The organism is Paracoccus versutus, from assembly GCF_000763885.1.
Lineage (GTDB): Bacteria > Pseudomonadota > Alphaproteobacteria > Rhodobacterales > Rhodobacteraceae > Paracoccus > Paracoccus versutus.
Genome location: NZ_JRKO01000013.1, coordinates 1 through 103,170, shown reverse-complemented (window position 1 = coordinate 103,170; position 103,170 = coordinate 1). Strand labels below are relative to the sequence as shown.

Here is a 103,170-nt window from a genome sequence, read left to right as displayed (position 1 = left end):
CGGTGGAACTGACGCCGAGGACGGGCCAGGTCGTGCCGGCGGGCAGCTGGCATCGGCTGCGGCTCAGGGAACCGTCGGTCCTGCTGGCGATCACCCATCGCAGCGGCACGCAGCGCCGCAAGGATCGTGAGGCATAGCCGGTGCAGCCTGCGCACCTGTGGTCTGGGGGCCGCAGCATCATGGCGCAGGAACTGCAGGCCAGGCCGATCAGGACGGATCGGCCGGATGCCGAGGGGATGGCGCGCCTGCTCCACCTTTCGAGGCATTGCAGGTCGGTCTCGGCGCGCGCCCTGCTAGCAGGCTGCTGAAAAAGTCCTTGCGACAGGACAGCGCGGGCGGGGAACCGGGAAATCCGCCTCAAATTTGCCGAAAACACCCCATTTCGGGCCGATATCAGCTGGATCCAGAACGATTTCCGCTGCGTCGCCCTCTCAAAATCCTTTTTCAGCAGCCTGCCAGGCGCGCGCAAGGCGGTGCAACTGGGCTTCATCGCCCTGGAAATGCTATTGCAGACCTTCGCACTCACGGTCGCGCCATATCCAGTGGCGGGCTCGGACATCGCATCCGCGCGCGGGTGGCAGGAAATCCGATGCTCGAAACCGCTTCGGGACCGCGGCTGCGGGCGCGGGTCTTCCTGCGACAGGAGATGGGCGGATTGAAGCATCGTGTCCGCTTTGTCGTCGGTTGCTGTCGATAGGTGCATCCGCAGCGCTGACCTGTCGGTCCGCACGCCGATCTGGGACTGGATCATCGCGGTCGGGACCACAAGCCGCGCATCGGCGGGCGGCGGTCCTGGATCAGGACGGATTTCCCTAACCCGCCTCGGCCCCAGCCCGTGATGCGTGCGCCCGATGACGTCGAGGCGGTCGCGGGTCAGCCGCGGGGTAGGGGCTTTGCGGCCGTGACCCGGAAGGGTGTTCCGGCGCGCAGATCGTCCTTGCGGGACTTGGCGCCCTGCGCGGGCATGGCATCTGCCGAAAGATGGAAAGGCCCACCCCTTGCGGGGCGGGCCGGGGGTCAGGCCAGGTCGCGGACCTTGGGCTCGCGGTCCCAATAGCGGCGGGCAGCCGCCTGGGGCAGGGCGGCAAGATCGGTGACGCCCTCGTCCGGCTCGATCCCCGCGCGGTCCAGCAGCGGTTGCGCGCCCGGCGTATGGCCGATGGCCTTGAGATGGGCAAAGGCGTCCATGACGAAGCCGACCGCCGCGCCGTCCCGCGCCAGCTTTTGCGCCGCCTCATCGGTCAGGACCAGCGCCACCGCGTCGAACAGCACCGAGGGCGAGCCGGCAAGCTGGCCGTCGGCCTTGGCCTCGCCGCCCGCCAGCGCGATGCCGCCGACCTTGGGGGCGATGGTGAAGGGCGTGCCGCCGGCCTTTCCGACCGCCGCCACCAGCGCGTCGAGCTCCGCCTTGTCCGAGCCTTCGGCGAACAGGATGCCGACCTTGCGCCCCTTGAGCGTCGGCTGCCAGTTCTTCTGGATCGACAGCGCGTCCGAAGGCGCGATATCGATCGGGTCGCGGAACGGCTTTGCCGCCTTGGGCAGCTCGATCGCGAGGCCCGCCGCCACGCGCTTGGCCAGATCCTCGTCGATATTGCGCAGATGACTGACGACGCGGCTGCGCACATGGCCGAGCCCCACCTTGGAGAGTTCAAAGACGAAGGCCGAGGCGATATGCGCCTGCTCGTTCGCGGTCTGCGAGCGCCAGAACAGGCGCGGCTGGCTGTAGTGATCGCCGAAGCTTTCGGCCCGGATGCGCAGCTTGGGGCCGAAAACCTCTTGCGGCGCGGTGGCGAAACCTTCGGCGCTGGCGCGGGGGCCGGGGTCTTCGCCCGCCTGGTCCAGGCTGTTCGGCTCGTAATTGGCGCGGCCCTTCGGCACCTGGGTCTGCATCATCCCGTCGCGCATCATGTTGGCAAAGGGGCATTTCGGCGCATTCACCGGGATCTGGTGGAAATTGGTCGTACCCAGCCGTGATTTCTGCGTGTCGAGATAGGAAAACAGCCGCCCCTGCAGCAGCGGGTCGTCGGAAAACTCGATCCCCGGCACGATGTTGGAGGGCAGGAAGGCGACCTGCTCGGTCTCGGCGAAGAAATTGTCGGGATTGCGGTCCAGCACCAGGCGGCCGACCACCCGCAGCGGCACGATCTCCTCGGGGATGATCTTGGTCGCGTCCAGCACGTCCCAGGGCAGGCTGTCGGCCAGTTCCTGGTCGAAGATCTGCAGGCCCAGGTCCCATTCGGGATAGTCGCCCGCCGCAATCGCCTCGTAGAGGTCGCGGCGGTGATAGTCGTTGTCCGCGCCCTGCATCTTGGCGCTTTCGTCCCAGACCAGCGATTGCATGCCCAGCCGCGGGCGCCAGTGGAACTTGACGAAACGGGTCTCGCCCTGGTCGTTCACCAGCTTGAAGCTATGGACGCCGAAACCCTGCATCATGCGATAGCTGCGCGGGATGGCGCGGTCGGACATGGCCCAGATCACCGTATGCAGGCTTTCGGGCATCAGCGAGACGAAATCCCAGAACGTGTCATGGGCCGAGGCGGCCTGGGGATAGCCCCGGTCGGCCTCCATCTTGACCGAATGCACGAGGTCGGGAAACTTGATCGCGTCCTGGATGAAGAAGACCGGGATGTTGTTGCCGACCAGATCCCAGTTCCCGTCGTCGGTATAGAACTTGACCGCGAAACCGCGCACGTCGCGGGGCGTATCGACCGAGCCCGCCCCGCCCGCGACGGTGGAAAAGCGCACGAAGACCGGGGTCTTCTTGCCCTTCTTGGCAAAGAGGCTGGCGCGCGTCAGCTCGGGGATCGGGTCGGTGCATTCGAAATGGCCATGCGCGGCCGAGCCGCGGGCATGGACGATGCGCTCGGGGATGCGCTCATGGTCGAAATGGAAGATCTTCTCGCGCAGAAGGAAATCTTCCAGCAGCGTCGGGCCGCGATGGCCCGCGCGCAGGCTGTTCTGGTTGTCGGAAAACGGGATGCCGTGGTTGGTGGTCAGGGTCTCGCCGCCGCGCTGCTGCGTTTCGCCGGCATTGCCTTGTTCAGTCCTGTCGGGATTCGGTGCCATCGTTCCTCGCCTGCCATGAAGGTGGGTGGGCACTGGCACGCCGACCAGCGCCGCCGGAGATGGTCCAACGTCAGGCAAGAGCAACGGTTCCCCGCAGGGTGCCGTCATGCGTCGAGGTGCGGCCGCTCGGCCCCGGCGACGCGGATCGGTTTCGGACAGGCGCAGCGATCCATACCAGCGTAGGGCTTTCCCCGCGAGACCGCAGCAACCGGCGGCCGGCGGTCGCAAGCTGGCTCTGGCGGGCTTCCTGCCGCAGCTTTGTCCTGGTCCTTCCCCATGGCCAGAGCCGTATTTCAAGAAAGGTGGATCGCCGGCGGGCCCCGCCTCTCGTTCGGCGAATAGCGCATTTCTCCGGCCGGTGCTGGACAGGCGTGCGTGGGTCACGCCCGCGATGGAGCTTTGTCCATGCCCGGCTTGCGGAGGCAGGCGGGTGCCATTAGCTAGACCCATCATGCCCCATGCCCCAGGAGGATCCGCCCGGTGGAGGCCCTTATCGAACAGTATCTGGGCAATCCGCTGATATTGGCCGTGCTGCTGTTTCTTGCGAATTTCGTCATGGAGGAAGGGGCGATCGTCGCCGGTGCGGCGCTGGCCGCCGCGGGAGAGATCGGCACCACGCTGGCTCTGGTGGCGCTGGTGACAGGGAATATCGTCAGCGACTGGGCGCTTTACGGGATCGGCGCGCTGGCCGGAAGCAGCCCGCTTGTCCGCCGCTGGATCGACGGGAAGATGCTGGAGCGGGGGCGGCACCTGCTGGATCGCGGGGTCTGGCCGGCGGCGCTGCTGGCACGGCTGCTGCCGCCGATCTTCATGGCCAGCGGCTTCCTGCGCGTGGATTTTCGCCGGTTCGCCATCGTGAACGGCGTGGTTGCGGCGGTCTACACGGTGGCGCTGTTTTTCGGGGCGTTCGGTCTCAACCTCGTCCTGTTCGACCTGCTGGGCAACTGGGCCTGGCTGGTCGTGGCGGCGCTGGTCATCGCTGCGGTCTGGCTGAGCCATCGGTTCACGGTCTATTATTTCGCCTCGAGCAAGGACGAGGGGGACGGCTCGGGCGGCTGAGGCGGCGCCTCTTCGTCGCCGATCACGCAATCCAGCGCAGCGCGCAGCAGCTCGGGATGGGTCCAGGGCAGGAAATGGTCGGCCTCTTCGACCAGGATCACCCGCGGACCGGGGCTCTCGGGCAGATGCGCTTGCAGGAAGGGCACGTTCTCCGGCGGCACCAGGGTATCGGCCAGGCCCTGAACGATGGTGACGGGTGCGGTGATGCGCCCCAGATCGGCGGCCAGATCCTGAAGCCCCGGCTGCAGGTTCATAAGCTCTGCATTGGCATTGGCCAGCTCGGCGGGCAAAAGCCGGGCGAAGAAATCCAGCGCGGCCAGCTGTTGCAGCGGGTGGGTTTCCTCCAGTTGCGGATCGGCGGCGGCACCGATCAACAAGACGCCCGCCACCCGGTCGGGATAATCTGCAGCAAGCCGCAAGGCGACCGGACCGCCATAGGAATAGCCGACAAGAACCGCAGGCCGCGTGCCGGCGGTCAGCAGCGGGGCTACGGCGGCGGCCTGACCGGCCAGCGCGGTCTCGGGCTCTTCGCCGCTTGCGCCGAAACCGGGGCGGTCGACGGCCATGTGATACTGCCCGGCGGGGACATCCAGCAGGAACCTGTCCCATTCCTCGGCGGTGCCGGGACTGCCATGCAGGAAGATCACCCGCCGCCCACCGGGCTGGCCGGCCGCCAGATAGCCCAGGTATGCCTGCCCGTCCTTGCGCGCCAGCCGCATTTGCCGGACCGTGCGGCCTTGTTCCTCGGGCCAGGCCTCGTCCGGCTCCAGCCCCAGGCCGGTGATGGCCGAGAACTGTTCGCGCAGCGGCTGGAACGGCTCAAGCACGAAGCCAAGCGCCTCTTCGGCCAGCGACTGTTCCGGCGCGGGAACCACGATGGTTTCGCCGGGGGGCTGGCAGAGGGGCAGGTCGGGGATCATGCAGGGCTCCTTTGCGCCGGGCCGGATTGGCCGCGCCGATCAATGGCACTGTCCCGCCCGGCGCGAAGCTGCGCAAGGGGCGTTCACGAGCTTGGGGGATAGATCCGCCGCAGCGCCTCCTGCTGGCGCTGCAGCCGGATCATGCCGCGCAGGCCCACCACCCGCGCCCCGCGCCGCCGCATGGCATCGCCGATGGCGAAAAGCCAGCGATACTGCTGCCATAACGCGCGGTATGCCTGTCGCAGCGTGCGGCCGCCGGCCCAGATGTGCAGCATCTCGGCGCCGGCGCCGTTCAGCTCCAGTATCCTGAAGCCGCGGGCCGCGGCCAGCTCCTCGGCGCTGCGAAAGCGGACGTCGAAGCGGCCGAAATGGAAATCCGGGATCTCGCGCGAGATCTCGTCGATCACCGCTTCCAGCTCCGGCGTGACGAAGGACTGCGCGTCGCGATAGACCGCGCCAAGCCGGGCGCTGCGCGCATTGGTCAGGATATGGGCGGCACCCGGCATGGGCACCGTCTCCCAGCTTTCGGGATGCCGGTCGCGATAGATGGCGCTGTTCGGGCGCAGGATCTTGTCGGCCTGGACCAGCCGGGCCACGCTGCGGCGTCCGTCGCCGACCACATGCGGCGGATAGACGAAGGCCATCGAGACGATGCGGCCCCGCGCCTGGCCGGGGTGGCGCAGGTAGAAGATCCCTGCCTCGCCGGGCAGATCGACCAGTTCCTGCAGCAGGATGGTGGTGCCCGGAGGATGCACCGCCAGGTAATCCGCCAGATCCTCGGCCTGCCGGATCAGCCTGACGCCCCAGCCCTGATAGCCGCGGTCGGGCTTGGCGACGACCGGAAAGTCCAGCCCCGCCCCGGCCATGGCGGTCAGCGCGCGGTCGAGGGGGGCGATGTCCGCCGCCTCACGACGAAGGCGGACGAAACCCGCCAGCCGGGTCCGCCCCTGCGGCCCGAACAGGTCCAGTCCCTGCGACTTGCTTTCCCCCCACAGCCCGCCCGCCTCCATCGCCGGGTTGGCGGCGCTGGGAAGCGTCAGGCTGCGATACCGGATCGCCAGCGCCAGCCACATCAGCGCGGGCAGCACATAGAACAGCCGCTCGGGGATGTGGCGCTTGAAGGCGGGATAACGCTCTCCCTCCGGCGGACGGAACTGGAGAGAGGCGGCTTGAGGCGTGCAGGTCAATGGTCCGGGTCGTCCTTTGCTGGGTCGCGTGTGGCGCTGCGGGCATGGCCGAGCCACCTTGTGCCGGCGATGCATCCCGGCTTCCGACGCAGCGCCCGGAAGAAGGCGACCATGGCGCAATTCTGCCAAAAGGTCCAGATTTGCGGGCCGGCCGCCGATCTTCCCCATCGTTTCGCGCCAGAGACCATGTCGCCCCGTCCGCCGCTGCCCGGAAGCAAGCGTTCGACCCGGCTATGCGGGCTCTGCCGGCAGGTGCGGCCACTGTCCTATACGCGCGCTGGTCCAACGACCAGCACATCGCAACCCGCCTCCGAAAGCAGCCGCCTGGCGACGCTTCCCAACAAGACCTCCGCGGTCGCGTTTCGCCCTTGCGTTCCCATGGCGACAAGGTCCACGCGTCCGCCTTGGGACAATTCCACAAGTGCGGCACCGGGAGCCCCCTGTAGAACCAGGACGTTCTCTTCGCGGCCATGGGGTCGCGCCAGGTCCAGAAGCTGCCGGCGACAATCGTTCATCCTGGACCGCCGAAAATGTTCGGCATCGTCTGGCAGGGTGCCGGCCCGCAGCATCGCCTGCTCGAAGGGAAGAGGCGCTTCATAGGCGTGAACAAGGGTGATCCGTGCATCCGGCGCCAGCCCCCGGACCGCTTCCAGAGCTGCCTCCGACAAGGGCGAGAAATCCATGGCGGCGGCCACGGTGCCGTATCGCCGCGCATGCTCGCCGCGGACAACAAGCACCGGAACTGATGCCATACGCACAATGCGATCCGCGGTCGAGCCGAACACGCGCTGGAGCAGGGTCGAGGGCTGCCCTGGTCCGATCACGACGATGTCGGCCGACAGCTCATGCGCTGCCTTTGTCACGCAGCGATGCGGTATTCCGAACTCGACCCTCAGGGTCGGCGCCCTCGCAAAGCGCGGGGCGTCGATGAGCGTCTCGAGCGTCGCACGGGCATGCCGCCCTGCCGCGGCACGCATTTCGGGTTCCATGACGCCCATATCGTCGAGCACGTGCATGACGACCACGGCTGCCTTGTGCTGTTCGGACAGCTGGGCGGCGCGGGCAAGCACCCGGTCGGCATCGTGCTGAGGATCAACCGCAACAAGGATCGTCTTCATGGCCTGTCCCTTCGTTCATTGCGAGCTTCGGTTGGCGTCAGCCGCCGAAGCCTGCCTGTCTTTGTCTATGCGCAAACGATTTTAGGTGCTACCGGCGGCAGGCCGGGGCATTCGCAAAGGCGAAGAAATCGGCCATTGCGCTACCTTGCGATCTCGAAGGGCGAGGTCGGGATCGGCAGGCAGACCCTATCGACCGTTCGGCCGACACAAGGATGGACCAGGGGCCGGCCCGAAGGCAGGGGGCTTCGCGCCGCTAGCTTCCGCGGGACATGTGCAGCACGCCCACGGCCAGGGTGGCAAGCGTCAGAGAAACCGGCGCGAGGAACGCGACGCCGGCCAGATCGAGGACAATGCCGCCAAGGATGCCGCCGAGAGCCACACCGAGATAGGTGAAGCTGGTGTTCAGCGCCATCGCCTGCTGCGCGGCCCCACCGGCAAGGCCCATGATCCTTGCCGCGATGGCCGGCGCGTTCCAGAACGCCGATCCCGCCCACAGGGCGACTACAACAAGCATGCCGGGCAGCGGGACGGGTCGCAAGGCCCAGAAGATCGTCAGCCCGATCATGGCGATGGCAAAGGCCGTCATCCCTATGATCAGGGCGCGAAACGCGCCCCGGCGATCAATCGCGCGCCCGCCGAGCCAGACCCCCGCCATCCCGGCAAAGCCGGACAGGCCGAAGACCAGCCCCCTTTGCTGCGGGCCGATATCGCCCAGCGCCAGCAGCACCGGTGCGAGATAGGTCAGAAGCATCATGCTTGCCGCCATGTTCAGGAAATTCGCCAGAAAGCCGAGCAGCAAAGGCCGCGACATCAGCGGAACCAGCAGCGCCTTCAGGTCCGAAGCCGGCTGACGCTCCGACCTCGGCAGCAGTCGCCCTATCGCGATGGCGGCCAGCAGGCCGCCCATCGCCATGCAGCCGAAGGTCCATCGCCAGCCGAAGGCGGCCCCGATCCACGTTCCCAAAGGCACACCGAAGGCGATCGAGCCGGTGACGCCAAGGCTGATCACGGCGATGTAGCGCCCGGCCTTTCCCTCTGGCGCCATCGAGGCTGCGACGGCGAACAGCGATGGCGTGGTTGCCGCCGCGCAAAGCGCCGCGGCAACCCGCATTGCCATCAACAGGGCGAAGGACGAAGCGAATGCTGCCAGCAGATTGGCGCAGGCGAATAGCAGCAGGGCCGCCAGGATCAGGGGCTTGCGCCCGAGCCCTGCAAGAAGGATGGCGCATAGGGGCGCCGCGATTGCGACCGTCGCGGAAAAGACGGTGATCAACTGGCCCGCCAGGCCCTCGCTGACGGCCAGGTCTCGGGCCAGTTCGGGCAGGATGCCGGCGATGACATAGTCGTCGGTGAACAGCACCAGCGAGGCCAGAAACAGGGATGAAAGCCCGATGGCCGCATGGCCACTCCGGTTTGCAGGCATAACAAAACTCCGCGTTGATTGAAGGTCAAGCGGCGTCCTGCCAGCAGAGGAGGATCATGCCGGACGGCACGCCGCGACAGTTTTCCAGGCTGTCGCGGCTTACCTGTCTGCGTCGTTCGAAATTCCCATCGTCAACTCCCTTGCCTGCATCAGAAACTACCACAAGAGGCTGCCGGCCCTCAACCCGACCGCATCGGCAACGACCGCGACGGGGCCGGGACCAGGTTGGTCCCGCGGAGGCCCCGGAAGGAACCGGGAACGATCAGCCGCAACGGTATGGCCCAAGCCCGCGGGGCTTCCGCCCGTCCAGCATGATCCAGCGCATTCTTCGCGCCCGCCACCGCCGTGTAATCGCATTCGGCGGGGCGATGGCGTCCGGGGGGCACTTGTGTTCTCCGGCCCTGACCGGCCTGCACCGGGGGCGCCCTGAACGGCTCCAGCCTGTCGAAGCTATTGCATTGCCGCATAGGCGGCGAGGTTTTCGACCAGGTGGTCGAACAGCAGCCGCATCCGGCGCGTGTCGCGCAGGTCTTCGTGCATGGCGACCCACATCTCATAGCCGAACTCCACCACGTCCGGCAGCACGCGCACCAGGTCCGGCTCATCGGCCGCAAGCCCAAGGTGGCAGGCGCCGATGCCGAAGCCGGCCTTCACGGCCATCAGCTGGGCCACGGCGCTGTCGCAGCGAAAGGCGAAGCTCTCGCGCGTGAGCGGGTGGCCACCGAAGGATATCCCGGCGACAAGGCCCTCTTCCTGGTCGATGCCGATCAGCGGGTGAGAGAACAGCGCCTCGACCGTCTCGGGCAGGCCGTGGGCGGCGACATAGCGGCGATGGGCGAAGAGGCCGACCCGGACGAGCCCCACATGGCGCGCGACGATGGCCTGCTGTTCGGGGCGCACCATGCGCACCGCGATGTCGGCCTCGCGGCGCAGAAGGTTCTCGTTGCGGGTCGACAGCGCCAATTCGATGTCGATCCCCGGATGGCGATCGCGGAAGTCGGCCAGCATCGGCGGCAGCACCAGGGTTCCGACGATATCGATCGCCGCCAGCCGGACGGTGCCGCGCGCCTCGTCCCGCTCGCCCGAGGCGGTGCGGACCAGGTCATCCGCGATCACGGCCATGTCCCTTGCCTGCGGCACCAGCGACAGCGCCAGTTGGGTCGGATCAAGGCCGCCGCGCGACCGGGTGAAGAGCCTTGCCCCGATCCCATCCTCGAGCGCGTCGATGTGACGGCCCACCGTCGGCTGGGTCAGCCGCAGGGCCCTGGCCGCCCCCGACAGGCTGCCTTCCTCGACCACGGCAAGAAAGCTGCGCCAATGATCCCAGCTATCGACACGACCAGACATACGATTTTGTATATCTTCCCTACGCCATTCGTCAATTTTCGTTCTGCGCTGCGCGGCCTATGTCTTGTCCACGGACAGCGCCAATGCGGAGGACGCCATGACCATCCTGCTTGCCGTCGCCTTGGTGGCCGCCCTGCTGGCGGCGGCGTTCCTGTTCGCGCCGCGGCAGGAGGTGGTCACGAAGGTCGAGATCGACGCCACGCCCGCGCAGGTCTGGGCGCTGCTGGGCGATCCGGGCAGCTATCGCGACTGGAACCCCTTCATCCTGTCGATGGAAGGCGAGCTGGCCGAGGGCGCAACGCTCGTCAACAGGATGCGGCCCGAAACCGGCAGCGAGATGACCTTCAGGCCGGTCGTGCTGAAGGTCGCGCCGGCAAGGGAGCTGCGCTGGCTTGGCCGCCTGTTCCTGCCGCGCATCTTCGACGGCGAGCATTACTTCATCCTCGACGGGTGCCAGGGCGGCACCCGGCTGGTCCATGGCGAAAACTTCCACGGCGTGCTGCTGTGGTTCATCGACGTGAAGCGGTTTGCCGGCGATTTCGACAGGATGAACGCGGCACTGAAAGCCAGGGTAGAGGCCGGACCCATCGGCCTGGGAAAGGGACGGTGATGCGCAACAGGAAAATCGCTATCGGGATCGCGCTGGGCCTGGGGATTGGCGCCGGTGTGGGCAGCGCGATGGACAATATCGGGATTGGCGTCGGCATAGGGCTGGCGCTGGGCCTCGCCATCGGCTCGGCCTGGAAGGCCTGGACCGGGAAATCCGGCGGCAAATAGGTATCGGGTCCGGGCATTCCGCCCGTCCCCCATGAAGGCGGCGCAGACGACCGCCATCGTCCCGCCGGCGACGGGCCCGATCCTGTCGAGCGGTCGTTGGACCGTTCATCGGCCGGGCGGTGGTTGCCGGCTTTCCAGCCGGGCCGGGGTTTGGTGCGCCATGCCATCGGCCGGCACTCAACCGATCACATCGGAGAAGGAGATCTACTCATGACCAGCTACGCCGTTGCCCGTCTGCATCAGGTCGAGATGGGCCCCGATATCGTTGCCTATCTCGAAGCCATCGACGCCACGCTCGCGCCGTTCGGAGGCAGGTTCGTGATCCATGGCGGCGACAAGGAACAATTGGAGGGCGCCTGGCCGGGGGATCTGATCGTCATCGGCTTTCCCGACCGCGTGGCTGCCCGCGCCTGGTATGCCTCGCCGGCCTATCGGGCGATCCTGCCGCTGCGCACCCGCAATTCCCAAGGGGATGTGATCCTGATCGACGGGGTCGGGGACGATCATCGTGCCACGGACATCCTCTCGCAGCCGGGCGGGGCGGGGGCGCACCCCGTCGCCGGGGGGTAGCCGTGCCGGGACCGTCGACGCCCGGTCGCGGATTTGAAAGCAAGGGGCGGGAAGCGGCGGGATGCTGGCGGCGCCTATCATCGCGACATATGTGATGGAAGGAGCCGAGCGATGGAACTGGCGATGACGACTGAAACCGAAACCGAACGCGATCCGCGCTGGCAGGGCGTTCTTGCCCGCAATCCGGCCTGCGACGGCGCCTTCGTCTATGCGGTGCGGACCTCGGGCGTCTATTGCCGCCCCTCCTGCCCCTCGCGCAAGGCGAAGCCGCAGAACGTGTCCTTCTTCGACACGCCCGACCAGGCCGAGGCCGCGGGCTTCCGCGCCTGCCTGCGCTGCAATCCCCGCGGCCCGTCGTCTGCGCAGGCGAATGCCGCCATCGTCGCCGAGGCCTGCCGGATCATCGAACGGGCGGACGAGGTGCCGCGGCTGGACGATCTGGCCAAGAAGGTCGGGATGAGCCCGCATCATTTCCACCGCCAGTTCAAGGCGATCACCGGGCTGACGCCGCGGGCCTATGCGGCGGCGCATCGGGCGGGGCGCGTGCGCGCGGAACTGCCCGAGGCCGCCAGCGTCACCGATGCGATCTATGCCGCCGGGTTCAACGCCAGCAGCCGCTTTTACGAACAGTCGCCGCGGATGCTCGGCATGGCCCCCTCGGCCTACCGGCAGGGCGGCCGGGATGCCGATATCCGTTTCGCGGTGGGGCAATGCTCGCTTGGCGCGATCCTGGTGGCGCAAAGCGGCCGGGGCATCTGCGCGATCAGCTTGGGCGACGATCCCGATGCGCTGGTGCGCGAATTGCAGGACCGCTTTCCGCAGGCCCGGCTGACGGGCGACGACGCGGATTTCGCGGCGCTGGTCGCGAAGGTGGTCGGCTTCGTCGAGGCGCCGGGGATCGGCCTGGACCTGCCGCTGGACATTCGCGGGACGGCCTTCCAGACCCGCGTCTGGCAAGCGTTGCGCGATATACCGGCGGGCCGGACCGCCAGCTATGCCGAGATCGCCCGTCGCATCGGCGCGCCGCGGGCGGTGCGCGCGGTGGCCGGGGCCTGCGCCGCGAACCACATCGCCGTCGCCATCCCCTGCCACCGCGTGGTGCGGACCGACGGCGGCCTCTCGGGCTATCGCTGGGGCGTCCCGCGCAAGCGCGCGCTGCTGGAGAAAGAGGCGCAGGCATGAGCGCCCCCGCGACCTTGCAGGACCGGCTGGCCGCACGGGATTGGGCGAGTTTCGGGGCAGAGCTGGATCGGCATGGCAGCGCGGTCCTGCCCGGTCTGCTGACCGCAGCCGAATGCCGCGAGCTGGCGGCGCTCTATCCGCAGGAGGGCCATTTCCGCAGCCATATCCACATGGCCCGGCACGGTTTCGGCCAGGGCGAATACCGCTATTTCGGCTATCCGCTGCCGGATCTGGTGGCGGAGTTGCGCGCGGGGCTTTATCCGCATCTGGCGGCGGTGGCGAATGGCTGGAACGCGCGCATGGAGATCGGCACCCGCTATCCCGGCACGCTGGACACCTTCCTGCAGCAGTGCCATGCGGCCGGCCAGGCCCGTCCGACGCCGCTCTTGCTGCAATACGGGCCGGGCGATTTCAATTGCCTGCACCAGGATCTTTACGGCGAGCTGGCCTTTCCCCTGCAGGTGGCCTTCCTGCTGTCCGAGCCCGGGGGCGACTTCACCGGCGGCGAATTCGTGCTGACCGAACAGCGCCCCCGGATGCAAAGCCGGGCCGAGGTCGTGCCGCTGCGCCAGGGCGACGCCGTCGCCTTCGCGGTGCATCACCGCCCGGTGCGCGGCAACCGGGGCGATTACCGCGTGAACATGCGCCACGGCGTCAGCACCGTCCGAGGCGGCCGGCGCCACACGCTGGGGATCATCTTCCACGACGCGACATGATTGGGTAAAAGCGCGGGCTTTGGGAAGGGGTGAACGCGATGTCCTGCCTGCTCTGCCGGGTCGCCCGCAACCGGGAGCTGGCGCATGAGGTCTTCCGCGACGAACGGCTGGGCGCCTCGTGGATATCGGGCCGATCCGGCCGGGACATCTGCAGATCATCCCCATTGAGCACTATGAAACCTTCGATGAGCTGCCGCCGGACATTGCCACCGACATCATGAGGCTGGCGCAGAGGCTTGCCAGGATCCTGAAGGCGCTGTTCGATGTCGAGCGGTTCGCTTTCGCCTTCACCGGCGGCGATGTCGTTCATGCCCATGCCCATCTGGTGCCGCTGGTCGAGAAGGACGACATCACCTCCAGGCGATACATCCCGGAGGAGAAAGTGACCTATCGCGAGCTTCCGCATCCGGGTGATGCCGCGCTTCAGCGGATCGCGGCGGACATCGCCCGCAGGCTATGAGCCGCCGCCTTTCGAGGGCAAGGAACGGGAAGCCGCCAGGGCGGCCCCGCGGCTGGACACCCATGGGCCACTATTCAGGAGAACGGATCATGGAACTGACGAGCAAGACGATCATCGTCACCGGCGCCAGCAGCGGGATCGGCGCAGCCGCAGCCACGCTGTTTGCCGCCGAGGGCGCCAACCTGGCGCTGGCCGCGCGCCGGGCGGCGGAACTGGAGATCCTTGCGGCCTCGATCTACCGGGACGGCGGCCGAGCCCGCGTTCTGGCCGGCGACGTCAGGGACGAAGGCTATGGCGATGTGCTGGCCGGCCTTGCGCTGCAGGAATTCGGTGCGCTGGACGGCGCCTTCAACAATGCGGGCATCGTCGGCCAGATGGGGCTGGTCCCCGAGATGGCACCCGAGAACTGGCGGGATGTCATCGCGGTCAACCTGACGGCGGCCTAATCCTTAACCTGCTTTCCAAACGTCGCGTTGGTACACCGGCATGACCCTGCAAAGGCAAGCGTTTTCCCTGGCGTTGGCCATCACGGTTTCGGCGCTGTCCGCGGGCGTGCTGGCCTGGTTGTGCAACCGCCTCATCTTCGAGCGGCTGTTGCGGTTGGAGTCCGCGATCGCATTGACCGGGTCGCTCGCGTTGGCCATGTTCTGTCGGCGCAGCGCTTCGCGGTTCCCGTTGCGCCTGCCACCCGGATCCTGGGTGTGCGCGTGACCGAGATGCAGATGATCACCGGCGGCCTGACCCTGGTCGTGCTGTTGAGCTTTGCATTGCTCTTGTTCCGCACGCCGTTCGGGCGAGAGATGCGCGCGGTTTCGACCAACCCCGTCCTCGCCGCCGCCACCGGGGTGAACATCGGGCAGGTAACCGGCCTCGTCGTTTTCCTGTCTGGCGTTCTCGCCGCACTTGGCGGTGCGATGCTGGCGCTGAGGGGATCGGTCAGCATCGACATGGGGACCAACATGCTGCTGCCGGTCTTTGCGGCGGCAATCCTTGGCGGGTTGGGGAACGCCTTCGGTGCGGTGGTGGGAGCCGTCATTATCGCGGCGGCCGAAACGCTGATCACCAATCTCAATTATGGTCTGCTGATCGGGAGGGATTTCTTCTTCCTGCCGGCAAGCTATGCACCTGCGGCTTCCTTCGCGCTGCTGGTTGCCATCCTGCTGTTCCACCCCAAGGGCATTTTCGTCAGCGAGGCAAGCCGTGTCTGATTTCCTCATTCATGTCGTCTCGATCTCCTGCATCTACGGTATTCTCGCCCTCAGCCTGAATCTCTGGGCAGTATGGCCAACAATCGCGGTGACCGGCACTTCGCCCAAGGCCAGCGTCTGCGACACCCGCGTGGGGCAGTTGGCCTTCTTGCCGCGCGCCGAGGCATATTGCGGCGCGCCGCCGGCCGCCCGGCATCCCTTCCTGAGGAGCGCGGTGTCATCTATGATCAGCCACGCATCGTCCCCGCCGACTTGTCTGTTCGGCCTCGGCAGGCAGCGCCGCCTCCAACGGCGCGGCATCCCACAAGCCAGCGATGAAGTGGGTCATAGCTTGCGCCTGCGGCACGCGGCGTCATCGGTTGGATGCTCTTGCGATCCCCAGGACCAATCAGCCTGGCCATACAGGCCGGATAGATCCGCGCGCGTAAGGCCGTGATGAACGGCTCAAGCCACCGCTGCGGATCGACTTGCCAATCCATGTTCATGGCCGGTGCCTGCAACAATCGACCCCATGAATCCCGCAAAACCGAACAGGGAGACCCACAAAACGCTCGCAGGACTGCAATCTGCCAAAGTAGCTTAGGCCGACAGGCACATGCATTTGATCTCGAGGTAATCCTCTATCCCGTAATGGCTGCCCTCGCGGCGGCGGCCGGATTGCTTGACGCCGCCGAAGGGCGCCAGTTCGGTCGAGATCAGGCCGGTGTTCACCCCGACCATGCCGACCTCCAGTGCCTCGGCCACGCGCCAGACGCGAGACGGGTCGCGCGAGAAGAAATAGCCCACCAGCCCGAATTCGCGGTCATTGGCCAGCGCCATCGCCTCTTCCTCGGTCTCGAAGCGCCACATGGGGGCGACGGGACCGAAGGTTTCCTCGCGCGCGATCTTCATCGCCGCGGTCATGCCGGTCAGCACGGTCGGCTGGAAGAATGTGCCGTCAAGCGCATGCCGTGTGCCGCCGGTGGCAATGGTCGCGCCATGGCTGCGGGCGTCGGCGATATGGTCCTCCACCTTGGCCAGGGCCGCGTCGTTGATGAGCGGACCGATCGCGATGCCCTCGGCCCGACCGTCGCCGACCGCCAGGGCCGCGACCTTGGCAGCCAGCTTTTCGACAAAGGCATCATGCACGCCCGATTGCACATAGATGCGGTTGGCGCAGGCGCAGGTCTGGCCGGCATTGCGGAACTTGGCGGCCATGGCGCCCTCGACCGCCGCGTCCAGGTCAGCGTCGTCGAAGACGATGAAGGGCGCATTGCCGCCCAGTTCCAGCGACAGCTTCTTGATCGTATCCGCGCCCTGCCGCATCAGGATCTTGCCCACGCGGGTCGAGCCGGTGAAGGTGATCTTCGCGACCTTGGGATTGGCGCAAAGCTCGGTCCCCATGCCGGCGGCATCGAGGCCGGGCACGATGTTCAGCACCCCGGCCGGGATGCCCGTGCGCTCGGCCAGAACGCCAAGCGCCAGGGCCGAAAGCGGCGTCAGTTCCGAGGGCCGGGCGGCCATGGTGCAGCCTGTCGCCAAAGCCGGGGCGATCTTGCGCGCCAGCATGGCGTTGGGGAAATTCCAGGGCGTGATCGCGCCGACGACGCCCACCGGCTGCTTCAGCACGATGATGCGCTTGTCGGGCATATGGCCGGGAATGGTGTCGCCATAGACGCGCTTGGCCTCTTCGGCGAACCATTCGACATAGGATGCGCCATAGGCGATCTCGGCCCGCGCTTCGGGCAATGGCTTGCCCATCTCGGCGGTCAGGATGAGGGCGAGATCCTCCGGGTTGGCCATGATCAGGTCGTGCCAGCGGCGCAGGATCGTGGCGCGGTCCTTGCCGGTGCGCGCCGCCCAGGGCTTTTGCGCGGCATGGGCGGCGTCGACGGCCTGGCGAAGCGCGGCAACGCCCAGATCGGCCACCTGCGCCAGTTCCGTGCCGGTTGCGGGATTCGTCACGGTGAACACCCGGTCGCCCGGCACATATGAGCCGTTCATGAGGGCGCTGCCGGTCAACAGCGAGGGATCGTTCAGGTCAAGCATCGCGGTTTCCGCTGCGGGCCGGCGCGCGTTGCAAGCCGGCGGGTTGGAGGGAATTCCGATCTCGGGCGTCATTCTTTGCTGAAGGCATGGGCATCCTGCGGTTGCCAGCGCACATGCAGCTTGTCCCCACGCGAGACGCTGCCCATCATCGGATGGCCGAAGTTCAGCCGGATATAAAGCGGGTCGCCCCAGCCGGTGCGGGCGGTGACGGCGCTGTTGTTGCCCAGGAAAGTCACGTCCTCTACCGTGATGGGCAGCGAGGCGCCCGGCGGGCCCATCGTGTCAGACAGGTCGATCCGTTCGGGGCGCAGCATCAGTTCGGCCTTGCCGCCCCGCGCGCCCGCGCCGTGCATCGGCACATCGGCCAGCACCGTGCCATCGGTGAAACGCAGCGTGGCCCGGCCGTCCTTCACCTCGGCCAGCTCTCCGGCCAGGAAGGCGCTGTCGCCGATGAAATCGGCCACGAAATGCGTGGCGGGACTGGCATAAAGCTCGGGTCCGGTGCCGACCTGCTCGATCCTGCCGCGGTTGAAGACGGCGATCCGGTCGGACAGGCGCAGCGCCTCTTCCTAGTCGTGGGTGACGTAGGGGATGGTCACGCCGGTCTGCTGGTGGATGCGGCGGATCTCATACTGGATTTCCTCGCGCAGCTTCTTGTCCAGAGCGGACAAGGGCTCGTCCATCAACAGGACCGGCGGATCGTAGACCAGCGCACGGGCCAGGGCGACGCGCTGCTGCTGGCCGCCGGACATGTTGGCGGGCATCCGGTCCGCGAAACCGTCCAGGCGCACCAGGGACAGGGCGCGCTTCACCTTGGCGGCGATCTCGGCTTGCGGCGCGCGGCGCACGCGCAGGGGAGAGGCCACGTTCTCGCCCACCGAAAGATGCGGGAACAGCGTGTAGCGCTGAAAGACCATGCCGATGTTGCGCTTGTGCGAGGGCGTTCGCAGGATGGACTTGCCGCGCAGCCTGATGTCGCCCGCTGTCGGATCCTGGAAACCGGCCAGGATGTAAAGCGTCGTCGACTTGCCCGAGCCCGAGGGGCTGAGGAAGGTCATGAACTCGCCTTCGCCGATTTCCAGCTCGACATGGTCGGTGGCAACGACGTCTCCGAAGGTCTTGCGAATTCCGTTGATGTGCAGGTAGGGGCTGGTCATCGGGATTTGCCTTTGCGGATCAGGGCGGCCGCGATCATCAGGACCACGGTCAGAAGGACGAGGAGGGTCGAGGCGGCGGCGATCACCGGCGTTAGGTCCTGGCGCAGCGTGGTCCAGACCTTGACCGGCAGGGTCTGCAGCGTGGGCGAGGCCATGAAGATCGCCAGCACCACCTCGTCCCAGGAGATCAGGAACGAGAAGATCGCGGCCGAGAACAGGCCGTGGCTGATGGCCGGCAGGGTGACGCGGAAGCGCGCCTCCCAGGGGCTGGCGCCGCAGAGGATCGCGGCATCCTCGATGGAGGGGGCGAAGGTTTCCAGCGCGCCCGAGATGGTGATGATCGCGAAGGGCAGGGCGACGATCAGATGCGCGATGACAAAGCCCACCAGCGTGCCGTTCAGCCCCAGCCGCAGGAAGGCGGCGCAAAGCGCGCCGCGATGATGACCACCGGCAGCACCATCGGGGTCAGGAAGAAGCCGCGCAGCACCGCCCGCCCGCGGAACCGGCCGCGCACCAGCGCCAGCGAGGCCAGCAGGCCGATGGCGACGGACAGCACCTTGACGATGGCGGCGATCTTGGCCGAGGTGAAGGCGGCCTGCAGCCAGCGCGGATCGGCGCGCGATCTCGTCGGCGCGGGCCAGGACGGCGGCGCGAGCTTCGGGCGAGCGGCGATGGACCGCGTTGAGCAATGCCAGCCGCCGGACCAGGTTGGGACGCTCGACCGCCAGGCCCGCCGAAACCAGCGCGCCCATGGAGTGGCCGGCCAGATTGACCGGACCCAGGTCCAGCGCCTCGACCAGTCGCGCCGCCCAGGCGACGAAATCGGGCAGGCGCGCAGCCGCCGGCAGCAGGGACGAAGCGCCGTGCCCCGGCATGTCGACGGCAATGACATGGTGATGCGCCGACAAGGCGGCCATCTGCGGCTCCCAGGCCTCGGCCCGCATGTCGACGCCGTGGATCAGCAGCAGGGGCTCGCCGCGCCCGGCCTCGATCAGCCGGACGGAGGCGCCGTCAGACAGCGGCAGGGTTCAAGACATCATGGCCCAGATCCTTCAGGTCCTGATGGCGTCTCCGATACGGTGATGCGGGCGCCCGCCGACCGAGGCGCCGAGCACGACGACGATCTCGTCGGCGGCCGGGGCATCCGGGATCGCGAACTGGATCGCCAGATAGTGCGAGCGGCGGCCCTCGTCGTTCTTGTCCATCAGCGGGATCATGATCGGGGCGTGCGCCGGGCCGCGGGTGTTGGTGAAGGCCAGGTAGGACTTCGCACCCACCGCGCTGCGGTATTGGTTGCCGAAGCGCAGGGTATGGATCAGCGCGCTGGCATGCTCGACCTCGCCATCGAGGCCGACCACGGCGGCCTTGCCCTAGGCTTCGACCTTGTCGCCGCCGCCGGCGGCCTCGATCGCCATATTCGTCAGCAATTCGCCCAGGATCGGGGCGACGGCGTGGATTTCCGGCTTGAGGTCGTCGACATAGCCGCGCCCCGCCCAGGGATTCTTCAGCACGGCGGCGGCAGTGATCAGCTTCAAAGGCTGCGATGCCGTGCGGCCGCCTTCGCTCAGCGTGGTCTCGATATTCAGCAAGGTGATGTGGATTTCCGCTATCATGGCAGCCTTAGAGCGATTCAATGACCGGAAGATGGTATGCCAACATTCCGTATGTCAATAAGACATTGTCTTGGCATTCCAGCCGCGTTAATCTGGCACCATGACAAACGAACAACATGCCAGCCTGCGCATCGAGCACGTTCCCCAGACGCTTCGCGAACTTGCGGTGGAGCGCTTGCGGGCCGCGATCATGTCGGGGCGCTTCCCTTCCGGTTACCGGCTCGTCGAACGGACGCTGGTCGATCAACTGGGCGTGTCGCGATCCGTCATCCGCGAGGCGATCCGCTATCTGGAGGCCGAGGGCCTGGTCGAGATCCAGCCCCGGCAAGGGCCGATCGTCGCGACCCTCGACTGGGACAAGGCCCGGCAGATCTATGACATCCGTCTCCGGCTGGAGGCGGCGGCGGCGGCGGATTGCGCCAGGCTTCTCGACACGTCCGCCCGTGCCGATCTGCAGGCCGCGCTTCAGCGCCTCAAGGAGGCCTTTCTATCCGACGATCCCCAGGTGCTCTACGATGCGACGACGCGGTTCTACGAGGTCATTTTCGTCACCGCCGGGCATCACATCGCCTGGGAGATCGTCCAGCGCCTCAATGGGCGCATTTCGCGGCTTCGGGCGCTGACGCTGGCCTCGACCGACCGGCATGTATCGGGCCAGGCCCGGATGCAGCGCATTGCCGAGGCCATTTTCGCGCAAGACCCGGACCGGGCAGGCGAAGCCGTGCGCGAGCACCTGACCGAAGCCGCGGAAATCGCAAGCAAGCTGCTGCATGTGGCCAACAAGGATGACCAGAGGATGGGGCAATGAGCGCCTATCGGATCGCCCATGTCACCGTTCTCGATCCCGAGGCCTATGCCGGATACCAGGCGCTGGCGCCCGCGGCTTTCGCGAAGTTCGGCGCCGAGTTTCTGGTCCGGGGCGGGGCAGCCGAGACCCTGGAAGGCCCGGCCCTCCAGCGCCATGTGGTGATCCGGTTTCCCGATCTGGTCCGCGCCCGCGCCTGCTTTCATTCCCCGGAATATCGGGAAGCCCGTGCTCGCCGGAACGGCGCATGCGAGGTGCATGTCGTTATCGTGGAAGGCGTTTCGGAACCGTCGTCCTGATGCAGGTCGGCTAGGAGGCCGGCGAATGATCAAGCGAGAAGGGATATCGCGATGGCCGAAGACCAGGAATTGTTCGACAAGGGCCTGCCGATCCGGCGCGAGGTGCTCGGCGCGGACTATGTCGATGGCTCGATGCAGCGGGCGGACGACTTCATGATGTCGTTCCAGCGGGCGACCACGGCTTGGGCCTGGGGCTGGGCTTGGGGCGATCCAACCCTGGACCGCAAGACGCGCAGCCTGCTGAACCTTGCCATGCTGACCGCGCTTGGCCGCACCCCCGAGATCAAGCTGCATGTGCGGGGTGCGCTGAACAACGGCGTCACCGTGGACGAGATCCGCGCTACGTTGCTGCACGCCACCGCCTATTGCGGCATCCCGGCAGGCCTTGACGCTTTCAAGGCCGCGCATGAGATCCTGGTGGCCGAAGGAGCCGTCCCAAAACCGAATGAAGACAAATAGGGTGAAGTGCCACTTTATCATATCGGAGATTTGGGCGCGCGGATGCCTGCAATTGACATGAAGCCCGGCCGCTGTTTCGGTAACGATCTCAGGCGAATGTCATTGTGGATAATCGGCGCCTCTCGCTGGAATGTTCGGCGACCTGATTTGCGAAAGCCGCATTGACCTCTCCGCTGCTGAATCAAGTGGAATCCGCTCGACGGCCGCCGTGAACGGGTGCTGCGCTGGCTGATTCTCGGCGCATCCACTTTTTTATGTTGCAGCCATATCCTTCTTGCCGCAATCTGGGAAGGATCCCGGTCAAGCGCATCGCATCATCCTGTCGCGACCAGCCGTTCGACCAGAGCGCGCCGTAACGCCTTTATGATATCGCCGGGCGGCGGCGTATCTGTCACCAGGGGATCAATTCGGGAGTGGTGCAACCCGGCCAAGGCTGCCGGGCTGCAGATGAAGCGCAAGAACTAGGGGAGCGGCTCTGTGGGTAACTTAGCAGGCTGGTGAAAAAGTCCTTGCGACAGGACAGCGCGGGCGGGGAACCGGGAAATCCGCCTCAAATTTGCCGAAAACACCCTATTTTCGGGCCGATATCAGCTGGATCCAGAACGATTTCCGCTGCGTCGCCCTCTCAAAATCCTTTTTCAGCAGCCTGTTAGGGTCATTCCTATCCCGACATCCTGGGACCGGATCAGAGGATGACGCGCAGCAGATGTCGCATTGGTGCTGAAAGAAGATGCCGCGTGCTTTGGCGGCTTTGACCGGCTCGGCCAGCGGGAGGATCACTGGCGCGTCGACCTGCTGGGCGATCAGATCCTCGACGTTGTTGACCTGGGTCTGCACGTTGCCCGTCGTGGCCAGCACGAATTCGAGCTGCGGGAAGGCCGTTTCCATCGCCTTATTGCCTTCTTTGCCGCTGTCGGCGCGATGCTCGGAATCGAAACGACCTTCTGGATGGCTATTATCCCCCCAACCGAGCTTGGTCTGCGGTGAGCATCGCCGTGCTGGGATCTGATTTTCCGGTGAAACGAGGCGATGTTCGTCCAGGCATATGGTGATTCATAGAGTTTTTCGATAATCCTCCTCCTGCTTTCTTGCTGTGGAAGCTGATGGCTGTCCACGGGTTTCCGCTGTCCAGAGGTGTTTCCCCCTCGAATATAACTGGTAGGGAAAGTCCCAGCTAAAAGGTGGAAATGATCATCAGAGGTGATTTGGCAAAAACCACAGCTATCGCCGTCAGTCTTCCCGGCATCTCGATGGCGAATGAGGTGGCGCCCGGTGTTTTCAAGATTGCCAGCGGTGGAAGCGAGAAGATCGATTGCCATGGGGAATGCGGGGCCGTTAGCAACACCTTCTGCAGGCCGATCATGGTGCTTGCCAAGCCACCTCGGCACCGGAGCATGGGGGAAATGCATTCCTGAACAATATTTCCGGCATGCCCGGCGTAAGCGTAACCGGATGCATGGCCCCGAAAACCGTGGATGGGTGCCATGGAAATGGACCCGGCCATTATTATTGTCTTGGCAGTGCACATGACACTTCAAGCCCTGCAGTTCACGAGGCGATATTCTACGGTATAGCGGCGCACGGACCCCTGGGAGGCAGTAATTGTATCATTGATATGATCGGAACCTTGTCGGTCTGATATCGCTCGATGAGCGGTAGCATATCCGAGCCATAGACCGGATCCAGATTGCTGCGCCGCCCGCCGATCAGGCCCGGATGCGGACAGTGATGGGCGACGACGATGGTGAGGCCGGGAAGGGCGCCCTTCCAGCCATGTCCGGTGATCGGCATGGGCAAGCGCCGTGTCGGCGGTAGCCTTAGCTGATGCGATAGCGGCAATCGTCACGCTGCGCCGCCATCATCGCCCAGGCGCAGATCGCCGCGCAGGGCGAAATCCGTCCAGAGCGTGCAGCACAGGAAGCGCAGGTTGCCGAGGACGAGTTCCGCCTTCTGCAGGAATGCGCCCCGGCCCCGGCGCAGATCGCTGCCAGCGAGTCGTCGCCGTCCAGCGCATGGTTGTCATAGTCGCGGTTGCCGGGCCGGAGATGGATCCGGCCTGGCTCGACACAGCGACCCAGGTGCCGGAGCATATGCGGCCAGCGCACCTTGGGCTTGTTCGAAAGATCGCCTGCGACGATCAGCGCATCGAGCGAGGCGAGCAACTCCGCATCAAGGGCCGCGAGCGGATCGCGGCCGGCCTGCAGCCAGAAGTCGAGGTGAAGATCTGCGGCCACGAGAATGCGCATGTCACCACCCTCCCTTGTCGTTCCGGGCCGCCAGGTCGTCCGCGTTGGGAGAGCGGACCGCCGCCACCTGGGCGGCAAGCAGCTGCTTGAGCCGCACCAGACCGTCCGGCGGGGTGACGCCGGGGCAGGGCGCGCCGCGTCACGCTTGCGGCCCTCGAAGCAGGCCAGGTCGGCGCAGTTGGCTCCGGCAGCCGGACCGGCGGACAGTGGCCGGACAGCGGTCGGGCAGCCGGCACCCGTCGTTCGAGGTCGGCACCGAGATCACCCAACTCATGTCGAACGCTCGAAATAGGGCAGTTCCAGCTGCGTGCCGGCGCTTCTGGAGGAGATCAGTTCGCCCTCTCGCCCGAAATCTCGATCTGGCGTTGACCGGGCGATCGGCTTTCGAAAGCGGCGTGGCGATGGCTCCCGGCGCGGCCAAGCGCGATGGTGCTGGCCATGAATGCATGCGTCCGCCCGTCGTCGCGCATATCCGCCTGGAGAGGTCTGGAGGGTTTCACCATCTGATCGCGGAAGGGGCTGGGGCGATCCAGCCTCCGAATCTGGACAGGGCGAACAAGCCTTGCCCCGTTTAATCGCGGGTGAATTCAAGCTCGGGCAGGATGGTTTCCCATTCGTCCCGCTTGATCCATTCCCTGTAGGCTTCCTCGTTGTCGGTCTTCCGCCAGCGCACGACGGCACCGACGGAACCTTTCAGGAAGGTCATGCCCTCGGGTGGTTGCCAGGCTTTCGCCATGCGGCCAAGCGGACGGCCGCGACGGTCTCGCAGGCTCCAGCGACCATCATCGCGGATCAGGTGAAGCTCGTCGCCGGAGCGGGCGCTGGCAATGGCCGCATGGGCGGGATGTCCCGGCGCAAGACGACCGGCGAAGGACAGATCGACCGCCTCGAGGCTTGGCAGTTCGTAATGCCTTTCGGGCGGCAGGCCATTTCCGAGATCCACGCGCACCGGGCGGTGCAGGATGCCGTCGCCCCCTGGCTGCAGGAACGCATGCCGGCCGGTGGTGGTCATGGCAAGCGTCTGGCGCGCGCGGGTCATCGAGACATAGAACAGCCGGCGGGGGGCGTCCTGATCCTCGCCACGGTTGGCGTTTTCCCATCCGCCGTCCAGGATCACGACGTGATCGAACTCCAGCCCCTTGGCGCGATGCCCGGTCAGCAGAAGCAATCCGCGCTGTTCGCCCCGGCTGTCCCGCGACCATTCGGCCAGCCATTCGATGGCATCCAGCGCCGGCATCGCGCCTGTTCCCAACTCGCGGGCCAGGGCCGCGATGCCCTCGGCGATGCGGTCGATCCACCGGCTCGGCACCTGCGCGTTCAGCAGATCCAGGATATCAGCGATCGTCATCACCCTGCCGGGTTCGCGGCGCAGGTCCGCAACCAGGGCCTGCATTTCCCGCAGGCGCCAGAGGCCGGGGGGCTTTTCGCTGGCCAGCTCGACCTTGATCCCCAGCGTCTCGGCATAGGCCCGGACGGGGCCGAGCCGCTTCCATTGCCGCGCGATGATCGCGGCCCGGTCCCAACGGAATTCGGGATCGAGGCGGGACAGCCGGATCAATTCGTCCAGCGCGGCCATGGCGTGGGGGATTTCACCGGCAGGACAGTCCAGCAGCTGGACGCGACCCTGGGCGACGGGATCATGCCGGGCCATGACACCCCCCGCAGGCTCCATCACCCTGCCGCTGTCGATGGTGATGTCGTGATCGGCCTTCATGCGGTCCCGCGCCGGCCGGATGACGGCGTTCGCGGTCTCGACGATGTTCCGGGTCGAGCGGTAGTTCTCGACCAGGAATTCCGGGCGGGCGCGGTAGTCCTCCTCGAACTTGCGGATGTAGTCGATCGAGGCCCCCGCGAAGGCATAGATGTTCTGGTCGTCGTCCCCGACCGCAAACAGGCTGAGCTGAAGGTCCGGGTCGTCCAGCGACCGGCCCGCCACCGCCGCGATCAGCGCATATTCCTCGCGCCCGATGTCCTGGTATTCATCGACCAGGATCCAGCGATAGCCCTGGATCAGCGCATCGCGCTGCGCCTCGGCCTCGGCCCGGCCCAGGCCCTCGCCGTTCAGCTGGCGGACCGCCTCCATGACGATGCCGTCGAAATCGCGGTCGTCGGATTTCTGGCCGGTGAAGCTGGCGCCGACCAGGCGCATGGCCAGGGCATGGCAGGTCGAGACGGTGACGCCGTTTGCATCGTCGCCGACCAGATGGCGCAGGCGCGCCCTTATCTCGGTGGCGGCATGGCGGTTGTAGGTCAGCACCAGGATGCCGCGGGCATCTTCGCGCCGCATCCGCAGCAGGAAGGCGATGCGATGCACCAGCACCCGCGTCTTGCCCGAGCCGGGACCGGCCAGCACCAGGACATTGGTCTTTTCCCGCGTATCGGTGACGATCCGCTGCTGGACCGGGTTTCCCAGCGATTCGACGATGGCCTTCCAGGAGGTGCCGGTCGTCTGCCGGCGGATGTCCTGGCCCCGACCGGGCAGCCAGCGGTGCAGGAAGCTGTCCTGGTCCAGGGTGAAGTAGTCCGCGGACAGGCGTTCCGCCTCGTCCATGTCGACCAGGCCGCGTTCGGCATAGGCAGCCATCACATGGGTCTGCACGGTCTGCTCGGTGTAATGTTCCTCGAGCGGCAGGAAATGTTCCTTGGTGAAGGGTCCGCCCTTGGGGTTCAGGTGGACGGTCATCGCCGGGCGGAAGATCATGAGCCCCTTGCCCAATGTCACGATGCCCTGTTCGTGCAGCCACAGAAGCGCACGTTCCATGAGCTTGGTCATGTCCCTGACGCCGCTGGCTTTCAGCTCGATATCCGCGGCCATGGCGTTCAGGAGATCGCCGATCTTCGTTTCGACCTGGATGTCCTTGCCCCGGATCCCCTTGCCGACCTTGCCGGCCAGATGTCCAAGCAGAACCGCCGCCGCCTTCCAGCGCAGTTCCGCCGTCTGCTCGATGATCCGCCAGGACCGTTCGAGCGCGACGGCAAGCGTGTTGCGCGACGCCTTTCTCAGCCGGATATTGCCACGGCCGCCATCCTGGTCCCGTCCGTCGCGGGCCATGCCGCGCAGCAGCTTTTCGACGATGTCGGGGCGTGCCTCCTTATGCCCCCCGTCGCGCAGGGTCTGGCAGGTCTCCGACAGGTGCAGCGGGACGGGTTCGGACCGCCCGGCATCGGGGGCCGCCTCGCGCATCAGCGCGATCAGGGTTTTCTCCAGATCCGACGCCTCGGCAAGGCGGGCGGCGGAATGCCCTTCGATGCCGATATGGACGAAGACGGTGATCGCCAGATCGTTGCTGGCGATGCCCAGGGTCTCCAGATCGGCCATGGCCTTGTTCAGCTGGCCCGGCGTGAGGCCGCTCGCGCCGCAAAGCTCGTCACTGGAGATGCCCTGGTCCGGCGGCGCGTTCATCACATGCCGGACGATGGCGACAAGGGCCTTGCGCCGGGCCTCGGTGATCTGGGCCCCGCGCAAGCGGCTCTCGGCCTCGTCGAGCGTGCGGATCTTCAGCGAGGAGGGATAGATCTGGACGCGGTTCTCCTCGCGCCGCAGCAGCACCGCCTCTTCGAGCCAGGACACCGCCGTCTTGACCCGCGTGTCTTCGGTGGCGCTGTCGCGCTGGAATTCGCGGTCCTTTTCCTCGCGGACGATCTCGCCCGAGGTGGCGACGACCGTCCCGGTCTTGCGGGTGCGTTCGTCGATCCGGCGGATCGCCCGCAGGATCGCGCCGATCTCGTGCCGGGCCAGGCGCGAGCGTGCCGAAAGCTGGAATTGCCGCTCGATGTCGTCGGCGGCATAAAGCAGCACGCAATTGGCATCGGCCCGGTCCCGACCGGCCCGACCGGCTTCTTGCAGATAGTTCTCCAGCGAGCCGGGAATGTCGCAATGCACGACCAGGCGGATGTCGGGCTTGTCGATCCCCATGCCAAAGGCGTTGGTGGCTGCGATGACCCGCAATTCTCCGGTTCGGAAGCGTTCCTGGATGTCCTTCTTGTCGTCGGCGCCGAGGCCGGCGTGGAAATGCTCGGCCGCCATGCCCTGGTGCTTCAGAAACGCGGCGACCCGCTCGGTCGCGTTCCGGGTCGCGCAATAGACCACGGCGCCCGAGCGGCCTTCGGCGGGCAGCATGTCCGAGATCACTTCGAAGATGTCGGCCAGCTTCCTTTCTTTCCCCGTCGGACGGACCTCGAAACTCAGGTTGTCTCGCGTGGCACCGCCGTCCAGAAGCAACAGCTCGACGCCGACGCGGCTTTCGAAATGCTCGCGAATGTCGCGCACGACCTCGGGCTTTGCGGTGGCGGTCAGGCAAAGGATCGGCGGCGGCCCGTCCCCGGCGGTTTCGCGGATGAAGCGCGCGACATAACGGTAGTCCGGCCGGAAGTCGTGGCCCCATTTCGAGATGCAATGCGCCTCGTCCAGAACCCAGAGACCGATTTCCCGCTGTTGCAGCACCGAGCGGATCGAGGTGCTGCGCAGTTGCTCGGGCGAGATGATCAGGATTGCGGCATCGCCCATGCGGATCCTGTCGAGCGCGTCCTTGCGCTCGGGCATCGACAGCATCCCGTTGATCGTCACGGCCGAAGAGATCCCGGCCCGCTCCATCCCCTGGACCTGATCGGCCATCAGCGCCACCAGGGGCGAGATGACCACGGTAAGGGCGCCGGTTCTGTCGAACCGCGACAGGGCGGGGATCTGGTAGCAGACGGACTTGCCGGTGCCCGTGGGCAGGATGCCCAGCAGGTTCCGCCCGTCCATCGCCTCGCCGACGATGCGTTCCTGAAGCGAGCGCCCCCTCTCGTCGGCGGGTTGCGGCCGGAAGGCATCGAAGCCGAACCAGCGCCGGAGCGCCTTGACCGGGTCGTTCTGTTCCGCGCACCATCCGCATCCGGGATCCTGGCAGGAGCCGTCCCTCAGCTCTCGCACGATCAGCGAGGCCTCCCTGAACTGGGCCCGAACCCAGGGCGGCATGACCGAATCCCCGCCGGCGACCGAGATCCAGGACAGGGCATAGGCCATCGGCCAGCCGCGGTCGGGGCTGGCCAGCCGGTCCAGTTCCTGCTCGAGGCGCTGCTTGCAGGTCTTGCCTTCCGCAAGGCGGCGGATCGCGGCGAAGGCCTGTTCCCGAGAGGGTAGCCCGGCGCCCCGCACATGGCCAAACACCGCGTCGAATCCCCGGCTCAGATCCTTGCGCGTGGTCAGCCAGTGATAGGCGGTCAATGCATCGGGCGTTTGGGCATTCAGGTCGCTGAAGGCCTTGAGCTGGTTCTCCAGCACCTGGAAGACCAGCTTCGCATCGAGCTCGGGGTCGTTCACATGGCCAGCCTGCAGGCGCCCGTCCTGATAATGCTTGACAAGATGGTGATAGGGATTGCGCGGAAAGGCGAGGGGGTTCAGCCAGAGCGTGTCGATGGGCGCCTGCATGATCCGCGACAGGCGCGGCCGGGCAGCCACGAGATGCGCCAGATCGTGCCGCAGGAAATTATGCCCGATCGGGTGCGCGATGCCGTCGAGCGCCTCTTCCAGACGATCGAGCCCCTTCTCAAGCTGCCCCTCTTCGGCGCGGATCGCGCCGTCCATGCCGTGACGGACCGCGGCGAAGGCAAAGATCCGCGCCGTCCTGGGGTTGACCTCCAGGTCGATCGACAGGCATTGCCGCAGAAAGCGGTGGCGGTCCGATACGGCGGTCGTGGTGCATTGCTCATCCATCTTGAGCAAAGGGAATACAATTCCTGCGCTTCGTGCAATCGCAACATCGCCGCAGCTTTCGGGTCGCCCCGGCGGTGCCGGATGCCGCCGCATTCTTCTGGCGACAATGCCGGCGCCTGGCGAAGAGGGGCGGCTTGCATTCCGGCATGTTCGAATGCCCATGCCCAGGGACAGGCGCCCGGTGACGACCCGGCCTGCATGGCACGAGCTTCGCCGGCAGACGGATTTCCAGCCATTTGCCGCTCAGGCCCCGCGAAGGAATCCGGCGCGGGGGCTGAGCAGGGGCGCGCTCTGCTGCGGTTTCGATCTGGCGCGCGGTCATATTGCCCCCAAGGTCGTGGCTTATTTCGCCACCGTCACGGCGGTGCCCAGCCATGGGGCCAGGGCGCTGAGAGCCGGGACATATTGCGTGGCGACGATCGCGCGGCAGGTCTGGACCAGCAACGGTTTCAACGCCGTCAATTCGCCGCTGCGGGTCACCAGATAGATCCGCCGCGCGAAGGCCGGGCCGGGCAGGGGCAGGATCTGCAGGAACGGCACATGGTGCGCGCATTTGCGGATGCAGCTTGGCGTCAGGATGGTCCAGCCCAGCCCCGCCGCAACGAAGCTGATGATGGAATCGATGGTGTCGCAGGCGAAGGCATGCGGAACCTCCAGCCGGGTGCGGCGGAACTGCTGCTCGACCCGCCGCGCGATGCCGGTGGTGGCGCCCGAGCGGATCATCGGCGAGGTGGTGGCAAAACGGCGAAACGATTCCTCGTCGCGGAACGGCGGCACCTCCTTGGGCAGCAACGCGATGAACTGCTCGGAGAACAGCTCGTGCCGGTCGAAGCGGTCGAGATCGTCGAAAGGGTCCGCCGAGATGACGGCGTCCAGGTCGCCGCTGATCAGCTTTTGCCGCAGCGGCTCCATGAAGCCGCTGAAGATCGAGACCGCGTCGATGGTGTGGCGCATGGCCTTGATCAGCTGCGGCACCAGCGGATCGGACAGCGAATCGATGATCCCCAGCCGCAACTGGGTCAGGGTCGTCTGGTTGGCGTCGAGCAATTCGTTTCGCAACGATGCCGCCTGCGACAGCAGCCGCTCGGCGCTTTGCGCCAGCCGCCGGCCGGCGGGCGTCGGCACCATCGGCCGCGACGTGCGGTCGAACAGCGGCACGCCCAGCTCTGCCTCGAGCCGCAGGATCTGCCGGGAGACGGCCGATTGCGTCAGCTGCATGCGCTCGGCGGCGGCGGTCATGCTGCCGGAGCCGAAGACGGCGAGATACAGTTCAAGCGCATGCAGGTCTATCGCCAGGCGCGGCGGGGGGCTGAGGGGGTCGGCAGCGCACATGAAGGGTCAAACCATGATTCTAGGGAATGATGATCAGGAATTTTCGGGATGATGGCAAGCCGGAATCGTGCCGGATATGCGGGTGTTTCTGGGACACAATCCTGTAAATAATAGAATTAATGGAAACCCATCGGGGGAGGCGAGTTTTCCGGCGTGTGACCGGAGAATGATTTTTGTTTTTGATAAGGGGCGGATTCGCCTTATCCACGGCTCAGATCATCTGACAAGGGAGGAGCCTGACAATGATCACCCGCCGCACCTTTGCCGGCCTGTCGGTCAGCATCGCCATCGCCCTGGCGAGCGCAGTGCCGGCTCTGGCCGAGACCACTTTCGAGAAGATCAGGCGCACCGGCACCATGGTCGTGGGCACCGAGGCCGCCTATCCGCCCTTTGAATTCGTCAAGGACGGGCAGATCACCGGCTTCGGCCGCGACCTGCTGGACGAGATCGCCAAGGCCTGGGGCGTCGAGATCAAGCAGCTCGACCTGCCGTTCCAGGGCATCCTGCCGGGGCTGCTGGCGCAGAAGTTCGACTTCGTGGCGACCTCGGTCGGCATCAACCCGGAACGGGCGGCGCGCTATGCCTATACGCTGCCCATCGCCGACAGCACCGCCTATGCCATCAAGCGCGCCGGCAACGGCGACATCGGGGGCGTCGAGGATCTGGCCGGCAAGGTGGTGGCGACGCAGCTCGCCTCGGCCGTCGATCCGGTCGCCAAGGCGCTGGACGAAAGGCTGAAGGCCGAGGGCCAGGGTTTCGCCGAGCTGAAGCTGTTCCCCACCTTCAACGATTCCTTCCTGGCGGTGGCCAATGGCACGGCGGATGCCGCCATGGCCGGGCTGCCGGTGCTGCAGAACCTGATGAACGAACGGCCGGGCGTGTTCGAGCTGGTCGGGCAGGCGGCCGATACCCAAAGCCTGAACGCCTGGGTGGTGCGCCCCGAGGACAAGGACCTGCGCGACGCCATCAACGCCGTCATCCTGGAGCTGAAGGCCAGCGGCCGCTTTGCCGAGCTGCAGCAGAAATGGCTCGGCATGACCTACGAGCTGCCCGAAACGGGCTATCTGCCCGAAGGGGCGCTCTGACGGCCCCGCGGCCCTTGGCAAGGGGCCGCGGCACAGGCCGAGCAGAAGCAGGAGGAAGCCCGTGGATTTCGACCTTCTGGCGTTTGGTGACGCCTTCCCCCGGCTGCTGCCCGCAGCCCTCACCAACCTGACCATCGCCCTGGGCGCGATGCTGCTGGCGCTGATCGGCGGCACCGTGCTGACCGTGCTGCGCACCACCGGCATCGGCTTGCTGACCGGCGCCATCGGCGTGCTGATCAGCTTCATCCGCGGCACGCCGATCCTGGTGCAGATCTTCCTGTTCTATTACGGGCTGCCGGCGCTGGGGCTGGACCTGACGCCGATCCAGGCCGGGGTGCTGGCCATCGCGCTGAACAGCTCGATCTTCATCACCGAGATCATGCGCGGCGGCCTAGCCGGCATGGATCCCGGCCCGGTCGAGGCGGCCATCGCCCTGGGCGTGCGGGCGCGGACGATCTGGACGCGGGTGATCCTGCCGCAGCTTTACATCCGCATCCTGCCGCCGCTGGTCAACGAGCTGACCACCATCGTCAAGGGCACCGCGCTTTTGTCGGTCATCACCGTGGTCGAGGTGCTGCGCACCGCCCAGCAGATCGCCAACACCACCTTCCGCCCGCTCGAGGCGCTCCTGGCCGCCGCCATCGTGCTGTTTGCGCTGAACCTGGCGATCAGCCAGCTGGGCCGCCGCATCGAAACCCGCTTCGCCGCGCGCAGGGGATAGGTCATGACCCTCGATTTCTCCGTCATTCTCGACAATTGGCCGCTTTTCGCCGCGGGGCTGTGGATGACGCTGGTCGTCGCCCTGCTGTCCATCGCCGCGGGTTTCCTGCTGGCGATCCCGGTGGCGATCATGGCGCTGTCGCATCGCCGCTGGCTGCGCGCCATCGCCGGGGCCTATGTGGAATGGTTCCGCAACATCCCCTTCATCGTGGTGCTGTATATCTTCTTCTACGGCCTGCCCTTCATGGGGCTGCGCCTGCCCGAGCCGGTGGTCGGCGGCATCGCCCTGGCCTTCTATGCCAGCACCTATTTCTCGGAGGTGATCCGCGGCGCGGTGCTGGCGGTGCCCAAGGGCCAGCTGGAAGCCGCGCGCGCCGTCGGCATGTCCTATTTCATGGGCATGCGCGAGGTGGTGGCGCCGCAGACGCTGCGGCTGCTACTGCCGCCCTCGACCAACACCGCGATCTCGATGATCAAGGAAACCTCGGTGCTGTCCACCATCACCGTGGCCGAGATCACCTATCAGGGCCTGGTGGTCCAGGGCGCCACCTTCGCCCCGTTCGAGGTGTTCCTGACCACGGCGGCGCTTTACTGGCTGATCACCTCGGCCTTCGCCCATGGCATGCACCGGGTCGAGCGCGCCGCCGGCGCCGCGCAGGGCAGCCAGCAGGCCCGCCACAGCCTGGCCGACAAGTATCTCCAGCTCGGAATGCGGAGGAGCAAGTGACCCATCCCCTTCTGAAAGTCTCGAACCTCGCCAAGTCCTTCGGCACCATGACCGCGCTGCGCGACATCAGCTTCGAGGTCGCGGCGGGCGAGGTGGTCTGCATCATCGGCCCCTCGGGCTGCGGCAAGAGCACGCTCCTGCGCTGCATCAACTACCTGACCTTTCCCGACGGCGGCTTCGTCGAGGTGGACGGCACCCATATCGGCCGCGAGCCGGGCCGCGACGGCAAGGTGCGGATGCAGTCGCACAAGCGCATCGACCAGCTGCGGCCGATGATGGGCTTCGTGTTCCAGCAGTTCAACCTGTGGCCGCACATGACCGTGCTGGAGAACATCGCCCGCGGCCCCATCAAGGTGCAGCGCCGCCCGCGCGAGGAAGTCGAGCGCCAGGCCCGCGCGCTTCTGGCCCGCTTCGGCCTTGCCGGCAAGGAGGACGCCTATCCCTCGGCCCTGTCGGGCGGCCAGAAGCAGCGCGTCGCCATCGCCCGCGCCCTGGCCATGGAGCCGCGGCTGATGCTCTTCGACGAGCCGACCTCGGCCTTGGACCCCGAGATCGTCAAGGAGGTGCTGCTGTTCCTGCGCGAGTTGGCCGACAGCGGCATGACCATGGTGATCGTCACGCATGAGATCGGCTTTGCCCGCCATGTCGCCGACCGGGTGATCTTCCTCGACGGCGGCCTGGTCGCCGAACAGGGCCCGGCCCGGCAGGTGCTGGGTGACCCGCAGAACCCCAGGCTGAGGGAATTCCTCGCCCAGATCCACGAGGTGGCGGCGCCCGCCGACCTTTCCACCCCAAGCCATTGATTTACCCGGAGGACCATTCATGACCCGCAAGCTGACCTCGGCGCCCAAGCATGGCCATACCAGCATGCTCTATTCGACCGTGCAGACCGACCTGGACACGCTGGATGCCGACATCGCCTTTCTCGGCATCCCCTACGGCTCGGCCTATACCATGGACGAGGTGACGAACGACCAGAGCCGCGCGCCGACCGCGGTGCGGCAGGCGACGGACCGGGCGGTGCGGCTGCTCGACCGCTATGATTTCGACATCGGCGGCACGCTTTACGACGGCCGCGACGTGCGGGCGGTGGATTGCGGCGACGTGACCGGCGATCCGGCCGATCCCAAGGCGCATTCGCGCAATGCCGAAGCCGCGGTGCGCAGGATCCTGGCCGCCGGGGCGTTGCCGCTGATCATCGGCGGCGACCACGGCATCCCGATCCCGGTGCTGCGCGCCTATGACGACCAGGGGCCGATCACGCTGATCCAGATCGACGCGCATCTGGACTGGCGCGACCAGATCAACGGCGTGCATGATGGTCTGTCGAGCCCGATCCGCCGCGCCTCGGAAATGCCGCATGTGAAGGAGATCTTCCAGATCGGCATCCGCGCCCAGGGCACCGCCCGCCCCGAGGAATACGAGGCGGCGCAGGCTTACGGCTCGAACATCGTCACCGCCTACGAGCTGCACGAAAAGGGCATGCAGGCGATCCTGGACCGCATCCCGGACGGCGGGCGCTATTACCTGACCGTCGATGCGGACGGGGTCGATCCCTCGGTGATGCCGGGCGTGGCCGGGCCGGCCTTTGGCGGCGTGACCTATTGCCAGATGCGCGAGCTGCTGCACGGGCTGGTGCGCAAGGGCCGTGTGGTCGGCATGGACATCGTCGAGATCACCCCCTCGAAGGACGTGAACCAGCTGACCGCCATCGCCGCCGGGCGCTTCTTCGTGAACCTGGTCGGCGCCGCCGTCCGCGCCGGCTATTTCGACGAGCGGATCAGCCGGCGCGCCGCCCGGCCCGCCGCCTGATCGCACCCCGCCCGTTCCGGCAGTTCCGCCGGGACGGGCCGTCAATGATGCCAACCCAGGATTCAGGAGGTCCGCCATGTCCAATCCAGACGCCTCGCCCGCCGGGCCGATCATCTCCGTCGCCGGGGTGAACAAATGGTATGGTGCGTTCCAGGTGCTGACCGATGTCAGCCTGTCGGTCGCCAAGGGCGAGAAGGTGGTGATCTGCGGCCCCTCCGGCTCGGGCAAGTCGACGCTGATCCGCTGCCTGAACCAGCTGGAACAGCATCAGGAGGGCTCGATCGTCGTGGACGGGATCGAGTTGGGCAAAAGCGAAAGCGCCGCGCAGGCGGTGCGGCGCGAGGTCGGGATGGTGTTCCAGCATTTCAACCTGTTCCCGCATCTCGACCTGGTGCAGAACTGCGTCCTGGCGCCGATGTCGGTGCGCGGCATGTCCAGGCGCGCGGCCGAGGCGCTGGCGGTCAGGCTGCTGGAGCGGGTGCGGCTGGGCGAACACGCGCATAAATACCCCTCGCAGCTGTCGGGCGGCCAGCAGCAGCGCGCCGCCATCGCCCGCGCGCTCTGCATGGAGCCGCGCGTGATGCTGTTCGACGAGCCGACCTCGGCGCTCGACCCCGAGATGGTGGGCGAGGTGCTGGACACCATGCGCGGGCTGGCGGCCGAGGGCATGACCATGATGATCGTCACGCATGAGATGGGTTTCGCCCGGCAGGTCGCCGACCGGGTGGTGTTCATGGACCGGGGCCAGATCGTGGAACAGGCTCCCCCAGCGGCGTTCTTCGGCGCCCCGGTGCATGAGCGCACCCGGCGCTTCCTCAGCCAGGTTCTGCATTGAGCGGGGCGGGCATGGCGCCACGGACCATCGCGCTGGTCTCGACCGGCGGCACCATCGCCTCGCGCTTTTCGGCCGAACGCGGCGGCCTGCTCAGCATGGACGGACCCGAAGCGTTGCTGCCCTCGGGCCCGCCGGAACTGCGGGTCGATCCGTTCTGCAATCTCGGCAGCAACCGCATCGACCTGGCGCTGTCGCTGGAACTGGCGCGGCGGATCGCCGGGCATCTGGCCGATCCCGAGGTGGCCGGATGCGTGGTGACGCATGGCACCGACACGATGGAGGAAAGCGCCTTCCTGGCCAGCCTGGTGATCGGGTCCGAGAAGCCGGTGGCGTTCACCGGGGCGCAATTCGCCGCCGACAGCCCCGTGCCGGACGGGCCGGGCAATCTGGCGGCGGCGCTGCGCCTGGCGGGCTCGCGCAAGGCGCGGGGCCTGGGCGTGGTGGTGGTCTTTGACGGCAGCGCCTATGCCGCCGAGGATGTCACCAAGATCGACGCCCAGGCTCGCGCCGGCTTTGCCGGTCCGCATTTCGGCCCGGTGGCGCGCGTCGGCCGCGCCGGCATCCGCCTGCTGGCGCGGCCGCCCCGGCCCGCGCCCCGGCCGGCGACCGGCATCAGCCGGGACGTGGCGCTGTTGCCGGCGGTGATGGGCATGGACGGCCGCGGCATCGACGCATTGGTGGCCGCCGGCATGAGGGGCATCGTGATCGAGGGCTTCGGCTGCGGCAACGGCACGCCCGAACTGGCCTTGGCCGTGGCGCGCGCGCGGGAGCGGGGCGTGACCTGCGTCGTGACGACGCGCTGCCTGCGGGGCGAGACCCGGCCGCTTTACGCCGACGGCGGCGCGCTGGACTTGCAGCATGCGGGGGCGATCCTGGCGGGCCGGCTGCAGGGCAAGAAGGCCCGCATCCTGCTGGCCCTGCTGCTGGAAAGCCAGCCCGGTCCCGTCACGGCCAGGGATTTCGGGCATTATTGCCGCGATCTTGCTGGGGATGGCGGGGCGCAGATGGACTGATCGCCCGCGGCCGAGGTTGGCCCGGAGCGCGCCGCCCGTTCGATGCGGGCAGGTCAACGTGACGCGCCTGGAACGGTCGGGGGAGGCGGCATGACACGCAGGATCTTCACCACGCGCTTCGCCAGCCTCTCACCGCATTGCGTGGCGAAGGCGGAGAAGAAGGGCCGCACCAAGGCCGAGGTCGATGCGATCATCCCCTGGCTGGCGGGCTGCGGGCCAGAGGAACTGGCGGCCCGGCTGAAAGACCGGACTGATTTCGAGACTTTCCTTGCCGAGGCTGTGAACCCGGCGCGCGCGGATCAGGGGCGTGGTCTGCGGGGTCCGGGTCGAGAAGATCCGAGATCCGGTGATGCGCGAGATCCGCTATCTCGACAAGCTGGTCGACGCACTGGCCAAGGGGAAGCCGATGGAGAAGATCCTGCGGAAAGAGCGAGGCGCGCTGGCATTGCGGGTAACAGGCTACGACCTATGCTACCCCTGCCGCCGCCCGCGTGAGGCCCCTTGGCATCGTGGGCAAAAGGCCCGGTGGCGTGTTGCCGGAATCGGGCTTTTCCTCGCGGAACGGCATGCTTCCTGGTCTTCGCTCGATCCTTTGCCGGAGGCGATGCCGCTTTTCGTAGCGAGGCGCGCGGCAGCGTTCCCGCATGGCGTGCCCGGACATGGCACCCAGCCCGAGAATGCGGATGGTGGCAAGCAGCTTGCTCCTTATGATCGGCCTTTCTTCCCGAGCTTTCCTGGGCCGTGCCCCCGGCGACGATCCGCCGGGGGCAGCACGTCCTCAATACGACTTCGGCAGGCCGAGCTTCTTCTCGGCGATGTTGGACAGGATCAGCTGCGGGGTGATCGGGGCGATATAAAGGATCATGATCTCGCGCATGAAGCGCTCGACATGGTATTCCTTGGCATAGCCATAGCCGCCATGGGTCAGCATCGCGTTCTTGCAGGTCTCGACCGCCGCCTGCGAGGCCAGAAGCTTGGCCGCATTCGCCTCGGAACCGCAGGGCTTGCCTTCGTCCCACAGCCTTGCGGCATGCAGCATCATCAGGTTCGCCGCCTCCAGGTTCGCCCAGTTCTGCGCCAAGGGGTGCTGGATGCCCTGGTTCTGGCCGATGGGTCGGTCGAAGACCACGCGCTCCTTGGCATATTGCACCGCGCGCTCGTTCGCCGCCCGGCCGATGCCGATGCATTCGGCGGCCACGAAGATGCGCTCGGCGTTCATCCCGTGCAGGATGTAGCGGAAACCCTGGCCCTCTTCGCCGATCAGATCCTCGGCGGGGATTTCCAGGTTCTCGATGAACAGCTCGTTGGTGTCGATGCCCTTGCGGCCCATCTTGTCGATCTCGCGCACCTCGATGCGGCTGCGGTCGAGCTTGGTGTAGAAGATGCTGAGGCCATCGGTCGGGCGCTTGCATTCCTCGATCGGCGTGGTGCGGGCCAGCAGCATGATGTAATCGGCCACCTGCGCGGTCGAGATGAACACCTTCTTGCCGTTGACCACGTATTTGTCGCCCTGGCGCACGGCGCGGGTCTTGAGCTTGGTGGTGTTCAGCCCGGCATCTGGTTCGGTGATGCCGAAACAGGCCTTGACCTTGCCCTGGATCATCGGCGGCAGCATGCGCTGGCGCTGTTCCTCGGTGCCGAAGAGGACGATGGGCTGGAGGCCGAAGATATTGAGGTGGATGGCCGAGGCGGCCTGCACCGCGCCGCCCGATTCCGCCATGGCCTGCAGGAAGATCGCCGCCTCGGTGATGCCAAGGCCGGCGCCGCCATAGGCCTCGGGCATGGCGATGCCGAGCCAGCCGTCATGGGCGCAGGCGCGATAGAAGGCCTCGGGAAAGCCGCCCTCGCGGTCGCGTTCCAGCCAGTAGTCGGGGCCGAATTTCGACGCGATGCGCAGGGCCGCATCCCGGATCTCCTGCTGGTCGGGCGTCAGTACGTTGTCCATAGATTCCTCACTCCGGTCAAATGACAGCGGTTGTTGAACGCGCGGCTCACGCCCGGCAAAGCGACCGCGCAAAACGACCATGGTGGGCAATCCCTGCCTGACGGGATTGGGAACCACCGCGCGCTTTCCTGAGCCGTTCGTATTGGCGTTTATATTGCAGAAGTAAATTCTGCAATGCAGAACGATATCAATTATGATGAAAGAGCTCTGCTGCCGGACCGTTAGTCGACATTCTCCGGCGAGGCGCTCTGAAAGGCTTCAAGGATAGCCCTGCCAGGTTTGCGCTGCTCTTCCATCCGCTCTGCCCAAGCTTCGGCGACTGTCAGCAACTTTTCCTGCAATGCCGTAGTTTCCTCGTTCGAGACCTCCACCGCTGCATAGCCGAACTCATCAATCATGCGCTGGCGAGCCTTGTCCTCATCGGCGTCCATCCACCCGCAAAACTGCGGCTGGACTTGCATTGCAGCAGTCTCCAATGCTGTCCGCTGATCATCGGTCAACGATTCCCATTTTCGCTCGGTCATCGCAAATACTACCGAAGTCGAGCCGAGGCTTGGTCCCTTGATGCCGTGCTTGACGACCGCGTCGACACCATAGGGATGGGCCGAGTTATAGGAAAGGAAGGTTCCGTCCACCGTGCCTCGGCGCAAAGAATCACTGATTTCCGGCCCTTGAATTTGCACCGGCACTCCGCCCAAAGCGCGCACCGTCTGCTCCATCGCCGCTCCCGACGCTCGGATCTTCAATCCCTTTACTTCATCATAGCTCTTTAAAGCCTTGGTCGTCGTCATGATCTTGTAGGTGGGTAGTAGCGCAACGAAAAGCGGCCGCAGGCCTTGGGGCTTGTATTCTTCCTCATAGAGTGACCCGCCCGGCTTGATGATGGACCACAGCTTGCCGCTGGCCTCGCAGGCGCTGTCATACTTCACCGGAAGTTCCGAAACCGAGGTGAGCGGCAACTTGTCCGCCGTATAAGAGCCGACCAGCACCACGACATCGGCCAACCCGCTGTTGAGCTGGCTGATATAGTCTTTGCCCAGCTGGCCTGCGGGGTATTCTTGGAATTGCAGCTTGTTGCCGCTGAGCTCGGCCACCTTTTGCGTGAAAGGCGCACCGGCCTGGGTCCAGGCATAATGCGTCAACGAGAACATATGCGAAATCTTCAGCGTCGTCTCATCGTCCGCCTGAGCCGGCAGCGTCGTACCGGCAAGCATGACAGCCGTTGCGGCGGCGACGTATTTCATGGCTATGGTCATTTTTCTCCTCCCCAGTATTAGGTTCATGCCAATATCCGGACGGTGGTTTCCCGCCCGGATGCAGCAAGGACATCAGGCTGTTCCGGCGCCTCTGATCACTTCCGCGACGTCATCGACATCGGCCAAACCCAGCAGTCGCTCCGCAAGATGCCGGCTGCGTTCTTCCGACAATGCGGAACCGGCATTGATCGTGAACTTCTCGACCAGTTCGGCGGTGGTCATGTAGCTGTCGCTGCCCGGCGCGCCGCTGCCCTTGGGGTGGCTGCGCTCGGCGACGAAGACCTGGCCGCGCGCGCGGACCTCGACGCGGGTCGGGCGGCTGGCGCGGTCCTTGGTCAGCGAATCGGCATAATCCGGGTGGATCACATGCTCGACCTTCTCCATCAGCCGCATGACCGAGGGGTCATAGACCCTCTCGGGCTTTTGCCATTCCGGGCCGCGGAGGAATTGATGGGCGCCAAGCGCCAGGCCATGCGCGATGCTGAACTGCGCATCCGTCACGTCGGTGATGTCGCGGTTCATCCACAGCGGGCGTTCGAGGAAACCCTCGACCCAGGCCTTGATGCCTTCGATCTCGTCCGGCGTGATCCGGTTCTGGTCGATGATCTGGTTCAGCGCGTCCAGCGGCGCGTGCAGGACACGGCAATGCGGATAGGGCTTGAACGAGCTTTCGGACGGAAAGCGCCATTCGCTGCCAAGCTTGTCCAGGATATGCTCGGGCTCCCAGCGGCGGGTGCCGATGAAGCGCGGATAGCCGTATTCCGGCTCGAAGATCTGCCGGTCGCCGCGATGGCCGAAACCCGCCATATGCGCGGCGGTGATCGCGCCATGGGCCAGCCAGCCGCCCAGCATGTATTTGATCGTCGTCGGCGGCGCGTGCTGGCGCCAGGACGCCGCCGCGTTCACGGGCGAGATCATCGCCGCGATCGACAGCGCATTGCCGACGACCTCGGCGGGCTGGCCCTGAAGCTTGGAAATGGCGGCGGTCGCGCCGAAGATCGTGCTGGCGAAACCCCAGACGGGCGGCGGCTCGACCTTGCCGTCCCGGATGTCGCGCAGGTAATCCATCGCCTTGCCGATGCGCCAGGAAATCTCGTGCGCCAGCGCGGTCGCAAGGATCAGCTCGCGGCCGCTGGCATGCCGGGTTTCGGCCAGGGCAAGTGCGCCGGGCAGGACATAGGGGCAGACATGGCCGGGCGGCAGGACGGCGTCATGGTCCAGCGCATTGATCAGCTCGGCATTGGCGAAGGCGGCGCCAAGGATCGAGGCGCGATGGCCGGTCCCCAGGATCGTCGCCTCCGTCCCGGCCTGCATCCGCCCGTAATCGACGCCGATCTGGCCGCGCTTATGCGTCGTCCCGGCAATGCCGCAGCCGACCGAGTCGAGAATGATCCGAACCGTTTCATCCACGACCGCCGCAGAAAGATCCTCGAAGCGGGTATCGGCCACGAATGCCGACAAATTGGCAAGCACCTGCTCATTCATATCCATAATCCTCCTCCTGCCTTGCGATTGCCTGTCCTTGCCGCCCGGTTTCATGCGGAATGGGGCGCGGATATTGCCGAGGGATTTTCATGTTCCTGGGCATCCTCGCCTTGCGGATTGGCCGCGGTTTCGGAAAGCCGCCGCCAGCCCAATCTTCGTTGACAATCGCAGGGCCCGACCGATCTTTTCGTCGAGGTGGATCCATTCCTGGCAAGCTGGGGGATCATCCGCGTCTCCTTTGCTTACTTTCTAGTAAGTAAATCTAATCCCGATTCGCGTCAACATGTTTTGCGAAGCGAAACTGGATGCCGCAATGTATTCGACACAGCCTCCGCTCTGCGCCGCAACCGCGGCTTGCGTCACCCCACGGGCCCGTCCGCAAGGCGCAAAGGCGCGGGCCGATGCGCGGCCGCAGGTCAGGCGGCGTTGTCGGCGCGGATCATCTCTGCCGCCTTCTCGGCGATCATGATGGTGGGCGCGTTCGTGTTCCCCGAGATGATCGCCGGCATGATCGAGGCATCGACGACGCGCAGCCCCTCGAGCCCATGCACCCGCAGCCTTTCGTCCACCACCGCCATCGGGTCGCTGGCCGGCCCCATGCGGGCCGTGCCGCAATGGTGAAAGGCGGTGCCGCCGAACTGGCGGGCAAAGTCCAGGATCTCGTCGTCGGTCGAGACCTTGTCGCCCGGAAATTCCTCGCGGACGTAATAGGGTGCGAAGCTTTTCGCGCCCAGCAGTTGCCGCGCGTATTTCAGCACCTGGACGATGGCCATGCGGTCGCGTTCCGTCGCCAGGTAGTTGGGCTGGATCTCGGGCTGGACCGCCAGGTCGGTGGACACGGCCCGCACCCAGCCCCGGCTTTCCGGGCGCTGCATGTAGCCGCCGCAGGTCATGCCCGGATAGCGGTCCAGAAGCCCCGCCACCCCTTCGCGATAGCTGGCCGGGGTGAAGGAAAGCTGAAGGTCGGGCGCATCCAGCGCCGGGTCCGAGCGCATGAAGACCCGCATCGGCACCGGCCCCATGCCCAGGATGGTGTCGCGGCTGCCAAGGGCCCATTTCGCGACCTCCGAAACCAGCGCCAGGCCCCGGCCGCGTTCGTTGACGGTGCGGATGTCCTTCAGCCGCACCGCCGCGCGCACCTGGTAGTGGTCGGTCAGGTTCGCGCCCACGCCGGGCAGGGCGGCGACCGGGTCCACCCCCAGCCCGCGCAGATGCCGAGGATCGCCGATGCCCGAGATCTGCAGCAGCCGCGGACTGTTCAGCGCGCCCGCCGACAGGATGACCTCGCGCCGGGCGCGCACCTCGCTGGGCGTGCCATGCGGGCCGCCGGCATGATAGCGCAGGCCGATGGCGCGCTTGCCCTCGAACAGGATGCGCGCCGCATAGGCATGGGTCCGCACCGAGACCCGCCCGGTTCTTTCGGCCGGATGCAGGAAGGCGCGGGCCGTGCTCATGCGGACCGAGCGTCGGCCCGACAGGTCGATGGTGAACTGGAAGCCGCCGACGCCTTCCTGCGCGGCGGCGTTGTAATCCTCGACCTCGGGGATGCCCATTTCCCTGGCCGCCTCGACGAACATCCGGCACAGCGGGTTGTCGAAGGCCGGGTCGGTCACGGTCAGGGGGCCGTCGGTGCCGCGATAGTCCTGATCGGCAGCGCCGCCCCGCTTTTCCGAGCGGCGAAAGGCGGGCAGCACGTCGTCATAGCTCCAGCCCGGATTGCCGCGCTGCGCCCACCCGTCATAGTCGGCCCGCTGGCCGCGATTGTAGACCATGCCGTTGATGGCGCTGGAGCCGCCCAGCGTCTTGCCCTGCGGCAGCCCCACCGAGCGCCCGCCGATGCCGGGGACCGGCTGGCTGACGAAGCCCCAGGTCAGATCCTTGTTCATGACGTTCTTCACATATCCGGCGGGGATATGGATGAAGGGGTTGCGGTCCGGCGGGCCAGCCTCGATCACGCAGACGCTATGGTTGCCCGTCTCGGTCAGCCGATGCGCCAGGACGCAGCCCGCGCTGCCGGCGCCGATGATAACATAGTCGAATTCTTCCAATGCCCTGCCCTTGCGTTGATGCCCCGGCGACAAGAGATCCGTCCCGCCGCAACGGATGTCGCGGCGGGACCGGCCGCTGTCGCGTCAATCGGCTGCGGCTTCCTGATGCGCCCTCAGCACCTCGCTGCCCGGCAGGCCGGCCTTGTCCATGACCCCGGCCCAGTGGACCGCGCCCTGCTTCAGCCGTTCGACGAATTCCTCCTGGGCGGGGCCTTCCAGGGTGGTGACGGTATAGCCGTCCCGCGCCGCGACCTGGTCCCGAAGCTCGCTGTTGTTTTCATCGATATAGGCGCAGAACGACTGCTGCGCGGCCAGCGCCGCCTCGCTCATCACCGCGCGCTGTTCCTCGGTAAGGCGGTCCCAGCTGCGCTGGTTGACGGTTATGAAGAACACGCCCGAGCCGAAGTTGACCCCGTCGACCGCATATTTCAGCACCGGCTCAAGCTCGTATTGGACTAGGCCGGAATAGGGGAACACGGCGCCGTCGACGGTGCCGCGGGTAGCGGAATCGTAAAGCTCGGTCGAGGAGACCTTGATCGGCACGCCGCCCATCTCGGCGATGGCCTTTTCGGCCGCCGGGCCGCTGGACCAGATCTTCAGGCCGCGCACGTCGTCCAGCTTTTCGACCTTGCGGCTGCCGGTGAACAGCACATAGGGGGCCAGCATGTTGGCGTTCAGGACGCGCAGCCCCTTGGGCGCGAACTCCGCCTGGTCCAGGATGCCGCCGGGCTGGGTCAGCGCCCACATCTTGGCCGAGCCCTGGCAGGCACTTCCGGCGCCTTCCGGCAGTTCCCCGACCGAGGACAGCGGGAACTTGGCCGCATGATGCCCGGTGATGACGACGCCCAGGTCCAGCAAGCCGCTGCCCATGGTGGCGGGCACGTCCTTGCCAAGCTGCGCGGCGGGATAGCTTTCGAACTTGATCGCGCCGTTCGTCTTTTGCTCGACATCCGCCATGAAGACATCGACCAGGTGCTGGTGGATATAGTGCCCGGCGGGCAGGACGCTGCCCAGCTTGAGCGTCACCTCCTGCGCATATGCGGCCGAACCGGCCGCCATGCCAAGGAACGCCATCGCCGTTCCCGCATGCAATGCTGTCCTTGCCAGCGAGATGGTTTGTTTCATGTCTTTCTCCTCCCCAAGATGAAATGCAAGAAACCTGCCGGCGGGGCAGGGCGCGCCCTTCGCTTTGGCGCGGAAAGCGCGCGGCCGAGGCCCGGCAGGTCGCCTTCCTTGGGGAAATTACTTTTAGGAAATGTGTTTTGCAATACGAAATTTGATGCCGTTTTTATAAATTTGACAAAGCGCCGGCAAGGCAGGGTTTTTGGCAATGTTGGCGGGGATCAAGGATGCAGCACATCGCCCGCATGAAGCGGCGGCGATCGTCAGCAAGAAGGTGGGCAAGGTTCCCTGTCAATCCCAGGGAGGGGTTATCGAACAAGGCCATTCGGGCACTTGTCTTCGATATGCGAATACGGCGCGGCTTTCCGCGCCAATGACGCCATAGTTGTCGCGGGAAGCCATCTCGTATTTTTCGGTCTGCGCAACCGAAATGGTCGGGCGCGCATTCATTTTAAGGATACGCCTAGCTTTCCGAATTGCAGAGATCGCCTTCTTGCCGGAAGCGATTTTGCTCACCGTCGCAGAATCCGGCCGGTTTCCCGCCGGGCGCAGCCTATCCCTGCGGGCTCATCCACATCTCCCCCGTGCTTACTTTCTAGTAAGTAAATCTCGTTTCGATTCGTGTCAACATCATTTTGCAGGGCGGAATCTTTGGGCGTGTATAGGGGAGCCGCCCAGGTCTCATGTCGCGGCGCAGGGCTGAGCATCATGAAGATAGTTTACTGTTTTCGCTAGGTAGTATTCCGCAGGGGAACCTCTCTCCGTAGGGCCTCCGATGCTGGAATCCTCGGCGCGACCTTCCGCCCCGTGGCGGCTGGGCGCTTGCCAGTCGCGCCTCGGGCGGTTAGGTTCGGTCGGGTGATCCTTCCTTATAACGGCCCCCTGATCCTCGACGGTTATAAGGTGAACCGAACGAAACGACTCTGTTGCTGGCGGCTCAACCAGGACAGCCGTCGTCCGAAAAACGAGATTGAGAACCGATCTGTGCGCAGTTCAAGCGGGGTTGCATGGCTCGGCAGGGAAGCTGTCGCCCGAAAGATCAATGGGCGCTGCTCATGGGGCAAATGCCATCATGGCCGCGCGATGAACGAGCAACAATAATTCCTTGATGACGAGAAGCCACGACCATGACGCCGATCTCAAGAACTCCGAATGCGCGACCCAACCTGACCAGGGACGAAATTTTGCGGGTTTCGGCGGATCTGTTCCGAAAGAAGGGGTATCGCGGCACCAGTCTCCAGGAGGTTGCCGACCACTTCGGCGTGCGCAGGCCCGCGATATATTACTGGTTCAAGAGCAAGTCCGACATCCTTCTGGAAATACACCAGAGATTCATGGAGATGTCGACGGCGCAGCTCAATGAAATCCTGGAAATGGATATTGGCCCGCATGAAAAGCTTGTCAGGATCATGAGCGGCCGGATCGACATGTTTTCCTCGAACATGGCCGACCTTGCCGTATATATCGAAAACGAATCCGAGCTTCCGGAAAGCGCGCTGGTCCAGGTCCGGGAAGTCAAGAAATCATACCTGCGCACGGTCGAGCAGATATATCGGGAGGGCGTCGAAAAGGGGGTTTTCGTAGATGTCGATTCTCATATAGCTGCAAGCATAATTCTGGGGATGACGCTCTGGATGTATAAGTGGTATCGCCCCGGCGGGCGGCATTCGGTGGAAGATGTCACCTCGGCCATCATCAATTTTGCTTGCCATGGGTATCTGAAACCGGACAACCTGCCCGCCGGGCTTTCGCTGACACCCGCATCGGCAGAGGCCGGAGGTGAGGAAGGCATCGGGCACGGCTCCGGCCGGCCGCAAAGATAGCCGTTCGGCCCGAGCCCACCGGCCGGATGCGGTCGATACCGTCGGCATAGACCAGCCCGCTGCCCGCATGGGCTGAGAGACGCCGCCCCCGGTTCCTTCGCCATGGCATGCCGGCCCCCAGGGCCGGCTTTCAGCCCTTGTGCACCGGACGGTTCCTGCGTGTTCCGGTGCTGCGGCAGGCCTGCAGGACATGGTCGGCGACACCCAGCGCCGCCAGTTCCGCGCCCATCCGCGCCAAGGCCGCCCCGTCGATCAGGGTGGGATCGACCGTCGTGCGCACCTGGTGGGCCGTGCCGCTGGCCAGCAGCAGCCGCAGGCTTTCCCTGGCCCTGTCGCCGCTGCCGGCTGCGCCCGTCACCCGCCGATAGCCGGAAAACGGCGCCTTCACGTCGAAGCCGACCCAGTCGCAAAGCGGCAGCACCGCCGCAAGCCGGGCGGGGTAGGGGCCGGCCGTGTGCAGGCCGGTCCTGAACCCCAGGGCCCGGACCGCCCGCAACGCCTCGGGCAGGCCGCGCTGAAGCGTCGGCTCCCCGCCCGAGAACACCACGCCGTCGAGCAGGCCGCGCCGTCCCGCCAGAAAGTCCAGGATCTCTTGCCAATCCAGCGCGCCCTCGGCCTCGGGCGGGATGAGATGCGGGTTGTGGCAATAGGGGCAGTCCCAGGGACAGCCCTGCAGGAAAAGGGTGGCGACCAGCTCGCCCGGCCAGTCGCAGCTGGACAGGCGCTGCAGGCCGCCGATGCGGATCTCAGCCAAGATCGGCCCGCCGCTCGCTGAAATACAGCCGCTCGCGGAATTCGCCCTTCTTGCCGCGGTTGAACGAGGATACCGGGCGGTGATAGCCCATCACCCGCGTCCAGATCTCGCAGGGCTGGCGTTCCTCATCCGCCAGCAGGATCTCTTCCGGTCCGGTTTTCCAGTCGTCGAACATGGTCTTTTCCTTCCTCAATGCGCGGCCGATTGCCGCTTTTTCGCGATAAGCTCTTCGTCGCAGCGCGGGCAGAACGCGTGTTCGCCCGCGATATGGCCATGCCTGGGGCAGACCGAGAATGTCGGCGTGACGGTGATATAGGGCAGGCCGAAATTCTCCAGCGCCCGGCGCACCAGCTTGCGGCAGGCCTCGGCCGAGGACAGCTGCGTGCCCATGTAGAGATGCAGCACGGTGCCGCCGGTGTATTTGCGCTGCAGCGCCTCTTGCCGTTCCAGCGCCTCGAACGGGTCGTCGGTAAAGCCGACAGGCAGCTGGCTCGAATTGGTGTAATAGGGCTCGTGTTCGGTGCCGGCCTGGAGGATGCCGGGAAAACGCCTGCGGTCCTCCTTGGCGAAGCGATAGGTGGTGCCCTCTGCCGGCGTCGCCTCCAGGTTATAGAGATGTCCGGTCTGTTCCTGGAAGGCGGTGATGCGCGCCCGCAGATGGTCGAGCAGCCGCAGCGCGAAGCCATGTCCCCATTCGGTGGTGATGTCATGCGCATCGTCGGTGAAGTTGCGGATCATCTCGTTGATGCCGTTGACGCCCAGGGTCGAGAAATGGTTGCGCAGCGTGCCCAGGTAGCGCCGGCTATAGGGAAACAGCCCGTCGTCCATCAGCCGCTGGATCACCCGGCGCTTGATCTCCAGGCTGTCGCGGCCCAGGTCGAGCAATTCGTCCAGGCGTTGCAGCAGCCCGGCCTCGTCGCCCTTGTGCAGATGACCCAGCCGCGCGCAGTTGACGGTGACGACGCCCAGCGAGCCGGTCTGCTCGGCGCTGCCGAACAGCCCGTTGCCGCGTTTCAGCAGCTCGGTCAGGTCGAGTTGCAGCCGGCAGCACATGGACCGCACCATGTTCGGCTTGAGGTCCGAGTTCAGGAAGTTCTGGAAATAGGGCAGGCCGTATTTCGCCGTCATCGCGAACAGCAGCTTGGCGTTCTCGCTGGCCCAGGGAAAATCCGGCGTGATGTTGTAGGTCGGGATCGGAAAGGTGAAGACCCGGCCCTTTTCGTCGCCGCGCGCCATTACCTCGATATAGGCGCGGTTGATCATGTCCATCTCGGCCTGCAAGGCGCCATAGGTGAAACCCATCGGCTGACCGCCGATGACCGGCACCTGGTCGCGCAGATCCTCGGGGCAGACCCAGTCGAAGGTCAGGTTGGTGAACGGGGTCTGCGTGCCCCAGCGCGAGGGGACGTTGAGGTTGAAGATCAGCTCCTGCATGGCCTGCCGCACCTCGGCATAGCCCAGCCCATCCTTGCGGATGAAGGGGGCCATATAGGTGTCGAAGGAACTGAAGGCCTGCGCGCCGGCCCATTCGTTCTGCAGCGTGCCTAGGAAGTTCACGATCTGGCCGATGGCGCTGGACAGGCGCTTCGGCGGCCCGGCCTCGACCTTGCCGGGGACGCCGTTGAACCCCTCGGTCAGCAAGGTGCGCAGCGACCAGCCGGCGCAATAGCCGGCCAGCATGTCGAGGTCGTGGATATGCAGGTCGCCCCGGCGATGCGCCTCGCCCACGGCGGGCGGATAGACATGCGACAGCCAGTAATTGGCCACCACCTTGCCCGAGACGTTCAGGATCAGCCCGCCGAGCGAATAGTCCTGGTTGGCGTTGGCATTCACCCGCCAATCGGCGCGGTCCAGGTATTCGTTGACCGACGAGGCGACATCGACGGCGACATCCCTTGCCGGCGCGATGGGCGGGGGCGTAAGCGGCGCCGGCATCAACGCGCCCTCCCTTGCCTGCGGCTTGCTGCCGCCCTTGCGGTGCTGCGGACGGCGGCGCCGGCCTTGGCAGGTCTGGTGGTGAAGGATGGCCGCATCTGTTCCCCGTGCTGCTGGGGGCGGGGCAGGCCAGGACGCATGGAGCCCTGCGGCGACAAGGCCGCATTGCCAGGCGCACCGCCGGGACACCCCGCCCGTGGTTCATCGTCATCATCACGGCAGGTCTCCTGGCTCGCAGGTCGCTGCCCTTGCCGGCCTTCCCAATGCCGTGCGGCACCAGTGGCGTGATCCGGCGCAGGCTCGCTGCTTACAGTTGCGGGGGCAGCGCCGGCCTTGCCCCGAAAGGCGCACCGGCTTCCCTCTTCGCTTTCGGGCCGGATCGACCCGAAAGAACCGTGATGCCTACATATAGGGATGATGACGCCGTATTCGTCAAGATGTTGTGCTGGCCTGCGACATTTTGTGCAGGATAGTCCGGCCGCCTGGGCAGGGACCACGAAGCCCTATCCTGATCCGGGGCACGGCACTGGGCGGGCTGGTTGCGGGATTGCGCTTCGTGGACCTTCGGATCGTCCCCCCGGCCTTTGTGCCCATGGCCAGGCAGGGCCGGCACCGGAATGACCTTGGGCAGGAACGGCCAGCCATGGGCCTTTGCCAGCCTGGCTGACAGGGGCGCTAGATCGTCACCTTGACGAAGCTGTCGCGCAGCGCCGCGGACCAGGCGGCGGACATGGCCATGAAGGCCGGGTCGCCTTCCAGGATGCGGCGCTTGTGGCTGACCCGGCAGTCGTCCTTGCGGATCACCGCCAGGTCCAGCGGCATCCCCACCGACAGGTTCGAGCGCAGCGTCGAATCCATCGACAGCAGCACCGCCTTTTGCGCATCGGCCAGCGAGGTCTGGGGCGTCACCACCCGGTCGAGGATGGGCTTGCCGTATTTGTGCTCGCCGATCTGCAGGAAGGGGGTGTCCTCGGTCGCCTCGATGAAATTGCCCTCGGGATAGATCAGGAACAGCCGCATCTCGCCGCCGGCGCGCTGGCCGCCGACGATCATGCTGGCGCTGGCCTGCTGGTTCAGGTCGCGGCACTGGTCCACGATCTCGCGCCGGGTGCGGTTCAGCGTCCGGCCGATGATCGTCGCCACCTGCAGCATGGTGGACGCGCGCATGATCGAGGTCTCTTCATCGGCCTCGGGCAGTTCGATGGCCTCTTGCAGGCGGGCGATGGTGGTCTGGGTCAGCGACAGGCTGCCGGCGGTCATGATCGCGATCACCCGCTCGCCCGGCTGCTCGAAGAAGAACATCTTGCGATAGGTCGATATGTTGTCCAGCCCGGCATTGGTCCGGGTGTCCGAGAGCAGGACGAGCCCCTCGTTGAGCTTCAAGCCGACGCAATAGGTCATGACCGTTCCATGGCACAAAATCCCCCGAGGGATACGACCGCCCCGCGCCCGGCGCAACAGGCAGGGCTACTGCTCCATCTCCTCGACCTGCACCCGCACGTCCAGGCTTTCCTCGCCCGTGCCGAAGGTGGTGCCGCGCACCGGCGCCGCGTCATCCGCATCCAGACCCGAACCCAGCCGGACATAGCGGTCGTCGGGACAGCAGGCATTGGCCGCATCGAAGCCGACCCAGCCCAAGGCGCCGACATGGACCTCGGCCCAGGCATGGGCGGCGTCATGCGGCTCGCCCCCGGCGTTGGAATGCAGATAGCCCGAGACATAGCGCGCCGGCATACCGCGTTCGCGGGCGCAGGCGATCAGCGCATGGGCATGGTCCTGGCAGACGCCCTGGCCGAGCGCCAGCGCCTCGGCGGCGGTGGTGTGCGACTCGGTCACGCCGGGGACGTAGGCGATGGCGGCCGATACCGCCTCGGCCAGCCGGTGGGCCAGGTCCAGCGCATCCTCGCCCTGCACGGAACGGGCAAGCTCGCATAGCCCCGGATCGGTCCCTGTCACGGCGGTCGGACGCATGTAGACCAGCGGATGCACGGTCTCGCGATGGTCGCGCAGCACGCCGGCGGTGTCCCGCGTCTCGACCTGGCCGGCGATCGAGACCACGACCTCCTGCACCGGGCCGCGCACGGTCCAGCCCTCGATCCAGTCGCCGGCGCCGTCGCGGAAGCTCGCGCCGCGCTGGCCGCCCGAGACCGAGATGGTCCAGCCCGAGACCCGCTGCCCCTGGTGGACCGAGGGGGTCAGGCGCAGGCTCTGCACCAGCCCCTGCGCCGGCGGATCGTAGAAATAGCTGGTTTCATGGATGATCTTCAGCCGCATGGCATCTGCCCCCTACATCCGCCCGCTCAGGTAATCGTCATGCACGGCGTTCGAGATGCTGGCCAGCTCGTTGATGAACCAGGACAGGAACTCGTGCAGCCCTTCGTCGAAGATCGCCTCGATGTCGCGCGCCATCAGCTGCTCCAGCGTCTCATGCGCGCGGCCCGAGGCGCTGGCCGGCACCTCGGCGCCATAGCGGCGCACCAGGCCGTCCAGATGCCAGACCGCCTCGTAAAGCGAGGTCAGCAGCGACCGCGGGCTCTCGCCGTTCAGGATCAGGAAATCCGCCACCTTGCCGGCCGTCACCTCGCCGCCATAGGCCCAGTGGAAGGCCCGATGCGCCGAAAGCGCGCGCAGGATCACCTGCCATTGATAGTTGTCGAGGCCCGAGCCCACGAACTCCACCCGCGGCAGCAGCACGAAATACTTCACGTCCAGCAGCCGCGCGGTCGCGTCGGCGCGTTCCAGCGAATAGCCCAGGTTGACGAAATGCCAGCCGTCGTTGCGCAGCTGGGTCGCATTGATCGCGCCGCGCACGGTCGAGCCGTGCCGGGTGGTGAAATCGGTCAGCATGGCGGTATCAAGCCGGGCGCGCGGCTGCCGCTCCAGCGCCCGCAGCTCCTGATAGGCCATGTTCAGCGCATCCCAGACCTGGCTGGTCAGCGCCGTGCGCACGATCCGCCCGCCCTCGCGCGCCCGCTCGATGCAGGAGGCGACCGAGGCCGGGTTGGCATGGTCGAAGAACAGCCAGCTTTCGATGTTCTCCTGGGTGATCTCGTCGCCGTAGCGCTCGGCAAAGGCGGCCTGCGCCCCCGAGGCGCGCAGCAGCGATTCCCATTCGTTGCGATAGCCCTCGGCGGTATTGGGCAGCAGGGTGATGCGCGCGCCCACGTCCAGCAGGCGGGCGGCGGTTTCGGCGCGTTCCAGGTGGCGGCCCATCCAGAACAGGTTGGCGGCGGTGCGGCTGAGCATGGCTGACCCTCCCATTATTCCGACAGGATCCAGGTGTCCTTGACGCCCCCGCCCTGCGACGAGTTCACCACCAGCGAGCCCTCGCGCAGCGCCACGCGCGTCAGCCCGCCCGGCACCAGCTCGATCCGGTCGCCGCAGAGGCAGAAGGGCCGCAGGTCGACGTGGCGCGGCGCCACCCCCTCGTCGACAAAGGTCGGGCTGGTGGACAGTGCCAGCACCGGCTGGGCGATGTAATTGCCGGGGTCGGCCTGGATGCGCAGGGCAAAGGCCTCGATCTCGGCCTGGGTCGCGCAGGGGCCGATCAGCATGCCGTAGCCGCCCGAGCCATGCACCTCCTTGACCACCAGATCCTTGAGGTTGGCCATGACATAGCGGTAATCCTCGTCCTTCCACAGCGTCCAGGTCTGGACGTTGCGCAGGATCGGCTCTTCGCCCAGGTAGAAGCGGATCATCTCGGGGACGAAGGTATAGACCGCCTTGTCGTCGGCCACGCCCGCGCCCGGCGCCGAGGCGATCGAGACCCCGCCCGAGCGATAGACATCCATCAAGCCCGGCACGCCCAGCATGGAATCGCGCCGGAAGCACAAGGGATCGAGGAACTGGTCGTCGATGCGGCGATAGATCACGTCCACCCGCTTCGGCCCCTGGGTGGTGCGCATGTAGACGAAGCCGCCATCGACGAACAGGTCGCTGCCCTCGACCAGCTCGATGCCCATCAGGTTCGCAAGGAAGCTGTGTTCGTAATAGGCGCTGTTGTAATGGCCGGGCGTCAGGATCACCACGGTCGGCGGTCCGTCGCATTTCGCCGGCGCGACCGAGGCGAGCGTGCGGCGCAGCAGCTCGGGATACTGGTCCACCGGCTCGATGCAATTGTTGCGAAACAGCGCCGGGAACATGCGCATCATGATCTCGCGATTCTCCAGCATGTAGCTGACGCCCGAGGGGGTGCGGCAATTGTCCTCGAGCACGTAGAACTCGTCCCGGCCGGTGCGGACGATGTCGATGCCGACGATATGCGAAAACACCCCGCGCGGCGGCACGAAGCCGACCACCGCCTTTTCATAGGCCGCGTTCTGATAGACCAGCCGGGCGGGGATGCGGCCGGCGCGCACGATCTCGCCCCGGCCATAGACGTCGCGCAGAAAGGCGTTGAGCGCCCGCGCCCGCTGCTTGATGCCGCGTTCCAGCCGGCGCCATTCGCTTTGCAGGAACACCCTGGGCATCATGTCGAAGGGGATCAGCCGGTCCGGGTCGCCGCCCTCGCCATAGACCGCGAAGGTGATGCCGATGCGGCGGAACAGCGCCTCGGCCTCGGCTTGCTTCATCTGGCGGATCTCGGCAGGCATGGCCTCGATCCAGTCCGAGAGCATGGCATAGGGTTCGCGGACCCGGCCGCCATCGACCATTTCATTGTAATACATCGTCATCGCCGCCACCCTTGCCTCTGCCCATGATCTTCGCATCTGGGCGGGCACTGTCCACAGCCGGGCCGCCTGCGGCCAAAGCGAAATCAGGATTTGACGAGCGTCGGGCATTTTCTGGCGGAATAATAGGCAGAAAGCGAACCTCGCCCGCCGAAAGCGCCGGAAAGCCCCGCGATGGGGCCGCATCGTCCCTGCCGGATTTGCGGGCAGCGCGCCCAGGCGGCGCAAACGGCGTGGAAGCCGATGCCCCGCTCTCACCCCCCGGCCGCCCGCATCTGAGTCGGTCGGGCTATCTGGCTGTCAGCGGCAGCGCAAATCCTCGACGGGCGTGCAATCCTTTCACCCGCGGACATACGGCGGGTTCAAAAGGTAAGCCGTCGGCTGCGCCGTGAGCGAGAATGCAACGACGATGGAGGTTTCGGTCTGGCGCGGGTCTGGTGGACCGGGGCGTCGTGGCAAGCAGACCGTGCTCGACGTTGTCAGCGGGATCCAGCGGACCGTTGATCCGTCCCTGACCTGTCGCTCTGCCTGCCGCCTCGGCATGTGCGGGATGGTCGACGGCCGGCCGCACCGGACCTGCTGCCCGCATGCCAAGCGCGTGCTGGCGGATGGCGGGCTGCAGATCGGTCCACTGCGGAAGCTGCCGGTGATCGAGGATCTGGCGGCGGCCATCAGCCCAGCCGGACGGGCGGGGAACGGATGAGCCCGGCCCCGTTGCCGAGGGCGATCGAATGCGGCAGGCAAGGGGTTCCGGTCCGGGGCCTATGACTGCAAGATCCTCGGCGGGATATTTCGCTCCAGTTCGGCCTGGCGCGGGCGGCCAAGGATCTGGACCTTGCCTTGATCTATGCCGCCAGCCTGAACCTGCCCTTGGGCGTCGGCGCCGCGGCCTTCCCGGTCCATGCGATGTCGCGGGCGGATGGCTTTGGGCAGCGCGGCGGGTCGGCGGTGCTGGAGACGCTCAGGCGCAAGGCCGCCTTGCCGGGCGTGGCGTTCAGCGGGCAGGGAGCCAGCTGAAGCGCCCCCGGCCCGGCCGTCGCAACGTGCTGATGATCGCATGGCCCCTTGGCGGAGCCTTGCGCGGGGCCGTCATTCGATCCGGGACAGCAGCGCCTCGGGCAGGTCGATGCCTTTGGCGGCGGCGGCCTGGCGCAGGGCGATGCGCCTTGATCCGGGGATGCGGGCGTGCGGCTGCGCCTCGATGGCTGCGGCTAGGCGCTCGATATGGGGCAGGGCGTCCGTGCCGCCGATGATCCGGGATCAAGGGCGATGATGAAAGATCGGGCGGGACGACCGTCCGTCCGCGATGACATTTCCGGCGATGACCCAGCGGGTCGCGATGGTCCTGACAGTCGCCTGTTCGGTCGGGGTGATCCGGTTGTCGCAGCTGTCGGGCGGTCGCGGCGCCGGGGCGGCGCTGGCCGATTTCCGCGCGGTCTTGCTGCCCATGGGCCTGGCGGGGGGCTTGCCGCGCTGTCCTTCCTGCGCCTTGCCGCATTGACCGGAGCGGCGGCGCTGGCCCGCCCGCCGGCCTGCCGATAGGGTTCCCGCCAGCGGCTTCCGCAGCCGGCCGTCACGTCCCGAAGCGGCCGAACCTCAGGACGACGCCGCCGAGCCGGTCGGCCTGCGGCAGCACCAGCGCGTCGTCGATCCAATGCGCCTCCAGGCCGGCCGCTGCCGCCTTCTCTGCAACATCGGCAGGCCGGGCGGTCACCAGGTCGATGGCCGCGACGCTTGGCAGGGTCGCATCGGCCAGCATGTTCGGGATGGTGCCGTGCCGCGCGATGAACCCGGCGCGGTCGGTCACGGTCCAGCCGCCCCTGGCGGTGGCGATCCGCAAGGTCCGGGGGTCCAGCCTTTCCGCCTTTGCGGCATGGATGCGCTCGAACCAGTCGACGACCGCGGCGGTGTCTTCGGGATCGGCGACCACCGTCAGCCCGGCAATTCCGGTGACGCCGTTCGGGTGATCCATCCATTCGGGATATTCGATGAGATCGCGGCGGAACTGCTGGCATGCGAACAGCGAAAGCCGCGGATGCCGGTCGTTTGCCAGGATCTTCAGCTGCGTCCGCGTCCGGTCCGGGGTTCCGTCCGAGCGGGTGACGGCGCGGCCGAAGTCGATGGTGCCGGTGACGGTCACGCCCCGCCGCCCCAGCGCCTCCGCGTCGGCGGCGGCATCGGCGGAGTTGAGCGCGGTCAGGCAGACGCCCTCGCGTTGCGCCAGATGGGCCTCGACATGGCGGCCGAAGCGAAAGCCGCCGGCCTCATGGCCATCCAGCAGCGCGGGGTCGCCGATGCCGACGATCTCGAAAAGCTGGTCCCTGAAGATCAGCACCGTCGTGCTGGTGCCCCAGGGATGCTGGCTGAAGCCGCGGCTGAGAAAGCCAAGCCGCAGGTAGCTGTCGCGCACCGCGACGATGTCGTTCACGCAAACGAGCGCGTGATCGATGCCCAGCGAACGGATCATGCAGACTCCCGCAGGAAAATGCCCAGGGGCGGGCCGGAACGCAGCATAGTCGCGGGGAATGGGCGCGGTCAAACCGCGCCGCATGGGTCGGGCGACCACTGCGGGATGCGCGTGGGATCGGTGCGGGTTGCGACCGATCCCCCGGTCACGGACCGCTTCCCGCGATCAGCCGGGCGCGTAGCCGAAGCTTACCGGCGGTTCGGCCGCGGTCTCGACCCAGATGCTTTTCGTCTGGGTATAGGCCAGCAGCGCCTCTTGCCCCGACGAGCGGCCATAGCCCGAGCGCCCGAACCCGCCAAAGGGCGAGCAGACGTTGATCGTCTTGTAGCCGTTCACCCAGAAGGTGCCGGCGCGGACAGCCGCCGCCATGCGATGCGCCCGGCCCACGTCCGCGGTCCAGACCGCGCCCGCCAGGCCATAGGGGTTGTCGTTGGCCAGGGCGACGGCCTCTTCCTCGGTCTCGAAACCCAGGACCGAGACGACGGGGCCGAAGATTTCCTCGCGCGCCACGCTCATCTGCGGGGACACGTCGTCGAGGATCGTCGGGGCGAAGTAGAAGCCGCCGGTTGCCTCGAGCGATGCCGGCCGGCCGCCGCCGGCGGCGAGGCGGGCGCCCTCGGCCACGCCGGCGCCGACCATCTCGGCGATCTTCTGCCACTGCCGGCGGTTGTTGATCGGGCCGACATGCGTCGCCTCGTCGAGGGGATGGCCCAAGGCGATCCGTTCCGCCGCCTCGGCATAGGCCGCGACGAAACGGTCCTTGATGCTGCGATGCACCAGCAGGCGCGAGCCCGCGACACAGCTTTGCCCTGCGCCGGCAAAGATCGCCGCCTGGGCGCCGATGACCGCGCGCGGCAGGTCGGCATCGGGAAAGACGATATTGGCCGACTTGCCGCCCAGTTCCAGCACGCAGGGCACGGTGTTCCGCGCCGCCGCCGCGGCGATGGCCGAGCCCGCCTGCGCCGAGCCGACAAAGACCACCAGCCCCGTCCGGGGATGGGTGACGCCGGCCTGTCCCGCCGTCGGCCCGGCCCCGGCGATGACGTTGACCAGCCCGCGCGGCGCGCCGCCCAACTCGCACATCCGGCCCAGGATCAGCGTGGACAGCGGCGTCAGTTCCGAGGGCTTGATCACCACGCCGTTGCCGGCGCAGATGGCGGGCGCGATCTGCCAGCCGCCGGTGAACAGCGGTGCGTTCCAGGGGGTGATCTGCATGACCACGCCGATCGGCTCGTGCCGGGTATAGTTCAGGTGGCTGGAGGGCACCGGGATCACGTCGCCGTAAAGCTTGTCGCACCAGCCGGCGTAATATTCGAACATCTCGGCCACGCGCAGCGCCTCGCCGCGGATGTCGCGGATCGGGCGCCCGGCCGAGCGGCTTTCGATCTCGGCGATCAGCGGGGCGTGGGCGCGGATCCGGTCGGCGATGGCCCACATGATCCGGCCGCGCGCGGCGGCGGGCATCGCCATCCATTCGCGCTGCGCCTGGGCCGCCGCCGACATGGCGGCGTCGATCTCGGCCGCGCCGGCATCGGCATAGCGCGCGAAGACCTGGCCCGAGGCCGGGTCGGTCAGCTCCAGCTGCGCGCCCGAGCCGGGCAGGATCTTTCCGCCGACCAGGCTGCCGATGTCGGCGCCCGGAAAGATCTCGCGATAGAGCGCCAGGATCCGGTCGGCCTGTTCGGCGGCGTCGATTGTCGTCACGTTCATGTCCCTTACCTCATTTCGCCCGGAAATCGCCCATGCGGGTAAAATCGTCGCTGCCCTGGTAGGGCGCATCGGCCCAAAGCTGCGCGGCCTTTTCGGTCAGCGGCAGCCGGGCGCCGCATTCTTCGGCCAGCTGCCGCGCCAGCCGCACGTCCTTTTGCATCAGCGCCATGGTGAAGCCGCTGTCGAAGGCGCCGTTCATCACCCAGTTGGGGAAATGCACCTCGCTGAGCATGGACCTGCCGGACGCGGCGTTCAGCACCTCCAGCACCGATTGCGCGGGGATGCCCGCCGCCTCGGCCAGGCGCAGCCCCTCGGCCGTGGTCAGCATATGGGCGGCGCAAAGCAGGTTGTTGACCAGCTTGGCCACATTGCCCGCGCCGCTGTCGCCGACATGGATCGCCTTGGCCGACAATGCGTCGATGACGGGCCGGGCATCGGCCAGGTCGGCGGCGGAACCGCCGATCATCATGGTCAGCGCCCCCTTGGCCGCCCTCGCCGGCCCGCCCGAGACCGGGGCGTCCAGGAAGCCGTGCCCCATGGCGGCCAGTCGTGCCGCCAGCGCCCGCGACACCGCGGGTTCCGAGGTCGAGGTGTCGATGACGACGATCCGCGGCCGGCCCTGGAGCACCCCCGAGACCTGGTCGATGACCCCTTCGACATCGCGCGCCGTGGGCAGGGAAAAGACGACGTGATCGGCCGCAAAGACCTGGGCCAGATCGCCCGCCGGCTCCACGCCCGCGGCGCGGGCCTGTTCGGACCGCTCGGGGGACAGGTCGAACCCCAGGGTGCGGAAACCGGCCCGGACGGCCGAGGCCGCCATGCCAAGGCCCATCGCGCCCAGGCCCACGACGCCGACGGTGGATGTTTCTGTCATGTGATCCTCTCCTGTTGATGCCCGACAATTCCCGCAACCGGGGTGCCGGCGCTAGCGGTCGGATCACGAACGAGGTGTTGCCCCCTGCGCAACATCGGCAAAGCTGGCCATGCTGCGTTCCAGATGTCCGGCCAGTTGCGCGACCGAGGCCGGCAGCCGCCGCCGCGCCCGCACCATCAGATGCGCCGTCGCCCCCAGAAGCGCCAGGTCGGCCAGTTCGCGCACCACCGCCGCGCCCTCGGCCAGGTCCATGGCGACCGAGGCGCGGGGCAGGAAGGCAAGCCCCAGCCCCGCGGTCACGAAGCGGCGCAGCGCGTCGATCGAGGTGGTCATCAGCTGCGGCGCCAGCGCAAGCCCGCTGTCCGAGGCGACCCGCGCCAGCAGGTCGGTGGTGCCGTGCCCCCTGGGCAGCAGCGCCAGGGGAAAGGCCAGGCAATCGGCCAGCCGGACCTGCGGCAGGCCGGCCAGGGCATGGCCGGGCGGCATCACCACGCAAAGCGGGTGGCTGGCCGAAACGATGCTGCGCACCGATCCCGTCACCGGCGGGTTGTAGGCGATGCCGATGTCGCTTTCGCCATTGGCCAGCGCCGCGACCACCGTGTCCGTCGAGCCGATCAGCAGCTCATAGCGCACATGCGGGCTGTGCGACACGAATCCGGCCAGGCCGTTTCGGATGAAATCCGCCAGGAATCCCTCGCCGCAATGGATGCGGATGTTGCGCTGCTGGATGCCGCGCAGGTCGGCCAGCTGTTCCTGAAGGAAGCCCGCCTCCTCGACGACATGGCGGGCATGTTCCAGCACCAGGTTCCCGGCATCGGTCAGGCGCACGCCTTTCGAGCTGCGCTCGAACAGCGTAACGCCCAGCTGCGCCTCGAGGTCGGCGATCTGGCGCGACACGACCGAGGGCGCCAGCCCAAGCTGGTCGCTGGCGGCGCGGATCGAGCCATAGCGATGCACGGCCAGATAGATGCGGATGTCGCGGCGGTCGAGGGTCATCATCGCCTCACGATGATGACCGTCCGTCTCGCGAGTCAAGGCGCGCGCAGCTCTGCCAGCGCCAGGTCCAGCCAGAAGCCGACGGCAGGCGGGATCAGCGCATCGTTGAAATCGAAGCGCGGCGAATGCAGGCCCGGATTGTCGCCGGTCTCGCGGGCGGACCCCATCCAGAAATAGCAGCCCGGCACCTGGTTCAGCATGAAGGCGAAATCCTCGGCCGCCATGCTGGGCGGGGCATCGACGACCGAAAGCCCGCCCGCCGCCGCGACCTTCCGCACCAGGGCGGCGTTCTCGGGCGTGTTGAGGGTCGAGGGATAGCGCCTTTCATAGTCGATCCCGGCCGTGCAGCCGAAACCCTCGGCCACCGATGCGGCCAGCTTGCGCAGCCGCGCCTCGATCAGGTCGCCGACGGCCGGATCGAACCAGCGGGTGGTGCCGCGGATGACGGCCGTCTCGGGCAGCACGTTCCAGGCGTCGCCGCCATGGATCTGCGTCACCGACACGACCGCGCTGTCCAGCGGGCTGACGTTGCGCGCCGCGACGGATTGCAGCGCCACCACCAGATGCGCGGCGGCCAGCAGCGTATCCGCCCCCTCATGCGGCATGGCGCCATGCGCGCCCTGGCCCAGAAGGCGGATCTCGAAGGTGCCGAAGGCCGCCATCATCTCGCGGTCGCGCGCGACCAGCGTGCCGAGCGGCAGGCCGGGCCAGTTGTGCAGCGCATAGACCGCATCGACCGGGCAGTCGCTGAACAGCCCGTCCTCGACCATGGCCCGCCCGCCGCCCTCGTTCTCCTCGGCCGGCTGGAAGATGAAGCGGAGCGTGCCCTCGAACGGCATGCCGGCCAGCAGGCGGGCGGCGGCCAGCGCCACCGCCGTATGGCCGTCATGGCCGCAGGCATGCGCCCGGCCGGGATTGCCCGAGGCCCATTCGACGCCGCTGGCCTCGGCGATCGGCAGGGCGTCGATGTCGGCGCGGATGCCGATGGCGCGATTGCCGCTGCCTTTCGCCAAGCTGCCGACCACCCCGGTCCGGCCGATGCCGCGCCGGACCTCATAGCCGAATTCCGCCAGCTTCGCCGCGATGAAACCGGCGGTCTCATGCTCCTGGAACCCCAGCTCGGGGTTGCGATGCAGCTGCCTGCGCCATGCGACCGCATCGGCCACCACCTCTGCCGGCAGATCGCGCATCAGAAGAGCCTCAGCGTCAGGTCGGCGATCACCACCGAGCCCATATAGGTGCCCAGCATGACGCAAATGGCGACGATGACGATCTTCCAGCCCGAGCTTCTGGCGATGGCGAATTCCTTGGCCGACAGCGCCAGCCCGCCATAGGCCAGGGCGGGCGTGGCCAGCGACAGGAAGTTGATCTTGTCGGCCTGCCGCACCACCCAGTCCGAACCGGGAACGCCGGGGATCGTGGCGACGATGGCGATCAGCGACACCCAGGCGACGGCCGGCAGGTAGAAGGGCACGAAGCGGGCCAGCATCAGCCCGACGACCGAGCAGAGATACAGGAAGGCCATCCCCGGCAGCGCCTCGAACGCGCCGGTGCCGGTCGAGACATAGTTCGCAATCGTGCCGATGACGCAGGCGATCAGCAGCAGGATCGCGGTTTCGCCGATGCGAATCCGGCGCTCGTCCAGTTCCTCGTTGCCCAGGGGCAGGTTTTCAGCGGTCTTGCTCATGATCTCATCCCTGGTTGTAAAGCTCGGGCCGGGCCTTGCGGAACAGCCATTCGGTCAAGGGCAGGGCGACGAACATGCCGACATAAAGCCCGGTGGCATAGGTCAGCACGTTCGAGGCGCCCGCCAGGCCCAGGATCAGATCCTTCTGCTCGGGGATGACATTGACCAGCGCGCCGGTGCAGGCCGCCAGCATGGACCCCGAGCCGACGCCGCAGGACATGGCCAGCGCCCGGACGTCGAAGACGCCAAGCGCATGGATCAGGGGCGGCATGATGGCAAAGACGAAGGTGCCGATCAGCGTGCCGGTGGCATAGACGCCCATGACGCCCGCGCCCTCGGGGCTGTCGAGGCCGTATTTCTCGGCGATCAGGGCGAGGTTCGGCTCGCGGTCGATGGAATAGACCGCGCCGATGGTCTCGCGCCCCATCCGCAGCAGGAAGACGGCGACCGGGAAGGCGATGACGATGGTGCCGAGGTTGCCGATCTCTTGCAGGACCAGGGCGGGGCCGGCGTCGATGATGGCCTGGATCTGGGGGCCGACCGTCGTGCCGAACTTGGCGACGAAGGGGGTGATGGCGATGGTGATCATGCCGCCCGCGAACTTCTGCACGCCGGGGGTCAGCAGCCGTCCGGTCGCGCGCGTGATGTTCGGGTTCAGCACGATGCCCATGGCGAAGGCATAAAGCATCGGCAGCAGGATGATGGCGGCGATGCCGATGGGCAGCCTCAGCACGCCGATCGCCTCGGCGATGCAGACGATGACAAGCACGGTCGCGTGCAGCGCCCAGGTTCCGGGGCTGAAGGCAGGGGTGTCCCGCATGGGATTTCCTCTCTGTTGTGGCGGTTTTTCGACGGACTATGAAATCTTGGTGCGGGATCGACCAGTCCGGGAACTGGAACATCGCGTTGCCCGGACAGCAACGAAAGCCCCCCGGCCGGGACGGGCCAGCGCCGGCGGGCCTTGCCGTCTTGCGCCCTGCGCGGCCTTGGTGCGCGTCCTTCGCGACATTCGCTTGACGCATGGCAATATCTTTACATACGAATGTATGCATCTTCTGTCGTTCCCGAAGGGAGAGCGGGGGCCGCAGGGGCAAGCGGGGCGGGGAGGCCCCGGATCAGGGAGGAACGAATGAACGGAACAGAACCAGGCCGCCTTGCGGCACTGGCCGGAGGCGCGATGCTGACGGCAATCCTTGGCGCCACTGCGGCCGAGGCCACGAACGGCTATTTCGCCAATGGCTATGGCGGCACCTCGAAGGGGATGGCCGGGGCGGGGGTCGCGATACCCACCGGCATTCTGGGCCTGGCCCAGAACCCCGCCACGGGCACCGCGTTGCCGACCCAGGCGGGGATTTGCCTGACCGGCTTTGGGCCCGAGCGCGGCTTCAGCATCGCCCCCGGCGGGCCGCTGGCGCCCGGCAGCCAGACCAGCGGCAACAGCCTTTTCTGGATCCCCTGCGGCGGGTTCAACTACAAGCTGGACGAGCAGAGCTCGGTCGCCGTCTTCATGTTCGGCAATGGCGGCATGAACGTGGAATACGGCACCAACCCCTTTGCCGCCCTTGACCCGTCTGCGTCCACCGATCCGCTGGGGATCAATCTGGAGCAGGCCTTCATCAGCCTGAACTATTCCCGCAAGCTGACCCCGCGGCTCTCGGTAGGCCTGGGGCCGGTGCTTGCGGTGCAGCGGTTCAGCGCAACGGGGCTGGGGGCCTTTGCCGGCATGTCCGCCGCGCCCGGCGCCGTGACCCATGGCGGCGACGATTGGTCGACCGGCCTGGGGGTGTCGCTGGGCGTGCTTTACCAGGTGGACAGCCAATGGACCCTGGGCGCGTCCTGGCGCAGCCGCATCGACATGCAGCCCTTCGAGGATTATGCGGGCCTTTTCGCCGATGGCGGCGAATTCGACATCCCGGCGATGGCGACGCTGGGCGTCGCCTTCCGCCCGGCCGACCGCCCCGGCCTGACGCTGACCGCCGAATATCAGCGCATCTTCTATGGCTCGGTCCCCTCGCTGGCCAATAGCGGGGCGATGCTGGCCGCGCCCCTTGGCAGCGCCGGCGGCCCCGGTTTCGGCTGGAAGGACATGGACGTCGTCCGCGTCGCCGCCGCCCAAAGGGTGAACGACAGGCTGACGCTTCGCGGCGGCATCAGCCATGCCTCGAGCTTCATCGACCAGGGCGACGAGGTGCTGCTGAACATCATGGCCCCGGCGACGCCGCGCTGGCATGCCTCGATCGGGTATAGCTACAGGCTGGGCGAGCGGGCCACGCTGACCGGCAGCTACACCCATGCCTTCCGCGAATCGAAGTCCGGCGCCAACCGGACGCCGGGCCTGGGCCAGCAGACCACCCTGTTCATGGAGCAGGACGAGGTCTCCATGGGCATCAGCTGGGATTTCTAGCCGCCTTGGGGGGCGCCCCTGCCGGGGGCGCCCCTTGCCTGGTCCGCTTCGGAAAAACCCCATGGCGGCCGCATCGCGCGCGGCGGCGCCGATCCCCTCTCAGGGCTCGGCCGCCTGTATCATTTCGTTGAACACCTGGTATTCATCCGCAAAATGCCGCCGCAGCCGGTCGAGTTCGTCCGCCCCGTAGTGTTTCAGGATGTCCCTGGCCGGGACCGGGTTGACATGCGCATGCCCCAGCTCCACCGGGCCGCCAAGAAGCTTTTGCGCAAAGCCCTCCAGGCTCGCCAGGGTTCCGACGGAGCCGAGCCATTTCGATGCGGTGGCGGTGTTCGGGATGTGAAAGCGATAGCCGCGCCGGATATGGGCGATCGACCGGGTGGCGAAATCGACGGCGGACATTTCGTATTCCCCGCCCGACAATATGGCGTCGAGATAGGCGCGCGCGTCGCGGAAATGCAGGAAGGCGGTGGCTTCCTCGACGGTCCAGGGGCTCTGGTAGGTCGGGCGCCCCTGCCGCAGGCGCGACATGAACCCGCTGACGATGCGTTCCAGCGGGTCGCGCAGCACGAAGGATATCCTGATTCCGGGAAACGCCGCCCTGATCCTGGGGACGGTCCAGTCGTGATGAAAGATCAGCGGGACGCGGAACGGCTCGGCCGCAGCCACCCTTTCGGCGGCCGTCCGGAAGGTCGTCCCGCCGGTCTTGCCGATGTGCAGATAGGCCCTCGTGCGGTCGCGCCCTTCGGAAATCTGCCTGAGGATGAGGGGGTCGTCGGCCATGGCGTCCTGGAAAATCCTGCTTCGGGACCATTAATGCATCAGGCCCGGCGCTGCCAGTGCGGGCAAGATCTTGCGCATCCGCCCAGGCGGTTTGGGCAGGAACGGGCCGTGCGATTTGCCCGCGGCTGCCGCCGGCGGGGCCGGCGCGCTAAACTTGCCGGCATGGGAGCGACGCTTTTTCTGTCCATGACCGCGCTTGCCGCGTTCCTTGTCGGCCTCGACCGCAGGGGAGCCGCGCGTCTGCTGGCCTTTGGGTTCGGCGGCATGGCTGCGGCGGTGGCGCTTTGGGTGATGGCGGCGCTGATCGCGGTCTACCGGCCCTTCTGACCTTGCCCAGGCATCGCTGGCTCGGGGTGGCCGACCGGGAAATCCGTCCGGCGGGCGTATTCGCCCGAATCTGAAATTACCAAGCAATATCAAAGGGAAGTGGCGGAGAGGGTGCCCGCCACTAGTCAGGGCATCGCGGTAGCAATTGGAAGCCATTAAACCAAGGATTCATAGGAAATACCTGCCACCCTAGTAGTATGCAGTTGCATTTGGTAGTGGACGGCAGCAACAATGATGGCGGGTATGATGGAGGGCTTTGAGTGCCGCGTCTCGCCAAAGAGCTTTCGCCGCTTGAGGTGAAAAGATTGCAGCACCCCGGCAAAGGGGGCAATGCCACGTTCGCGGTCGGCGGCATCTCTGGGCTGCTGTTGCAGATCACGCCCGCAGGTGGCCGCACATGGCTGCTTCGGGCGATGGTCGGCGCCAGGCGCCGGGAAATCGGGCTGGGCGGCTTCCCGGAGGTGTCCCTTGCAATGGCCCGAGAGCGCGCGCGCGAAGCAAAGGACAAGATCCGAAACGGAATTGATCCGGTCGAAGAAAGGAAAGCGGCGAAGGCGGCCCTTGTGGCTGCGCAGCTTCGGGGCCTGACGTTTGCGGATGCCGTCGACCAGTATCTTGCAGCGAAACTGGACGCCTTCAAGAACGAGAAGCACAAGCAGCAATGGGGCAATACGCTCAAGAGCTACGCCATTCCTGGCCTGGGGGCGCTGTTGGTTCAGGATATCACCGTGCAGGACGTGCTGCGCGTGTTGCAGCCGATCTGGTCGACCAAAACCGAAACGGCATCGCGCCTGCGCGGGCGAATCGAGGCGGTTCTTTCGTGGGCGACGGTGGCCGGGCACCGTGTGGGCGACAATCCGGCACGCTGGGCCGGCAATCTGAAAGAGTTGCTGCCTGCGCCCTCCAAGGTCGCGAAGGAGGGAAATCACCCTGCGGTGCAGATCGCAGACGCGCCCCGCTGGTTCGCTGCACTTCGGAAGCGGGAAGGCATGGGAAGCCGTGCGCTCGAATTTGCCGCTCTGACCGCGGCCCGGTCGCAGGAGGTGCGGGGCGCGCGCTGGGACGAAATCGACTTGGCGGCGGCGATGTGGATCATCCCGGCCGAACGTATGAAGATGGATCGAGAGCATCGGGTGCCGCTGACCAAGGACGCCGTGGTTCTGCTCAAGGCGCTTCCCAGGTTCGCGGGTAACCCGCTGGTGTTCCCGGCTCCCCGTGGTGGGGAAATGTCCGACATGACGCTGAGCGCCACCATGAAGCGGCTACATGCTGCTGATCTGGCCGAGGACGGCCTCGGTTTCATCGACAGGGCCAGTAAGCGCCCTGCGGTGCCCCATGGCCTGCGCTCGACCTTCCGGGACTGGATTGCAGAGGAAACCCATTTCCCCGGCGATATGGCCGAGGTCGCGCTTGCCCATAAGGTCGGGAACGCGGTCGAGGCGTCGTATCGGCGCGGAGACATGGTAGGAAAGCGCCGCGCGATGATGGCGGCTTGGGCGGATTTCCTGACCGGCAATGACCGGGCCGGGGCTAAAGTTGTGAGGTTAGACCGCTGATGGCGAAAGGGAAGAAGCCCCCAAACCAATTCCTTCTATCGGATATAGACCCGCTATCCTTCCTTGAAGTTATCGAAGCATACGCAGCCGGTGCAACAGTCGAACCCGACTCCCCCTTTCAACAAATGACCGCCATATCCTTTGCGCGGGTTGCCGAGGGGGCTGTATATCAGCATCGCGCGAATTTGCCGAATGGTCGCGTCGGCGAATATACCCTTCGCGCACAAAAGCTGATGGAAAATGCCCTTGCCGAAGCGTGTTTTTCGGGAGGCGTTCACTGGACGCTTGCCCATGTGAAGAGCGTTTCCGCCAACGAGGCAGAAAGTGTGCGAGCAAACCTTGATCTGCACGACGAAGAAGTGAGGCGTAACGCTGCCCGGCAATGCGCCCTCATCCTCAAAGAAATCGCTGAGGCTGCGCGCCGCAAGGGCGTGAAGGGACGCCCGCCCGCTGCGTCGGGTGATGATAAGTTGGCGCTGTGGGACTCCATGCTTTTGCGGGATGCCGTTGCGTTAGTTGCACCGGGCAAGGAAGGCGACCGGGACGCCATATCCGAACAAATCCCTACCGTCGCCCGGACCTATCTGCGGTTAGGCCAATTGCCTTGGCGCGGAGAAACACTGCAAGATTGCGTTGATATTCACTCCGACCGGGTGCGCCGCCGCTTGGACGGGCTGCCCAAGACGACGAAGGACTTCCGAGGTTTCTCGATTAAACGCCGGGAGCAATAAGCAATAAGCGCCATCAGATTGATCCCAATCACTACTGATTGGGGAACATCATGGCCGATACCTACCTTGCAGCCGCTCAGATTGCCGCCCGCTACGGGGTTCACCCGAAAACGCCTTGGCGCTGGGCAAGAACCGATCCGACCTTTCCGAAACCCGTCACGCTAACGCCCGGCTGCACCCGCTGGAAGCTCTCTGAGCTTGAAGGTTGGGAGCGGCGCCGGGCTGAAATGGCAGGCGCCGCTTAACGAAACCGCCACCCTGAGGCAAAGGGCGGCGGCGCATTCGTGTTGCGGTAGGGTTATACCGCAAATATAGCGCCCAGCGCCCTTGCCCGCAAGCCATGAGGCAAGGTTATGTCCTTCAAAGAGCAATGGCCCGCACGGGCATTCACCATTCGCGACGGGGCAGCAGATCCCCGCGTGGTCGTCGTCAAGGGCCGGGACCGCTGGGCCCTGGAAAACCTGATGCAAGCTGGGCCGAGGGGCTGCACGCCCATCGACCATCCCGGCCCGCGCTGGTCGGCCTATGTGTTCAAGCTGAAAAAGGCCGGCGTCTGCATCGAGACGATCCACGAAAGCCATGAGGGGCCGTTTCCCGGCCATCATGCGCGCTATGTCCTGCGGTCCAGCGTGACCCCCGGCCGGGAGGCTGCGGCATGATGGCGCTTCGCATTTCCCGGCTCTGCATCCGCTACGGCATCAGCCACGACCGCGCCGCGATGCTGGCCGCCCTGATCTGGGGGGCCGGCCGTGACTGACCATATCATAGCCGAGGAACAGGACCGGGTTAATGCGATCCGCGCCTGTCGGGGATTGGCGGGGCGCGCATGACTGACGCCCGCACCCTGACGCAATCGCTGGGCGGCAAATGGTATGGCCGCTATGGCCTCGCCTGCTGCCCGGCCCACGGCGACCGCAAGCCCTCGCTTTCGCTGGCCGATGCCCCGGATGGGCGCCTGCTGCTGAACTGCAAGACCGGCTGCGCCTTCACCGATATTCTGGATGCCCTGCGCTCGCGGGGCATGCTGTCGCGGGACTATCGCCCCGAGCCGCTGAGCCCGGCCGAGATGGCCCGCCGCAAGGCCGAGGACGAGGCCGCCGCCCAGATGGCCGAAAAGCGTGCGCTGGCCTGTTGGCGCGATGCGCAACCGATCAGTGGCACCATCGCGGAAGCCTACCTGCGGGGCCGGGGCATCACCTGCGCCTTGCCGGATAGCCTGCGCTTCCATCCCGATTGCTGGCATCCCGGCGCCCAGCGCGCGCCGGCCATGGTGGCCCGGATCGACGGGCTTCCCCGGCTGGCGGTGCATCGGACCTATCTGCGCCCCGATGGCAGCGGCAAGGCCGATCTGGACCCGCCCAAGGCCATGCTGGGCGCAGCGCTGGGTGGTGCCGTGCGTCTGACCTGCGCGCAAGGGCCGCTGGTGGTGGCCGAGGGCATCGAGACGGCGCTTTCGCTGGCCTCGGGGCTTCTGTGCCGACCCGCGACTGTCTGGGCCTGCCTGTCCACCTCGGGCATGGCCGGGCTTCGGCTTCCCGATAGCCCGCATCGCCTGACCATCGCCACCGATGGCGACGAACCGGGAAAGACCGCAGGTCGCAAGCTGGCCGAGCGTGCCAGCGCCATGGGCTGGACCGTCAGCCTTTTGCCAGCCCCCGAAGGACGGGACTGGAACGATATCCTAAATCAGAAAGGGGCCGCGGCATGACAGCGCCCATGAGTATCGAGGTGGCACAGCCCATCCCGTTCAAGGCCGAGGGGCCGCAGCCGCTCATGCGGGAAATTCCGCCGGGCGAACCCTATCCCATTCACGCGCTCGGCCCGCTGCTGGCGGCCGTGGAAGCGGTGCAGGACATGTCCCAGGCGCCCGCCGCCATCGCCGCACAATCGGCGCTCTCCATCGCCGCCCTGGCGGTGCAGGGTTTCGCGGATGTGGAAATCCTCGGGGGCGGCACCGCGCCTTGCTCGCTGTTCTGCCTGACCATAGCCGAGAGCGGCGAGCGCAAGTCCACTTGCGACCGGCTGCTGATGGCCGGCATCCGCGACCACGAGGCCCGCGAAGCCGTGACCTATCGCGAGGCGTTCCGCGAATACGAGGTGGCCGCCGAAATCTGGCAGGGCAAGCGCAAGCGCCTGATGGCGGATGCCGCGGGCGCTGATCCCGGCAAGGCGCTCAAGGCGCAGGCCGAGTTGCAGACCCTCGGCCCGGCGCCGGTCGAGCCCCTGAAACCGAACCTGACCTTTCAGGAACCGACGATTGAGGGGCTGTTCAAGTTCTACCAGGCGGGGCGCCCCTCGGTCGGGCTGTTCACCGACGAGGGCGGCAGTTTCATCGGCGGGCACGGCATGAACACGGATAACCGACTCAAGACCATCGCCGGATATTCGAGCCTCTGGAACGGCGACAAGCTGACCCGGATGCGGGCCGGCGACGGCACCAGCGATTATCCCGGCCGGCGCCTGTCCATGCATGTCATGGTGCAGCCGATCATCGCCCATCCCTTCCTGGCCGATCCGCTGGCCGCGGGCCAAGGCTTCCTGGCGCGGTTCCTGATCACCGACCCGCCCAGCGCCATCGGCACGCGGTTGCGGCGCGGCCATGACGCCGGCAGCCGGTTGAACCTTGATGCCTTCACGGCCCGGCTGGTCCAGATCCTCGCCACGCCGATGCCGACCGGCGACACGGAACGCGAGTTGCGGCCGGTCACGTTGCCGCTCTCGGCTCGGGCGCGGGATCTGCTCTGGCGGTTCTACGAGGAAACCGAACTGGCGCAAGCACAGGGCGGTGCGCTGGAACAGATCCGCTCCTATGGCTCCAAGGCTGCGGAACAGGCGGCGCGCATCGCAGGGGTGCTGACCCTCTGGACCGATCTGGACGCCCCGGAGGTGGCGCCCGAGGCGATGGGCTGGGGCATCGAGCTTGCCCGCTTCTACCTGGGTGAGGCCCGGCGTCTGGCCGAGGCCGGGGCCATCTCCGAGGAAACCAACCGGGCCGAGATGCTGCGCCGCTGGCTGCTGGATAGCTGGCCGCATCAAGACGTGACGCCCCGTGAGATTACGCAATACGGGCCGAACAGCCTTCGCGAAAGTAAGGTGGCCCGCGCCGTGCTAACCGTGCTTGAGAAACACGGCTGGATCGTTCCGCTACCTGAAGGTGAGGTGATCCGGGGTGCGGCACGAAAGGAAGCTTACCGGATCGTGAGGCCGTGCCATGCCGGTTGATCCGCGCTCCGCTGGGGCCGCTGCACCCGCTACTCCTGCTACACGCGGCCCCTTTGTAGCGGAAGTAGCGGGTGTAGCAGGGGTGAATGGCTGGAAGCGGAAATGTCGCTTTGGCTGCAAGCGAATCCCTTTCAGCGAGACACGGCAGGCAAGTCCGCCGATTATGTCATGCCCTAAAAGACGCCCGAGCCGTTTTGACCGGCTCTCCCGGTTTCCGGCCTTGCTGCACCGCTACTTCCGCTACTCCCGCTACACAGGCGGGGTTTGTAGCGAATGTAGCGGGTGTAGCGGTGAAGCGCCCTGCCATCCTGATCTCCCCTTGCAACTGATCACCCTCCGCCCCGGACCCGTCCTTCACGTCTGGCAGGATGGCCAGCATATCGTAGCAATCCCCCTCACGCCCAGCACCGCCCTTTGTCTCGCGGCCGATCTGCTGCGGGCCGTGCAGGCCCTCAATCTCAAGGAATATCCATGACCGCACATGCTACCGCATCCAAACTGGACATGGCGAAACTCGCCAAGCTGCGGGCGCTGATGGATCGGGGGGCAACGCCCGGCGAGCGCGAGGCTGCCCGTGCCAAAGCAATCGTGCTGGCCGCTTCGGCCGGACTGACGCTTGCCGCGGCGCTGTCCAAACTGGACGCACCCGCCCCCGCGGCTCAACCGGCCAATATCTTCACCGGGTTCGCTGATTGGATGGAAGAACGCGAACCAGGATACAAAGTCCGTGAGGCCGCGCGCCGTGCCGAGAGGGAAGCCAAGCGGCTGGCGCGGTGTCGCGAACTGCTGGCGGTCTATGGATCAGAGGACGCGGTATTCGCCCCGACAGATCTGGAAGCGGCAATTCGCGATGCCCTCGACCCGCTGACCGAACCGGGCAACTCGTTGTGGGGCTATCGGGACTTCAAGTTCTCCGATGGACCAACCCCGGAAATGTGGGAGGCCCTGCGCGTCACGGGCCACGTGCCCGCCACCGTCCCGAAGGCCTGGGCGGCGTATCAGGCCCAGGAAGCGCGCACCGACAACCGGATAGCGTTCTGCCCGGACTACACGCCCATGGCATGGGAATCGGCGTGGTCGTCCGCACTCGAATATCTGCTGGACAATCTGCGAACCCCGACCGCGGAAGGCATTGCGGCCCGGTTGGACTGGCTGGAATTCCTGGCCAACCGGGACATGGCACGAGGCATAGAGGCCGACCGGAACCTGATTGCTTCGCTACAGTCGGACTTCGCCGCTTTCGTCGCGTCCAATTCTCGCCAGTCTGGACACAGCACCGCCGCCCAGCGCCGTGCCGCCGTTCTGGACCTGCTGGCACAGGCGCCGGGCTTGTCGGATCGGGAGATATCCAGGCGGGCCGGATGCAGCCCCCAGACGGTGGGCAACTGGCGGCGGAAGCTGGAAGGGGCTGTGCAATGAGGCGCGCGATACGGGCATATTTCAGGAAGAATGCCGCTGCCCTGGCGGCGCGGTTTGCCGACAAGTCGATTGTCTACGGGAAGGGTGGCGGGCATTTCCGCGCATCCGATGATGGGGCTGTTCGCATAGTCCGCGCCGCCTTTGAAAAGCACTTCGCGAACATCTCCCGCCCCACGGTGGTCAAGCTGACGATGGAAGATGCCAGATGCTTTCCTGGCTTCAAGGGGCATCCTGACGCCAGTGAGGTGGCGTGGCTGGTCGTCGTGTCGGATAGCAGCGGCGAAACAGCCTATGGTATCGTGCAAGAGGGCTGCCCGACGCTCGACAGGAAGATACGCGAGGGCTTTGCCAAGGCTCGGGCGCAGCAGACCGCCTGCGAAATGCTTCTCGAAATGCGCAGATTGGACAGGCCGGCCGCAGGATCGGCCTAGCCTATCAATGCTGGATAAGCTCGCCCGCATGGGGTAATATAATACCTGCATTCATTGAGGCAGGTGGGATATGCGGGTAGTTCATCAGGGACCAAACGATCAACTGGCGCTGGCGCTGGAACGCGCCTTTGGCATGGCTGAAAGGGCTTCGCCCAATGCCTTGGCGGCCATAGGGACGGGCTCGAATCCGGTGGTTGAGGCGCTGCTTGCGTCTGGATCGCCGCGACCCGTTCCGCGGCCGGCGCAAGAGGTGACGAACGCCCTGATCGCGCCGGGGGTTCGCCCCCAATCGCAAGGGAATGCGATAGGTCAGACCCCGGCGCTTCGCGGGCTGTTCAGTGCAAGGTATACCCAACCGCCGCCCAGCGCCGCTGCGCCGAATGGACAAGCGCCTTCGCTGCACAATACGCGCGCGCTGGTAGATCAGCCCTCGGGGCGGGCCGCGCAGCCCCAAGCTGCACCGCAAGCCGGTCCGCCCATTGAGGTGGAATTGCCGGACGGCACTATCATTGAATTTCCTGCCGGCACATCCGATTCCGTCATGCGCGATGCGCTACAGCGTGAATATGGGCACGGCCTCACGGGTGGCGCTTCACGAGCCAGCTATTCCGAATTGATGGCGGCCATGCGTCGGGCGGATGCGGCAGGCGACGGCGCAGCGGCGCGTCGGCTGGGCGAATTGGCTGTGCAGGCCCGTGACCGCGAAAAGGCGCAGGGTCAGTCGAAGGGCGGCCAAGGCAAATGGCGAGACGCGCCGATTGTGGAGCCGCAGCAGCAGGCCGGACCGTGGACCGACTACGGCGGCCCCGGCAGTGATGCCATGCAGGCCGCACGGCTTGAGCAGGCCAAACGCGAACTGGCTTCCAGACAGCAAGGGAACGCCCCCGGCGCTGGGCCATGGACCAAATACCAAAGCCCGGTCGGTCAAAATCAGACCTTCGAGATTCAGGGGCCGGATGGGCAGATCTACGAGGTTCAAGCTCCCGATCAACAAACCGCGCTGGACGCATACAGGCAGATGACCCAGGCGCAGCCCACATCGCCCCAGATCGTCGGCGGGGTGATTATGCCGCCGGCTGTCCCGGCCAGCGGGCAATGGGATGCGCAGCCCGCTCAGATGGGTGCCAAGGACTTCATCCGTCACGGCAGCGATGCGGCGGCGGACATGCTGGCCGCTGGCGCCGCGGGTGTCTCGCGCGGCGTGACCGGTCTTGCGGATCTTCCCGGCATGCTGACGGGGGGCGTCGGCAAGCTGGCATCCTCCGGGCTTGAACGTGCCGGCGTGGTTTCTCCGGGTGTCGCCCAGGGCATGCGCAATGCCTTCGACATGATGCCGGCGGGTAGTGGCAACTTGTTCCGGGGAACGGCCGCCGCCGCGACAGGGGGCGCCAGTGAGTTCCGAGGCAATACCACCGCCGGGAAATACGCCGGGACCGTGGGCGAGTTTGTTCCGTCCGCCATGGTGATGCCCGGCGCTCCGCTGTCGAACGCCCTGCGATATGGCGTTGTTCCCGGCCTTGCGTCGGAAGCGGCGGGACAACTTGCTGAGGGGCTGCCAGGAGAGCAATTGGCGCGCGCCGCCGCAGGCATGCTGGCTGCCCCGGCCCTCAATGCCGCCGAATATGGAATCAGGCGGGCGATTAGCCCTCATGGCGGCGCAGATCAGGGCCGCCTCGCCCTTGCGCGCGTTCTCGACGATGCAGGTGTTCCTGTCTCTGCCGGCCAGCGTGTCGGCAACGAGGCCCTGCGCCGCAAGGAAGGCATGACCAATGCCGGGCAGGCGCTGAACGATACACAGCGCGAGGCGCTGACGCGCGCGGCTCTCAGGACTGCGGGGACGGATGCCAGCCGCGCTACGCCCGAGGTGCTGGCGGATACGGCGAGGCGGATCGGATCGGTGTTCGATGATGTGGCGCGCGGCGTGGATGTGACCCCGGAGCCTGCCACGCTCAATGCCCTGGCCGCCGCGAATGAAACCTACAAGCAGCTTGCCCCGAAATCATCCCAGGCGCCCATTATCGGGGAGGTCGTCAAGCGCATGACAGGTGCGTTCAGGACGGGCCAGACCATCCCGGCCAGCACGGTCAATTCGTGGCGGTCCAGCCTATCGAAGCTGACCACCAGCAGCGACGGCGCAACCCGTTCTGCGGCTATCGAGGCGCTGGGCGCGCTTGATGATGCTCTTGCATCGACCCTGACCAGCATGGGGCGCACCGATGACGTGGCGCGTCTGGCGACGGCGCGCGAGCAATGGCGCAATTTCCTGGCCATCCAGAAGGCAGCCACCGGAGCCGGCGAAAACGCTGCGGCTGGCATCCTTTCTCCCTCGGCTCTGCGAAGCGCAGTTGTCCAGCAGGGCCGGGCTTCCTACGCTCAGGGGAATCGAGGCGAGCTTGGCAATCTCGCACGGGCTGCGGAGGGTGTTATCAGGCCACTGCCGACCTCCGGCACGGCCGAAAACTTGCGCGCCTTGGGTATCCCGTTTGCCATGTGGTCCGCTGCCGGAGCGACAGGGGGCTATAAACTCGCCGGCCCGATGGGTGGGTTGCTAGGAGCGATGGCCGCAAGTGCCGTGCCTTCCGCGGCAGGAGCCGCGCGAATGTCGCGCCCAGTGCAGAACTGGCTGGTCAATCAGGCGGTTGGACCGGGTGGCGACGCTCTTCCACGTAACGCCCTGTCGCCGGTCCTGGCGGCGCTCTTGGGGCTGAAAGAGGATTGAGGGCATGTCAATGCAAGAGCCCATCCAGATCCATCATTCCGGCGCCGAGCTTGCCGCCCGGAGAAAGGTCGCTGGGCTCAAGCAGCGTGAGCTTGCCCAGCGCGCCGGGTGCGGTCGTTCCGCTGTCCAATATTGGGAGCGCCGCAGCCGGCTCGATCCCACATCCTGGGCGGTCGCAAGGATGGCGCAGGCCCTGGGTTGGGTTCTCCCGGCTCGGATGGTGGTGCACTACGCGCACGCGCGGGGAAGGGGTCTTAGGCGCGAAATCGCGGAAGCCGATGCTTTGGCGGCTGCCATGTTCGAGGAATGGAAAGCCCGAGAAGCCCAGCGCGCGGCAACCCGCCGTGTCGTCTGCGGTGCCAAGACCCGGAAAGGAACGCTATGCCGCTGCAAGTCCGAGCCGGGCAAGCGGCGCTGCAAGTTTCATGGCGGCAAGTCCACCGGGCCGAGAACGCCCGAAGGGATCGAGCGCATCAGGGAGGCGCAACGGCGGCGCTGGAAGGCCGAGGCAGCGAACAAGATGCCTGCCGATTCGGGCGGGCGAGGGGTTGGGATGCTTGCAGAATCGCTATGGACCGAGAATCGTTCTCCTGAAGAACGAACGAGGTCTCAGATGGCGTTTCCACCCCCGCCCAACAGTAGAAGTGCGATCAGGCGAGCGGGCATTGCGATATCTGAGGGCCGCGAATCCGAGGACGCTGGAAGGGCTGGCGCCATCAGCGCCGACGCGATGATCAAGCTTGTCGTGAAACGCATGTTCTGTTCCTCTCGACCGGGGGAGCGGTAGGCCCTCTGATGGGGTTGCTGGCCGTTCCTACGCCTCAAACTCATCCTCAAGCCGGATGGCCGTGCCGTCAACGATTGCCTTGATCTGCTCGACGGACCATCGCTGATGAGTCCCTATCTTGCAGGGACCGGGCAAAGACCCATGATTAATAAGGTCAGCGAATTCCTTTGGCGTCATATCAAGGAGCTTTGCAGCAGTTTCGAGCCGCACGAATATCGGCTGAACATTGCCTCGTCTCGCCATTTTCTCGCTCTGACTGCCCTAGTGTTCTGAGTCTGACGCTTGCTACCGGTTCCCCCGGATATCGTCGAGCGCAATCGAGGAAATCAACCGAAAATCAAGTCGCACTGGCTCATAGCACCGGGCTTGTTTCTCGGCAGAGGGGTTAGTTCTCGGGCGATATGTGGTATCATGATACTGACCCGACTGTGACCCACGGAAAAACGGAGCCATCACCATGCCAGCACCCGACCCTTGGGCCATCAGCATCGAGGAAAGGCCGAACGGCTGGTCTGTCCAATGCGATACCTTCATGTTCTCAGGGCGCACGCAGAGGCTGGCGCGAGCCAAGCGGATCTTGTCGAACCTGCGGAAGAATGGTTGGTGCTGTGCATGGTGCGGCCAACCCGTGCCAGAGTTCCGCAGGGCCGATGCCGTGTTCTGTCGTGAATCATGCCGGAAGCGTGCGGCGCGTTCGCGGAGGGCAGAGAGGTCGCGCGCCGCCAAGTTTGGCTAAGCGGCGCGCAGACGCCGCTAGCTTTCGTCCCCAACTATGGCAATAAGCTTGCGTAATGCGGTCGCATGAATGGCTGTCCTGATGGACAGAAGGCAATAGACCACGACAACCGCCATGAATAGGTCGGAGTAATCGGGGCGAAGCGTCGGAGCAAATACCTCTGCGGCGAAGAATGCGCAGATAAGCGCAGGCGCCGAAAAGTCCCTTTCCCTCCGAGTAGCCCTTAGATCCCGCCTAGCATCGTCCAGAATCTCGCGCTTCGACATTGCTTCCCCTTCCAGCATCACTGTCGTTGAACCTGCCTTTTGTGCATTCGCTTGTGATGGCGTGTCTTGGCGGTATGCGACCCCGACGCCAGAAGAGACGTGCCCGCCTTATCGATTAGTGATGATGCGGCTGTCGCCAATTTCAATGAAGAGCCGTCGCGAGGACTTGTTTTCTGCCCAATTCCACTCTGCTTCTATCAAGGTAAGTGCTTGCCTGACTCGATTAGCGGCTTGCGTTTCCCGACATCGCAGTTGGAGCAAGCTAAGCCGTTTATATTGATTTAGGCTGATTTTATTGCGTTTCGCACTCGTGCGCATGTCTTTGTCGATGGCGACGAGTATGGCATCGTTTGCTATGGCGGCAGATGCTACCAAGTCATCGTTCGAGCCGGTGGCAATGGCCTCATGCAAGAAAATGACTTCATGCCTGGCTTCTTGGAGCATTACCCCCACGCCTCGCGGAACGCCCTCATCCAAGAAAAACCGCAAACGCTCTGTCACGCGGCCTCATCTATGGCGCGCACGGCAGCAATGTCGGCACGGGTCAGACTGGGATATTCAGCAATTATCGTATCGTCATCGTAACCATCTTGGATGAAGGCCAGGATGGATTTCACCATGATACGCGTTCCGGCAATGACCGGCTCGGCGTGAACCACACGCCGAGCCTTGACGATTTGCCCCTCTTGCCCTTGCCCGCGGGAGAACTCTTTCGCGACGGCGCTTTTCATATCGCCCCGAACAACTTCCAGCGGGATGCCAAGAATACCTTGGCCGCTTACCACCTCTTCGCGTGCCGAGGTGTGAGGATTGTCGAACACGACGCGGCGGTTCAGCACATAGAGGGTCACTCCGGCCCAATCTTCATCCGCGATTTCACGCAGCTGTTTGCCGACACTCCGCAGATGCTGCATCGAGACGCCGATATCTCGACGCAGCGCACCAATAACACGAAGGTTCAGCAGGTCGCGAAAAGAGTAGATACGGCCTATTGATCGATCATGCCCGATGGAGGGCTTGTAAAAATCCGTCCTATCCCATGCGCGCAGCTGACCTACGGTCACGCCGGTCAGGCGCGCCGTCTGAGCCTCAGTAAACGCTTGAACAACGGATTCTGTCATTTTTTCAAAAGGGCCAACCTCGCAGACACAAGATAGTGCGGCGGGAGTTGGGATGCAAATCACTTCGGAACGGCATAGCATTCGACAAGCCTGGTGACGCCTTCCAGGTCCTTCCCCAGCGTCACTGGATCGAGGGTCGGAGCGTCCTCGTCACCTAGGACGGGCTCAACTCCGTTCTGGAACATGAACAGCTTGGCTATCTCGCCTCGCACCGCGAAGTTCACGTTCTGGGGGATATCCCCCGTCGCATCTGCCACCAGCTTGGCATCGAGCTTCGAAACAACCACACCGACCACCCGCCCCGCGGCATCAACCGCGGGCCCACCCGAGTTGCCGGGCTGCACAGGTGCCGAAATTTGCATCCGTATCGCGTCCCCTCCCAAGCCTTTGAGGCTGCTGACACTTCCTCGCGTGACATTCAGGCCGGAGAGAAGTCCGGCGAGCGGATAGCCCGCAACTGTGATATCGGCGTTCTGCCCGGCAGGCCGCGGGGCGAACTTCGCCACCACTCCGGCTTCCTGGGGCGCATCCTTGATCAGCGCCAGGTCGAAGCTCTCATCTGCCGCCAGCAGGCTGACAGGTCGGCCATCAATCTTCAGCGTTTCGCAACCCTCAACCACATGGGCATTGGTGATCAGGTGGCCCTGCTCGGAAACGAAGAAGGCCGTTCCGCTGCCCTGCAAGGCTTGGTCGCTGGGCTTCGGCGTTGCTGGAGGTGCCGGTGCGGCTGCCGGCTGTTGGGGCGCTGGCGATGGAACAGGGGTGGCGGGTGGAGCGGTCATCCCTTCGCGCATCGCGTCCAGGCTCGCATGCTCGTTGGGCTGGTCCTGCCCTGCTTCCGCGAGGATTGTTGCCATCGACGCAATGCCCTCCATGATTTCTCCGCCTGGAGGCAGCTTGATTCCGCTCGACCAACCCTTGGTAATGCTCCCGGAAACGGCATTTAGCAGATTCTGATCGCGCTTTGCGGCCGATAAGACAACGCTCGACCAGCCGTTCCGCCTCAGATCCGAGCGGGCATAGAGTATCGTTCCTTCCGCTTGCTCCACGGAAGTGATCAGCACCTTTTCGCGCCTGAGCATGTAGGGCGCGGTTCCCGGAAGCGCCGAGGATAGCGCATAGGTATGAATGCCGACCACTTGCGGCAGATCGCCCAAATTCAGCGAGTATCGAAGCGAACTCGTCGTATGAGCATAGTTCAGGAAAACATCGGTTGCCGGCTCCTGGCGCATTCGGCCCGCGGGGACGGCAAATGAAATATCCATCGGCTCGAAGTATCGCTGCTCCCAACCGTCGGCTTGCACACGATCTGCGCTTTCCGCTGCGAGCAGCACCACCTCCCAGTTCTCGATGGGCGGATCGAGGCCGGCATTCCGTGCCCAGGCCTCAAGCGCGCGCTGGCTGCCGTTGCCCCATGCTCCATCCATGAGGGCGGAATACTTCCCATTCAGCGCGAGCCCAAATTGCAGGAACCGTTTTTCCTCCACGGTGAGTTTTGATGCGTCGAATTCCGCCCACATTTCTTCTACCGTGTAAGCATATGCTGGGGTGGCAGCTGCCATGGTGGCGCTTAGGATGGCTGAAAGTATACGCATGTCGGGCTCTGGGGGTTGGCTGAACTGCAATCCCAGATTGAATGCGGTCTGGCTATGAGTCAAAGCCTCCCTACCTGCCAATTGCGGCAAGTTTTCGGATAGGGTTCAGGGCGTCGAAGGCCTTTCAGTAGAAAGCGCCACCCCCGGCCCTGCCGCGACCTGTCCGCCTTCGAGGAACTGCACGCCCTGGGCCTCAAGGGCCTTGCGGATGGCTTCCTCGTTCTCCCGGCTTAGAGCTTTTGTGCGACCACTCTCGAAGGAGCGCAGCGTGTCATGTGATACGGTAGCAGCATCCGCAAGGTCAGCAGCCTTCCAATCAATGAGCATGCGGGCGGCCTTGCAGACCTTCCTGTCAAGAACGGGCATAAACACTCCTTGTGTATATTAATACACGTCATGTGTTGACATGTCGTGTGTCATGCTATACATACCATGTGTAGCGAGGGCGGTAAATAGATCCGCCGTCCAGAGTGCTGTCGCGAATGCGCGAGAGCGGTCTTTGTTTGGAGAGCAAGCAATGATGATCGACAACGACCTGAAAGGGGCGACTGAGCCCGCATGTCTGAACGGCCGCGCTGGATCCTTCCTGCCGGCAACGGAGCGCGCCTTCATCGCTGAGCGGCTGCGGCTGGCCTTGGATGAGGTCGAGACGGGCGCAGGTGATCTGCGGTCACTCCGCGAAGCCGTGCGCTTCCAGCGGGACGCCATCCGGGCCTCGCACCGCCGCCTCGCGCGGCTGGGCGGTGAGGCATGAGCGCCGCCGCTGTCCATGACCGGCATCATCGCGCGGCCGCGCTGATCCGCGGTTTCATCACCGTGGCCGAGGCTCAGGCGCACGGCGCGGTGCTGGCCATCCCTCTGCTGCCGCTGGAACTCGCCCTGCGCGAACTGGCGACGGATCAACCTTTGGATAAGGAGAACTGACGATGAAACGTCGTGACCTGATGAGACTGGCGCCTGCGGCCTTGGCGGCGGGCGCTGTGCCGGTGGCTGCGGTCGCGGCCGAGGAAACCCCGGTGATGCGGGTGTTCTCGGAATGGAAACGGGCCAACGACTTTGCCCATAGCCAGGCTGACGACGAAGCGTTTGAGAAGGCTCTGGGCGAGCGATGGGAGGTTGAACAGCGCCTCATGCAAACCCCGAGCCAGAACGAAAGGGACGTTCTGATCAAGATTATCGCCTGGACGAACTTCGGTGACGGCGACCTTGAGTCGGGGAACCCGATCAGCCAGCCGATATGGGCCGAGGCCCGCGCGCTGGTGGCGGCATGAGCGCGCTTATCAAACACATCGCGAAGCAGCAGGACGAGGCGGCAGCGCTTGAGCGCGTGGTCTATGCGCTGATCTACATGATGGATCGCTCGGACGACGACTCCCGCGCGTTGGCTCAAAGCCTGGCAGAAGCGGCCCGCAAGCTGGCCTCGGGCCTGAACGAGGGGCTGGATTACATCAACCTGCCGAAGGAGGACGCGGCATGACCACCTATCCCGAAATCGAGCCGGAAGCCCGCCAGCGTCTCGACGCTTTCGCCGCGCAGACCGGCACGACCCCGCCCGAGCATGTCCTGATCGATGAATATGGCGAGGGTGGCACCTTCACCACGGAGTTTCTGACCTACTGCATCGACACCGGCCTGAGCCTCGATTGGGTGTGGTTCGGAGAGGGCAACCAGACCGTCGCGCGGGAGGGCCGGGCATGAAGCCTCTCGCCAGTCTCGAACGGCTCATCAAGGCGGATGAGCCGGAAATCTACGCCGAAAGCCTCTCCCACACCGTCGAGGCGCTGATCGCTACCGCCAGGCTCGCGCTCGACAATGAAACAAGCGGCTCGGATCTGCGCGACCGCGCCAGCTACGTCGTGGAAGAAACGCTGGCCGTTGCCCAGGCGCTCATGGGCGTTGTGTCAGTGGGCATTGAAGACCTCCAGCGCGAACAACGCAGAAAGGATGCAGCATGAGCCTTGAACCACAGGACGATTGGGAGGCCGAGGTTCTCGCGCGCTTCAAGAAGCTGGGTGCTGTCGAGCGTCTGATTTTCATCGGAGCGGGTCAGGCGCTAGCGCTGGGGGTGTTCTCTGGTGAGCAGTTCACAGAATGGGTAGCGGATCGCTTACGCCGGTATCGAGCCGGGGAGGATCTTACGCTCGCCGATCTGGAAATTCCCGGCCTGCGTCAGGCCAAAATGGCCGGCAGGTAAAGACCTGACACCACCGCGCCCGGCCCCGGTCGGGCGCTTCCATTCCTTCACCCCCATCTTCAACCGGCGCGAGGGCGCATCTGCATGGACACCGCCTATTCGATCAACCGGCACTGGTCGGATCGTTTCATTCCCGAGATCCGCCGCATCGTCGGCGCGCATCTGCTGCGGGTCGCGCCGGAATACCTCGATACCCGCCATGCCACCGATCTGCTGATGCTGGACGGCCGCGACATGCGCATCGCCGCCAGGGTGCGGCGCCATGGCTATGCCGGTCGCTATCCCTATGGCTTCACCATCCGCTCGCGCCTGCCCTCGGGCAATCCGACCGAACTGGCCAAGATTGTGAACGGCGAAGGCGATTGGCTGTTCTACGGTCATGCCGATGCGGGCGAGACGGGCTTTGACCTCTGGTGGCTCCTGGACCTGCGGGCCTTCCGGGCCGGGCTGATCCGCCACGCCTCGAACGGCTATCCCATCTCGTCGGGCGACCGGATGAACATGGACGGCACCTGCTTCAAGTGGTTCGATATCCGGTCCTTTCCCAGGGAGCCGCCGCTGGTGCTGGCGACCTCGGGGCCTCGCAGCACCGGGCCATCGCCTTGGCAGGCCTGACCGCTGATTTCTCGGCCCAACCCGGAAGGGGGTGAACAAGAGCGCATTGGCCGACGCGAGCCCTCGCATCATGCGGGGGCTTTCGCATGGAGGCGAAGGGTGCCGTATCGGCCGTATGGGTGGCGCCGCGGCCTTGTCGTCCGATGCCTTCCATCCCTGCTACATCCGCTACTTCCGCTACGCGGCACCCATTTGCAGCGGAAGTAGCGAGCGTAGCAACGTCGCAGCTTCCGTTTCCCGGCAGCCTCACACGGCAAAATCGCAACCGAATAGCAGCACGTTGCGATTCCTGGCCGTCGCAAAAGCCCAGCCAGAGCGCCCTTTCTGACGACCCGAGGGCCGAGAATCGCGGAATAGCGAAAATCGCAGGAGGGCGCGTGTCGGCCGCTACCGCTTTTTTTCAGTCACCCTACCTGTGTCCAAAATGGACGCGATGGGCGGCCGGGCAGATCGAGAGCCGCCGCCACGGGGCAACCGTCCTGGTGCGCTCACGGCCCGGCGACAGATCGCGCGTGCGGGGAAGAGGCTAGCTCCAATCCATCCCATCGCGTGGCCCATCCGCATCACCCACGACCGCAATCAGTAGCAGCCAACCGCAAATATAAAGGCGGGCTTGATGGCGGGTGTATCGCCTGAATGGCAATTTTTCTTATAAATATCAATGGAGTGTGGCGGAGAGGGTGGGATTCGAACCCACGGAACCCGTGAAGGCTCAACGGTTTTCGAGACCGCCCCGTTCGACCACTCCGGCACCTCTCCGCGCTTTTCGGGTGGTGGCGGCGATTTAGACGGGCGGGGGTTGAAGCGCAAGGGCCTTCGCGTCAAAACCGCGAAAAATTTGTCTCTCGGAGGAATCATGGGCGGAATGCGCAGGGCAGGGCGGATCGCCAGCGCCAAGGGGCCGCAGCCATGCCGCTGCTGATCGGACCGCTGGCCCACCCGCTCATCCGCACCCGCCTTGCCCCGCAGGCGACCGGGGCCGGTTCGCTGCAAGGCCGGATGGAGGGCGGCGGGCTGGCCGGGATCGCCGCCGACGCCTGGCCGCGGCTGGCGCGCGGCGATGACGACCTGCCGCTCTGGCAGGCCGACTGGACGCCCGCCCTGCGCCGCTATGCCGAAATCTTCGGGCTGGAGCCGCAGGGCCACTATGGCCGGGAACTGCTGGGCCTGGGCGAGCCGGCAAGCGACGCGCCCGATTGGCAGCCCGAACTCGCCGCCGCCATGGCCGACTGGCTGCTGGCCCTGCCCGAGGACCGTCCGGCCGCGGCGATCCGCAGGCGCCTGCCGATGATCGCGACCTGGGTCGCCTCGCGCCAACGCGCCGGGGCCGAGACCCAGGGCCTGCCCCATGTCGGCCCCGCCGCGGCCGAGCGGGTCAGGATCGATTCGGTCGAGGAACCCTATGCGGAATATTTCTCGGTCGAGGCGATCCGGCTGAGCCAGCACCGCAACGACGGCGGCTGGACCGATCCCTTGGCCCGCGCCGTCTTCGTCTCGGGCGATGCGACGGTGGTCCTGCCCTGGGATCCGCTGCGCGACCGGGTCATGCTGATCGACCAGCTGCGCGCCGGCCCCCTGGCGCGCGGCGATGCGCAGCCCTGGCTTTACGAGACCGTGGCCGGCCGCGTCGATGCCGGCGAGACGCCGCAGCAGGCCGCCCGGCGCGAGGCGGTCGAGGAAACCGGCATCGCGATTTCCCGCCTGTTCGCCGCGCCGCACAACTATCCCAGCCCCGGAGCGGTGGCGGAATACCTGTATCTCTATGTCGGCATCGCCGAGCTGCCAGACGGCAGCGCCGGCCTGGGCGGGCTTGCGACCGAGGACGAGGACATCCGCTCGCACCTGATCCCGCGGGCCGAGCTGACGCGCATGGCGCTGGCCGGCGAGATCCGCAACGGGCCGCTGCTGAACCTGGCGCTGTGGCTGGAATTGCGCCACCAGGACATCCGCCGCGAATTGGCCCAGGAAGCCAAGACCGTCCCGGCGGGGTTGCCGCCGTCATGAAGCGGCGTGTAAACCGGGCGGGAACATCCTGCGAAAGGCCAAGCCCATGCGCATCTGCCCCGACCTCGCCTCTGCCATCGGCAATACTCCCCTGATCCGGCTCAACCGCGCCTCGGAAGAGACGGGCTGCGAGATCCTGGGCAAGGCCGAGTTCATGAATCCGGGCCAGTCGGTCAAGGATCGCGCCGCGCTCTACATCATCAAGGACGCGGTGGCGCGGGGCGAGCTGAAGCCGGGCGGCACCATCGTCGAGGGCACGGCCGGGAACACCGGCATCGGCCTGGCGCTGGTCGGGGCCTCGATGGGCTTCCGCTCGGTCATCGTCATCCCCGAGACGCAGAGCCAGGAGAAAAAGGACATGCTGCGCCTGGCCGGGGCCGAACTGGTCGAGGTGCCCGCGGCGCCCTACAAGAACCCCAACAACTACGTGCGCTATTCCGGCCGCCTGGCCGAGGAACTGGCCAGGTCCGAGCCGAACGGCGCCATCTGGGCCAACCAGTTCGACAATGTCGCCAACCGCCAGGCGCATCTGGAAACCACCGGCCCCGAGATCTGGGAGCAGACCGCCGGGCGCGTGGACGGGTTCATCTGTGCCGTCGGCTCGGGCGGGACGCTGGCGGGCGTGGCCATGGCGCTGCAACCCAAGGGCGTCAGGATCGGCCTGGCCGACCCCGAGGGCGCGGCGCTTTACAGCTATTACACCGAAGGCGTCTTCGAAAGCCCCGGCTCCTCGATCACCGAGGGCATCGGCCAGGGCCGCATCACCGCCAACCTGGAAGGTTTCACGCCCGACTTCGCCTATCGCATCCCGGATGCCGAGGCGCTGCCGGTGATCTTCGATCTGCTGGAATACGAGGGGCTGTGCCTTGGCGGCTCGTCGGGGGTGAACGTGGCCGGCGCGATCCGCATGGCCAGGGACATGGGCCCCGGTCACACCATCGTGACGGTGCTTTGCGACTATGGCACGCGTTACCAGACCAAGCTTTTCAACCCCGAGTTCCTGCGGGCCAAGGGCTTGCCGGTGCCGGAATGGATGGCCCGCAAGCCCGCCGACCTGCCCGAGGTCTATCAGGACTGAACCGAACCATGCCCCGATTTGCCGTGCTGCCCCGGCTCGCCTTGCTGATCCTTGCGCTGTTCCTGGCGCTCGGCCAGCCCGTCCTGGCCCAGCCAGAGCAGGAGGCGCCGGACCTGGCCGCCTGGAACAAGCTGGCCGACCAGGCCGAGCAGATCCTGGAATCGGGCTCGGCCAACGACGTCCGGCTGCAGACCATCCGCGACGAGGTGGTGAAATGGCGCGAGCGGCTGAAGGCCGCCCAGGGCGTCAACGCCACCCGCATCGCCACGCTCAAGGACCAGATCGCCGCGCTGGGGCCGGCCCCGGCCGAGGGCCAGACCGAGCCCGAGGAGATCGCCGCCCGCCGCAAGGAACTGGGCGAACAGCTTGCCACGCTGCAGGCGCCGGGGTTGCAGGCGGTCGAGGCCTATGGCCGCGCCGACGGCATCGTCGCGCAGATCGACCAGACCCTGCGCGCGCGCCAGACCTTCGCGCTGATCCGCAAGACGCCGACGCCGCTGAACCCGGCGAACTGGGGTCCGGCCGTGGCCGAGGCGGGCCAGGTCGCCAGCCATATCTATGCCGAAGCGCGGGGGCGCTGGGACAGCACCGCCGGCGCGTCGGGCTTTTCCGAGCGGCTGCCGGTCTTTGCCGGGCTGCTGCTGGTCGCGCTGCTGCTGTTGTCGCGTGGCCGGCGCTGGGTCGATTCGCTGCCCTCGCGGCTGTCGGCCCGCGCCAGCGAGCGGTCGCGCGCGGCGCTGGTCTTCGGCGTCTCGCTGGGCCAGATCGCCATCCCGCTGGTCGGGCTGATCCTGTTCGCCTCGGCGCTGATGTTCTCGGGGCTGTTCGCGGAATGGGGGCTGCCGCTGGTGATGTCGCTGGCCGGGGCGGGCGTGTCCTTCTTTTCCGGGCTGTGGCTGGCGCGGCGGCTGTTCCCGGCGCCCGACACCGCCGTCGAGCCGCCCCTGCCCATGGGCGAGGAACGCCGCGCCAAGGCGCGCTTTCGCGCGACGCTGCTGGCCGCTTCCCTGGCGCTGCACCAGCTTTTCGCGCGCTCGGTCCTGCCGCTTTCGGGCTTTCACAGCCAGAACGACAGCGACACCGTTCCCCAGCGGCTCAGCGAGGCCTCGGCGGGGGTCTGGCATTTCCTGCTGGTGCTGTTCGGCGCCTTCTGCCTTTTGCGCCTGTGCAACGTGCTGCGCGGCCTGCGCCAGCCCGAGCCCGCCGATACGCCCGACTACCGCATCCGCGTGGTCAGCTTCCTGGCGATGATGGGGCGGCTGGTGGCGGTCATCGCGCCGTTGCTGGTGGCGGCGGGCTATGTCACCGCGGGCAATGCGCTGCTGTGGTCTGCGATCATGACGCTGGCGCTGGTCGGGCTGCTGATCATCCTGCAGGATTTCATCGCCGATCTCTACGCGCTGGCCAAGGGCGGCGACCGCTCGGCGCGCGATGCGCTGATGCCGGTGCTGATCGGCTTTGCGTTGATCCTGTTGTCGCTGCCGGTGTTCGCGCTGATCTGGGGCGCGCGCGCCAGCGACCTGGCCGAGGCCTGGACCAAGGCGCAGCAGGGCTTTTCGCTGGGCGGGGTGCGGCTGTCTCCGATGGCGCTGCTGACCTTCCTGATCGTCTTTGCCATCGGCTATTTCCTGACCAACTTCGTGCAGGGCGCCTTCCGCAGCTCCATCCTGCCCAAGACGAGGCTGGATGCGGGCGGGCAGAACGCCGTCACCTCGATGATCGGCTATGTCGGCGTGGCGCTGGCGGCGGTCTTTGCCGTGACCTCGGCGGGGATCGACCTGACCTCGCTGGCCTTCGTCGCCGGCGCGCTTTCGGTCGGCATCGGCTTCGGCATGCAGCAGGTGGTGTCGAACTTCGTCTCGGGCATCATCCTGCTGGTCGAGCGGCCGATCGCCGTCGGCGACTGGATCGAGGTCGGCGGCCAGCAGGGCATCGTCAGGAAGATGGCGGTGCGCGCCACCCAGATCCAGACCTTCGACCGCACCCAGGTCATCGTGCCGAACTCGAACCTGATCACCCAGCCGGTGACGAACTGGACGCGCGGCAGCCTGGCCGGGCGGATCATCGTGCCGATCACGGTGGGGGTGACGGCCGACAGCCGGCAGGTGGCCGCGCTCCTGCGCGAGATCGCCGAGGACCAGCCGACGGTCCTGGTGAACCCGGCCCCCGCGGTCCTTCTGCGCAGCATCACGCCGACGGGACAGAATTTCGAACTGCGCGCCGTGCTTTCCGACATCAACGGCGGCAGCTCGATCGTGTCCGAGATCAATCACCAGATCCTGGAGCGCTTTGCCGCGGCGGGGATCGTCCTGCCCGGCAGCGCGCGCGGTGCGCAGGACATCTACCTGCACCAGGCCGAGGCCGAGGCCGAGGCGCCCGTCGCCCTCTCCCTCGCCGACGCGCAGGACGAAAAGGACCGGCCCGGCCGCAGCAGCTGAGAAGGCGCCGCGCCTTGCGCGTTCCACGGGCCGCGCCGCGGAGGCCGTCCGGTCCAGGCCGGGCGCCGCACCTTGCGCTTCTTCGTTCCCCAAATACTCCTAGCGGCGCAGGCCGCTGGGCGGTTCCTGTTCCGGCAGGCCCTCTTGCGACAGCATGATCGCCACCGGGCGCAGCCAGGGGATCTGGGCGCAGACGATCATGATCGCCACCATGATCGGCACGGCCAGGAAGGTGCCGGCGATGCCCCAGACCACGCCCCAGAAGGCCAGCGACAGCACGATCCCGAACGAGGACAGCCGCAGCGTCTGGCCCAGAAGCATCGGATCGAACACATTGCCGATGATGAACTGCACCGCCACCGTCAGCCCGCCCACGGTCAGCGTCACCGCCGGATCGCCGGTCTGCGCCAGCACCATGGCGATGGTGATGACCGTGGCCGCGATCGAGCCCAGCGTCGGGATGAAGTTCAGGATGAAGGTCAGCATGGCCACCGCCCCGGCCAGGTCCAGCCCCTGCACCCGGAAGATCGCCCAGATCAGCGCCGCCGTGACCGCGCTGATCGCCGCCTTGACCACCAGGTAGCGGTTCACCCGGCGCATGATCTTGTGGACCGTCTCCAGCACCTGCCGGGCCTGGGCGGGATCGCCGGTCAGGCGCTCGATCTTGACCGGGAACCAGATCCGCTCGCTGAACATGAAGCCGACGAAGGTCAGGATCAGCACCGAGGCCGAGATCAGGTTCGACGCCTGCGCCGCGGCCGAGCGCAGCCAGCCGGCGACGTCGATGCTGCCCATGAAGGTGCCGATCGCCTCCTGCACGTTCGGTCCCCAGCGCTGGCTGAGCCGCGCCAGGGCCGCCTGTGCCCGGTCGGCATAGGTGATCGAGGTCGAGACCACCTCGTTCACCTGCGCCACCACCGCGGTCGCGGCCCAGAGCAGGCCGATGGCGATGGCGATCAGCGCCAGCGTGGTCGCCAGCCAGTTCGGCACCTTCAGCCGGGCAAAGGCGGAAATCGCGTCGCTGGTCAGCGAAAAGATGATGATGGCAAAGACCAGGCAGATCAGGATGAAACGCGCCTGCACCAGCAGGAACAGGATCAGGCCAAAGGCGATCACGCCCAGAAAGCCGGTCTGCAACCGCTCGCTTAGATGCGAGTCCCGCCCGTCCAATCGCGTCCCCTCATTCTTTCCGGCGGCGGGGCGCGGCCTGCGCGCCCTGCCTCGTCTCAGGCTTCGGCCTCATCCTCGCCATTCTCGGCGATGCGGGCAACAGAAACCACCTCTTCGCCCGGCGCCGTGTTGAAGACGCGCACGCCCCCGGCAGAACGCGAGCGGAAGCTGATGCCGTCCACCGGCACCCGGATCGACTGCCCGGTCGAGGTGGCCAGCATGATCTGGTCGTCGCGATCCACCGGGAAGCTGGCGACCAGCGGTCCGCCGCGCATCGCCTTGTCCATGGCCATCACGCCCTGGCCGCCGCGCCCGCGCACCGAATAGTCGTGCGACGAGCTGATCTTGCCGGCGCCGCGGGCGGTGATGGTCAGGATCAGATCCTCGGCCGCCGACATCTCGGCATAGCGCTCCTGGCTGATCGCGGCCTCGGCGACGGCATCCTCGTCCTCATCGGCCTCGGCGCCGTCGTCCAGCGCGCCCTCGACGGCGCGGCGCATCTTCAGATAGGCGGCGCGTTCCGAGGGGTCGGCCTCGAAATGCCGGATCACCGACATGCTGACCACGCGGTCGCCGGCCGCCAGGCGAATGCCGCGCACGCCGGTCGAATCGCGGCCCTTGAAGACGCGCACGTCGGTGGTCGGGAAGCGGATCGCTCGGCCCGCGGCCGTGACCAGCATCACGTCGTCGTTCTCGGTCGCCATGCGCGCGCCGATCAGCTCCACCCCCTCGGGCAGCTTCATGGCGATCTTGCCGTTGCGCATGACATTGGTGAAATCCGACAGCGCGTTGCGGCGCACGTCGCCTTCCGAGGTGGCGAAGATCACCTGGTAGTCGTCCCAATCCTTTTCCGGGGCATCCACCGGCATCAGCGCGGCGATGGAGACGCCGGACTGGATCGGCAGGATGTTGACGATGGCCTTGCCCTTGGCCGTGCGCCCGCCCAGCGGCAGCCGCCAGGTCTTGAGCCGATAGACCATGCCGTCGGTGGTGAAGAACAGAAGCTCGGTATGGGTATTGGCGACGAACAGGGTGGTGACGACGTCGTCCTCTTTCGTGGCCATGCCGGACAGGCCCTTGCCGCCGCGGCGCTGCGACCGGAACTCGGCCAGGGCCGTGCGCTTGATATAGCCGCCCGAGGTGATGGTGACGACCATGTCCTCGCGCTCGATCAGGTCTTCGTCGTCCAGGTCGCCCGCCCAGTCGGTGATCTCGGTCCGGCGCGGCACGGCGAAATGCTGCTTCACCTCGCGCAGCTCGTCCGAGATGATGCCCATGATCCGTTCGCGCGAGGCGAGGATGGCCAGGTATTCGCGGATCGCATCGGCCAGCGTCTTCAGCTCGTCGGTGACTTCCTGCACGCCCAGCTGGGTCAGGCGCTGCAGGCGCAGCTCCAGGATGGCGCGGGCCTGGGTCTCGGACAGGTTGTAGGTGCCGTCCTCGTTCACCGGATGCAGCGGGTCGTCGATCAGCTTCAGGTAGACCACGATCTCATGCGCCGGCCAGCGCCGGGTCATCAGCCGCTCGCGCGCCTCGGCGGCATCGGCCGAGCTGCGGATCGTCGCCACCACCTCGTCGACGTTCGAGACCGCCACGGCGAGGCCGCAAAGCACATGCGCGCGCTCGCGGGCCTTGCGCAATTCATAGGCGGTGCGGCGCGCCACCACTTCCTCGCGGAAGGTCAGGAAATGGGTCAGGAAGTCGCGCAGCGTCAATTGCTCGGGGCGGCCGCCGTTCAGCGCCAGCATGTTGGCGCCGAAGCTGGTCTGCATCGGGGTAAAGCGGAACAGCTGGTTCAGCACAACCTCGGCGGTGGCGTCGCGTTTCAGCTCGATCACCACCCGCACGCCGACGCGGTCGGATTCGTCCTGGACGTGGGCGATGCCCTCGATGCGCTTTTCCTTGGCAAGCTCGGCGATCTTCTCGATCAGGCTGGCCTTGTTCACCTGGAAGGGGATCTCGTCCAGGATGATCGCCTGCCGGCCGGCGCGGGTTTCCTCGATCCGGGTCTTGGCGCGCAGGATGATGCTGCCGCGCCCCTCGAGGTAAGCCTTGCGCGCGCCCGAACGGCCCAGGATGATGCCGCCGGTGGGGAAATCCGGGCCGGGCACGATCTCCAGCAGCCGCTCGGTCGGCAGGTCGGGGTTTTCGATCAACGCCAGGGTGGCGTCCACCACCTCGCCCAGGTTGTGCGGCGGGATGTTCGTGGCCATGCCGACGGCGATGCCGCCCGCGCCGTTGACCAGCATGTTCGGGAAGCGCGCCGGCAGGACGGTCGGCTCGCGGTCCTTGCCGTCGTAGTTGTCCTGGAAATCGACGGTGTCCTTGTCGATGTCCATCAGCAGATAGGCCGAGGGCTTGTCCATCCGCACCTCGGTATAGCGCATGGCCGCCGGGCTGTCGCCGTCCATGCTGCCGAAGTTGCCCTGGCCGTCCAGAAGCGGCAGGGACATGGAAAAGTCCTGCGCCATGCGCACCAGCGCATCATAGATCGAGGCGTCGCCATGCGGGTGATACTTACCCATGGTGTCGCCGACCGGGCGGGCCGACTTGCGATAGGGCTTGTCATGGGTGTTGCCGGTCTCGTGCATGGCGAAGAGGACGCGGCGATGCACCGGCTTCAGCCCGTCGCGCAGGTCGGGAATCGCCCGGCTGACGATGACCGACATGGCATAGTCGAGATAGGACGAGCGCATCTCGTGCGCGATGTCGATCACCGGGCCGTCGTGATGCATCACGGCGCGCTCCGATCCGCCGTTCTCGGGGGTATCGTCGTCGTTTTCAGGGATGTCAGCCACGGGGAAAACCTCAAGATCTTGTTGGGCACGGGTCTATCCCATACCCGCCTTGGGTGCAATCTTGACGGGCCGCCCCGGTGCGGGAATTGCGGCTCAGGCCAGCCCGGCCTCGCGCCTGCGGCCGCGGACCGAGGCCAGCCACAGCGCCGACAGCCCGGCCGAGAGGATCGCGTTCCAGCCGGCCATGGAAATGCCGAACAGGCTCCAGGCCACCTCGTCGCAGCGCACGACCGGCGCCTTTTCCAGCGCCGCCATCAGATCCTGCGTGGACATGCTGGCCAGGCCCGAGACCCCGCCCGAGCAATGCTGCGGCCCCTGCCAGACCTGCAATTCGACGCCCGCGTGATAGATGGCAAGGCCGGTGGCGCAAAGCGCGGCCAGCAGCCCCAGCGCCGCCAGCCAGCGCTTCCAGCCGAAGAACCAGATCAGCCCGCCGATGATCGCGGCGACCAGATGCGGCCAGCGCTGCAGGATGCACAGTTCGCAGGGCGCATAGCCCAGGGCCTGGAAGGTCAGCGCGGCGGCCAGCAGCGCGGCGGAACCGGCGCCGGCGGTGACGGCGACATGCTTGCTTGAAAATCCGTTCATGGCTTCCGGTTAGGACCGCGCCTCGCGGCCGGCAAGTGCCAATCGCGTGAACTCAATGCGGCTTCCAGGTGACGACGCGGTAAAGATAGATCGCCACCACCGCCACCACCACCAGCTTGGACAGCGGATCGACCCAATCCGCGACCAGCGCATAGTTTTCATGCAGCATCAGCCCGGCAAAGGTCAGCACCCCGGTCCAGAGCGCGCTGCCGATCACGGTATAGAGCAGGAATTTCCACATCGGCATCCGCGCGAGCCCCGCCGGGACCGAGATCAGCGTGCGGATCGCCGGGATCATGCGGCCGAAGAACACCGCCATGGCGCCGTGGCGCTGGAACCATTCATGCGCGGCGTCGATGTCCGAGGGCGAAAGCGTGAGCAGCCGGCCGTGCCGGGCGGCAAAGCGCTTCAGCCGCTCCTCGCCGAACCACAGGCCGATGTAATACCACATCAGCGTGCCCAGGACCGAGCCGATGGTGCCGACCAGGATGGTCAGCGTCAGCGACATCCGCCCGCTGCCGGCCAGGAAGCCGGCCAGGGGCATGATCACCTCGGAGGGGATGGGCGGAAAGACGTTCTCGGCCACCATGAGCATCAGCACGCCCAGATAGCCCCAGCTCTCGATCGTCGAAACCACCCAGTCGAACATGCCTGCCCCTTTCGTTTGGGAACGTGCTGCGGGCTGGGGCCGGAACTGTCAAGCCTGCGCGCGTGTTGCGCCGTGGCGGGGTTGCGATAAGCTCGGCAGGCGGGATCACGGCGGGGAGGACGGCGCGATGGAATGGCGGGGCAGGCGCGGCAGCAGGAATGTCGAGGATCGGCGCGGCATGGGCCGGGCCGCCGGCGCGGGCGGCATGGGCGTCGTCGGCGTGCTGGTGGTGCTGGCGGTGGGGTATTTCTTCGGCATCGACATCTCGCCCATCGTCGGCGCCCTGGACGAGGGCGGCGCGCCCGGCGAGTCGCGCGAGCTGACGCAGGAAGAGCGCGAGATCGGCCAGTTCGTCTCGGTCGTGCTGGCCGATACCGAGGAGGTCTGGGCCGGCGTGCTGCCCGACCAGGCCGGCATGCGCTACCAGGATCCGGGGCTGGTGCTGTTTTCGGGCGCGGTGCAATCGGCCTGCGGCGGCGCCTCGGCGGCGATGGGGCCGTTCTATTGCCCCGGCGACCGCAAGGTCTATCTGGACACGGATTTCTTTCGGGTCATGGCCGGCAAGATGGGGGCGGGGGGCGATTTCGCCTATGCCTATGTCATCGCGCATGAGGTCGGCCATCACGTGCAGAACCTGACCGGGACGCTTTCCGAGGTGAACGGGCTGCGCGCCCGGCTGGGCGAGCGCGATGCGAACCGGCTGTCGGTCGCCACCGAATTGCAGGCGGATTGCTATGCCGGGATCTGGGCGCGGCAGGCCAGCGAGCAGTTCGGCACCATCGAGGAGGGCGACATCGACGAGGCGATCAATGCCGCTGCCGCGGTGGGCGACGACACGCTGATGGAAAGCGCCGGCCGGGCGGTGGTGCCCGACGCCTTCACCCATGGCTCGGCCGCCGAGCGGCAGGCCTGGTTCAAGCGCGGCTTTGCCTCGGGGCAGATGGCGCAATGCGACAGTTTCGCGGCTTTGGGGAATTAGGGGCGGCGGCGCGGGTGGCACGGCCGCGGGGAGTATTTGCAGAACAGAGAAGGGCAGGGGTGGTGCCCCCGCTGGGCCGGCCGCTATCCGTGGCGCGGTCGCAGGAGTATTTGGGAAACGGTGAAGGGCTGTGCCGCGGCGGGGTGCGCCAACCTGTCGCGGCGGCGGTCAGGGGCGCTGCAACTGGATGCCGCGCGGGCGTTCGGTGGTGGCCCAATCGGGCCAGAGGCCGAAATGTTCGAGCCCGGCAAGCAGCAGGCCGGCCGCGATGACGCCGAGGACCAGCGCGACGGTTCGGGCGCTGGGCGGGTTTCGCGCCCAGCGGGCGGCCCGGATCAGCCAGATGAGGTTGTTCATGCGCCCGTTCCTTTGCTAGTGCTGCCCCCGGAAACCGAAAATGCGCCGGGACGACCTCTTGCCTCAGCATAGCGACAGCCGAATCCTGCCCTATAGCGCCGACCAGATGTATGCGCTGGTGGCCGATATAGAAAGATACCCCGAGTTCCTGCCCTGGAACACCGCCGCGCGCATCCGCGCGCGCCGGCCCGGCGCCTCGGGCAGCGAGGTGGTCGAGGCCGACCTGGTCATCAGCTTCAAGGTGTTCCGCGAGCGCTTCGGCTCGCGCGTGACGCTGTGGCCCGAGACGAAGCGCATCGACACCGAATACCTGGACGGGCCCTTCAAGTACCTGCGCAGCGGCTGGAGCTTCGCCGACCTGCCGGAGGGCGGCTGCAAGGTCGAGTTCTTCGTCGATTTCGAGTTCCGCAACGCCATCCTGGGCAAGGTGATCGGCGTGGTCTTCGGCGAGGCGATGATGCGCATCGTGCGCGCCTTCGAGGACCGGGCGAAGGCGCTTTACGGCGCCTGACGCGCGTCCTGCCAGATGGCGTGATCGGCGGCCAGGGCGGTGCGCAGCCGCGCCTCGGCCTCGGGCGCCAGGTCGGTGACGGCGGGGGGCGAGACATTGCTGCGCCGCAGCGCGACCGGCTTGCCGAGGCGCTGCGCCAGGAATTGCGTCAGCGCCGGCATCGCCTCGTAGCGGAAGAGGTGATCGACCGCGATCCGGCCGTCATTGTCGACGAGGAAATCGGATTGCCGGCCCAGCCGGGCATGGGCCGGGCGATCGCCGGGGCGCAGGTAGTCGTCCGCGAAACGCTCGAAGCTGACATGGGCGGTGCTGTTCGGATGGCCGATCAGTTCGTCGCGGGCGCGAAAGCGATACCAGCTGCGCAGCCAGTCCAGCGGTTCGCGGATCACCGCCACGGTTTCGAACGCGGGCTCGCCCAGCGGCTCGAGCAGCGGCCGGATGCGGCTGCGATATTGCCGCAGGTTCAGGTGCTTGATCTCGGGCCGGGTGCGAAAGACGATCTCGGCCCTGGGCGCCAGCGCCTGTTCCAGCGCCGTCGTCCCGGTCTTGGGCACCGACAGCAGCACGATGCGGGGCTGGAGAAAGATCAGCATGAGGGGGCGATGGGCAGGGGCATGGTGCCGCTTAGCGGTCCCGGCCCGTGCTGGCAAGGCGGGCCGGGATGCGGCCCGCCTGCTGCGGCATCAGATCACGCCGAAGGCGCGCATCGGTTCGGCCACGCGGATGAAGCCGGCGATGTTGGCGCCGATGACGTAATCGCCCGGTGCGCCGAATTCCTCGGCCGTGCTGTAGCAGCTGTCATGGATGTCGCGCATGATCTCGGCAAGCTTGGCCTCGGTCTTTTCGAAGCTCCAGCGGTCGCGCGAGGCGTTCTGCTGCATCTCCAGCGCCGAGGTGGCGACGCCGCCGGCGTTCGCCGCCTTGCCGGGGCCGAACTTGACGCCGGCCTGCTGGAAGGTGCGGATCGCCTCGGGGGTGCAGGGCATGTTCGCGCCCTCGCCGACCGCGGTCACGCCGTTCTTGACCAGCTTGGCGGCGTCCTTGCCAGTCAGCTCGTTCTGCGTGGCCGAGGGCATGGCGACCTCGCAGGCCACGTCCCAGATCGAGCCCTCGCCGGATTTCACGAAATAGGCGCCGTTGCCTTCGCCCTTCATCCGCACGTATTGCGAGATGCGGCCGCGGCGCACTTCCTTGATTTCCTTGAGGAGGCCGAGGTCGATGCCGCCCTCGTCCACGATATAGCCCGAGCTGTCCGAGCAGGCGATGACCTTGCCGCCGAATTCCTGCACCTTCTCGATGGTGTAGATGGCGACGTTGCCCGAGCCCGAGACCACGACCGTCTTGCCGTCGAAATCGGTGCCGCCGGTCTTCAGCATGGCCTGGGTGAAATAGGTGTTGCCGTAGCCGGTCGCCTCTTTGCGCGCCAGCGAGCCGCCGTAGAACAGGCCCTTGCCGGTCAGCACGCCCGCCTCGTAGCGGTTGGTCAGGCGCTTGTATTGGCCGAACATGTAGCCGATCTCGCGCGCGCCCACGCCGATGTCGCCCGCCGGCACGTCGGTATATTCGCCCAGGTGGCGGTAAAGCTCGGTCATGAAGCTTTGGCAGAAGCGCATGATCTCGCCGTCCGTGCGGCCCTTGGGATCGAAGTCCGAGCCGCCCTTGCCGCCGCCGATGGGCAGGCCGGTCAGCGCGTTCTTGAAGATCTGCTCGAAGCCCAGGAACTTGATGATGCCCACGTTCACCGAGGGGTGGAAGCGCAAGCCGCCCTTGTAGGGGCCCATGGCCGAGCTGAACTGCACCCGGAAGCCGCGGTTGATCTGCACCCGGCCCTTGTCATCGGTCCACGGCACGCGGAAGATGATCTGGCGCTCGGGTTCGCAGATGCGCTCGATCAGGGCGTCCTCCAGGTAGTCGGGGCGCTTGGCGACGACGCGGCCAAGGCTTTCCAGAACCTCGCGCACCGCCTGGTGGAATTCGGGCTCGCCTGCGTTGCGGCGGACCACCTCCTCATAGATGGGGGCAAGCTTGTCGTCGATCTGCGGCATGTCGCGGAATCCTTTCCCTTGGGGTCGGAGGGCTCCTTAGCCCAAGGTGCGGGCAGTTTGAATGGGGCAAGAGCAATATTCGGGCAAAATGCCCGAGTTTTTGGCGTAATGCCAAGTTATCCCAAGGATAAATCACGTGATATCAATGGCTAGAGGGTTTTCGTTCTGCCCGTTCTGCGGGCAGCGGCTTTTTGCCACGCTTCTTGCCATGATATGTCGCTTGCAATGACACCTGCCTTGCAAAGCAAAAGACCGCCCGGCGCCTCCTCGCGCCGGACGGTCCAGTTGCGCCGGGGTCGGGGTCAGCGGCGCCCCGCCTCCAGCGCGTCCTCGAAGGTGCGCAGGCCCGTGACGGGGGCCTGCACCAGCACCGCCATGTTGCCGGGCTTGTGTTCGTTGCGCAGCATCTTCAGATGCGCGGCCGGGATTTCGGCCCAGGGAAAGACCTCGGACATGCAGGGGTCGATGCGGCGCTCGAGCATCAGCTTGTTGGCCGCAGACGCCTGTTTCAGATGCGCGAAATGGCTGCCCTGCAGGCGCTTCTGGTGCATCCACATGTAGCGCACGTCGAAGGTGCAGTTGAAGCCCGAGGTGCCGGCGCAGATCACCACCATGCCGCCCTTCTTGCAGACGAAGGTCGAGACCGGGAAGGTCGCCTCGCCCGGATGTTCGAAGACGATGTCGACGTTGTTGCCCTTGCCGGTGATGTCCCAGATCGCCTTGCCGAACTTGCGCACCTCGTTGAACCACTCCTTGTATTCGGGGGTGTTCACCTTGGGCAATTGGCCCCAGCACTTGAAGTCCTTGCGGTTGATGACGCCCTTGGCGCCAAGGCTCATGACGAACTCGCGCTTGTCCTCGTCGCTGATGACGCCGACCGCATTGGCCCCGGCGGCGTTGATCAGCTGGATGGCGAAGCTGCCAAGCCCGCCCGAGGCGCCCCAGACCAGCACGTTCATGCCCGGCTTCAGCTCATGCGGCTCGTGGCCGAAGAGCATGCGGTAGGCGGTGGCCAGCGTCAGCGTGTAGCAGGCCGATTCCTCCCAGGTCAGGTGCTGGGGGCGGCGCATCAGCTGCTGGGCCTGGACGCGGGTGAACTGGGCGAAGCTGCCGTCCGGCGTCTCGTAGCCCCAGATGCGCTGGCTGGGCGAATACATCGGGTCGCCGCCGTTGCATTCCTCGTCGTTGCCGTCGTCCTGGTTGCAATGGATGACGACTTCGTCCCCGACCTTCCAGTTCTTGACCTTGTCGCCCACCGCCCAGACGATGCCCGAGGCATCCGAGCCCGCGATGTGATAGGGCGCGCCATGGCCGTCGAAGGGGCTGATCGGCACGCCGAGGCCGGCCCAGATGCCGTTGTAGTTGACGCCCGCCGCCATCACCAGGACCAGCACCTCGTTGCTGTCGATCGGCGGCGTCTCGACCACCTCGACCTGCATGGCCTTGTCGGGCTCGCCATGGCGTTCGCGGCGGATGGCCCAGGCGTACATCTGCTGGGGCACATAGCCCAGAGGCGGCATCTCGCCGATCTCGTAGAGATCCTTTTCCGGTGCGTCATAGGGCGCGATCGGGGTGGGTTGGTCCAGGGCCATCTCAGAGTCCTCTTTTGCCGCTTTCGGCGCCGGGTTTCCGCCGCGGCGCAGAATCAGCGCGGGTTGCAGCGCCCGTTGTAAGGATGACTGCGCAACATTGCAATATTACTGATGTAGAAATTGTAATAATCTGTCGTAACGAATGCGCGAACCGCCGCAGTGCAGCGGAACCCGGCGCCCCGATGGCTGGGTCGGAGCAGGGCCTGCCGGGCTCAAGGCGGCGCTTGCCCGCCGAATCGGTGGCGCAGCGGGCGGGGTTGGGCCGTCGGATGGGCCCAGCCCGCATTTCCTGCCGCCCCCTGCCTAGGCGCGGCCGCGGTTGTTCGCCTTCCGGCCTCTAGGCCAGCCCTCGCTGCGATCCGCGCTGCACCTGCATTGCCGGGCGCAAATGCCGAATTTTCCCGGCATTTCCGGGGGCAAGGCCTGAAACGACAGGCGATGGAAGCCCGGAAATCCCTTGTTTTCCGCCATCCCAAGCGTGGTTGGGCGGTGACTTTGCCCATTTGCCAAGGCCATTAGCGCTCATCGAAACTTCCCGAAAAAAGCCGCCCCGAGGGACGACCTGGCCGATGAAATGCTGCGATTGCTAACTAGAGATCCGCGAGCCGATAGATTCCGCAGTCGCGATGCGAGCCGTGGAGGATCGACCGGATGCCGCGCGTCCACAACTGTCGTCGGAGTTCCTCCTTTTCGAGCGAGCGCTGTCGCGCCAGGGTTGCGAGCGAGACATGAGCGGGGCGGAAGTGATCGAAACTGTCGAGTTCGATATGCCATGGCGCCTCGCGGCTGCCGATGATCGGAACGACGCGCTTCAGTAGGGGGTGCCGTCATGATTGGCCAGCCGCAGCAGGCTGGCTACGGCGCCGTCGTCGATGCCGAGGATTTCGGCGGCTTCGTCCTTGCTGATCCGGGGGCATGCGCGGTGCGTAGAGAGCGCCCGTCATTTCCTCTTCATCGATCAGGATCGAATCGAAACCTGCCTGTCCCTGGGCGTGTGCCGCGAAGGTGTCGTTGACATGCAAATACTTCTCCTCGCTGTCGGCCGGCAGGCCGAACGCGAGCAGGACCGTCGTCAACGAACCTCGTGGAACACCCGTTTCATCGCAGAGCGAGGTGATGCTATGGCGCCGCCGCTGGGCTGCCACTTCGCCGAGCAGGGTTTCTCCGGCGGCGATCGACATGCTGTCAAGGATATGGCTCCGCAGGATGTCCTCGGTCGGCCGATGCCATCTGGATCGGAGAGGGCGCCGGAGTAGAGCGGGCCGTATGCGGATCGCGGCGTCGACACGGGCTGTTGCCGTTTCACGGCGCTGAAGATTTCCTCGAGGCCGTCTCGAACGCCGTCAGGCCCCTGCGAGGTGAAGCTGAACCCGACCTTTGCTGCCTCATCCCATTGCTCTTCGGTCAGTTGGGAGGTTTTTGCCGTGGTGCCATGGATGAGGGCGGCGCCGAGCAATTGCGTGGCGCCGGCGACCTGATCGATGCGCTGGTTGTCGAGCCACTGGGGGCCTGCCTGCCCGTCAATACGGGCTGTGACATAGGCCTGAAGCGGCGAGACCCCATGCCGAGGGGTTTCCGCGGCCAGGCGTTCGAGCGCGTCATCCGATTCGGCGAGCGCGCCCGGCAACTGGAATCGCTCCTCCTCCGTAGCGGCCTTGCGGCGGATCAGGGGGATGCCATGGCGCGGGCAGGTCCTGACAGGGGCGAACATCCAGTGCAGCCGTCCGACGCGTTGTCCATGGCTTCCGGCCGCCATTTGGCGATCTCCCAGCAGGCAGGCGGGGCAGAAGGTGATCCGCCGACGATCGAGAAACCTGATGTCGAACAACTGTCCCCGGTGCTCATGGCCCGCCTTGCCGGCCGGCAGGATCGCGGCGCGAAGCAATCCGGCCCGAGGCATGCCGCTGAGCGCCGCGATGCGCTCCACGGTCTCGGGCGCCGCTGGCATGACGGATTGGCGAGCCAGATCCAGAAAAGCCATGAACGGAAGGCCGCCATCCCGGCATGGAACCGGGCCATGCGCGCGACATAGGACATCAGGGATTCGCCGGCGGCCAGCGGAAGGAAGGGAAGAAGCGGCATGGATCAGGACCTCGACAGCTGCTTGCGTTGGCGTTCGGTGCGGATCGCGGTGGTCTTGCCACCACCGGCGGGCTCGATCAGCGCGATGCCGCGGGTCTCCTGCCCGGCGGTGAAGCGCGCCGGCAGGGGCAGGAGGTTTCCCTCGTCATCGGTCTGGAACAGGCGCTGCAACTGGAGCTTCAGGTCCCTGTCACGGTCGCTCTCGATATGAATGCGTCGCAGCCCGGCGATGACCTGTGCGACGGGCTTGGGGGCGGCCGGCGTCGGGACTGCGGGGTATCGGCGGTCATGGATCAGTCTTCCATCTCGAAGTTGTTGGCGCGGCGTGCCGAGGCCTGCTGGGGCGCGGCATCGGTCTCCGTGTTCCGGGGAGCACGGGGTTCGATGGAGCGGCCGTAGCCATCTTCCGACCTCTGGGTCCGGGCGGTGTTCGCAGCCACCTTGAAGCTGTCGAACAGGGAGGATTCGAGCTTTTGCAGGTTCTCCACCGTCCAGTTCTTGTCGATCAGGCCGAAGGCCAGCTTGCTGGTGGTGTTCATGTCCCGGATCGCCTTGAGCGCCTCGAAAACGACCGCCTCGTTCCAGGATCTCTGTTTCTCGGCACGGGTGCGCAGGGCGCGACGGGTCGCGATCCATTCCTGTGCGTGCAGCCCGTCGAACAGGCGGCCCTTGCTCGTCTCGCCATGCACGGTCCCGACCTCGACCCAGTTCCCGTCGAGGCAGACTTCGATGGCGCCGATGTCGGCATGGTCCCAGCGGATGTCCACGGTTTGCCCACCACGAAGCAGGAACTAGGTCGCGAGATCCTCCGAATGATACCGGATGCCGAAAATGGTGATCCTGTCCTTGAACACACGCATTTGCGATCACATCCCGATGGACTTCGCGGGCGGGCCATCCTACCCATATGGCATGATGCGCCTGCTCGCCCTGCTGTTCACCTTTGCCGTGATGAACGCCGCCCTGATCCTGTCGGTGGCGCATGACGGCGTGGTAGCGTCGCAGCAATTGGCGATGGAAGCCGCAGCCGGGCAGGAGGCCGAGCCTTCTTCCGCCCCAGGCAATGCGTCCTGCATGCTGAGCGGCAGTTGCAGCAGTGATGGAACAGCCTGCGACTGGACCTGTGCCTCGCATGCCGCCGTCGAGACGGCGTCCTTGCAAGATGGGGCCGCACAGCACGCCAGCAAGCTCGAGCGGCTGTTTGCCGTCTCGTCCTGGCGAACGACGGGACCGCTGCAGCAAGAGCGGCCTCCGAGAGCTCTCTCCGTCTGATCCTGCGCCTCGGGCGCAATTCGCCATCAGCCTGGCAAAATCCCGCCCTTCGCAAGGTGCGGTCGTCATGGCCCACCCCGACGCGGTTTCCGGGCTGATGTGATCACAGACAGAACGGATTGAGTCATCAACATGGATAAGGGATTCAAGGGCTCCGGCCTTGATCGCAGGGCATTTTTCGGCGGGCTGGTATGTGCCGGTAGCAGCGCCATGGGCGCGTTTGCGCAGCAGTTCGACCCGAGCACGGGGAACATGGTCTATGGCGGTGCGGGCCAGGGGCAGGCACCCGATATCGGCGCCTGGCAGGTAAATCCGAACGCCGATCGGCGCCGGAACCTGTCCGCCTTCCGCATGTGGCATTGGAGCGATCATTTCAGCGACCTGGGGGTCGGGGTGATTCTGGCCGATGTTTCGTCGCGGGCGCTGCACTACTGGTCCGCCGGCGAGGCCACCTATCGGGTCTATCCCTGCTCGGTGCCGGTGACCGAGGAACTGACCAAGCGCGGCAAGACCGAGGTGGTCCGCAAGGCGAAGAACCCGCCATGGACCCCCACGCCCGACATGCGCAAAAAGGATCCGAGCCTGCCCTTGCGCGTCGAAGGCGGGGTGCCGGAAAATCCCCTTGGCGCTTATGGGCTCTATCTGTCCTGGCCCGCCTATCTCATCCACGGCACGCATGACACCCGAAAGATCGGGCGCCTGTCATCGAACGGCTGCTACGGCCTCTATAACGAGCATGTCACCGAGCTTTACGACCTCGCCGAGATCGGCACGCAGGTCGCCGTGTTCTAGAAGCCTCGCCGCAGGCGCGAGCCCGCGGCGATATGTGAAACCAGGAGGCTCTCGGATGATCAGCCCGGCCCATGTCTCGATGGCGGTGCGAAACCGTGCCTATGCGGGATCCGTGTCGCCATGATCGCCATGCAGGCAAAGCGCATGATTGCCCAGCACCTCGATCACCCGGCAGTCGGCGATGGTGCCGCAGGCGCATTGCGCCAGCATGCGCTGCAATTCGTCGCGCAACACCGTCAGCCGGGCGATGCGGGCATTGACCGCCGCAAGCTGGC

102 protein-coding genes, 1 tRNA gene, 4 pseudogenes and 1 riboswitch are annotated in these 103,170 nt (G+C 66.2%); of the genes and pseudogenes, 53 read left to right on the top strand and 54 right to left on the bottom strand.

What is annotated here, in order from left to right:
- Window positions 1-1,017 precede the first annotated feature (1,017 nt).
- A complete protein-coding gene (locus tag IT40_RS07715) occupies window positions 1,018-3,066 on the bottom strand; it encodes a catalase (RefSeq protein ID WP_036752696.1) in 2,049 nt (682 codons plus the stop codon).
- Between the two features lie 480 nt (window positions 3,067-3,546).
- Between IT40_RS07715 and IT40_RS07710 the strand changes: the two genes are divergently transcribed.
- Window positions 3,547-4,125: a DedA family protein gene (locus IT40_RS07710; RefSeq protein WP_036752694.1), complete on the top strand. Its 579-nt coding sequence runs from the start codon at window positions 3,547-3,549 to the stop codon at window positions 4,123-4,125.
- Here the strand turns inward: IT40_RS07710 and IT40_RS26670 are convergent.
- The 5 genes from IT40_RS26670 to IT40_RS07685 all read right to left on the bottom strand — a co-directional run bounded on the left by IT40_RS26670 (window position 4,080) and on the right by IT40_RS07685 (window position 10,120).
- Window positions 4,080-5,045: an alpha/beta fold hydrolase gene (locus IT40_RS26670; protein ID WP_052095795.1), complete on the bottom strand. Its 966-nt coding sequence runs from the start codon at window positions 5,043-5,045 to the stop codon at window positions 4,080-4,082. The genes IT40_RS07710 and IT40_RS26670 overlap by 46 nt on opposite strands.
- Before the next feature lie 83 nt (window positions 5,046-5,128).
- Window positions 5,129-6,232 (bottom strand): ATP-grasp domain-containing protein, encoded by a 1,104-nt coding sequence (locus IT40_RS07700; RefSeq protein ID WP_036752691.1) that lies wholly within the window; start codon window positions 6,230-6,232, stop codon window positions 5,129-5,131.
- A 266-nt stretch (window positions 6,233-6,498) separates the two neighbouring features.
- The gene (locus tag IT40_RS07695) at window positions 6,499-7,350 is read right to left on the bottom strand and encodes a universal stress protein (RefSeq protein ID WP_036752688.1); all 852 of its coding nucleotides are present in this window, start codon (window positions 7,348-7,350) and stop codon (window positions 6,499-6,501) included.
- Window positions 7,351-7,603: 253 nt separating this feature from the next.
- The gene (locus IT40_RS07690; protein ID WP_052095793.1) at window positions 7,604-8,773 is read right to left on the bottom strand and encodes an MFS transporter; all 1,170 of its coding nucleotides are present in this window, start codon (window positions 8,771-8,773) and stop codon (window positions 7,604-7,606) included.
- Between the two features lie 450 nt (window positions 8,774-9,223).
- Window positions 9,224-10,120 carry a LysR family transcriptional regulator gene (locus IT40_RS07685; RefSeq protein WP_036752685.1) on the bottom strand — a complete coding sequence of 299 codons (897 nt, stop codon included), beginning with the start codon at window positions 10,118-10,120 and terminating at the stop codon, window positions 9,224-9,226.
- 97 nt (window positions 10,121-10,217) lie between these two features.
- Between IT40_RS07685 and IT40_RS07680 the strand changes: the two genes are divergently transcribed.
- The 9 genes from IT40_RS07680 (at window position 10,218) to IT40_RS29175 (ending at window position 15,033) form a co-directional block, all read left to right on the top strand.
- Window positions 10,218-10,730, top strand: a complete 513-nt coding sequence (locus IT40_RS07680; protein WP_084196928.1) for an SRPBCC domain-containing protein — start codon at window positions 10,218-10,220, stop codon at window positions 10,728-10,730.
- Window positions 10,730-10,897, top strand: a complete 168-nt coding sequence (locus IT40_RS29190) for a glycine zipper domain-containing protein (protein WP_166436105.1) — start codon at window positions 10,730-10,732, stop codon at window positions 10,895-10,897. Before IT40_RS07680 ends, IT40_RS29190 begins: the two co-directional genes overlap by 1 nt.
- 210 nt (window positions 10,898-11,107) lie before the next feature.
- Window positions 11,108-11,467, top strand: coding sequence for a DUF1330 domain-containing protein (locus IT40_RS07675; RefSeq protein WP_052095791.1), 360 nt, complete (start codon window positions 11,108-11,110; stop codon window positions 11,465-11,467).
- A gap of 123 nt (window positions 11,468-11,590) precedes the next feature.
- Window positions 11,591-12,649, top strand: coding sequence for a bifunctional DNA-binding transcriptional regulator/O6-methylguanine-DNA methyltransferase Ada (ada, locus tag IT40_RS07670; RefSeq protein WP_036752756.1), 1,059 nt, complete (start codon window positions 11,591-11,593; stop codon window positions 12,647-12,649).
- On the top strand, window positions 12,646-13,365 hold the full coding sequence (locus tag IT40_RS07665; protein WP_036752682.1) for a 2OG-Fe(II) oxygenase: 720 nt from the start codon (window positions 12,646-12,648) through the stop codon (window positions 13,363-13,365). Before ada ends, IT40_RS07665 begins: the two co-directional genes overlap by 4 nt.
- A 118-nt stretch (window positions 13,366-13,483) precedes the next feature.
- On the top strand, window positions 13,484-13,825 hold the full coding sequence (locus IT40_RS07660; protein WP_084196924.1) for an HIT family protein: 342 nt from the start codon (window positions 13,484-13,486) through the stop codon (window positions 13,823-13,825).
- 89 nt (window positions 13,826-13,914) lie between these two features.
- A complete protein-coding gene (locus IT40_RS29185) occupies window positions 13,915-14,271 on the top strand; it encodes an SDR family NAD(P)-dependent oxidoreductase (protein WP_036752753.1) in 357 nt (118 codons plus the stop codon).
- A gap of 40 nt (window positions 14,272-14,311) precedes the next feature.
- A complete protein-coding gene (locus IT40_RS29180) occupies window positions 14,312-14,536 on the top strand; it encodes a hypothetical protein (RefSeq protein WP_052095790.1) in 225 nt (74 codons plus the stop codon).
- Between the two features lie 5 nt (window positions 14,537-14,541).
- Entirely contained in the window at window positions 14,542-15,033 is a 492-nt protein-coding gene (locus IT40_RS29175; protein ID WP_243700194.1) for a branched-chain amino acid ABC transporter permease, read from the top strand.
- A gap of 90 nt (window positions 15,034-15,123) precedes the next feature.
- Here the strand turns inward: IT40_RS29175 and IT40_RS29970 are convergent.
- The 6 genes and pseudogenes from IT40_RS29970 to IT40_RS07630 form a co-directional block, all read right to left on the bottom strand.
- A pseudogene (locus IT40_RS29970) lies at window positions 15,124-15,518 on the bottom strand (transposase); the annotation flags it as partial.
- Window positions 15,519-15,612: 94 nt separating this feature from the next.
- Window positions 15,613-17,061 carry an NAD-dependent succinate-semialdehyde dehydrogenase gene (locus IT40_RS07645; RefSeq protein ID WP_036752750.1) on the bottom strand — a complete coding sequence of 483 codons (1,449 nt, stop codon included), beginning with the start codon at window positions 17,059-17,061 and terminating at the stop codon, window positions 15,613-15,615.
- Window positions 17,062-17,129: 68 nt separating this feature from the next.
- Window positions 17,130-17,525: a TOBE domain-containing protein gene (locus IT40_RS29515; protein WP_208021333.1), complete on the bottom strand. Its 396-nt coding sequence runs from the start codon at window positions 17,523-17,525 to the stop codon at window positions 17,130-17,132.
- Window positions 17,526-17,630: 105 nt separating this feature from the next.
- On the bottom strand, window positions 17,631-18,218 hold the full coding sequence (locus IT40_RS29510; RefSeq protein WP_208021334.1) for an ABC transporter ATP-binding protein: 588 nt from the start codon (window positions 18,216-18,218) through the stop codon (window positions 17,631-17,633).
- Window positions 18,215-19,177: an alpha/beta fold hydrolase gene (locus tag IT40_RS07635; protein ID WP_279432826.1), complete on the bottom strand. Its 963-nt coding sequence runs from the start codon at window positions 19,175-19,177 to the stop codon at window positions 18,215-18,217. Before IT40_RS07635 ends, IT40_RS29510 begins: the two co-directional genes overlap by 4 nt.
- 52 nt (window positions 19,178-19,229) lie before the next feature.
- A pseudogene (locus IT40_RS07630) lies at window positions 19,230-19,831 on the bottom strand (amino acid synthesis family protein).
- Window positions 19,832-19,931: 100 nt separating this feature from the next.
- On the opposite strand from IT40_RS07630, the gene IT40_RS07625 reads away from it, so the two are divergent.
- The 4 genes from IT40_RS07625 (at window position 19,932) to IT40_RS28465 (ending at window position 22,381) form a co-directional block, all read left to right on the top strand.
- Window positions 19,932-20,639, top strand: coding sequence for a GntR family transcriptional regulator (locus IT40_RS07625; protein WP_036752679.1), 708 nt, complete (start codon window positions 19,932-19,934; stop codon window positions 20,637-20,639).
- Window positions 20,636-20,935 carry a DUF1330 domain-containing protein gene (locus tag IT40_RS07620; RefSeq protein WP_036752676.1) on the top strand — a complete coding sequence of 100 codons (300 nt, stop codon included), beginning with the start codon at window positions 20,636-20,638 and terminating at the stop codon, window positions 20,933-20,935. The genes IT40_RS07625 and IT40_RS07620 overlap by 4 nt, the downstream gene beginning before the upstream one ends.
- 51 nt (window positions 20,936-20,986) lie before the next feature.
- Window positions 20,987-21,394 carry a carboxymuconolactone decarboxylase family protein gene (locus IT40_RS07615; protein WP_036752673.1) on the top strand — a complete coding sequence of 136 codons (408 nt, stop codon included), beginning with the start codon at window positions 20,987-20,989 and terminating at the stop codon, window positions 21,392-21,394.
- Window positions 21,395-22,108: 714 nt separating this feature from the next.
- Window positions 22,109-22,381 (top strand): hypothetical protein, encoded by a 273-nt coding sequence (locus IT40_RS28465; RefSeq protein ID WP_036752670.1) that lies wholly within the window; start codon window positions 22,109-22,111, stop codon window positions 22,379-22,381.
- A 187-nt stretch (window positions 22,382-22,568) separates the two neighbouring features.
- Here IT40_RS28465 and IT40_RS28460 read toward each other — a convergent pair whose 3' ends face one another.
- The 4 genes from IT40_RS28460 to IT40_RS07595 form a co-directional block, all read right to left on the bottom strand.
- The gene (locus IT40_RS28460) at window positions 22,569-22,757 is read right to left on the bottom strand and encodes a hypothetical protein (protein ID WP_157034067.1); all 189 of its coding nucleotides are present in this window, start codon (window positions 22,755-22,757) and stop codon (window positions 22,569-22,571) included.
- Window positions 22,758-23,211: 454 nt separating this feature from the next.
- Window positions 23,212-23,640 (bottom strand): metallophosphoesterase, encoded by a 429-nt coding sequence (locus IT40_RS07605; protein WP_116171156.1) that lies wholly within the window; start codon window positions 23,638-23,640, stop codon window positions 23,212-23,214.
- 571 nt (window positions 23,641-24,211) lie between these two features.
- A complete protein-coding gene (locus tag IT40_RS07600) occupies window positions 24,212-29,338 on the bottom strand; it encodes a RecQ family ATP-dependent DNA helicase (protein WP_052095787.1) in 5,127 nt (1,708 codons plus the stop codon).
- 342 nt (window positions 29,339-29,680) lie between these two features.
- A complete protein-coding gene (locus tag IT40_RS07595) occupies window positions 29,681-30,670 on the bottom strand; it encodes a LysR family transcriptional regulator (RefSeq protein WP_036752668.1) in 990 nt (329 codons plus the stop codon).
- Between the two features lie 242 nt (window positions 30,671-30,912).
- On the opposite strand from IT40_RS07595, the gene IT40_RS07590 reads away from it, so the two are divergent.
- The 8 genes and pseudogenes from IT40_RS07590 to IT40_RS30735 all read left to right on the top strand — a co-directional run.
- Window positions 30,913-31,755: a transporter substrate-binding domain-containing protein gene (locus IT40_RS07590; RefSeq protein ID WP_036752665.1), complete on the top strand. Its 843-nt coding sequence runs from the start codon at window positions 30,913-30,915 to the stop codon at window positions 31,753-31,755.
- A 61-nt stretch (window positions 31,756-31,816) separates the two neighbouring features.
- Window positions 31,817-32,476: an amino acid ABC transporter permease gene (locus tag IT40_RS07585; RefSeq protein WP_036752662.1), complete on the top strand. Its 660-nt coding sequence runs from the start codon at window positions 31,817-31,819 to the stop codon at window positions 32,474-32,476.
- A 3-nt stretch (window positions 32,477-32,479) separates the two neighbouring features.
- Complete coding sequence (locus tag IT40_RS07580) at window positions 32,480-33,202, top strand: amino acid ABC transporter permease (protein ID WP_036752659.1); 723 nt, start codon at window positions 32,480-32,482, stop codon at window positions 33,200-33,202.
- 47 nt (window positions 33,203-33,249) lie between these two features.
- Window positions 33,250-34,005 (top strand): amino acid ABC transporter ATP-binding protein, encoded by a 756-nt coding sequence (locus IT40_RS07575; RefSeq protein WP_208021339.1) that lies wholly within the window; start codon window positions 33,250-33,252, stop codon window positions 34,003-34,005.
- 19 nt (window positions 34,006-34,024) lie between these two features.
- Window positions 34,025-35,014, top strand: a complete 990-nt coding sequence (locus IT40_RS07570) for an agmatinase (protein WP_036752653.1) — start codon at window positions 34,025-34,027, stop codon at window positions 35,012-35,014.
- A gap of 76 nt (window positions 35,015-35,090) precedes the next feature.
- Entirely contained in the window at window positions 35,091-35,849 is a 759-nt protein-coding gene (locus tag IT40_RS07565) for an amino acid ABC transporter ATP-binding protein (RefSeq protein ID WP_036752650.1), read from the top strand.
- A gap of 11 nt (window positions 35,850-35,860) precedes the next feature.
- Window positions 35,861-36,862: an asparaginase gene (locus IT40_RS07560; protein ID WP_052095786.1), complete on the top strand. Its 1,002-nt coding sequence runs from the start codon at window positions 35,861-35,863 to the stop codon at window positions 36,860-36,862.
- Window positions 36,863-36,904: 42 nt separating this feature from the next.
- Window positions 36,905-37,226, top strand: a pseudogene (locus IT40_RS30735) (DUF2200 family protein); the annotation flags it as partial.
- 414 nt (window positions 37,227-37,640) lie between these two features.
- Here IT40_RS30735 and IT40_RS07555 read toward each other — a convergent pair.
- The 5 genes from IT40_RS07555 to dctP form a co-directional block, all read right to left on the bottom strand.
- Window positions 37,641-38,807, bottom strand: a complete 1,167-nt coding sequence (locus IT40_RS07555; RefSeq protein ID WP_036752647.1) for an acyl-CoA dehydrogenase family protein — start codon at window positions 38,805-38,807, stop codon at window positions 37,641-37,643.
- A 221-nt stretch (window positions 38,808-39,028) separates the two neighbouring features.
- Window positions 39,029-40,090 (bottom strand): TRAP transporter substrate-binding protein, encoded by a 1,062-nt coding sequence (locus tag IT40_RS07550; RefSeq protein WP_084196918.1) that lies wholly within the window; start codon window positions 40,088-40,090, stop codon window positions 39,029-39,031.
- Between the two features lie 45 nt (window positions 40,091-40,135).
- Complete coding sequence (locus IT40_RS07545; protein WP_208021335.1) at window positions 40,136-41,554, bottom strand: MmgE/PrpD family protein; 1,419 nt, start codon at window positions 41,552-41,554, stop codon at window positions 40,136-40,138.
- Between the two features lie 410 nt (window positions 41,555-41,964).
- Window positions 41,965-43,596, bottom strand: coding sequence for a GMC family oxidoreductase (locus tag IT40_RS07540; RefSeq protein WP_036752638.1), 1,632 nt, complete (start codon window positions 43,594-43,596; stop codon window positions 41,965-41,967).
- 84 nt (window positions 43,597-43,680) lie between these two features.
- The gene (gene dctP, locus IT40_RS07535; RefSeq protein ID WP_084196916.1) at window positions 43,681-44,721 is read right to left on the bottom strand and encodes a TRAP transporter substrate-binding protein DctP; all 1,041 of its coding nucleotides are present in this window, start codon (window positions 44,719-44,721) and stop codon (window positions 43,681-43,683) included.
- 1,124 nt (window positions 44,722-45,845) lie between these two features.
- Between dctP and IT40_RS07530 the strand changes: the two genes are divergently transcribed.
- Window positions 45,846-46,541 (top strand): TetR/AcrR family transcriptional regulator, encoded by a 696-nt coding sequence (locus IT40_RS07530; protein ID WP_084196915.1) that lies wholly within the window; start codon window positions 45,846-45,848, stop codon window positions 46,539-46,541.
- Window positions 46,542-46,671: 130 nt separating this feature from the next.
- On the opposite strand, the gene IT40_RS07525 is transcribed toward IT40_RS07530, so the two are convergent.
- The 7 genes from IT40_RS07525 to IT40_RS07495 all read right to left on the bottom strand — a co-directional run bounded on the left by IT40_RS07525 (window position 46,672) and on the right by IT40_RS07495 (window position 53,903).
- Window positions 46,672-47,295 carry an anaerobic ribonucleoside-triphosphate reductase activating protein gene (locus IT40_RS07525; RefSeq protein WP_052095785.1) on the bottom strand — a complete coding sequence of 208 codons (624 nt, stop codon included), beginning with the start codon at window positions 47,293-47,295 and terminating at the stop codon, window positions 46,672-46,674.
- Window positions 47,288-47,470: an anaerobic ribonucleoside-triphosphate reductase gene (gene nrdD / locus IT40_RS30435; RefSeq protein WP_036752628.1), complete on the bottom strand. Its 183-nt coding sequence runs from the start codon at window positions 47,468-47,470 to the stop codon at window positions 47,288-47,290. Before nrdD ends, IT40_RS07525 begins: the two co-directional genes overlap by 8 nt.
- A 14-nt stretch (window positions 47,471-47,484) precedes the next feature.
- Entirely contained in the window at window positions 47,485-49,230 is a 1,746-nt protein-coding gene (locus IT40_RS07515; RefSeq protein ID WP_036752626.1) for a ribonucleoside triphosphate reductase, read from the bottom strand.
- Window positions 49,231-49,430: 200 nt separating this feature from the next.
- Window positions 49,431-49,643, bottom strand: a riboswitch (cobalamin riboswitch).
- 262 nt (window positions 49,644-49,905) lie between these two features.
- On the bottom strand, window positions 49,906-50,631 hold the full coding sequence (locus tag IT40_RS07510; protein ID WP_036752624.1) for a proteasome-type protease: 726 nt from the start codon (window positions 50,629-50,631) through the stop codon (window positions 49,906-49,908).
- A 66-nt stretch (window positions 50,632-50,697) separates the two neighbouring features.
- Window positions 50,698-51,504 (bottom strand): transglutaminase family protein, encoded by an 807-nt coding sequence (locus IT40_RS07505; protein WP_036752622.1) that lies wholly within the window; start codon window positions 51,502-51,504, stop codon window positions 50,698-50,700.
- A 12-nt stretch (window positions 51,505-51,516) separates the two neighbouring features.
- Complete coding sequence (locus IT40_RS07500; protein WP_036752618.1) at window positions 51,517-52,476, bottom strand: alpha-E domain-containing protein; 960 nt, start codon at window positions 52,474-52,476, stop codon at window positions 51,517-51,519.
- Window positions 52,477-52,490: 14 nt separating this feature from the next.
- Window positions 52,491-53,903: a circularly permuted type 2 ATP-grasp protein gene (locus IT40_RS07495; protein WP_036752615.1), complete on the bottom strand. Its 1,413-nt coding sequence runs from the start codon at window positions 53,901-53,903 to the stop codon at window positions 52,491-52,493.
- 385 nt (window positions 53,904-54,288) lie between these two features.
- On the opposite strand from IT40_RS07495, the gene IT40_RS27405 reads away from it, so the two are divergent.
- The 3 genes from IT40_RS27405 (at window position 54,289) to IT40_RS07485 (ending at window position 55,401) form a co-directional block, all read left to right on the top strand.
- Entirely contained in the window at window positions 54,289-54,603 is a 315-nt protein-coding gene (locus tag IT40_RS27405; RefSeq protein ID WP_243700191.1) for a 2Fe-2S iron-sulfur cluster-binding protein, read from the top strand.
- Window positions 54,604-54,740: 137 nt separating this feature from the next.
- Window positions 54,741-54,917, top strand: coding sequence for a hypothetical protein (locus IT40_RS28455; RefSeq protein WP_157034066.1), 177 nt, complete (start codon window positions 54,741-54,743; stop codon window positions 54,915-54,917).
- Window positions 54,918-55,221: 304 nt separating this feature from the next.
- Window positions 55,222-55,401 (top strand): hypothetical protein, encoded by a 180-nt coding sequence (locus IT40_RS07485; RefSeq protein WP_036752605.1) that lies wholly within the window; start codon window positions 55,222-55,224, stop codon window positions 55,399-55,401.
- A gap of 72 nt (window positions 55,402-55,473) precedes the next feature.
- On the opposite strand, the gene IT40_RS07480 is transcribed toward IT40_RS07485, so the two are convergent.
- The 7 genes from IT40_RS07480 to IT40_RS07450 form a co-directional block, all read right to left on the bottom strand.
- A complete protein-coding gene (locus IT40_RS07480) occupies window positions 55,474-56,367 on the bottom strand; it encodes a VOC family protein (protein WP_243700192.1) in 894 nt (297 codons plus the stop codon).
- A 165-nt stretch (window positions 56,368-56,532) separates the two neighbouring features.
- Window positions 56,533-58,077, bottom strand: a complete 1,545-nt coding sequence (locus IT40_RS07475; RefSeq protein ID WP_036752602.1) for an aldehyde dehydrogenase family protein — start codon at window positions 58,075-58,077, stop codon at window positions 56,533-56,535.
- Between the two features lie 10 nt (window positions 58,078-58,087).
- Window positions 58,088-58,951: an NAD(P)-dependent oxidoreductase gene (locus tag IT40_RS07470; RefSeq protein WP_036752599.1), complete on the bottom strand. Its 864-nt coding sequence runs from the start codon at window positions 58,949-58,951 to the stop codon at window positions 58,088-58,090.
- 63 nt (window positions 58,952-59,014) lie between these two features.
- Window positions 59,015-59,947 (bottom strand): LysR family transcriptional regulator, encoded by a 933-nt coding sequence (locus tag IT40_RS07465; RefSeq protein WP_208021336.1) that lies wholly within the window; start codon window positions 59,945-59,947, stop codon window positions 59,015-59,017.
- Window positions 59,948-59,982: 35 nt separating this feature from the next.
- Window positions 59,983-61,137: a M20 aminoacylase family protein gene (locus IT40_RS07460; protein ID WP_036752593.1), complete on the bottom strand. Its 1,155-nt coding sequence runs from the start codon at window positions 61,135-61,137 to the stop codon at window positions 59,983-59,985.
- Window positions 61,137-61,634 (bottom strand): hypothetical protein, encoded by a 498-nt coding sequence (locus IT40_RS07455; RefSeq protein WP_036752590.1) that lies wholly within the window; start codon window positions 61,632-61,634, stop codon window positions 61,137-61,139. Before IT40_RS07455 ends, IT40_RS07460 begins: the two co-directional genes overlap by 1 nt.
- Window positions 61,635-61,638: 4 nt before the next feature.
- Entirely contained in the window at window positions 61,639-62,454 is an 816-nt protein-coding gene (locus IT40_RS07450) for a DUF3100 domain-containing protein (RefSeq protein ID WP_036752587.1), read from the bottom strand.
- Window positions 62,455-62,763: 309 nt separating this feature from the next.
- Here IT40_RS07450 and IT40_RS07445 point away from each other — a divergent pair, with 309 nt between their 5' ends.
- Entirely contained in the window at window positions 62,764-64,038 is a 1,275-nt protein-coding gene (locus IT40_RS07445; protein WP_166436107.1) for an OmpP1/FadL family transporter, read from the top strand.
- A 99-nt stretch (window positions 64,039-64,137) separates the two neighbouring features.
- On the opposite strand, the gene IT40_RS26655 is transcribed toward IT40_RS07445, so the two are convergent.
- Complete coding sequence (locus IT40_RS26655; RefSeq protein WP_052095784.1) at window positions 64,138-64,821, bottom strand: sulfotransferase family protein; 684 nt, start codon at window positions 64,819-64,821, stop codon at window positions 64,138-64,140.
- Window positions 64,822-65,007: 186 nt separating this feature from the next.
- Between IT40_RS26655 and IT40_RS28450 the strand changes: the two genes are divergently transcribed.
- The 11 genes from IT40_RS28450 to IT40_RS27385 all read left to right on the top strand — a co-directional run bounded on the left by IT40_RS28450 (window position 65,008) and on the right by IT40_RS27385 (window position 76,013).
- Complete coding sequence (locus IT40_RS28450) at window positions 65,008-65,148, top strand: hypothetical protein (protein WP_157034065.1); 141 nt, start codon at window positions 65,008-65,010, stop codon at window positions 65,146-65,148.
- 260 nt (window positions 65,149-65,408) lie between these two features.
- On the top strand, window positions 65,409-66,704 hold the full coding sequence (locus IT40_RS07435; RefSeq protein ID WP_036752582.1) for a tyrosine-type recombinase/integrase: 1,296 nt from the start codon (window positions 65,409-65,411) through the stop codon (window positions 66,702-66,704).
- Entirely contained in the window at window positions 66,704-67,435 is a 732-nt protein-coding gene (locus tag IT40_RS28445) for a hypothetical protein (protein ID WP_147307289.1), read from the top strand. Before IT40_RS07435 ends, IT40_RS28445 begins: the two co-directional genes overlap by 1 nt.
- Window positions 67,436-67,485: 50 nt before the next feature.
- Window positions 67,486-67,680 carry a helix-turn-helix transcriptional regulator gene (locus tag IT40_RS27400; protein WP_084196909.1) on the top strand — a complete coding sequence of 65 codons (195 nt, stop codon included), beginning with the start codon at window positions 67,486-67,488 and terminating at the stop codon, window positions 67,678-67,680.
- 108 nt (window positions 67,681-67,788) lie between these two features.
- On the top strand, window positions 67,789-68,094 hold the full coding sequence (locus IT40_RS07430) for a winged helix domain-containing protein (protein ID WP_036752579.1): 306 nt from the start codon (window positions 67,789-67,791) through the stop codon (window positions 68,092-68,094).
- Between the two features lie 167 nt (window positions 68,095-68,261).
- Window positions 68,262-69,143, top strand: coding sequence for a DUF7146 domain-containing protein (locus tag IT40_RS07425; protein ID WP_036752572.1), 882 nt, complete (start codon window positions 68,262-68,264; stop codon window positions 69,141-69,143).
- Window positions 69,140-70,657 (top strand): YfjI family protein, encoded by a 1,518-nt coding sequence (locus IT40_RS07420; protein WP_084196907.1) that lies wholly within the window; start codon window positions 69,140-69,142, stop codon window positions 70,655-70,657. The genes IT40_RS07425 and IT40_RS07420 overlap by 4 nt, the downstream gene beginning before the upstream one ends.
- Before the next feature lie 471 nt (window positions 70,658-71,128).
- Complete coding sequence (locus tag IT40_RS29505; protein WP_208021337.1) at window positions 71,129-72,076, top strand: helix-turn-helix domain-containing protein; 948 nt, start codon at window positions 71,129-71,131, stop codon at window positions 72,074-72,076.
- A complete protein-coding gene (locus IT40_RS07410) occupies window positions 72,073-72,507 on the top strand; it encodes a hypothetical protein (RefSeq protein ID WP_036752564.1) in 435 nt (144 codons plus the stop codon). Before IT40_RS29505 ends, IT40_RS07410 begins: the two co-directional genes overlap by 4 nt.
- 70 nt (window positions 72,508-72,577) lie before the next feature.
- On the top strand, window positions 72,578-75,226 hold the full coding sequence (locus IT40_RS07405) for a hypothetical protein (RefSeq protein ID WP_147307290.1): 2,649 nt from the start codon (window positions 72,578-72,580) through the stop codon (window positions 75,224-75,226).
- Window positions 75,227-75,230: 4 nt separating this feature from the next.
- A complete protein-coding gene (locus IT40_RS27385) occupies window positions 75,231-76,013 on the top strand; it encodes a helix-turn-helix domain-containing protein (protein WP_084196905.1) in 783 nt (260 codons plus the stop codon).
- Window positions 76,014-77,123: 1,110 nt separating this feature from the next.
- Here the strand turns inward: IT40_RS27385 and IT40_RS28440 are convergent.
- The 4 genes from IT40_RS28440 to IT40_RS07375 all read right to left on the bottom strand — a co-directional run bounded on the left by IT40_RS28440 (window position 77,124) and on the right by IT40_RS07375 (window position 80,097).
- Window positions 77,124-77,516 (bottom strand): DUF5615 family PIN-like protein, encoded by a 393-nt coding sequence (locus tag IT40_RS28440; RefSeq protein ID WP_147307291.1) that lies wholly within the window; start codon window positions 77,514-77,516, stop codon window positions 77,124-77,126.
- Window positions 77,513-78,136 carry a DUF433 domain-containing protein gene (locus IT40_RS27380; protein WP_036752558.1) on the bottom strand — a complete coding sequence of 208 codons (624 nt, stop codon included), beginning with the start codon at window positions 78,134-78,136 and terminating at the stop codon, window positions 77,513-77,515. The genes IT40_RS28440 and IT40_RS27380 overlap by 4 nt, the downstream gene beginning before the upstream one ends.
- Before the next feature lie 59 nt (window positions 78,137-78,195).
- A complete protein-coding gene (locus tag IT40_RS26635) occupies window positions 78,196-79,698 on the bottom strand; it encodes a S1 family peptidase (protein WP_166436108.1) in 1,503 nt (500 codons plus the stop codon).
- A gap of 138 nt (window positions 79,699-79,836) precedes the next feature.
- The gene (locus tag IT40_RS07375; RefSeq protein WP_036752557.1) at window positions 79,837-80,097 is read right to left on the bottom strand and encodes a hypothetical protein; all 261 of its coding nucleotides are present in this window, start codon (window positions 80,095-80,097) and stop codon (window positions 79,837-79,839) included.
- Between the two features lie 151 nt (window positions 80,098-80,248).
- Between IT40_RS07375 and IT40_RS07370 the strand changes: the two genes are divergently transcribed.
- From IT40_RS07370 to IT40_RS07340, 8 genes are all read left to right on the top strand, one after another.
- The gene (locus IT40_RS07370) at window positions 80,249-80,485 is read left to right on the top strand and encodes a hypothetical protein (protein ID WP_036752556.1); all 237 of its coding nucleotides are present in this window, start codon (window positions 80,249-80,251) and stop codon (window positions 80,483-80,485) included.
- A complete protein-coding gene (locus IT40_RS28435; RefSeq protein WP_157034064.1) occupies window positions 80,482-80,655 on the top strand; it encodes a hypothetical protein in 174 nt (57 codons plus the stop codon). Before IT40_RS07370 ends, IT40_RS28435 begins: the two co-directional genes overlap by 4 nt.
- Window positions 80,656-80,657: 2 nt before the next feature.
- Complete coding sequence (locus IT40_RS07365; protein WP_036752555.1) at window positions 80,658-81,002, top strand: hypothetical protein; 345 nt, start codon at window positions 80,658-80,660, stop codon at window positions 81,000-81,002.
- Window positions 80,999-81,208: a hypothetical protein gene (locus IT40_RS07360; protein ID WP_036752552.1), complete on the top strand. Its 210-nt coding sequence runs from the start codon at window positions 80,999-81,001 to the stop codon at window positions 81,206-81,208. The genes IT40_RS07365 and IT40_RS07360 overlap by 4 nt, the downstream gene beginning before the upstream one ends.
- Window positions 81,205-81,429, top strand: a complete 225-nt coding sequence (locus IT40_RS07355) for a hypothetical protein (protein WP_036752548.1) — start codon at window positions 81,205-81,207, stop codon at window positions 81,427-81,429. Before IT40_RS07360 ends, IT40_RS07355 begins: the two co-directional genes overlap by 4 nt.
- Window positions 81,426-81,686 carry a hypothetical protein gene (locus IT40_RS07350; protein WP_036752545.1) on the top strand — a complete coding sequence of 87 codons (261 nt, stop codon included), beginning with the start codon at window positions 81,426-81,428 and terminating at the stop codon, window positions 81,684-81,686. Before IT40_RS07355 ends, IT40_RS07350 begins: the two co-directional genes overlap by 4 nt.
- Window positions 81,683-81,925, top strand: a complete 243-nt coding sequence (locus IT40_RS07345; RefSeq protein ID WP_036752542.1) for a hypothetical protein — start codon at window positions 81,683-81,685, stop codon at window positions 81,923-81,925. The genes IT40_RS07350 and IT40_RS07345 overlap by 4 nt, the downstream gene beginning before the upstream one ends.
- Window positions 81,926-82,009: 84 nt before the next feature.
- Window positions 82,010-82,540, top strand: a complete 531-nt coding sequence (locus IT40_RS07340; protein WP_052095778.1) for a hypothetical protein — start codon at window positions 82,010-82,012, stop codon at window positions 82,538-82,540.
- A gap of 669 nt (window positions 82,541-83,209) precedes the next feature.
- Here IT40_RS07340 and IT40_RS07335 read toward each other — a convergent pair.
- Window positions 83,210-83,299, bottom strand: a tRNA-Ser gene (locus IT40_RS07335).
- Between the two features lie 150 nt (window positions 83,300-83,449).
- Between IT40_RS07335 and IT40_RS07330 the strand changes: the two genes are divergently transcribed.
- From IT40_RS07330 to IT40_RS07320, 3 genes are read left to right on the top strand one after another with little or no spacing between them, the layout of a single operon-like run.
- The gene (locus IT40_RS07330) at window positions 83,450-84,544 is read left to right on the top strand and encodes an NUDIX domain-containing protein (protein WP_036752539.1); all 1,095 of its coding nucleotides are present in this window, start codon (window positions 83,450-83,452) and stop codon (window positions 84,542-84,544) included.
- Window positions 84,545-84,590: 46 nt separating this feature from the next.
- Entirely contained in the window at window positions 84,591-85,622 is a 1,032-nt protein-coding gene (locus tag IT40_RS07325; protein ID WP_036752536.1) for a cysteine synthase A, read from the top strand.
- Between the two features lie 8 nt (window positions 85,623-85,630).
- Window positions 85,631-88,060, top strand: coding sequence for a DUF3772 domain-containing protein (locus tag IT40_RS07320; RefSeq protein WP_036752532.1), 2,430 nt, complete (start codon window positions 85,631-85,633; stop codon window positions 88,058-88,060).
- 99 nt (window positions 88,061-88,159) lie between these two features.
- Here IT40_RS07320 and IT40_RS07315 read toward each other — a convergent pair whose 3' ends face one another.
- The 4 genes from IT40_RS07315 to IT40_RS07300 form a co-directional block, all read right to left on the bottom strand.
- Window positions 88,160-89,230, bottom strand: a complete 1,071-nt coding sequence (locus tag IT40_RS07315) for an AI-2E family transporter (protein ID WP_052095777.1) — start codon at window positions 89,228-89,230, stop codon at window positions 88,160-88,162.
- A 56-nt stretch (window positions 89,231-89,286) separates the two neighbouring features.
- Window positions 89,287-92,028, bottom strand: coding sequence for a DNA gyrase subunit A (gene gyrA / locus IT40_RS07310; protein ID WP_208021338.1), 2,742 nt, complete (start codon window positions 92,026-92,028; stop codon window positions 89,287-89,289).
- A gap of 93 nt (window positions 92,029-92,121) precedes the next feature.
- The gene (locus IT40_RS07305) at window positions 92,122-92,616 is read right to left on the bottom strand and encodes a disulfide bond formation protein B (protein WP_036752529.1); all 495 of its coding nucleotides are present in this window, start codon (window positions 92,614-92,616) and stop codon (window positions 92,122-92,124) included.
- Between the two features lie 52 nt (window positions 92,617-92,668).
- Window positions 92,669-93,265, bottom strand: coding sequence for a DedA family protein (locus tag IT40_RS07300; protein WP_036752519.1), 597 nt, complete (start codon window positions 93,263-93,265; stop codon window positions 92,669-92,671).
- A gap of 127 nt (window positions 93,266-93,392) precedes the next feature.
- On the opposite strand from IT40_RS07300, the gene ypfJ reads away from it, so the two are divergent.
- A complete protein-coding gene (ypfJ, locus tag IT40_RS07295) occupies window positions 93,393-94,244 on the top strand; it encodes a KPN_02809 family neutral zinc metallopeptidase (protein WP_036752517.1) in 852 nt (283 codons plus the stop codon).
- A gap of 168 nt (window positions 94,245-94,412) precedes the next feature.
- On the opposite strand, the gene IT40_RS07290 is transcribed toward ypfJ, so the two are convergent.
- Window positions 94,413-94,601 carry a hypothetical protein gene (locus IT40_RS07290; protein WP_036752516.1) on the bottom strand — a complete coding sequence of 63 codons (189 nt, stop codon included), beginning with the start codon at window positions 94,599-94,601 and terminating at the stop codon, window positions 94,413-94,415.
- Window positions 94,602-94,659: 58 nt separating this feature from the next.
- Between IT40_RS07290 and IT40_RS07285 the strand changes: the two genes are divergently transcribed.
- Complete coding sequence (locus IT40_RS07285) at window positions 94,660-95,112, top strand: type II toxin-antitoxin system RatA family toxin (protein ID WP_036752698.1); 453 nt, start codon at window positions 94,660-94,662, stop codon at window positions 95,110-95,112.
- Here the strand turns inward: IT40_RS07285 and IT40_RS07280 are convergent.
- The 7 genes from IT40_RS07280 to IT40_RS07250 form a co-directional block, all read right to left on the bottom strand.
- The gene (locus tag IT40_RS07280; protein WP_036752513.1) at window positions 95,100-95,705 is read right to left on the bottom strand and encodes a hypothetical protein; all 606 of its coding nucleotides are present in this window, start codon (window positions 95,703-95,705) and stop codon (window positions 95,100-95,102) included. The two genes, IT40_RS07285 and IT40_RS07280, sit on opposite strands and share 13 nt — an antisense overlap.
- 90 nt (window positions 95,706-95,795) lie before the next feature.
- A complete protein-coding gene (gene gdhA, locus IT40_RS07275; RefSeq protein ID WP_036752510.1) occupies window positions 95,796-97,157 on the bottom strand; it encodes an NADP-specific glutamate dehydrogenase in 1,362 nt (453 codons plus the stop codon).
- A gap of 302 nt (window positions 97,158-97,459) precedes the next feature.
- Window positions 97,460-98,749 (bottom strand): crotonyl-CoA carboxylase/reductase, encoded by a 1,290-nt coding sequence (gene ccrA, locus IT40_RS07270; RefSeq protein WP_036752507.1) that lies wholly within the window; start codon window positions 98,747-98,749, stop codon window positions 97,460-97,462.
- An 827-nt stretch (window positions 98,750-99,576) separates the two neighbouring features.
- Window positions 99,577-99,825 carry a hypothetical protein gene (locus IT40_RS28430; protein ID WP_139294000.1) on the bottom strand — a complete coding sequence of 83 codons (249 nt, stop codon included), beginning with the start codon at window positions 99,823-99,825 and terminating at the stop codon, window positions 99,577-99,579.
- Window positions 99,822-100,730: a TniQ family protein gene (locus tag IT40_RS27375; RefSeq protein WP_084196899.1), complete on the bottom strand. Its 909-nt coding sequence runs from the start codon at window positions 100,728-100,730 to the stop codon at window positions 99,822-99,824. Before IT40_RS27375 ends, IT40_RS28430 begins: the two co-directional genes overlap by 4 nt.
- 104 nt (window positions 100,731-100,834) lie before the next feature.
- Entirely contained in the window at window positions 100,835-101,002 is a 168-nt protein-coding gene (locus IT40_RS28425; RefSeq protein ID WP_157034063.1) for a hypothetical protein, read from the bottom strand.
- Window positions 101,003-101,124: 122 nt separating this feature from the next.
- Window positions 101,125-101,598 (bottom strand): hypothetical protein, encoded by a 474-nt coding sequence (locus tag IT40_RS07250; RefSeq protein WP_036752486.1) that lies wholly within the window; start codon window positions 101,596-101,598, stop codon window positions 101,125-101,127.
- A 64-nt stretch (window positions 101,599-101,662) separates the two neighbouring features.
- On the opposite strand from IT40_RS07250, the gene IT40_RS07245 reads away from it, so the two are divergent.
- Together IT40_RS07245 and IT40_RS07240 are read left to right on the top strand one after the other, a co-directional pair.
- Complete coding sequence (locus IT40_RS07245; protein ID WP_036752482.1) at window positions 101,663-102,103, top strand: hypothetical protein; 441 nt, start codon at window positions 101,663-101,665, stop codon at window positions 102,101-102,103.
- A 210-nt stretch (window positions 102,104-102,313) separates the two neighbouring features.
- Window positions 102,314-102,895: a L,D-transpeptidase gene (locus IT40_RS07240; protein ID WP_243700193.1), complete on the top strand. Its 582-nt coding sequence runs from the start codon at window positions 102,314-102,316 to the stop codon at window positions 102,893-102,895.
- A gap of 99 nt (window positions 102,896-102,994) precedes the next feature.
- Here IT40_RS07240 and IT40_RS29955 read toward each other — a convergent pair.
- Window positions 102,995-103,170 (bottom strand): annotated as a pseudogene (locus IT40_RS29955) (MerR family transcriptional regulator); the annotation flags it as partial.

Coding starts and splice junctions, on each gene's coding strand:
- IT40_RS07370 (WP_036752556.1), top strand. CDS start 80,249: ATGATGATCGACAACGACCTGAAAGGGGCGACTGAGCCCGCATGTCTG.
- IT40_RS26635 (WP_166436108.1), bottom strand. CDS start 79,698: ATGGCAGCTGCCACCCCAGCATATGCTTACACGGTAGAAGAAATGTGG.
- IT40_RS07615 (WP_036752673.1), top strand. CDS start 20,987: ATGGCCGAAGACCAGGAATTGTTCGACAAGGGCCTGCCGATCCGGCGC.
- IT40_RS07480 (WP_243700192.1), bottom strand. CDS start 56,367: ATGATCCGTTCGCTGGGCATCGATCACGCGCTCGTTTGCGTGAACGAC.
- IT40_RS29185 (WP_036752753.1), top strand. CDS start 13,915: ATGGAACTGACGAGCAAGACGATCATCGTCACCGGCGCCAGCAGCGGG.
- IT40_RS07495 (WP_036752615.1), bottom strand. CDS start 53,903: ATGACGATGTATTACAATGAAATGGTCGATGGCGGCCGGGTCCGCGAA.
- IT40_RS07345 (WP_036752542.1), top strand. CDS start 81,683: ATGAGCCTTGAACCACAGGACGATTGGGAGGCCGAGGTTCTCGCGCGC.
- IT40_RS07470 (WP_036752599.1), bottom strand. CDS start 58,951: ATGACAGAAACATCCACCGTCGGCGTCGTGGGCCTGGGCGCGATGGGC.
- IT40_RS07565 (WP_036752650.1), top strand. CDS start 35,091: ATGTCCAATCCAGACGCCTCGCCCGCCGGGCCGATCATCTCCGTCGCC.
- IT40_RS26670 (WP_052095795.1), bottom strand. CDS start 5,045: ATGATCCCCGACCTGCCCCTCTGCCAGCCCCCCGGCGAAACCATCGTG.
- IT40_RS07560 (WP_052095786.1), top strand. CDS start 35,861: ATGGCGCCACGGACCATCGCGCTGGTCTCGACCGGCGGCACCATCGCC.
- IT40_RS07530 (WP_084196915.1), top strand. CDS start 45,846: ATGACGCCGATCTCAAGAACTCCGAATGCGCGACCCAACCTGACCAGG.
- IT40_RS07695 (WP_036752688.1), bottom strand. CDS start 7,350: ATGAAGACGATCCTTGTTGCGGTTGATCCTCAGCACGATGCCGACCGG.
- IT40_RS07590 (WP_036752665.1), top strand. CDS start 30,913: ATGATCACCCGCCGCACCTTTGCCGGCCTGTCGGTCAGCATCGCCATC.
- IT40_RS07500 (WP_036752618.1), bottom strand. CDS start 52,476: ATGCTCAGCCGCACCGCCGCCAACCTGTTCTGGATGGGCCGCCACCTG.
- ada (WP_036752756.1), top strand. CDS start 11,591: ATGACGACTGAAACCGAAACCGAACGCGATCCGCGCTGGCAGGGCGTT.
- IT40_RS28435 (WP_157034064.1), top strand. CDS start 80,482: ATGAGCGCCGCCGCTGTCCATGACCGGCATCATCGCGCGGCCGCGCTG.
- IT40_RS07460 (WP_036752593.1), bottom strand. CDS start 61,137: ATGCGCGATCTGCCGGCAGAGGTGGTGGCCGATGCGGTCGCATGGCGC.
- IT40_RS07365 (WP_036752555.1), top strand. CDS start 80,658: ATGAAACGTCGTGACCTGATGAGACTGGCGCCTGCGGCCTTGGCGGCG.
- IT40_RS07545 (WP_208021335.1), bottom strand. CDS start 41,554: ATGGATATGAATGAGCAGGTGCTTGCCAATTTGTCGGCATTCGTGGCC.
- IT40_RS07305 (WP_036752529.1), bottom strand. CDS start 92,616: ATGAACGGATTTTCAAGCAAGCATGTCGCCGTCACCGCCGGCGCCGGT.
- IT40_RS07580 (WP_036752659.1), top strand. CDS start 32,480: ATGACCCTCGATTTCTCCGTCATTCTCGACAATTGGCCGCTTTTCGCC.
- IT40_RS07605 (WP_116171156.1), bottom strand. CDS start 23,640: ATGCGCATTCTCGTGGCCGCAGATCTTCACCTCGACTTCTGGCTGCAG.
- IT40_RS07600 (WP_052095787.1), bottom strand. CDS start 29,338: ATGGATGAGCAATGCACCACGACCGCCGTATCGGACCGCCACCGCTTT.
- IT40_RS07360 (WP_036752552.1), top strand. CDS start 80,999: ATGAGCGCGCTTATCAAACACATCGCGAAGCAGCAGGACGAGGCGGCA.
- IT40_RS29505 (WP_208021337.1), top strand. CDS start 71,129: ATGACCGCACATGCTACCGCATCCAAACTGGACATGGCGAAACTCGCC.
- IT40_RS07240 (WP_243700193.1), top strand. CDS start 102,314: ATGGGCGCGTTTGCGCAGCAGTTCGACCCGAGCACGGGGAACATGGTC.
- IT40_RS27400 (WP_084196909.1), top strand. CDS start 67,486: ATGGCCGATACCTACCTTGCAGCCGCTCAGATTGCCGCCCGCTACGGG.
- IT40_RS28445 (WP_147307289.1), top strand. CDS start 66,704: ATGGCGAAAGGGAAGAAGCCCCCAAACCAATTCCTTCTATCGGATATA.
- IT40_RS27380 (WP_036752558.1), bottom strand. CDS start 78,136: ATGACAGAATCCGTTGTTCAAGCGTTTACTGAGGCTCAGACGGCGCGC.
- IT40_RS27375 (WP_084196899.1), bottom strand. CDS start 100,730: ATGGCTTTTCTGGATCTGGCTCGCCAATCCGTCATGCCAGCGGCGCCC.
- IT40_RS07620 (WP_036752676.1), top strand. CDS start 20,636: ATGAGCGCCTATCGGATCGCCCATGTCACCGTTCTCGATCCCGAGGCC.
- IT40_RS07280 (WP_036752513.1), bottom strand. CDS start 95,705: ATGCTGATCTTTCTCCAGCCCCGCATCGTGCTGCTGTCGGTGCCCAAG.
- IT40_RS07625 (WP_036752679.1), top strand. CDS start 19,932: ATGACAAACGAACAACATGCCAGCCTGCGCATCGAGCACGTTCCCCAG.
- IT40_RS07330 (WP_036752539.1), top strand. CDS start 83,450: ATGCCGCTGCTGATCGGACCGCTGGCCCACCCGCTCATCCGCACCCGC.
- IT40_RS29175 (WP_243700194.1), top strand. CDS start 14,542: ATGCAGATGATCACCGGCGGCCTGACCCTGGTCGTGCTGTTGAGCTTT.
- ypfJ (WP_036752517.1), top strand. CDS start 93,393: ATGGAATGGCGGGGCAGGCGCGGCAGCAGGAATGTCGAGGATCGGCGC.
- IT40_RS07515 (WP_036752626.1), bottom strand. CDS start 49,230: ATGCCGGCGCCGCTTACGCCCCCGCCCATCGCGCCGGCAAGGGATGTC.
- IT40_RS07645 (WP_036752750.1), bottom strand. CDS start 17,061: ATGCTTGACCTGAACGATCCCTCGCTGTTGACCGGCAGCGCCCTCATG.
- gdhA (WP_036752510.1), bottom strand. CDS start 97,157: ATGCCGCAGATCGACGACAAGCTTGCCCCCATCTATGAGGAGGTGGTC.
- IT40_RS07350 (WP_036752545.1), top strand. CDS start 81,426: ATGAAGCCTCTCGCCAGTCTCGAACGGCTCATCAAGGCGGATGAGCCG.
- IT40_RS07575 (WP_208021339.1), top strand. CDS start 33,250: ATGACCGCGCTGCGCGACATCAGCTTCGAGGTCGCGGCGGGCGAGGTG.
- IT40_RS07510 (WP_036752624.1), bottom strand. CDS start 50,631: ATGACCTATTGCGTCGGCTTGAAGCTCAACGAGGGGCTCGTCCTGCTC.
- IT40_RS28450 (WP_157034065.1), top strand. CDS start 65,008: ATGACCGCGCTTGCCGCGTTCCTTGTCGGCCTCGACCGCAGGGGAGCC.
- IT40_RS07570 (WP_036752653.1), top strand. CDS start 34,025: ATGACCCGCAAGCTGACCTCGGCGCCCAAGCATGGCCATACCAGCATG.
- nrdD (WP_036752628.1), bottom strand. CDS start 47,470: ATGTTCGACGACTGGAAAACCGGACCGGAAGAGATCCTGCTGGCGGAT.
- IT40_RS07410 (WP_036752564.1), top strand. CDS start 72,073: ATGAGGCGCGCGATACGGGCATATTTCAGGAAGAATGCCGCTGCCCTG.
- IT40_RS07430 (WP_036752579.1), top strand. CDS start 67,789: ATGTCCTTCAAAGAGCAATGGCCCGCACGGGCATTCACCATTCGCGAC.
- IT40_RS07475 (WP_036752602.1), bottom strand. CDS start 58,077: ATGAACGTGACGACAATCGACGCCGCCGAACAGGCCGACCGGATCCTG.
- IT40_RS28460 (WP_157034067.1), bottom strand. CDS start 22,757: ATGATCGGCCTGCAGAAGGTGTTGCTAACGGCCCCGCATTCCCCATGG.
- IT40_RS26655 (WP_052095784.1), bottom strand. CDS start 64,821: ATGGCCGACGACCCCCTCATCCTCAGGCAGATTTCCGAAGGGCGCGAC.
- IT40_RS07245 (WP_036752482.1), top strand. CDS start 101,663: ATGGTGATCCTGTCCTTGAACACACGCATTTGCGATCACATCCCGATG.
- ccrA (WP_036752507.1), bottom strand. CDS start 98,749: ATGGCCCTGGACCAACCCACCCCGATCGCGCCCTATGACGCACCGGAA.
- IT40_RS07595 (WP_036752668.1), bottom strand. CDS start 30,670: ATGTGCGCTGCCGACCCCCTCAGCCCCCCGCCGCGCCTGGCGATAGAC.
- IT40_RS07340 (WP_052095778.1), top strand. CDS start 82,010: ATGGACACCGCCTATTCGATCAACCGGCACTGGTCGGATCGTTTCATT.
- IT40_RS07715 (WP_036752696.1), bottom strand. CDS start 3,066: ATGGCACCGAATCCCGACAGGACTGAACAAGGCAATGCCGGCGAAACG.
- IT40_RS07680 (WP_084196928.1), top strand. CDS start 10,218: ATGACCATCCTGCTTGCCGTCGCCTTGGTGGCCGCCCTGCTGGCGGCG.
- IT40_RS07355 (WP_036752548.1), top strand. CDS start 81,205: ATGACCACCTATCCCGAAATCGAGCCGGAAGCCCGCCAGCGTCTCGAC.
- IT40_RS07555 (WP_036752647.1), bottom strand. CDS start 38,807: ATGGACAACGTACTGACGCCCGACCAGCAGGAGATCCGGGATGCGGCC.
- IT40_RS07420 (WP_084196907.1), top strand. CDS start 69,140: ATGACAGCGCCCATGAGTATCGAGGTGGCACAGCCCATCCCGTTCAAG.
- IT40_RS07320 (WP_036752532.1), top strand. CDS start 85,631: ATGCCCCGATTTGCCGTGCTGCCCCGGCTCGCCTTGCTGATCCTTGCG.
- IT40_RS07505 (WP_036752622.1), bottom strand. CDS start 51,504: ATGCGGCTGAAGATCATCCATGAAACCAGCTATTTCTACGATCCGCCG.
- IT40_RS07685 (WP_036752685.1), bottom strand. CDS start 10,120: ATGTCTGGTCGTGTCGATAGCTGGGATCATTGGCGCAGCTTTCTTGCC.
- IT40_RS07690 (WP_052095793.1), bottom strand. CDS start 8,773: ATGCCTGCAAACCGGAGTGGCCATGCGGCCATCGGGCTTTCATCCCTG.
- IT40_RS07325 (WP_036752536.1), top strand. CDS start 84,591: ATGCGCATCTGCCCCGACCTCGCCTCTGCCATCGGCAATACTCCCCTG.
- IT40_RS07450 (WP_036752587.1), bottom strand. CDS start 62,454: ATGCGGGACACCCCTGCCTTCAGCCCCGGAACCTGGGCGCTGCACGCG.
- IT40_RS29180 (WP_052095790.1), top strand. CDS start 14,312: ATGACCCTGCAAAGGCAAGCGTTTTCCCTGGCGTTGGCCATCACGGTT.
- IT40_RS27385 (WP_084196905.1), top strand. CDS start 75,231: ATGTCAATGCAAGAGCCCATCCAGATCCATCATTCCGGCGCCGAGCTT.
- IT40_RS29510 (WP_208021334.1), bottom strand. CDS start 18,218: ATGACCAGCCCCTACCTGCACATCAACGGAATTCGCAAGACCTTCGGA.
- IT40_RS07425 (WP_036752572.1), top strand. CDS start 68,262: ATGACTGACGCCCGCACCCTGACGCAATCGCTGGGCGGCAAATGGTAT.
- dctP (WP_084196916.1), bottom strand. CDS start 44,721: ATGAAACAAACCATCTCGCTGGCAAGGACAGCATTGCATGCGGGAACG.
- IT40_RS07445 (WP_166436107.1), top strand. CDS start 62,764: ATGAACGGAACAGAACCAGGCCGCCTTGCGGCACTGGCCGGAGGCGCG.
- IT40_RS07675 (WP_052095791.1), top strand. CDS start 11,108: ATGACCAGCTACGCCGTTGCCCGTCTGCATCAGGTCGAGATGGGCCCC.
- IT40_RS07375 (WP_036752557.1), bottom strand. CDS start 80,097: ATGCCCGTTCTTGACAGGAAGGTCTGCAAGGCCGCCCGCATGCTCATT.
- IT40_RS29190 (WP_166436105.1), top strand. CDS start 10,730: ATGCGCAACAGGAAAATCGCTATCGGGATCGCGCTGGGCCTGGGGATT.
- IT40_RS07465 (WP_208021336.1), bottom strand. CDS start 59,947: ATGACCCTCGACCGCCGCGACATCCGCATCTATCTGGCCGTGCATCGC.
- IT40_RS07455 (WP_036752590.1), bottom strand. CDS start 61,634: ATGAGCAAGACCGCTGAAAACCTGCCCCTGGGCAACGAGGAACTGGAC.
- IT40_RS07550 (WP_084196918.1), bottom strand. CDS start 40,090: ATGAACCTAATACTGGGGAGGAGAAAAATGACCATAGCCATGAAATAC.
- IT40_RS07665 (WP_036752682.1), top strand. CDS start 12,646: ATGAGCGCCCCCGCGACCTTGCAGGACCGGCTGGCCGCACGGGATTGG.
- IT40_RS07290 (WP_036752516.1), bottom strand. CDS start 94,601: ATGAACAACCTCATCTGGCTGATCCGGGCCGCCCGCTGGGCGCGAAAC.
- IT40_RS07405 (WP_147307290.1), top strand. CDS start 72,578: ATGCGGGTAGTTCATCAGGGACCAAACGATCAACTGGCGCTGGCGCTG.
- IT40_RS07485 (WP_036752605.1), top strand. CDS start 55,222: ATGACCCAGCGGGTCGCGATGGTCCTGACAGTCGCCTGTTCGGTCGGG.
- IT40_RS07300 (WP_036752519.1), bottom strand. CDS start 93,265: ATGTTCGACTGGGTGGTTTCGACGATCGAGAGCTGGGGCTATCTGGGC.